The 112481-nt window shown below is 61.2% G+C and carries 105 protein-coding genes, 2 tRNA genes and 3 pseudogenes (1 of these 110 running past the window's edge); 55 read left to right on the plus strand and 55 right to left on the minus strand.

What is annotated here, in order from left to right; all coding sequences use genetic code 11:
* Positions 1-2: 2 nt before the first annotated feature.
* Both ABIN98_RS13175 and ABIN98_RS13180 read right to left on the minus strand, forming a co-directional pair.
* Entirely contained in the window at positions 3-584 is a 582-nt protein-coding gene (locus ABIN98_RS13175; RefSeq protein WP_346910610.1) for a cytochrome b/b6 domain-containing protein, read from the minus strand.
* Complete coding sequence (locus ABIN98_RS13180) at positions 584-868, minus strand: PepSY domain-containing protein (RefSeq protein WP_346910612.1); 285 nt, start codon at positions 866-868, stop codon at positions 584-586. Before ABIN98_RS13180 ends, ABIN98_RS13175 begins: the two co-directional genes overlap by 1 nt.
* 129 nt (positions 869-997) lie before the next feature.
* On the opposite strand from ABIN98_RS13180, the gene ABIN98_RS13185 reads away from it, so the two are divergent.
* The 3 genes from ABIN98_RS13185 to ABIN98_RS13195 are packed head-to-tail and all read left to right on the plus strand — an operon-like array spanning position 998 to position 3392.
* A complete protein-coding gene (locus ABIN98_RS13185) occupies positions 998-1324 on the plus strand; it encodes a PepSY domain-containing protein (RefSeq protein WP_346910614.1) in 327 nt (108 codons plus the stop codon).
* Positions 1324-2007, plus strand: a complete 684-nt coding sequence (locus tag ABIN98_RS13190) for a response regulator transcription factor (protein WP_346910616.1) — start codon at positions 1324-1326, stop codon at positions 2005-2007. Before ABIN98_RS13185 ends, ABIN98_RS13190 begins: the two co-directional genes overlap by 1 nt.
* The gene (locus ABIN98_RS13195; RefSeq protein ID WP_346910618.1) at positions 2004-3392 is read left to right on the plus strand and encodes a HAMP domain-containing sensor histidine kinase; all 1389 of its coding nucleotides are present in this window, start codon (positions 2004-2006) and stop codon (positions 3390-3392) included. Before ABIN98_RS13190 ends, ABIN98_RS13195 begins: the two co-directional genes overlap by 4 nt.
* Before the next feature lie 2 nt (positions 3393-3394).
* On the opposite strand, the gene ABIN98_RS13200 is transcribed toward ABIN98_RS13195, so the two are convergent.
* The gene (locus tag ABIN98_RS13200; RefSeq protein WP_346910619.1) at positions 3395-3841 is read right to left on the minus strand and encodes a helix-turn-helix domain-containing protein; all 447 of its coding nucleotides are present in this window, start codon (positions 3839-3841) and stop codon (positions 3395-3397) included.
* A 108-nt stretch (positions 3842-3949) separates the two neighbouring features.
* On the opposite strand from ABIN98_RS13200, the gene ABIN98_RS13205 reads away from it, so the two are divergent.
* A complete protein-coding gene (locus tag ABIN98_RS13205) occupies positions 3950-4798 on the plus strand; it encodes an SDR family oxidoreductase (protein ID WP_346910621.1) in 849 nt (282 codons plus the stop codon).
* 432 nt (positions 4799-5230) lie between these two features.
* Positions 5231-6460, plus strand: a complete 1230-nt coding sequence (locus ABIN98_RS13210; RefSeq protein ID WP_346910623.1) for an MFS transporter — start codon at positions 5231-5233, stop codon at positions 6458-6460.
* Positions 6461-6463: 3 nt separating this feature from the next.
* Here ABIN98_RS13210 and ABIN98_RS13215 read toward each other — a convergent pair whose 3' ends face one another.
* A complete protein-coding gene (locus tag ABIN98_RS13215) occupies positions 6464-6826 on the minus strand; it encodes a potassium channel family protein (RefSeq protein ID WP_346910625.1) in 363 nt (120 codons plus the stop codon).
* A gap of 188 nt (positions 6827-7014) precedes the next feature.
* Between ABIN98_RS13215 and ABIN98_RS13220 the strand changes: the two genes are divergently transcribed.
* Positions 7015-9099 carry a S9 family peptidase gene (locus ABIN98_RS13220; protein ID WP_346910627.1) on the plus strand — a complete coding sequence of 695 codons (2085 nt, stop codon included), beginning with the start codon at positions 7015-7017 and terminating at the stop codon, positions 9097-9099.
* Positions 9100-9313: 214 nt separating this feature from the next.
* Here ABIN98_RS13220 and ABIN98_RS13225 read toward each other — a convergent pair whose 3' ends face one another.
* The 3 genes from ABIN98_RS13225 to ABIN98_RS13235 all read right to left on the minus strand — a co-directional run bounded on the left by ABIN98_RS13225 (position 9314) and on the right by ABIN98_RS13235 (position 10250).
* Entirely contained in the window at positions 9314-9511 is a 198-nt protein-coding gene (locus ABIN98_RS13225) for a DUF2892 domain-containing protein (RefSeq protein ID WP_394701494.1), read from the minus strand.
* A 125-nt stretch (positions 9512-9636) separates the two neighbouring features.
* Positions 9637-9804 carry a helix-turn-helix domain-containing protein gene (locus ABIN98_RS13230; protein WP_346910628.1) on the minus strand — a complete coding sequence of 56 codons (168 nt, stop codon included), beginning with the start codon at positions 9802-9804 and terminating at the stop codon, positions 9637-9639.
* Positions 9801-10250, minus strand: a complete 450-nt coding sequence (locus tag ABIN98_RS13235) for a cyclic nucleotide-binding domain-containing protein (protein ID WP_346910630.1) — start codon at positions 10248-10250, stop codon at positions 9801-9803. Before ABIN98_RS13235 ends, ABIN98_RS13230 begins: the two co-directional genes overlap by 4 nt.
* A 220-nt stretch (positions 10251-10470) precedes the next feature.
* On the opposite strand from ABIN98_RS13235, the gene ABIN98_RS13240 reads away from it, so the two are divergent.
* Positions 10471-10824 (plus strand): hypothetical protein, encoded by a 354-nt coding sequence (locus ABIN98_RS13240; protein WP_346910631.1) that lies wholly within the window; start codon positions 10471-10473, stop codon positions 10822-10824.
* Positions 10825-10847: 23 nt separating this feature from the next.
* Positions 10848-11975: a CapA family protein gene (locus tag ABIN98_RS13245; protein WP_346910632.1), complete on the plus strand. Its 1128-nt coding sequence runs from the start codon at positions 10848-10850 to the stop codon at positions 11973-11975.
* Positions 11976-12011: 36 nt separating this feature from the next.
* Here ABIN98_RS13245 and ABIN98_RS13250 read toward each other — a convergent pair whose 3' ends face one another.
* From ABIN98_RS13250 to ABIN98_RS13265, 4 genes are all read right to left on the minus strand, one after another.
* Positions 12012-12932, minus strand: coding sequence for a cytochrome c (locus tag ABIN98_RS13250; RefSeq protein ID WP_346910634.1), 921 nt, complete (start codon positions 12930-12932; stop codon positions 12012-12014).
* A 21-nt stretch (positions 12933-12953) separates the two neighbouring features.
* A complete protein-coding gene (locus tag ABIN98_RS13255) occupies positions 12954-13400 on the minus strand; it encodes a cytochrome c (RefSeq protein ID WP_346910635.1) in 447 nt (148 codons plus the stop codon).
* Positions 13401-13602: 202 nt separating this feature from the next.
* Positions 13603-14202: a superoxide dismutase gene (locus ABIN98_RS13260; RefSeq protein ID WP_346910636.1), complete on the minus strand. Its 600-nt coding sequence runs from the start codon at positions 14200-14202 to the stop codon at positions 13603-13605.
* 328 nt (positions 14203-14530) lie between these two features.
* A complete protein-coding gene (locus ABIN98_RS13265) occupies positions 14531-15394 on the minus strand; it encodes a DUF6159 family protein (protein WP_346910637.1) in 864 nt (287 codons plus the stop codon).
* Between the two features lie 179 nt (positions 15395-15573).
* On the opposite strand from ABIN98_RS13265, the gene ABIN98_RS13270 reads away from it, so the two are divergent.
* Positions 15574-16932: a YbfB/YjiJ family MFS transporter gene (locus ABIN98_RS13270; protein WP_346910638.1), complete on the plus strand. Its 1359-nt coding sequence runs from the start codon at positions 15574-15576 to the stop codon at positions 16930-16932.
* Between the two features lie 18 nt (positions 16933-16950).
* Here ABIN98_RS13270 and ABIN98_RS13275 read toward each other — a convergent pair whose 3' ends face one another.
* The gene (locus tag ABIN98_RS13275; RefSeq protein WP_346910640.1) at positions 16951-17808 is read right to left on the minus strand and encodes a branched-chain amino acid aminotransferase; all 858 of its coding nucleotides are present in this window, start codon (positions 17806-17808) and stop codon (positions 16951-16953) included.
* Positions 17809-18103: 295 nt separating this feature from the next.
* On the opposite strand from ABIN98_RS13275, the gene ABIN98_RS13280 reads away from it, so the two are divergent.
* The 4 genes from ABIN98_RS13280 to ABIN98_RS13295 all read left to right on the plus strand — a co-directional run bounded on the left by ABIN98_RS13280 (position 18104) and on the right by ABIN98_RS13295 (position 20423).
* Complete coding sequence (locus tag ABIN98_RS13280; protein WP_346910641.1) at positions 18104-18532, plus strand: VOC family protein; 429 nt, start codon at positions 18104-18106, stop codon at positions 18530-18532.
* 101 nt (positions 18533-18633) lie between these two features.
* Complete coding sequence (locus ABIN98_RS13285) at positions 18634-19299, plus strand: haloacid dehalogenase type II (RefSeq protein ID WP_346910643.1); 666 nt, start codon at positions 18634-18636, stop codon at positions 19297-19299.
* Positions 19300-19419: 120 nt separating this feature from the next.
* Positions 19420-19917, plus strand: coding sequence for a hypothetical protein (locus ABIN98_RS13290; protein ID WP_346910644.1), 498 nt, complete (start codon positions 19420-19422; stop codon positions 19915-19917).
* A 167-nt stretch (positions 19918-20084) separates the two neighbouring features.
* On the plus strand, positions 20085-20423 hold the full coding sequence (locus ABIN98_RS13295; RefSeq protein ID WP_346910646.1) for a PilZ domain-containing protein: 339 nt from the start codon (positions 20085-20087) through the stop codon (positions 20421-20423).
* Positions 20424-20449: 26 nt separating this feature from the next.
* On the opposite strand, the gene ABIN98_RS13300 is transcribed toward ABIN98_RS13295, so the two are convergent.
* From ABIN98_RS13300 to ABIN98_RS13315, 4 genes are all read right to left on the minus strand, one after another.
* Positions 20450-20866: a cupin domain-containing protein gene (locus tag ABIN98_RS13300; RefSeq protein WP_346910647.1), complete on the minus strand. Its 417-nt coding sequence runs from the start codon at positions 20864-20866 to the stop codon at positions 20450-20452.
* Positions 20867-20976: 110 nt separating this feature from the next.
* Complete coding sequence (locus ABIN98_RS13305; protein WP_346910792.1) at positions 20977-21714, minus strand: MBL fold metallo-hydrolase; 738 nt, start codon at positions 21712-21714, stop codon at positions 20977-20979.
* A gap of 12 nt (positions 21715-21726) precedes the next feature.
* The gene (gene scpA, locus ABIN98_RS13310) at positions 21727-23892 is read right to left on the minus strand and encodes a methylmalonyl-CoA mutase (protein ID WP_346910649.1); all 2166 of its coding nucleotides are present in this window, start codon (positions 23890-23892) and stop codon (positions 21727-21729) included.
* Positions 23889-25871 (minus strand): methylmalonyl-CoA mutase family protein, encoded by a 1983-nt coding sequence (locus ABIN98_RS13315; RefSeq protein WP_346910651.1) that lies wholly within the window; start codon positions 25869-25871, stop codon positions 23889-23891. Before ABIN98_RS13315 ends, scpA begins: the two co-directional genes overlap by 4 nt.
* Positions 25872-26392: 521 nt before the next feature.
* On the opposite strand from ABIN98_RS13315, the gene ABIN98_RS13320 reads away from it, so the two are divergent.
* Positions 26393-27028, plus strand: coding sequence for a helix-turn-helix domain-containing protein (locus ABIN98_RS13320; protein WP_346910653.1), 636 nt, complete (start codon positions 26393-26395; stop codon positions 27026-27028).
* Between the two features lie 399 nt (positions 27029-27427).
* On the opposite strand, the gene ABIN98_RS13325 is transcribed toward ABIN98_RS13320, so the two are convergent.
* Positions 27428-27817 carry a DUF2267 domain-containing protein gene (locus ABIN98_RS13325; protein ID WP_346910655.1) on the minus strand — a complete coding sequence of 130 codons (390 nt, stop codon included), beginning with the start codon at positions 27815-27817 and terminating at the stop codon, positions 27428-27430.
* Between the two features lie 155 nt (positions 27818-27972).
* Here ABIN98_RS13325 and ABIN98_RS13330 point away from each other — a divergent pair, with 155 nt between their 5' ends.
* From ABIN98_RS13330 to ABIN98_RS13350, 5 genes are all read left to right on the plus strand, one after another.
* Complete coding sequence (locus ABIN98_RS13330; RefSeq protein ID WP_346910657.1) at positions 27973-29544, plus strand: helicase HerA-like domain-containing protein; 1572 nt, start codon at positions 27973-27975, stop codon at positions 29542-29544.
* Positions 29545-29978: 434 nt separating this feature from the next.
* On the plus strand, positions 29979-31640 hold the full coding sequence (locus tag ABIN98_RS13335; protein WP_346910659.1) for an acetolactate synthase large subunit: 1662 nt from the start codon (positions 29979-29981) through the stop codon (positions 31638-31640).
* 88 nt (positions 31641-31728) lie between these two features.
* Positions 31729-32307: a GNAT family N-acetyltransferase gene (locus ABIN98_RS13340; RefSeq protein WP_346910660.1), complete on the plus strand. Its 579-nt coding sequence runs from the start codon at positions 31729-31731 to the stop codon at positions 32305-32307.
* Between the two features lie 97 nt (positions 32308-32404).
* Positions 32405-33793 carry a dipeptidase gene (locus ABIN98_RS13345; RefSeq protein ID WP_346910662.1) on the plus strand — a complete coding sequence of 463 codons (1389 nt, stop codon included), beginning with the start codon at positions 32405-32407 and terminating at the stop codon, positions 33791-33793.
* Between the two features lie 60 nt (positions 33794-33853).
* Positions 33854-34435, plus strand: a complete 582-nt coding sequence (locus tag ABIN98_RS13350; protein ID WP_346910664.1) for a TIGR00730 family Rossman fold protein — start codon at positions 33854-33856, stop codon at positions 34433-34435.
* Positions 34436-34648: 213 nt separating this feature from the next.
* On the opposite strand, the gene ABIN98_RS13355 is transcribed toward ABIN98_RS13350, so the two are convergent.
* Positions 34649-35053, minus strand: coding sequence for a MerR family transcriptional regulator (locus tag ABIN98_RS13355; RefSeq protein WP_346910666.1), 405 nt, complete (start codon positions 35051-35053; stop codon positions 34649-34651).
* A gap of 485 nt (positions 35054-35538) precedes the next feature.
* On the opposite strand from ABIN98_RS13355, the gene ABIN98_RS13360 reads away from it, so the two are divergent.
* Positions 35539-36129 carry a DUF1131 family protein gene (locus ABIN98_RS13360; RefSeq protein ID WP_346910667.1) on the plus strand — a complete coding sequence of 197 codons (591 nt, stop codon included), beginning with the start codon at positions 35539-35541 and terminating at the stop codon, positions 36127-36129.
* Positions 36130-36172: 43 nt separating this feature from the next.
* Here ABIN98_RS13360 and ABIN98_RS13365 read toward each other — a convergent pair whose 3' ends face one another.
* Positions 36173-37207: a phytanoyl-CoA dioxygenase family protein gene (locus ABIN98_RS13365; protein WP_346910668.1), complete on the minus strand. Its 1035-nt coding sequence runs from the start codon at positions 37205-37207 to the stop codon at positions 36173-36175.
* Between the two features lie 121 nt (positions 37208-37328).
* Between ABIN98_RS13365 and meaB the strand changes: the two genes are divergently transcribed.
* The gene (meaB, locus tag ABIN98_RS13370) at positions 37329-38324 is read left to right on the plus strand and encodes a methylmalonyl Co-A mutase-associated GTPase MeaB (protein ID WP_394701496.1); all 996 of its coding nucleotides are present in this window, start codon (positions 37329-37331) and stop codon (positions 38322-38324) included.
* 8 nt (positions 38325-38332) lie between these two features.
* On the opposite strand, the gene ABIN98_RS13375 is transcribed toward meaB, so the two are convergent.
* The gene (locus ABIN98_RS13375) at positions 38333-38920 is read right to left on the minus strand and encodes a TetR/AcrR family transcriptional regulator (protein WP_346910671.1); all 588 of its coding nucleotides are present in this window, start codon (positions 38918-38920) and stop codon (positions 38333-38335) included.
* A 230-nt stretch (positions 38921-39150) separates the two neighbouring features.
* Between ABIN98_RS13375 and ABIN98_RS13380 the strand changes: the two genes are divergently transcribed.
* The 3 genes from ABIN98_RS13380 to ABIN98_RS13390 all read left to right on the plus strand — a co-directional run bounded on the left by ABIN98_RS13380 (position 39151) and on the right by ABIN98_RS13390 (position 40392).
* Positions 39151-39513, plus strand: a complete 363-nt coding sequence (locus ABIN98_RS13380) for a hypothetical protein (protein ID WP_346910673.1) — start codon at positions 39151-39153, stop codon at positions 39511-39513.
* The gene (locus ABIN98_RS13385) at positions 39450-39626 is read left to right on the plus strand and encodes a hypothetical protein (RefSeq protein ID WP_346910675.1); all 177 of its coding nucleotides are present in this window, start codon (positions 39450-39452) and stop codon (positions 39624-39626) included. Before ABIN98_RS13380 ends, ABIN98_RS13385 begins: the two co-directional genes overlap by 64 nt.
* Before the next feature lie 148 nt (positions 39627-39774).
* Positions 39775-40392: a pyroglutamyl-peptidase I gene (locus ABIN98_RS13390; RefSeq protein ID WP_346910677.1), complete on the plus strand. Its 618-nt coding sequence runs from the start codon at positions 39775-39777 to the stop codon at positions 40390-40392.
* Between the two features lie 3 nt (positions 40393-40395).
* Here ABIN98_RS13390 and ABIN98_RS13395 read toward each other — a convergent pair whose 3' ends face one another.
* Positions 40396-40671 (minus strand): hypothetical protein, encoded by a 276-nt coding sequence (locus ABIN98_RS13395; protein ID WP_346910679.1) that lies wholly within the window; start codon positions 40669-40671, stop codon positions 40396-40398.
* Between the two features lie 110 nt (positions 40672-40781).
* Here ABIN98_RS13395 and ABIN98_RS13400 point away from each other — a divergent pair, with 110 nt between their 5' ends.
* Both ABIN98_RS13400 and ABIN98_RS13405 read left to right on the plus strand, forming a co-directional pair.
* Positions 40782-42218, plus strand: coding sequence for a TIGR03808 family TAT-translocated repetitive protein (locus tag ABIN98_RS13400; RefSeq protein ID WP_346910681.1), 1437 nt, complete (start codon positions 40782-40784; stop codon positions 42216-42218).
* A 77-nt stretch (positions 42219-42295) separates the two neighbouring features.
* Positions 42296-42598, plus strand: a pseudogene (locus ABIN98_RS13405) (copper chaperone PCu(A)C); the annotation flags it as partial.
* A 75-nt stretch (positions 42599-42673) separates the two neighbouring features.
* On the opposite strand, the gene ABIN98_RS13410 reads toward ABIN98_RS13405, so the two are convergent.
* The 4 genes from ABIN98_RS13410 to ABIN98_RS13425 all read right to left on the minus strand — a co-directional run bounded on the left by ABIN98_RS13410 (position 42674) and on the right by ABIN98_RS13425 (position 46207).
* The gene (locus tag ABIN98_RS13410) at positions 42674-42982 is read right to left on the minus strand and encodes a hypothetical protein (protein WP_346910682.1); all 309 of its coding nucleotides are present in this window, start codon (positions 42980-42982) and stop codon (positions 42674-42676) included.
* A gap of 168 nt (positions 42983-43150) precedes the next feature.
* Positions 43151-43951: an arginine deiminase family protein gene (locus tag ABIN98_RS13415; RefSeq protein WP_346910684.1), complete on the minus strand. Its 801-nt coding sequence runs from the start codon at positions 43949-43951 to the stop codon at positions 43151-43153.
* 32 nt (positions 43952-43983) lie between these two features.
* Entirely contained in the window at positions 43984-45012 is a 1029-nt protein-coding gene (locus ABIN98_RS13420) for an asparaginase (RefSeq protein WP_346910685.1), read from the minus strand.
* Positions 45013-45022: 10 nt separating this feature from the next.
* Positions 45023-46207: an aminotransferase gene (locus ABIN98_RS13425; protein WP_346910686.1), complete on the minus strand. Its 1185-nt coding sequence runs from the start codon at positions 46205-46207 to the stop codon at positions 45023-45025.
* A 359-nt stretch (positions 46208-46566) separates the two neighbouring features.
* Here ABIN98_RS13425 and ABIN98_RS13430 point away from each other — a divergent pair, with 359 nt between their 5' ends.
* The 11 genes from ABIN98_RS13430 to ABIN98_RS13480 all read left to right on the plus strand — a co-directional run bounded on the left by ABIN98_RS13430 (position 46567) and on the right by ABIN98_RS13480 (position 58526).
* A complete protein-coding gene (locus tag ABIN98_RS13430; protein ID WP_346910687.1) occupies positions 46567-46869 on the plus strand; it encodes a tyrosyl-tRNA synthetase in 303 nt (100 codons plus the stop codon).
* A 186-nt stretch (positions 46870-47055) separates the two neighbouring features.
* Positions 47056-48840 (plus strand): hypothetical protein, encoded by a 1785-nt coding sequence (locus tag ABIN98_RS13435; protein WP_346910689.1) that lies wholly within the window; start codon positions 47056-47058, stop codon positions 48838-48840.
* A gap of 140 nt (positions 48841-48980) precedes the next feature.
* Positions 48981-49583: an ABC transporter ATP-binding protein gene (locus tag ABIN98_RS13440; protein ID WP_346910691.1), complete on the plus strand. Its 603-nt coding sequence runs from the start codon at positions 48981-48983 to the stop codon at positions 49581-49583.
* On the plus strand, positions 49580-50383 hold the full coding sequence (locus ABIN98_RS13445; protein WP_346910692.1) for an ABC transporter permease: 804 nt from the start codon (positions 49580-49582) through the stop codon (positions 50381-50383). The genes ABIN98_RS13440 and ABIN98_RS13445 overlap by 4 nt, the downstream gene beginning before the upstream one ends.
* 51 nt (positions 50384-50434) lie before the next feature.
* Positions 50435-51211: an SDR family oxidoreductase gene (locus ABIN98_RS13450; RefSeq protein ID WP_346910693.1), complete on the plus strand. Its 777-nt coding sequence runs from the start codon at positions 50435-50437 to the stop codon at positions 51209-51211.
* A 253-nt stretch (positions 51212-51464) separates the two neighbouring features.
* Positions 51465-52670, plus strand: coding sequence for a Na+/H+ antiporter NhaA (gene nhaA / locus ABIN98_RS13455; RefSeq protein ID WP_346910695.1), 1206 nt, complete (start codon positions 51465-51467; stop codon positions 52668-52670).
* A 369-nt stretch (positions 52671-53039) separates the two neighbouring features.
* The gene (gene nhaA / locus ABIN98_RS13460) at positions 53040-54368 is read left to right on the plus strand and encodes a Na+/H+ antiporter NhaA (RefSeq protein ID WP_346910697.1); all 1329 of its coding nucleotides are present in this window, start codon (positions 53040-53042) and stop codon (positions 54366-54368) included.
* Between the two features lie 36 nt (positions 54369-54404).
* Complete coding sequence (locus tag ABIN98_RS13465) at positions 54405-54752, plus strand: SH3 domain-containing protein (RefSeq protein ID WP_346910699.1); 348 nt, start codon at positions 54405-54407, stop codon at positions 54750-54752.
* Between the two features lie 217 nt (positions 54753-54969).
* Positions 54970-56550 carry a SulP family inorganic anion transporter gene (locus ABIN98_RS13470; RefSeq protein ID WP_346910701.1) on the plus strand — a complete coding sequence of 527 codons (1581 nt, stop codon included), beginning with the start codon at positions 54970-54972 and terminating at the stop codon, positions 56548-56550.
* Between the two features lie 163 nt (positions 56551-56713).
* On the plus strand, positions 56714-57403 hold the full coding sequence (locus ABIN98_RS13475) for a hypothetical protein (RefSeq protein ID WP_346910702.1): 690 nt from the start codon (positions 56714-56716) through the stop codon (positions 57401-57403).
* Positions 57330-58526 (plus strand): adenylate/guanylate cyclase domain-containing protein, encoded by a 1197-nt coding sequence (locus ABIN98_RS13480; RefSeq protein ID WP_346910704.1) that lies wholly within the window; start codon positions 57330-57332, stop codon positions 58524-58526. Before ABIN98_RS13475 ends, ABIN98_RS13480 begins: the two co-directional genes overlap by 74 nt.
* Before the next feature lie 288 nt (positions 58527-58814).
* Here the strand turns inward: ABIN98_RS13480 and ABIN98_RS13485 are convergent, their stop codons facing one another.
* From ABIN98_RS13485 to ABIN98_RS13500, 4 genes are all read right to left on the minus strand, one after another.
* Positions 58815-60200, minus strand: coding sequence for a homospermidine synthase (locus ABIN98_RS13485; RefSeq protein ID WP_346910793.1), 1386 nt, complete (start codon positions 60198-60200; stop codon positions 58815-58817).
* A gap of 236 nt (positions 60201-60436) precedes the next feature.
* Positions 60437-60988, minus strand: a complete 552-nt coding sequence (locus ABIN98_RS13490; protein ID WP_346910706.1) for an N-acetyltransferase — start codon at positions 60986-60988, stop codon at positions 60437-60439.
* A gap of 12 nt (positions 60989-61000) precedes the next feature.
* Positions 61001-62131 (minus strand): type III PLP-dependent enzyme, encoded by a 1131-nt coding sequence (locus ABIN98_RS13495; protein WP_346910707.1) that lies wholly within the window; start codon positions 62129-62131, stop codon positions 61001-61003.
* A gap of 638 nt (positions 62132-62769) precedes the next feature.
* Positions 62770-63972 (minus strand): EF-hand domain-containing protein, encoded by a 1203-nt coding sequence (locus ABIN98_RS13500; RefSeq protein ID WP_346910709.1) that lies wholly within the window; start codon positions 63970-63972, stop codon positions 62770-62772.
* Positions 63973-64143: 171 nt separating this feature from the next.
* Here ABIN98_RS13500 and ABIN98_RS13505 point away from each other — a divergent pair, with 171 nt between their 5' ends.
* The 3 genes from ABIN98_RS13505 (at position 64144) to ABIN98_RS13515 (ending at position 66814) form a co-directional block, all read left to right on the plus strand.
* Positions 64144-64905 carry a response regulator gene (locus ABIN98_RS13505; RefSeq protein ID WP_394701495.1) on the plus strand — a complete coding sequence of 254 codons (762 nt, stop codon included), beginning with the start codon at positions 64144-64146 and terminating at the stop codon, positions 64903-64905.
* Positions 64902-66353: an ATP-binding protein gene (locus tag ABIN98_RS13510; protein ID WP_346910712.1), complete on the plus strand. Its 1452-nt coding sequence runs from the start codon at positions 64902-64904 to the stop codon at positions 66351-66353. Before ABIN98_RS13505 ends, ABIN98_RS13510 begins: the two co-directional genes overlap by 4 nt.
* A gap of 143 nt (positions 66354-66496) precedes the next feature.
* On the plus strand, positions 66497-66814 hold the full coding sequence (locus tag ABIN98_RS13515; RefSeq protein ID WP_346910714.1) for a hypothetical protein: 318 nt from the start codon (positions 66497-66499) through the stop codon (positions 66812-66814).
* A gap of 51 nt (positions 66815-66865) precedes the next feature.
* Here ABIN98_RS13515 and ABIN98_RS13520 read toward each other — a convergent pair whose 3' ends face one another.
* From ABIN98_RS13520 to ABIN98_RS13530, 3 genes are all read right to left on the minus strand, one after another.
* Positions 66866-67207: an antibiotic biosynthesis monooxygenase gene (locus ABIN98_RS13520; protein WP_346910716.1), complete on the minus strand. Its 342-nt coding sequence runs from the start codon at positions 67205-67207 to the stop codon at positions 66866-66868.
* A gap of 263 nt (positions 67208-67470) precedes the next feature.
* Entirely contained in the window at positions 67471-67593 is a 123-nt protein-coding gene (locus ABIN98_RS13525; protein WP_346910717.1) for a hypothetical protein, read from the minus strand.
* Positions 67594-67806: 213 nt separating this feature from the next.
* The gene (locus ABIN98_RS13530; RefSeq protein WP_346910719.1) at positions 67807-69969 is read right to left on the minus strand and encodes a malate synthase G; all 2163 of its coding nucleotides are present in this window, start codon (positions 69967-69969) and stop codon (positions 67807-67809) included.
* A gap of 322 nt (positions 69970-70291) precedes the next feature.
* On the opposite strand from ABIN98_RS13530, the gene ABIN98_RS13535 reads away from it, so the two are divergent.
* The 4 genes from ABIN98_RS13535 (at position 70292) to ABIN98_RS13550 (ending at position 77073) form a co-directional block, all read left to right on the plus strand.
* A complete protein-coding gene (locus tag ABIN98_RS13535) occupies positions 70292-71209 on the plus strand; it encodes a DMT family transporter (RefSeq protein WP_346910721.1) in 918 nt (305 codons plus the stop codon).
* Positions 71210-71269: 60 nt separating this feature from the next.
* Positions 71270-73789 carry a cation:proton antiporter gene (locus tag ABIN98_RS13540; protein WP_346910722.1) on the plus strand — a complete coding sequence of 840 codons (2520 nt, stop codon included), beginning with the start codon at positions 71270-71272 and terminating at the stop codon, positions 73787-73789.
* A gap of 231 nt (positions 73790-74020) precedes the next feature.
* Positions 74021-75592 (plus strand): peptidoglycan-binding domain-containing protein, encoded by a 1572-nt coding sequence (locus ABIN98_RS13545; RefSeq protein WP_346910724.1) that lies wholly within the window; start codon positions 74021-74023, stop codon positions 75590-75592.
* The gene (locus ABIN98_RS13550; protein ID WP_346910726.1) at positions 75589-77073 is read left to right on the plus strand and encodes a hypothetical protein; all 1485 of its coding nucleotides are present in this window, start codon (positions 75589-75591) and stop codon (positions 77071-77073) included. Before ABIN98_RS13545 ends, ABIN98_RS13550 begins: the two co-directional genes overlap by 4 nt.
* Before the next feature lie 19 nt (positions 77074-77092).
* On the opposite strand, the gene ABIN98_RS13555 is transcribed toward ABIN98_RS13550, so the two are convergent.
* From ABIN98_RS13555 to ABIN98_RS13605, 11 genes and pseudogenes are all read right to left on the minus strand, one after another.
* A complete protein-coding gene (locus tag ABIN98_RS13555; protein WP_346910728.1) occupies positions 77093-77284 on the minus strand; it encodes a hypothetical protein in 192 nt (63 codons plus the stop codon).
* Positions 77285-77352: 68 nt separating this feature from the next.
* The gene (locus tag ABIN98_RS13560; protein WP_346910730.1) at positions 77353-77925 is read right to left on the minus strand and encodes a carbon monoxide dehydrogenase subunit G; all 573 of its coding nucleotides are present in this window, start codon (positions 77923-77925) and stop codon (positions 77353-77355) included.
* 5 nt (positions 77926-77930) lie between these two features.
* On the minus strand, positions 77931-78815 hold the full coding sequence (locus ABIN98_RS13565; RefSeq protein ID WP_346910732.1) for an XdhC/CoxI family protein: 885 nt from the start codon (positions 78813-78815) through the stop codon (positions 77931-77933).
* An 11-nt stretch (positions 78816-78826) separates the two neighbouring features.
* Entirely contained in the window at positions 78827-80041 is a 1215-nt protein-coding gene (locus ABIN98_RS13570) for a VWA domain-containing protein (protein WP_346910733.1), read from the minus strand.
* A 3-nt stretch (positions 80042-80044) separates the two neighbouring features.
* Positions 80045-80926, minus strand: coding sequence for a MoxR family ATPase (locus ABIN98_RS13575; protein ID WP_346910735.1), 882 nt, complete (start codon positions 80924-80926; stop codon positions 80045-80047).
* A gap of 197 nt (positions 80927-81123) precedes the next feature.
* Positions 81124-83559 (minus strand): annotated as a pseudogene (locus ABIN98_RS13580) (aerobic carbon-monoxide dehydrogenase large subunit).
* Positions 83560-83578: 19 nt separating this feature from the next.
* Positions 83579-83665 (minus strand): hypothetical protein, encoded by an 87-nt coding sequence (locus tag ABIN98_RS13585; protein ID WP_394701497.1) that lies wholly within the window; start codon positions 83663-83665, stop codon positions 83579-83581.
* Between the two features lie 85 nt (positions 83666-83750).
* Positions 83751-83882 (minus strand): annotated as a pseudogene (locus ABIN98_RS13590) ((2Fe-2S)-binding protein); the annotation flags it as partial.
* Positions 83883-84106: 224 nt separating this feature from the next.
* Positions 84107-84973, minus strand: coding sequence for a xanthine dehydrogenase family protein subunit M (locus tag ABIN98_RS13595; RefSeq protein WP_346910737.1), 867 nt, complete (start codon positions 84971-84973; stop codon positions 84107-84109).
* Between the two features lie 275 nt (positions 84974-85248).
* The gene (locus ABIN98_RS13600; protein WP_346910739.1) at positions 85249-86829 is read right to left on the minus strand and encodes an MHYT domain-containing protein; all 1581 of its coding nucleotides are present in this window, start codon (positions 86827-86829) and stop codon (positions 85249-85251) included.
* A 154-nt stretch (positions 86830-86983) separates the two neighbouring features.
* The gene (locus ABIN98_RS13605) at positions 86984-88378 is read right to left on the minus strand and encodes a PLP-dependent aminotransferase family protein (protein ID WP_346910740.1); all 1395 of its coding nucleotides are present in this window, start codon (positions 88376-88378) and stop codon (positions 86984-86986) included.
* Positions 88379-88453: 75 nt separating this feature from the next.
* Here ABIN98_RS13605 and ABIN98_RS13610 point away from each other — a divergent pair, with 75 nt between their 5' ends.
* From ABIN98_RS13610 to ABIN98_RS13620, 3 genes are all read left to right on the plus strand, one after another.
* A complete protein-coding gene (locus ABIN98_RS13610) occupies positions 88454-89413 on the plus strand; it encodes a DMT family transporter (protein WP_346910741.1) in 960 nt (319 codons plus the stop codon).
* 107 nt (positions 89414-89520) lie between these two features.
* Positions 89521-90273, plus strand: a complete 753-nt coding sequence (locus tag ABIN98_RS13615; protein WP_346910742.1) for an SDR family oxidoreductase — start codon at positions 89521-89523, stop codon at positions 90271-90273.
* Between the two features lie 657 nt (positions 90274-90930).
* Positions 90931-94194, plus strand: a complete 3264-nt coding sequence (locus ABIN98_RS13620) for a P-loop NTPase fold protein (RefSeq protein ID WP_346910744.1) — start codon at positions 90931-90933, stop codon at positions 94192-94194.
* A gap of 8 nt (positions 94195-94202) precedes the next feature.
* Here ABIN98_RS13620 and ABIN98_RS13625 read toward each other — a convergent pair whose 3' ends face one another.
* The 3 genes from ABIN98_RS13625 to ABIN98_RS13635 all read right to left on the minus strand — a co-directional run bounded on the left by ABIN98_RS13625 (position 94203) and on the right by ABIN98_RS13635 (position 95355).
* Positions 94203-94511 carry an EthD family reductase gene (locus ABIN98_RS13625; RefSeq protein WP_346910746.1) on the minus strand — a complete coding sequence of 103 codons (309 nt, stop codon included), beginning with the start codon at positions 94509-94511 and terminating at the stop codon, positions 94203-94205.
* Positions 94512-94594: 83 nt separating this feature from the next.
* The gene (locus tag ABIN98_RS13630) at positions 94595-94771 is read right to left on the minus strand and encodes an MnmC family methyltransferase (RefSeq protein WP_394701498.1); all 177 of its coding nucleotides are present in this window, start codon (positions 94769-94771) and stop codon (positions 94595-94597) included.
* Positions 94750-95355: a tRNA (5-methylaminomethyl-2-thiouridine)(34)-methyltransferase MnmD gene (locus ABIN98_RS13635; RefSeq protein WP_394701500.1), complete on the minus strand. Its 606-nt coding sequence runs from the start codon at positions 95353-95355 to the stop codon at positions 94750-94752. The genes ABIN98_RS13630 and ABIN98_RS13635 overlap by 22 nt, the downstream gene beginning before the upstream one ends.
* A 56-nt stretch (positions 95356-95411) precedes the next feature.
* On the opposite strand from ABIN98_RS13635, the gene ABIN98_RS13640 reads away from it, so the two are divergent.
* Complete coding sequence (locus ABIN98_RS13640; protein WP_346910748.1) at positions 95412-96572, plus strand: FAD-binding oxidoreductase; 1161 nt, start codon at positions 95412-95414, stop codon at positions 96570-96572.
* A 51-nt stretch (positions 96573-96623) separates the two neighbouring features.
* On the opposite strand, the gene ABIN98_RS13645 is transcribed toward ABIN98_RS13640, so the two are convergent.
* Positions 96624-96848 carry a hypothetical protein gene (locus tag ABIN98_RS13645; protein ID WP_346910750.1) on the minus strand — a complete coding sequence of 75 codons (225 nt, stop codon included), beginning with the start codon at positions 96846-96848 and terminating at the stop codon, positions 96624-96626.
* Between the two features lie 155 nt (positions 96849-97003).
* Between ABIN98_RS13645 and ABIN98_RS13650 the strand changes: the two genes are divergently transcribed.
* Positions 97004-97474 carry a YbaK/EbsC family protein gene (locus ABIN98_RS13650; protein ID WP_346910752.1) on the plus strand — a complete coding sequence of 157 codons (471 nt, stop codon included), beginning with the start codon at positions 97004-97006 and terminating at the stop codon, positions 97472-97474.
* 18 nt (positions 97475-97492) lie between these two features.
* Here ABIN98_RS13650 and ABIN98_RS13655 read toward each other — a convergent pair whose 3' ends face one another.
* On the minus strand, positions 97493-98503 hold the full coding sequence (locus tag ABIN98_RS13655; RefSeq protein ID WP_346910754.1) for an SDR family NAD(P)-dependent oxidoreductase: 1011 nt from the start codon (positions 98501-98503) through the stop codon (positions 97493-97495).
* 202 nt (positions 98504-98705) lie between these two features.
* Here ABIN98_RS13655 and ABIN98_RS13660 point away from each other — a divergent pair, with 202 nt between their 5' ends.
* A complete protein-coding gene (locus tag ABIN98_RS13660) occupies positions 98706-100097 on the plus strand; it encodes a mannose-1-phosphate guanylyltransferase/mannose-6-phosphate isomerase (protein ID WP_346910755.1) in 1392 nt (463 codons plus the stop codon).
* Between the two features lie 51 nt (positions 100098-100148).
* Here the strand turns inward: ABIN98_RS13660 and cysN are convergent, their stop codons facing one another.
* The 4 genes from cysN to nagA all read right to left on the minus strand — a co-directional run bounded on the left by cysN (position 100149) and on the right by nagA (position 105220).
* Positions 100149-102053 carry a sulfate adenylyltransferase subunit CysN gene (gene cysN, locus ABIN98_RS13665; RefSeq protein WP_346910757.1) on the minus strand — a complete coding sequence of 635 codons (1905 nt, stop codon included), beginning with the start codon at positions 102051-102053 and terminating at the stop codon, positions 100149-100151.
* Positions 102053-102982, minus strand: coding sequence for a sulfate adenylyltransferase subunit CysD (cysD, locus tag ABIN98_RS13670; RefSeq protein WP_346910758.1), 930 nt, complete (start codon positions 102980-102982; stop codon positions 102053-102055). The genes cysN and cysD overlap by 1 nt, the downstream gene beginning before the upstream one ends.
* Before the next feature lie 63 nt (positions 102983-103045).
* Positions 103046-103912: a 3'(2'),5'-bisphosphate nucleotidase CysQ gene (gene cysQ, locus ABIN98_RS13675; RefSeq protein WP_346910760.1), complete on the minus strand. Its 867-nt coding sequence runs from the start codon at positions 103910-103912 to the stop codon at positions 103046-103048.
* Positions 103913-104065: 153 nt separating this feature from the next.
* Positions 104066-105220, minus strand: coding sequence for an N-acetylglucosamine-6-phosphate deacetylase (gene nagA / locus ABIN98_RS13680; RefSeq protein ID WP_346910761.1), 1155 nt, complete (start codon positions 105218-105220; stop codon positions 104066-104068).
* 59 nt (positions 105221-105279) lie between these two features.
* Here nagA and ABIN98_RS13685 point away from each other — a divergent pair, with 59 nt between their 5' ends.
* The 3 genes from ABIN98_RS13685 to ABIN98_RS13695 all read left to right on the plus strand — a co-directional run bounded on the left by ABIN98_RS13685 (position 105280) and on the right by ABIN98_RS13695 (position 108336).
* A complete protein-coding gene (locus ABIN98_RS13685) occupies positions 105280-106182 on the plus strand; it encodes an ROK family protein (protein ID WP_346910763.1) in 903 nt (300 codons plus the stop codon).
* A 61-nt stretch (positions 106183-106243) separates the two neighbouring features.
* Positions 106244-107629: a multicopper oxidase family protein gene (locus ABIN98_RS13690; RefSeq protein WP_346910765.1), complete on the plus strand. Its 1386-nt coding sequence runs from the start codon at positions 106244-106246 to the stop codon at positions 107627-107629.
* A gap of 224 nt (positions 107630-107853) precedes the next feature.
* Positions 107854-108336: a PilZ domain-containing protein gene (locus ABIN98_RS13695; RefSeq protein WP_346910767.1), complete on the plus strand. Its 483-nt coding sequence runs from the start codon at positions 107854-107856 to the stop codon at positions 108334-108336.
* Between the two features lie 29 nt (positions 108337-108365).
* Here the strand turns inward: ABIN98_RS13695 and ABIN98_RS13700 are convergent, their stop codons facing one another.
* Together ABIN98_RS13700 and ABIN98_RS13705 are read right to left on the minus strand one after the other, a co-directional pair.
* The gene (locus tag ABIN98_RS13700; protein ID WP_346910769.1) at positions 108366-110144 is read right to left on the minus strand and encodes an SLC13 family permease; all 1779 of its coding nucleotides are present in this window, start codon (positions 110142-110144) and stop codon (positions 108366-108368) included.
* 314 nt (positions 110145-110458) lie between these two features.
* Positions 110459-110533 (minus strand) — tRNA-Gln (locus ABIN98_RS13705).
* Positions 110534-110888: 355 nt separating this feature from the next.
* Between ABIN98_RS13705 and ABIN98_RS13710 the strand changes: the two genes are divergently transcribed.
* Both ABIN98_RS13710 and ABIN98_RS13715 read left to right on the plus strand, forming a co-directional pair.
* Positions 110889-110965 (plus strand) — tRNA-Pro (locus ABIN98_RS13710).
* Positions 110966-111206: 241 nt separating this feature from the next.
* Positions 111207-111491, plus strand: coding sequence for a hypothetical protein (locus ABIN98_RS13715; protein ID WP_346910771.1), 285 nt, complete (start codon positions 111207-111209; stop codon positions 111489-111491).
* A 126-nt stretch (positions 111492-111617) separates the two neighbouring features.
* Here the strand turns inward: ABIN98_RS13715 and ABIN98_RS13720 are convergent, their stop codons facing one another.
* Positions 111618-112481 carry the 3' portion of an AI-2E family transporter gene (locus ABIN98_RS13720; protein ID WP_346910773.1) on the minus strand. It continues 159 nt past the right edge of the window, so the window shows 864 of its 1023 coding nt (coding positions 160-1023); the start codon falls outside the window, past its right edge — the gene reads right to left on this strand; the stop codon is at positions 111618-111620.

The raw sequence follows: 112481 nt of genomic DNA on the forward strand, positions 1-112481 counted from the left end.
AGCTATTGGGGGTCTTTAATTCCCGTCACCATTGCCCGGACAAGGTTTTCGCCATGCTCGATGCTTGCGAAAACAACGCCCAGAACATGCAGGCCGACCAGGGCGATCGCCAGATTGGCCAAGAGCTCGTGAATTTCCTCGACCCATTCGACACCCCAATAGGCGTCGGTGGTCATCATGTAGCCGGTCAGGGCCGTGCCGCCGATGACGGCAATCAGCATCAGGACCATGGCTCCGCCGGCCGGATTGTGGCCGAGATACCTCTTGGCGCGGAATTTCACCGCATCGCGCAGATAGGCAATCACGGTCGAGGGCCGGTAGACGAAATCGGTAAAGCGGGCGTGTCTGGTGCCGACGAGGCCCCAGAGGATCCTGAACGTCAGCAGACCCGCGATCGCGTATCCGGCCGGTTCATGGATTTTCTGAACCTCGTCTCCTGTGAGCCACGCGACCGCAAACAGAACGACCAGCGACCAGTGGAAGATCCGGACCAGCGGATCCCAGACCCGGACGCCCGCGGTCTTTTGCCCGGCGGCCGGCGGCTCGGCGCCACCGGCCCGGACATCTGTGTCTGGCGCCGACATCAGTCGTCCTGATCGTTGCCCAGGATCTGGCCGGTCACCGGATGGACGATGGCCTCGATCCGCTTGCCGTTGGCGTCCAGCGCATAGACTTCATAGGCGCCGTCTTCCACCTTGACGCGGCGAACCTTGTAACCTTCGGCGGTCATCTTCTGGGTGATCTGGTCAACGGACATCCACTGATCGCGCGGAGCGTCGATCTTGGCATGGCCTTCGGAAGCGAGCGCGGCGCCGGCAAAACCGGACAGGGCGGCAACCAGGGTCAGGGCGGTCAGGGTCTTTTTCATCTTGTCACTCCATTCAGGGGCAGAACGGCGACTTGCCGTCCGATGAAGAGACAATGCCTGATGAGCGCTGACAGCCCGCTTCCGCCGAATGTCAGGGATTTGTCAGTTTCATTTCGATATAAAAAAGCCATGAAGACCCGATTTCGCCCACTCCTGCTCAGCCTCCTGACGGCCTGCGCCCTCGCCGCCGCAGAGCTTCCATCCTCCGTGCGCGCGGATGATGACGACGACCACGAACAGGCCCGGGCGGCGCTGCAGCAGCACAAGGCCCTGCCGCTGGCACAGATCCTGGAACAGATCCGCCCCAAACTCAGCGGACGGATCGTCGGCATCGAGTTCGAAGAGGAAGACGGACGCTATTTCTACGAAATCAAGACCGTGACGCCGGATGGACAGATACAGGAAGTTTATGTCGATGCCCGGACCGCGCAAATAGTGGAAGGCATGGCGGACTGATGCGCATTCTGGTTGTTGAGGACGAACCCCGGATCCTGGACGATATCGTCACCACCTTGGGAATGGCCGGTTACGTCGTGGAAACCGTCTCCGACGGGGAAGAAGCCTGGTTTCTCGGCGACACGGAAACCTATGACCTGATCATCCTGGACCTGGGCTTGCCCGGTCTCGACGGATTGACGGTGCTGAAACGCTGGCGGGCGGAAGGCCGTGACATGCCGGTGCTGGTGCTAACCGCGCGTGGCGCGTGGTCTGAACGGGTCGAGGGCATCGATGCGGGTGCGGACGACTATCTGCCCAAGCCGTTCCGCATGGAGGAACTGCTGGCGCGGGCACGGGCGTTGATCCGGCGCTCGGCGGGCATCAGCACACCGGTCATCGAAGCCGGTCCGCTCAGCCTCGACGTGAAGCAGATGCGGCTCACCCGCAACGGCGTACCCATCGCGCTGACGCCGCTTGAATACCGCCTTGTCACCTATCTGATGCACCACAAGGAACGGATCGTGCCGCCGACGGAGCTGCTGGAACACCTCTACGGCGATGACGATGCCCGCGACCCGAATGCCCTGGAAGCCGTCATGGCGCGGTTGCGCAAGAAGCTCGGATCGGGCGCAATCGAAACAAGGCGCGGTTTCGGCTATACAATCGCAGGAGACGAGGCGGCTGGAGAAAGCCCGCGATGACGAGAGGCTCCCTGCGCCTCCGACTGCTCCTGGCAGGAGCCCTTTCCATCCTGTTGGCGCTCGCGCTTTCGGCCACGGGCCTGACCGTCCTGTTCTACCGCCATGTCGAGCGGCGCGTGGATACCGAACTCGGCGTCTTTCTCGACCAGATCGTTTCGGGTCTTGCACAGAACCAGGAAACCGGCGCGCTCGAACTCACGCGGACACCGAGCGATCCCCGGTTCGAGGTCCCGCTTTCCGGTCTCTACTGGCAGGTTTCCTTCGACGACAAGGTGCTTAGGTCGCGGTCGCTGTGGGACAACGTGCTGCAATTGCCGGACGATGAACTGGCCCATGGCGCGCTGCACCGGCACGTCCTGCCCGGCCCGCTTTCCGAAGATCTGCTGACACTGGAGCGCAGCGTCAGGCTTTCCCCGCGTGCCGGTGGACAAACGGTTCGGGTCGCCGCCGCCATTTCGCTGGGTGACGTTCGGTCTGCGACCCGTGACTTTGCCTTCGACATGCTGCCTTACCTGATCCTGCTGGCGCTGTTCCTGATCGGCGCGGCCTATATTCAGGTCACCATCGGCCTCAGGCCACTGCACCGCATCCGGCAAAGGCTCAGGGCCATTCGCCAGGACCCGGACGCCCGCTTTGGCACCGCCGGCTTCCCCCAGGAAATCGAGCCGATGGCGCTCGAACTGGACACGTTGCTGACGGACCGGCAGGCGCGTATCGAGAAGGCGCGGGCCCGGGCGGGCGACCTGGCGCACGGCTTGAAAACGCCGCTGCAGGTTCTGCTCGGCGATGTGGAACGGCTTCGTACGGCCGGTCTGAACGACATCGCCGAGGACGTGGAACATGTGGCCCATACCATGCAGCGCCATGTGGAGCGGGAACTGGCACGCGCGAGGCTGGCAACCGGCACCGGCCAAGCCGTCTCGAACATTCGCGAGGCGGTCGACCGGGTGCTCTCCGTCGTCTCCAGGACACCGGCCGGAGCGGCACTCGACTGGGTGCTCGACGTGGACGAGCGGGCAAATGTGGTGATCGATCCGGACGATCTGGCAGAAGCCCTGGGCAACCTCATGGAGAATGCCGCCCGGCATGCCCGGTCGCGTGTCTCCGTCCGCACGCTTTCGGAAGGTGACAGGATCACGATCCGGATCGAGGATGACGGCCCCGGCATTCCCGAAGACCAGATCGAAAAGATGCTGAAACGCGGCGTCCGGCTGGATCAGTCGGCGAGCGGCACGGGCCTTGGCCTGGCCATCGTTCAGGAAATCGCCGAGGCCTGGGGTGGGACCTTCCGCCTTTGCCCACTGAAGCCGGGTCTGGCAGCCGAATTCGCCATCCATGCGATCGGCGGCAAGCCGGAAAGCGGCAAGACGCTCCGAGCGAGATAGCGCTACTCGGCAGCCTCTACCGCCCCGTCTTCCCCATCCTCTCGACGGGCCTCCAGAATCCGGCCGATGTTGATCTCGATCCAGTCGGCAAAGTCCCGCACTTTTTCCGCCGCCTCCCGGCCGATCGGGGTCAGCGTGTACTCCACGTGGGGTGGAACGACCGGATAGGCGTGCCGGTCGACGAAGCCATCCGTTTCCAGAACCTGTAGCGTCTGGGCCAGCATGCGCTCACTGACGCCGGAAATCTTCCTGCGCAACGCCGAAAACCGATACGGACCTCCAAGCAGCGCCATCAGTACGAGCACGCCCCAACGGCTGGTCAGATGCTTCAGGATTTCGCGCGACGGACATTTGTCGCTGAAAACCACGCCGCGCTGGTGCAAGCGTTCGGACAGCAGAATTCCGCCGTTTTCCTCATCCCATTGCGTGTCTGCCGGATCGCCGGTCATGTCGGTCTCCAGATTTTTTCAAACTTACATTTTTGTATGTACTTACGAATAATAAGTTTACAAGCCATATCGGACCTATCGGACATTTTTTGAATAGGAGATACGTCCATGATTGCCCTGACAGGCGCCAACGGTCAGCTCGGCCGGCTCGTAATCGACCATCTGAACAAGGCCGGTGTATCCGGCATCCGTGCGCTCGCCCGCAGCCCGGAAAAGGCTCAGGATCTCGCCAGCTCGACGGTTTCCGTCGTTCCTGCCGACTATGACAAGCCCGATACCCTCGCCGCCGCGCTTTCCGGGGTCGACAAGCTGTTGCTCATTTCCGGCAGCGAAATCGGCCAGCGTGCGCGTCAGCACACCGCGGTGATCGATGCCGCGAAAGAGGCCGGCGTTTCCTTCATCGCCTATACGAGCATCCTGAATGCCGATACCTCGCCGATGATCCTTGCCAGGGAACACCGTGAGACCGAAGCCGCTTTAAAAGCCTCCGGGATCGCGTATGCGCTCCTGCGCAATGGCTGGTACCTGGAAAACTACGCCGGATCGGTCGCCTCGGCGCTGGAACACGGCGCGGTTGTCGGCAGTGCCGGAAGCGGCAAGATCGCAGCGGCCAGCCGGAGCGATTATGCGCAGGCCGCGGCGGCTGTCCTCGCAGGCGACGACACATCGACCCGCACCTACGAGCTGGCCGGCAGCAGCGCCTTTACGCTCGCAGACATGGCCAGCGAAATTTCCGCACAGGCCGGGCGCGAGATCCCGTTCAACAACCTGCCGGCGGACGTCTACGCGGGCATTCTGGTTCAGGCCGGCTTGCCGCAGGCCTTCGCCGACATCCTGGCCGACTCGGATACGGCCGCAGCCGGTGGCGCGCTCTACAGCGAAAGCACGGATCTGGAAGATCTGATCGGGCACCCGACCGTGTCCCTGAAACAATTCGTGCAGACACAGGTCGGCTGATCCGTCTGCACTTGACCTTCGGCGGGAGCCCCCTTCCCGCCGAAGGTCTCCCGTCTGCAAAACGATGGGACCATTCATTTCTCGGCTTGGGACATGCATCAAAGTTTTTGATTAGTGCAGGATGGCGGCACCTGATACGCAAATATGTCCAGGGTCAGGACCCATTAATCAGATTGGAATGGTATGAGCCGATTTGTTCGGATACGAGGCGGAAGTTCGCAGGAAACCGTCCGGTTTTCCAGAACTTGCAACGCTGTAGCCGGGCAAATCGGCCATATCCTGAAAGGACGCCGAAACGGCTTCGATCTGCGGCGTCGAACCGCTCAACCGGGCAGGGAGCCCGCTTTTCGCGTCTCTCCTTGCAGCTCTTTGCCGTTTACGGCGCCATTTCAACCTGATTAATGGGTCCTGACCCTAGTTCAAGAGCCGCTCATGACATCCGCAACCGCTGACCCCTACGCCCCGGACGGCGCCTACGCCTGGTTCCGACTGGCGATCTCGATCCTGTTGTCTACCATCGGCGGATCAGGCATCTGGGCGGTGGTCGTCGTCCTGCCGGCGGTTCAGGCGGATTTCGGCGTCGACCGGGCCGATGCCTCCATATCCTATACCTTCACCATGCTGGGATTTGCCGCCGGCAATGTCTTCGTCGGCCGCTGGGTGGACCGGTGGGGGATCGTCTGGCCCGTGATCGGCTCGGCCGTCGCTCTCAGCGCCGGCTTTGCCCTGGCCGGCCTGTCGAACGGCATCTGGACCTTTTCCCTGGCCCAGGGCGTTCTGGTGGGTGCCGGGACGGGCGCGACCTTCGGGCCGTTGATCGCCGACCTGTCGCACTGGTTCAACAAACGCCGGGGCATCGCGGTCGCTGCGGCCGCCTGCGGCAATTACCTCGCCGGCGCGCTGTGGCCGTCCTTCATCAAATGGTCGCTCGGCTCCGGCGATTGGCGCACGACCTATTTCATGATTGCCGCGATCTGCATCGTCGCCATGCTGCCGCTGGCGCTGATGCTGCGCCGGCCGCCGCCGGAAAGCGCCAGATCGGCGGACATGCCGGCCACGGGCAAATTCGGCGCACTCTCAACCGGGCTGTCGCCGCGGACGCTTCAGATCCTGCTGATCTTCGCCGGGCTCGGCTGCTGTGTCGCCATGTCGATGCCGCAGGTGCACATCGTCTCTTATTGCGTCGATCTCGGTTACGGGGTCGCGCGCGGCGCGGACATGCTGGCGATCATGGTCGGCGGAGGTGTCGTCAGCCGGCTTCTGTCCGGGTTCCTGGCCGATGCCATCGGCGGTGTCAAAACCCTCCTGATCAGCTCCGTGGCCCAGTGCCTCGCCCTGTTCCTGTTCCTGCCCTTCGACGGGCTCGCATCGCTTTACCTGGTGTCGCTGATCTTCGGCCTGTCCCAGGGCGGCATCGTGCCTTCCTACGCGATCATCGTGCGCGAATATCTGCCCGCCCGCGAAGCCGGCCAGCGGGTCGGGCTGGTGATCATGGCAACCATCCTCGGCATGGCGCTCGGCGGCTGGATGTCCGGCTGGATCTACGATCTCACCGGCTCCTATCAGGCCGCCTTCCTGAACGGCATCGCCTGGAACATCATGAACATCTCGATCATGACCTTCATCCTGTTCAAGGGACGGGTCAGGACGGCTGTCGCCTGAGGTTTATTTGCCCTTTTCGTGCCCGTCGTCGGCCTTGTGCTGCTTGTGATGCGGCTGGTCATAACGTTGTGCGATCGCCGTCGCCACGCCGACGAAGAGCCCGATCCCGACGAAAACATAGGCCATGGTGAAGAGCTTCCCCACATCGGTCTTTGGCGAGTAATCGCCATAGCCGACGGTCGCCAGCGTGATCACACAGAAATACAGGCTGTCGAACAGGCTCCAACCCTCGACCCGGTGATAGAAGAAGGCCCCGCCTGCCAAAACCAGTATCAGGATACCGACGGCGTAGCGAAGCGGCGTCTTGTACCACTCATCCCGGATCCAGTTCAGCAGGCGGCGAAGCCTGGGAAAAAAGACACGCATTCGGTTCTCCTCGCCGGCCTTCTCTTCGCCGATCTGAGCGAGAACCGTCCGGCCGGATGAAACGCAGAGCAGCACCATAGCTGATTCATCCGCCGGGTTCGGTGCCCGGATGTTTTTTTCATGTCCCGGGTTGCATCGATTAAATCGTTCCCCTTGCCTTCGCTACCGGAAACCCCTACCTCGGGCTCATGACAAAACAGCCTGCTCCCCCGCGCGCCGAAGCGCGTCCCCTCACCCTTGAAACCCACGGAATTCAGCGCCAGGACGACTATGCCTGGCTGCGGGCCGACAATTGGCAGGAGGTGATGCGCGACCCGTCTGTGCTTGCCGCCGATATTCGCGCCTACCTGGAGGCGGAGAACGCCTATCAGGAAGCCATCATGGCTCCGACCGAGGCGTTGCAGGAGACGCTTTATTCGGAAATGCGCGGTCGTATCAAGGAAGACGATAGCTCGGTTCCCGCCCCCGACGGTCCCTATGCCTATGGCATCAAATACGTGACCGGCGGCCAGCATCCGCAATTCGTTCGAACCAACCGGGACGGATCTGGCGAAACAGTGCTGCTGGACGGCGACAAGGAAGCGGAAGGCAAGGCCTATTTCCGGATCGCGGGCGCCAGTCATTCGGCTGATCACGGTATGCTCGCCTGGTCCTTCGACGACAAGGGCTCGGAATTCTTCACCCTGCGCCTGCGCGATCTGACAACGGGGAAGGATGCGGACTACGACCTCAAGGATACCTTTGGCGGCGGGGTCTTTTCTGCGGACGGCAGGTATCTGTTCTACGTCCGCCAGGACGAGAACCATCGCCCGTCGAAGCTGTATCGCCACGAAATCGGCACAGATCCGGCCACCGATGTCCTCGTCTACGAGGAACAAGACCCGGGCTTCTTCATGAGCGTCGCCAAGACCCAGTCCGGCGACACGATCCTGATCCATATCCACGATCACGAAACCTCGGAAGTCCGGACGATTTCGGCCCACAGTCCGCTGGATCCGCCGCATCTGATCGCAGCGCGCGACACCGGGGTCGAATACTCCGTCGAGGATAACGGCGAGCTCTACTACATCCTGACCAATGTCGACGGGGCGGAAGACTTCAAGATCGTCACCGCGCCCAAAGCGACGCCGGGCCGGGAGTTCTGGACCGATCTCGTGCCGCACAAACCCGGCCGGCTGATCCTGTCCCATGACGTCTACAAGACCTTCATGATCCGGCTGGAGCGTGAGGACGGCCTGCCGCGGATTGTCATCCATCGGCTCGTGGACAACATTGAGCACCGGATCGCCTTCGACGAAGAAGCCTATTCGCTGGGGCTCAGCGGCGGCTACGAATTCAACACGACCGTGATCCGCTTCTCCTATTCCTCCATGACCACGCCGTCCCGGGTTTACGACTACAATGTCGAAACCCGCGAGCGGGTCTTGCGCAAGGAGCAGGAAGTGCCCTCCGGCCATGATCCGGACGACTATGTCACGCGCCGGCTGCATGCGCCCGCGGCCGACGGTGAAACCGTGCCGGTGTCCCTGCTCTATCACAAGGACACGCCGCTTGACGGTTCCGCGCCCTGCCTGCTTTACGGCTACGGCGCTTACGGAATGTCCATTCCCGCAAGTTTCAGCACTGGCGCCCTGTCGCTTGTGGACCGGGGCTTCGTCTATGCCATTGCCCATATCCGCGGTGGCAAGGATAAGGGGTTCGCCTGGTACAAGGCCGGTCGGCGGGAAAACAAGAAGAACACCTTCACCGACTTCATTGCTGCGGCCGATCACCTTGCGGTGGAGAATTTCACCGCTCATGACCGGATCATCGCGCAGGGCGGATCCGCCGGAGGCCAGCTGATGGGGGCCGTCGCGAATATGGCGCCGGAGAAATTCGCCGGCATCATTGCGGAAGTGCCATTTGTCGACGTTCTCGCCACGATGCTCGACGATACATTGCCGTTGACACCGCCGGAATGGCCCGAATGGGGCAATCCGATTACGGACGAAGCGGCTTACAAATACATCGCCTCCTATTCGCCCTATGACAATGTAGGGGCAAAGGACTATCCGGCGATCTTCGCCGTCGGCGGACTGACCGACCCGAGGGTCACTTATTGGGAACCCGCAAAATGGGTCGCAAAGCTGCGATCCCAAAAGAGCGGCGACAGCCTGCTGATGCTGAAGACAAACATGGAGGCCGGTCACGGCGGCGCCTCCGGCCGTTTCGACAGCCTGAAGGAGGTCGCGCTCGTTCAGGCCTTCGCGCTGATGGTGGCGGGAAAGGCCTGACTTCCGGCATATACGAAAGAGAGCCAGCGCCGAATGGGTGGGGCTTGGCGCTGACTCCAAGATCTGTCCGAGCAAGATGACAGACAGTTGCCACGGGCCGATTGGTCCGTGGGATGGGGCCACTCAAGATCCGACGTAAGGCTCTTGCCTCTTTCCGCCGAACTGACAGGCCGTCCGTTCTCAGGCGGACTTGGTTATCTGGCGGACCTGGTTATCAGGCAGACTTGCAGGTCTTGATGCCGAGCACCGTATAGGCCGGGCACCAGCCGATCAGGGCGGTGACGATCGGAACCACGCCGATCCAGGCAACCCATTTCCAGGTGATTTCGGCCGGACCGAGCAGAGCAAAGAGCACCAGCGCGATCCCAACGATGAGACGCAGGATGCGGTCGACAGAACCCATGTTTTTCATAATGAAGACCCTCTTGATTAAGCCGAACCCAGACCAAGCCGGCTCGAACAACCCTTGATAATGCGTTCTTAGGCCGAAAGTGGATTGCGGGTCTGTGACTTAGTCACTCAAGGGGACACAAAACCTTATTCGCCGTTCATCCGGATCTGGCGTAACGCCTCCGGCTTCATCACCCGAATGGTGCCGCGCTGACGCTCCAGGATGCCTGCGTCGGACAATTTTCCCAGTTTCCGGGTGACGACTTCCCGCACGGAGCCCAATTCGGCGGCCAGTTCGGCCTGGGTCGCCGTCACGGTTCCGTCAGGCCCTGCCCGCTCCAGCAGAGCGCTGCGAGACGGGCATCCAGCGGATGGAAAACCGCATCTTCCATCGTGTGCAAGATATCGGTGATGCGGTGTCCGAACCCCTGAAACACCATCTTGCGGAAGGAATCCGACATCTCGATCAGGCGGAACACGGTCGCGGCCGGAATAAGAATGGCCCGCGTCGCCACTTCCGTCACACCGGTTGCCGCGTAAGGGTCCTCACCGAACAGGCAGGCGGTTGTCAGCGCACAACTTTCGCCGGCACCGACCCGGTAAAGCAGGATCTCCCGGCCGGTGTCCGAAGTCATGACGACCCGCACCGAGCCGTCCTCGACCATGATCCAGCCAGCGCAGACCGAACCGGGGCGAGAAAACCGTCGTCCCGGGGGGCAAATCGACGATCCGAAGCGCTCCGGCGACGCGTTGTCGTTCACCGTCCGGCAGGTCCGACAGGCCAAGACGGTCAAGAAACCGCAGCATCGATCATTGAAAAACCCCGCCCCTTCTTCCGGCCCAGTCACCGATAAGACCTCATTTACGTGCAGTCGCATAGACTTCCGTGGTGACAAGGCATATATCAAATGCGCCGTCCGAACGATATGCTACGAGGATCGGAGGAAACCGGTGCCCGGTCATACTACAAGGAGCTACCCGATGAAAAAACGCATGGCTGCAATCCTGGCAGGCGCGTTCATGTCCTTTACCGTGTCGGCTCCGATGGCCCAGGCCGGTTTTCTCGAAAGGCTTCTGTTCGCGCCGACTTATGACCCGACCAAGGTACCGGAGATTTACGGCACCAAATACGACTGCCGGAGCTTCCAGGCTTCAGGCAAGACCGGTTGGAAGGGCATTGTCAGCGGTCGGATCAACGACTTCGAGCGCACGCTCGTTCGCTCCCGCGCCGGCTGCTTCCAGACACAGCAGGAATGCCAGACCTTCATTACCTACATGCAGGGCTATTTCGACTTCACCACCTACGCCGGCTGCGATCCGTTCCCGCGGAAATAATGACCAGAGCGAAACCCGTTTAAATGACCGGAAGGACGGACAGTCTGCCCGGTCATGTCCGGCTGTTTCTTGCCGGCGACGTGATGACCGGCCGCGGCATCGACCAGGTTCTGCCCCACCCGAACGATCCCCGCCTCCACGAACACTTCGTCAAACGGGCAACCGACTATGTTCACCTTGCCGAGCGTGTGAACGGGCGAATTCCGGCGCCGGTCGGCTTCCGCTACATCTGGGGCGATGCCCTGGCCGAACTGGAGCACCGGGCTCCAGACCTGCGGATCGTCAATCTCGAGACGGCAATCACCACAGCGAACCGACCCGCCCCGAAAGGCATCCACTACAAGATGAATCCGGCGAATACCGCGGTGCTCACCGCTGCCGGCCTGGACTGCTGCACGCTCGCCAACAACCACGTCATGGATTGGCAGTCCACGGGTCTCCTCGACACACTGGCAACGCTGGACGAAACAGGTATCAAACGGACCGGAGCCGGGCGGGACCTGGCCGAAGCCGCAGCACCGGCCATTCTGGCCGTGCCTGGAGGCCATATCCTCGTATTTGCGTTCGGCACTCCCGAAAGCGGCGTTTCCGCTGAGTCGGCGGCAAGCAAAACCCGGCCCGGCATCAATTTTCTGGATACAGCCTGTGCTCGGACAGCATCAGCCATCGCCGCGCAGGTCTCGACCTTCAGGCAGCCCGGAGATGTGGTCGTGATGTCGCTGCATTGGGGCGATAATTGGGGGTACGACATCCCGCAGGCACACATGACTTTCGCGCGTGCGCTGATCGACGCGGACGGCGCCGACATCATCTTCGGCCACTCCTCCCATCATCCGCGCGCCATGGAGGTCTACAGGGAAAAACTGATCCTTTACGGCTGCGGCGACTTCATCAACGACTATGAGGGCATCACGGGTAACGAGGCCTATCGCAGCGATCTGGTGCTCATGTATCTGCCCTCGCTGCGGCAGAAAGACGGAACGCTTGAAGGTCTGCGTCTCGTCCCCTTCCGGATCCGCAAATTCCGGCTTCACCAGGCCGATCGAGACGAAGCGGAATGGATCTGCCGCGTTTTGAACCGCGAAGGCAAGCGTTTCGGGTCCCGCTTGTACCTTGAGACGGATAACAGCCTCACGCTGGCATGGGATTGAGGATCCGACCGGATACCAGAACGAAAATCGAAGCCTTCAATGGGCCGGAACGGCTTTCAGATAAGCGGCGATCGCCTCCCGGTCGGAGGCGGGAAGCTTTGCCATGTTCTCCTGGACGGACACCATTTCACCGCCGACACTGTCGTAGTCGGGCGTGAAGCCCGATTCCAGATAATAGGCGATATCCGATGCGCTCCAGCTGGAAATCCCGCCTTCTCCCGAGGTGATGTTGGGAACTTTCCCCTCGCCTGCCGCGGCCGGCGCTCCCGCCAGCCAGAGGGTCTTCTCCAAACCGCCAATGGCGTTACGAGGTGTGTGGCACTCACCGCAATGACCGAGTCCTTCCACCAGATAACGGCCGCGGTTGAGAATGCTCAGTTCCGTGTCTCCGTGTAGCTGATCCTCCGGAACAACCGGGGCACTATCGAGATAGAGCCGTTTCCAGAGCCCCACGCCCCTGCGGATATTGAAGGGAAAGCCGAGCTCATGGCCGGCGGCTTTACCGCTGACCGGCGGCAGGGACTGCATGAAAGCAAAGAGATCGGAGACGTCCTGCGGCTTCATGCGGGCATAGGAGGTGTAAGGAAAGGCCGGATAGAAGTTCTTCCCCTCCGGTGACGTGCCTTTCAGCATGGCATCGGCGAATTCGGCGAGCGTCCATGCGCCGATCCCGTCTCGGGGATCGCTAGAGATATTCGGTGCGACAAAGATGCCGAACGGCGTATCCAGACGCTGTCCGCCGCCGAGGCCGAGCTTCGCCTCTCCCTTTGCTCCGGCAGGTGCATGGCACGATGCGCAGCCGCCGGCCCAGAATATCAGTTCGCCCCGCCCGGCATCGCCGGCCCGCAGGTTCGCGACAACCTCCTCCGGCAGATGCTCGGGCGCAGACAAGAACCAGCCTGCCGCTGCAGCGGCAATTCCCAGAACGACGATTGCAGCGACAAGCTTTCTGAACATGACAAGCCTTTCTGTGAAGTCCTATTTCTTCACACGATAGGCTTCATGGCAGGACTTGCAATTGCCCATGACCGGCCCCATCGCCGCCTTGAAAGCATCAAGGTCTGCCGGGCCGTCCTTGCCAGAGGCCGCCATGGCAGCACCTGCATCGGCCGCAAACTTGTCCAGAGCCGCCTGATAGCCGGCTGCATCTTCCCAGATTTTCGGGGATGCGGTGGTATCGCCCATGTCCGAGCCTTCCGGGAAAAACGTCCCGAAAGCAGAAGCGGCCGCCACCATGGTCGCGATCGCGGATTTGCCTGCTGCAGGCGAATAGGCAACCTCACCCTTCATCATGCCGCCGCTCAGACCGGCCGCGGCCCCGACGGAATCCATAATATGTTTACGCACGGCTATCGGATCATCGGCCGCCATCGCCGTCATTCCACTCAGGCACAAAGCCGCGACACCAAGTACAAGCTTACGCATGGTCCTCTCCTCTTCAAACGCTTTCGATCCCACCCTGTCCCATTGAGGACTAACTCTCCGTTGATTTGAAATCACGGACCTGTGAGGTTGGGTGGAACCAATTGACGCACTGTCAACGGAGCGGAAACAAAACTTATAAAAAACCCCGGCGCCGGGCAATTATCCCGGGCCGGGGTTTACAATACGGAACGTCCGTTTCAGATCAGGAAGCGGCTTCGTAGAGTTCCAGGACGTAGTCCCAGTTGATCATGTTGTCGACGAAGGCTTCCAGGTACTTCGGCCGCGCGTTGCGGTAGTCGATGTAGTAGGAATGTTCCCAGACGTCGCAGCCGAGCAGCGGCGTCGCACCGTGAACCAGCGGGTTTTCACCGTTCGGGGTCTTCATGATTTCCAGCTTGCCGCCCTTGAGCGCAAGCCAGGCCCAACCGGACCCGAACTGGGTGGCACCGGCAGCCAGGAAATCAGCGCGGAACTTGTCATAGCCGCCCAGATCGCTGTCGATCTTGGAAGCCAGCACGCCCGGAAGCGAGGTGCCGCCGCCGTCCTTCTTCATCCACTTCCAGAAATGGATGTGATTGTAGTGCTGGGCAGCATTGTTGAACAAGCCCGGGTTCTTGCCGAAGCTTTCCTTGACGACGTCTTCCAGCGACTTGCCTTCCAGGCCGCTGTCCTTCAGCAGGTTGTTGCCGTTGGTCACATAGGCCTGATGGTGCTTGTCGTGGTGATATTCGAGCGTTTCAGCCGACATGTACGGGCTGAGGGCATCATAGGCATAAGGGAGATCGGGAAGTTCAAATGACATGGCATGTCCTCCTGTGGGGCAGCGTCCCGACCGACCTTCTTCATGCGGGGGCACATGAAAACGAAAAGCCGATCGATCTTGTAGTTTCAGACCATCCTGTCCGCGTTCGAATGAACGCCGGATGCTCTCAGCGGGTCGCAGGTAAAAATACGACCCGCTTCGAGGGGCAACATAGGAGCCTTCACCGCTCCCGGCAACGCCCAAACGCCAAATAAAAAAATATTTTTATTGTTTTATTGATACCGCAGTCCCGGTCCGCCAGCGCGGACCCCCAGCGCGTCAAAGCAGATGGGAGGACGGAGCGAGGAAGTCGATCGCCGGTACCCGCTTAATCCTTGAAAGCATCGGAGATCAGCCGGTCGTCGAAGGTCCCGGAGGGCAAGGTTCCTTCGACCGCATAGACGTAGAGCGCCGCCTTGAGGATCGAGCCAAGCGTGGAGATCACCAGCGTCGACAGGAAAAAGAACAGGATGCCCATCAGCCAGAGGACCGAAGCGAACAGCGGACGCGCCTCGAACTGGGCGCCGCCCGCAAGGGCGCACAGAAAGCCGCCCGCGAACGGGATGAGATAAAGGGCGGAAAGACCGAAATGGGATATCAGCGCCTCGCCCCATGTTTTCCGCAGGATGCCGATCGACCGGGAGACCGCTTCGATGGGGCCGACGCGTTCAACGACAAGGACAGGAACGGCGAAATAGGTCGCGATTTTCCACCCCGTCCCAATGAAACCCATGATGAACCGGGCAAGCCCCTTCGAGCGGTCCTCGATCATGTCCAGAATAAAGCCGATGCTGGCGGCGAACAGCGACCAGGCCAGGATATTCGGCAGGTTCCGGACGGACGATCGCAAGCCGTCCATGACCGTGGGATCCCCGCCGGCAAAACGGATCATCGCGCAGGTCACAAGAGCGGCATTGAAGAAGATCACCACGAAATAGCAAACGAAATAGACCCCGAACATCGCGGCAAGAAACCAGGGCTCCTGGGTAACGTCCGGATTTTCGGCAAGCATCTGACGGAAGGCCTCCAGCTGACCGTTTGCCGCCAACGGACCAATTCCGGCGGCAAACAGCACGCCGAGCGCCAGCAAGCTCAGGAGCGGAAAGACCAGCATTTCCTTATCCATCATGAGCACACGGAAGCAGGCCCCGCCGAGCGCCATGGCCCGTTCGAATTTCGCCAGAAAATTCATGACCGCAAAAGCGCCTTCTACTGCCGGCGGAGACGCCGGCACCCCAGAAACCGGGCGCTATTTGAACAGAGCTTCGTTGTTTTTATCTGAATCAATCCAAAGCGGTCCCGCGTTGCTCTTGCGGCAACAGCAACTGCGCCTCTAGGGTACGGACCTCTTGGACTTTTCAGAGACATCCGTTGCCCGGTTCGCAGCCATCCCATTCCGCCACAACGGCACCCCTCCGCCTCGCGCTCGGGGGCGCTCTTGCGCTTGCCGCCGCCATGGGAATCGGGCGGTTCGTTTACACGCCCATCCTGCCGTTCATGGCCGATGGCGTTCCGCTGTCTGCGGCAGATGCCGGATTTGTCGCCTCGGCCAATTTCCTCGGCTATCTCGCCGGTGCGCTCGCGGGATCGGTCGGCCGGCTGCCCGGTAGCCCGCGAAACTGGTTTCTTTCGGCGCTGTTCGCCAGCGCGGTGACGTCCGCTGCCATGGGATGGGCCGACGGGCTCACCGCGTTCGCCGCCTTACGTTTCCTGGGTGGGTTCGCCAGCGCGTTCGTGCTGGTCTTTTCCTCCGCCCTGGTGCTGGAACAACTTGCCAAAGCGGGACGTGTGGGCCTTTCCGCCCTGCATTTTGCCGGCGTCGGTTCCGGCATCGCGTTCTCAGCCGTCCTGATTGCCGTCCTCGCAGGCTCCGGACTTTCCTGGCGCCAGCTCTGGTTTGGCAGCGGCATCGCGACGCTGGCGCTCCTTACCGCCATTGCCCTGCTGATCCCCAGCGACAAAAGCGCCCGGGTTACGCCAGTAGAGATAACGCCCGCCGCCAACAGAAAAAGCGCGGCCCTTTCGGCCGACCTCCTCCGCATCGTTATCGCTTATGGTCTTTTCGGCTTCGGCTATGTGATCACCGCGACCTTCATCTCGGTTATCGCCCGCGACACTCCGGGTCTTCAAAGTGCCGAAGCCTTTGTCTGGCTTACCGTCGGCCTGTGCGCCGCGCCGTCTGTTCTGGTCTGGAACAGGATTTCGGCAAGGGTTGGCCTCCGACAGGCCTATGCCGCTGCCTGCCTCGCACAAGCCGCCGGCGTCACCCTGAGCGTCGTTGCCGGAACGCCGTTCCTCATGCTGCTTGCCGCCGCCCTGCTCGGGGCGACCTTCATGGGGATTACCGCTCTCGGCCTGATCGAAGCCCGGCGGTTGGCGAGCGGCGATCCCAGGCGCATCCTTGCGGTCATGACCGCCAGTTTCGGCCTCGGCCAGGTGGTCGGTCCGTGGTTCGCCGGCCTCAGCCATACCTTGACCGGGAACTTCAAGGCCGCGTCCTTTGCCGCGGCCGGAGCTCTGGTCGTTGCCGGCTTGCTGGTTTTCGTTCGCGGAAAACCGCGACCGAAGGAAAGCCCGAGACCGGTCGTTCCTGACTGGGAAAGCCTGCGTGCCCAGCTCCTGTCGGAAGGCAAGACCGACCTTGTCGATGCCATCGAAACGCTGCGGGCCGAGGGCGGCAAGATCGACGCCGTCCGGCAACTCCGCGAAAATGGCTACCTGAAGGACTAGGATCCGCTCCAATCAGCCTCAGCCGTGGGCGAAGTCCCAATAGAGCTCGCGTGCCTTGGCCGCGATCGGGCCGGGCTGGATATCGCGCGTCTCGATCCGGTTGATCGGAACGACCTTGTTGTAGTTCCCAGTGGAGAAGATCTCGTCGGCATCCAGAAACTCTTCGTAGCGCAGCGTGCGCTCGTGCACCGTATATCCGGCATCGCGCAGGAGCTTGATCACCCGGAAGCGGGTGATCCCGGCCAGGAAGGTTCCGTTCGGCACCGGCGTATGCACCACACCGTCCTTTGCCATGAAGATGTTGGCAGACGTGAGTTCGGCCACATTACCCAGCATGTCGAGGACGACCGCGTTGTCGAACCCCCTTCCCTTTGCTTCCGCCATGGCGCGAGCGTTATTCGGATAGAGACAGCCTGCCTTGGCATTGACCGGCATGGTTTCGATCGTCGGGCGGCGGAAATGGGACAGGGTGACGGACGTAGCCGCTTCCTTGCCGGCCATGGGCGCATCGAACAGGCACATGCAGAAGCGGGTGCTCTCCGGGTCGGCGGCAATCACACCGGCGCCGTCGCCTTCCGCCCAGTACATGGGCTTGATGTAGAGCTGCTTGTCGGGGGAGAACTTCTTCGCCCCTTCCAGGGCGAGTTCCATCATTTCGCCGACCTGCATGGTCGGTTTCAAGGCCAGTGCCAGGGCGGAATCGTTGACCCGCTGGCAATGGAGATCGAGGTCCGGCGTAGTGCCTTCGAAGTAGCGGGCCCCGTCGAAGACGCTGGAACCGAGCCAGGCCGCATGGGTGCGCGGGCCCATCATCGGCGGATTGCCCTCGTGCCAGGTCCCATCGATCCAGGTCCAGGTTTCGCTCCAGCCGCTCATGGTCGTTTCCTCATCACATACTTTGGACGTACGGCAAAAAACGACTTTCATGTGCCTCAGTCAACACCTTCTCAGGAGTGCGACAAGATTGCCCGGATCCTTTTCCGGAAGACCCTGATCGGGAATGATTTATTTCGCACAGACCCTTAACCGGGAAAATTTTTTCAGAGACCCTGTGCAAGGTCTGGCAGCCGAACGCCCGAGTGCTCGACGTTTCCGGTTAATGCGGTCCTGGATGGAATCCGGCAAATGTTCATGATATGTCCAAAGCAATCTTTCAGTGGGAGGACCGGAAATGGAACAGCGTATAAGCCTCGTTACCCTTGCCGTCGAAGATGTCGACGCCGTCGCTGCATTCTTCGAGAACGGCCTCGGCTGGGTCCGCTCAGGCGGAGAAGGTGATGTCGCCTTCTATCAGACAGGTGGCAGCATACTGGCGCTCTATGCGCGCAAATCCCTGGAAGAGGAAATCGGCCGCGCCTTGCCCGCCGATACACTAGGCGGCATGACCATTGCCTGGAACGGCCGCAGCGAAGCGGACGTGGACATGGTGTTTCAACAGGCGGTCGATGCCGGTGCCGAGCCGGTCAAGCATCCGGACAAGGTCTTCTGGGGCGGATATTCCTCCTATGTCGCCATTCCCGGCGGCCATCTCCTTGAAATCGCTTACAATCCATTCTGGCCGATCGACGCGGATGGAAACATCGCTATTCCTGTCAAATAGTCCTGATTGCGACCATTGTGCTAGGTCGAGCGGCTTGACGGCCCCTATTTGAGGTAGTCTTCTGCAGCCACCCATTCATCGGGACTGGTCTGGAGAGTGAAATGGCCCACGCGGCTTATGTTTTCGATGCCTACGGCACCCTGTTCGACGTGCATGCGGCGGTCCGCAAACACGCGGAGAAACTGGGTCCCGATTCCCAGCGCCTGTCCTCCCTCTGGCGGGAAAAGCAGCTGGAGTATTCCTGGATCCGCGCCCTGATGGGCGGCCAGTACCTGGATTTCTGGACCCTCACCCAGCAGGCGCTTGACACTGCCTTCGCTTTGGTTCCGAGCGCCGACAAATCCCTGCGCGACGAGCTTCTCAACGCCTATTGGACGCTCGACTGCTATCCGGAGGTTCCCCAGGTGCTGACCAACCTGAAGGCCACCGGTGCGAAGATCGCCATCCTGTCAAACGGATCGCCGGCCATGCTGGATGCCGCGGTGAAAGCCTCCAACCTGGGCGATCTGTTCGATGACGTGTTTTCCGTCGACGAACTGAAGACCTACAAGACCGATCCCCGGGTCTACGAAATGGTCACCACCCACTATCGGATCTATCCGGACACGGTGTCGTTCCAGTCCTCCAACCGGTGGGACGTCGCCGGCGCAACCGCTTTCGGTTTCCGGACCGTCTGGATGAACCGCACCGGCATGCCGGACGAGTATCTCGACCTCTCCCCCGCCGCGGTCCTGAACGACCTTACCGGTTTGCAGGCTCTGGGTTAGACGCCCCTTGCGACAGCTCAAAGCGCCCGGTTCGGTTTCGCAGTAGCAATCATGCTGACCGAGAGGCAGACGGTTCTCTCCGAACGCTTCTTAGAATCCTGCGATGCGGGGGTTAGTGCGATGAAACGGCTGACGGCATTTCTTTTCCTGCTCATTCTGGCGGCCGTCGATCCCGTCGGTGCGCAGGAAACCGATCCCCATGCGATCTACGAACAGAGTTGCGCGCGATGCCACGCGGCGCATGCGGGCGACTTCGTCCATGACCGGCTCGACCTGAAGGAAGGCCGGCTCGTCAGCACCTCTTCTGGCAAAGATGTCGAAGCGTTCCTGAGCGGCGGCCACGGTCGCCTTGAGGCTGCCGAGCGGCAGATCCTCATCGATCAGCTGATTGCCATTCGCCAATCGGGCCGGCTTTTTCACGACAAGTGTCTCACCTGCCATGACCGCGCCGTGGAATTCGCCCGCTCGAGGCTGATCGTAAAAGACGGCGTTCTTGTGGGACGGTATTCGGGAGAAGACACGGGCCAATTCCTGCGCGGACACGGCCGGCTGACGCCCGACGAAGTCGACACGATGATTGACGTCCTGAAGCGGCAGCTTCAAACGCCGGCGAACTGAACCCGGCCGGCGCCGGAGCACAATGCATACGTCCGGCAAGCCTCGCGCAATCATCATCAGCGATCCTTCAATTCCCCCGACCAACCGGGGTTGGCAGCTGACCGGATCTTTCAATCCCTGCCCGATAGCCCGGTCAGCTGCCGCCCCAACCAGAGGGCAAAAAGACCATGACGAAACGAGAACAACGCGCCCATCCCAGACGCAAGACGCGCCTGCGCAGCGGCAAGATCGCCGACCTGACCGACCGCTTCTTAAGCGAATGCACGATCTTTGACCTGTCTGCAGGCGGCTGCCGCCTGCTCGTCCCGGACCATGTGGCGCTGCCTGAGGAAATCCTGATCTTCGACGATCTGGACAAGTCCATCGCCCTGGCCCGCATCGCCTGGCGGGACGGCAAGCAGCTCGGCGTCGCCTTCGAGATCCCGCCGGCCCCGGTGTCTCTGTTCAAGGCCCAGCGCTTGCAGGCCCTTCAGTACAATTATTATGCGGTGGTCGAAGGCGACTAGGGTCAGGGCCCAAGACGCCCCCGTGCCTATTGCGCCGGCGTGCTGAACGGCCTGCCTTTTTCCACGATGTGCGTGGTGTAGGCAACGAGCGGCGTGTCACCGGTGTTGGTCAGGCCGCCATGAACCTTGCCGGCCGGGAAGAAACCGGCCATGCCCGGCTTGAACGTGATCACCTTGCCATTGGGCGCGGTCATGGCCCCGCCCTCGAACACCACCATGTGCTCGTCACCGAAATGGGTGTGCAGCGGGATCATGGCCCCCGGCGGGACTTCCAGCCGAGACACAATCACTTCCATCGTGTCCGAACCGGACAGATCATCCCTGCTGATTTCGGTACGGACAAACTGGCTTTCCGCCTGGGCCGGTAAAGCCATCAGCGGTACGCTCATGCAGATCGCGGCGAGCGCTGTTTTCAGTCCGGTTCTTTCAGCCAGCTTCCACATGCAAACGTCCTCCCAGTTGCATCCTGTCACTTGTTACCATGACAGCACCCACGCCGATATCCCGAGAGGCCCTGTATGGGGGATTTGACACAGTTCGGTTCCGGACACCGTCAGATTGTAACCCTCAGACCGTCCTCGGCACATTCGTAAGGCACCTGGGCGCGCTTGCTGAGCATGTCCTCCGACATATGGGTTAGCACCAGCCGCTTCGGCCGGATCTCCGGCAGATGGGATTCCAGCGACGCCAGGTCGAGGTGCAACGGCACCTTCTTGTCGCGGAAATAGGCCTCCGCCACGAAGAGGTCCGCCTCCCGGCCCACTTCGATCAGCGCATCGGTCCATTCCGTGTCGCCGGTATAGGCAATGATCCGGCCTTCCGCCTCGATGCGATAAGCGAAGAACGGCCCGCCCGGAGGGCCGTGACGGACGAGAAAGGGCGTCACGCCAAGACCGTCGATCGATACAGTCTCTCGTTCACTCAGTTCCAGAAACTCAAGATCGAACTTCGGTTGCGTCTTCGACGATCCGGGAAAGGCGGTTTCCATTGCCCGCACAAACCAGTCCTTCAAACTGGGCGGACCTGCTATCGTCAGCGGCGCGGTCCGTTTGGAAAAGAACTGGGCATCGAGCATGAACGGCGTAATGCCGCCGAAGTGATCGGCATGGAAATGGGTGATCAGGATGACACGAATGTCATTGAGACCAACATTCGCCCGTTTCAGCGCGACCAGGGAAGTCGCCCCGCAGTCGATCAGGAAATTCGCCTTCTCGCCGGTGACGTGAAAGCAGGTGTTGAAGCGCCCGCCACTGCCGAATGCGTCGCCACATCCGACAAAGTGGACCTCCAACACATCTGCCCCCTATTCCGCGGCCTGGGCAGGCTCGTAGCCAAGCTCGGCGTTCAGCTTGTCGATCAGGTCGACGGCGGCTTCTGCGATCACGGTTCCGGGCGGGAAGATCGCTGCAGCACCGGAGCGATAGAGTTCGTCATAATCCTGCGGCGGCACCACGCCACCGACGACGATCATGATGTCCTCGCGCCCCTCGTCGGCCAGCGCCTTCTTCAGCGCAGGCACGAGCGTCAGGTGTCCGGCCGCCAGTGACGATACGCCGACCACATGGACGTCGTTTTCCACCGCCTGTCGGGCGGCTTCTTCCGGCGTCTGGAACAACGGTCCGATATCGACATCGAAGCCGAGGTCCGCAAAGGCGGAGGCGATCACCTTCTGACCGCGGTCGTGACCGTCCTGGCCCATCTTGGCAACGAGGATACGCGGCCTACGGCCGTCGTTTTCCTCGAACTGCTCGACCATCTTCTGGACCTTCTGGATGGTTCCGGACATGGCGCCCGCCTCCCGCTTGTAGACGCCGGCAATCGACTTGATCTCCGCCTTGTGGCGGCCGAAGACCTTTTCCATAGCCATGGAAATTTCGCCGACGGTTGCCATGGCCCGTGCGGCCTTGACAGACAGGTCTAGGAGATTGCCCTCGCCCGTCTCGGCGCATTTGGTCAGTGCTTCGAGCGCGGCCTGGGTTTCGGCCTCGTTGCGCTCCGCCTTCAGCCGCTCCAGCTTGGCAAGCTGCTGGGCCCGGACCTCGGCGTTGTCGACCTTCAAGACGTCGATCGGCTTTTCGGATTGCGGCTTGTACTTGTTGACGCCGACCACAGTCTGGGCGCCGGAATCGATGCGCGCCTGTGTCTTGGCCGCGGCTTCCTCGATCCGAAGCTTGGGAATGCCCTTCTCGATGGCCTTGGCCATGCCGCCGAGTTCTTCCACTTCCTGAATGTGGGCAAGCGCCTTTTCGGCGAGGTCGTTGGTCAGCTTCTCGACATAGAAAGACCCGCCCCAGATGTCGATCGGCGCGGTCGTGCCCGTTTCCTGCTGCAGGAAGAGCTGGGTGTTGCGCGCGATCCGGGCAGAGAAATCCGTCGGCAGGGCCAGCGCCTCGTCGAGCGCATTGGTGTGCAGCGACTGGGTATGGCCTTGCGTTGCCGCCATGGCCTCCACACAGGTGCGCATGACGTTGTTGAACACGTCCTGCGCCGTCAGCGACCAGCCGGAGGTCTGCGAGTGGGTGCGCAGGCTTAGCGACTTGGCGTTCTGCGGCTGGAAGTTCTCCTGCATCAGCTTCGCCCAGATCAGGCGCGCGGCACGCAGCTTCGCAACTTCCATGAAGAAGTTCATGCCGATCGCCCAGAAGAAGGACAGGCGCGGCGCGAACTTGTCGATGTCCATGCCTGCCGCCACCCCGGCCCGGGCATATTCGATGCCGTCGGCGATGGTGTAGGCGAGTTCCAGATCCGCGGTCGCTCCGGCTTCCTGCATGTGGTAGCCGGAGATCGAGATGGAGTTGAACCGCGGCATGTTCGCGCTCGTGAAGGCGAAGATATCGGAGATGATCTTCATCGAGGACTTCGGCGGATAGATATAGGTGTTGCGGACCATGAACTCCTTCAGAATGTCGTTCTGAATGGTTCCCGAAAGATCCGCCTGGGCAACGCCCTGCTCTTCCGCTGCAACGATATAAAGCGCCAGGACCGGCAGCACCGCGCCATTCATGGTCATGGACACGCTCATCTTGTCCAGCGGAATGCCGGAGAACAGGGTGCGCATGTCATAGATGCTGTCGATGGCAACGCCTGCCATGCCGACGTCGCCGGCAACGCGAGGATGGTCGCTGTCATAACCACGGTGCGTTGCAAGGTCGAAAGCGACCGACAGGCCTTTCTGGCCGGCAGCCAGATTGCGCCGGTAGAAGGCGTTGGATTCTTCCGCCGTGGAAAAGCCCGCGTACTGGCGCACAGTCCAGGGCTGCTGGACATACATGGTCGGATAGGGACCGCGCAGGAACGGCGGCAAACCGGGCCAGGTGTCGAGATGGCTCAGACCGGCCGTATCCGCTGACGAATAAACACCGGACACCTCAATTCCTTCTGGCGTCTCCCAGGAGGCCGTTTTGGCGGTGTCCGCCTCAGCGAGGACATCCTTGAAACCGATACCGGTAAAATCGGGGACCCTGCTCATGCCGGCACCTCCTCAATATCGACCAGGCCGATCCGGCCTTGCGCCTCGCGCAGCAATTCGAGCACATCGCAGCCTGCAAAGACAAATGTGTCGACGCCCGCTGCCCGCAGCTTCTCTTCCATGGCGCCGGGCTTACCGGCAAGATAGAGATAGTCCGCTCCGGCTTCCTTCAGCGCACGCGCGGCCGTCTCGCCGTCGCTTTCATAAATTGTGTCGGAAGAGACAAGAACCGCAAGCTTTGCGCCCGAAGCCTTGAAGGCGGCCACCAGTTCATCGAGACCGGAGTGCGCCTCGCCGCCGACGGATGCGACCCCGCCGGCCGCGAACACATTGCTCGTCCAGGTCGCGCGGGCCGTGAACTGGGCGAGCGGGCCGAGGCAGGCGAGAAACACGACCGGCGGCGTCCCCGCCCTGGAAACGGCGGCCGCCTCGCGAAGCTCCTCGAACGGCTCGGACAGACGGATCTGGGGCACCTTGTCGATGCGCACCGGATTATCAGCATGCGGGCGCGTTTCGATCGCGACCGCCAGGGAAGATCCGCCCAGGAAGGCCTCTTTCATCGCTGCCGCATACTTCCCCTCGCCGGGAGGCGGCAGGTCGACATGGTGGTTCAACGGCGCGACATCGTCCTGGGTATCGTCCAGAACCGCGACGGGCGTTTCCTTCAGGTCCGGGAATTCGCTGACGCCGGTAATCGGCTTCTTCCGCGTTGCGACCGCCTTTTGCAAAGACGCCAGGGAAACCGCAATCCTGTTCTGGATCTTCCCGTCTACGAGGCTTTTCCAGATGCCGCCTTCGGCTTCAATCTCCTGCAACTGTGCCCAGGCGGCCTCGACCAGACCATCGGTGCGAGCCTCGATCGCGCCCGAGCCCGCAGAAGGGTCCGCGACCTGATGGAGATTGCTTTCCTCGATCAGCATCGACTGGGTGTTGCGGGCCAGACGGCGGGCAAATCCGTCCGGCAGGCCCATGGCCATTGTGAAGGGCAACACAGTCACGCTGTCCGCACCGCCGACACCTGCCGAGAAAGCGGCAACGGTCGTCCGCAGGAGGTTTACCCAAGGGTCGTTGGCAGTCAGCATACGCCGCGACGTCGTCATATGAAGCGACATCGGTTTCTGAGGCAGGCCACAGGCATCCAGGATCCGAGCCCAGATCCGCCGCGCCGCCCTGGCCTTGGCGATCGTCCCGACCTGGTCGGCATCGGCGACCAGGGTGAAGTTGATCCAGTCAGACCATTCGGCAGGATCGATACCCGCCCGTTCCAGAAAGCGAAGGCAGTACAGCGCATTTGCGAAGGCGCAGGCCAGTTCCTGCGCCGGGGTTGCCCCGGCGCCGTGCCAGACACGTCCGTCCGCGCAGAAGAATTCGTACTTGAGATTTTGGCCCTTGAGGAAATGCAGCAGATCGAAGATGCGCTCCTCGACCCGTTCGAAGTCCGAACGGAACTGGCCGCGTCTCGCAACCCAGCCGAATAGATCGAGCCCTGCGCTCAATTGCAGCTTTGCCGGATCGATGTCCTTGCGTTCGGCATAGGCCAGCAGCATCGTAACGATCGACGAGGTTTCATGACCGGCTCCCAGACGCAGCCGGATCAGATCGAGCAGGACCCCATCGAACAACTGCTCCATCCCGGACAGATCGTCCACGCGGACGCCTTGTCCACCGGATGTGGTTGACGTGGCCAGGACAACCTCAATGCCCTCCGCCCCCTCTTTCAGGTCTTCCAGAATCTGCGCATTGGCCGCCGACGGATTCGGAAGATCGATCCTCTGGATGATCGCCCAGGGCGTTTGCGCCTTCCGTGTAGCCAGCGGACGGGCTTCACTGCGCTGCGGATAAAGTGGCTGGATCTCCAATCCGTCGTCGGTTCGCCCGGTCAGTCGTGACCTCGGCGCGCCCTTCAAGGCACGGTCGACGGCTTCAAGCCAGGCGTTCTCGTCGAAACTCAAAAAGTCTTCAGGCAGTATCAGGGGCATTTTCATCTCCTGGCACCTTTTTATTCCTCCCCGAGGAATGATGGCAACTAGCCAGATTGGGTAATAGGGTTCAGCCCATAAACAGGACCGATCAGTCAAAAATTCCGATTCCCGTATTAATTGTTTGTTTAAATTAACAATGGGCGGCGGCGCGTCATACCCGTCGAAAAACAGCTCCGAGAGAAACAACCGGACAAGATTCTGGCGTGATAAGCCAAATCATGCCAATTTCCCCATTGGTATCTTACGCGATTGTATTGTAATTTGAACGAACTGCCGTATGGGAAATTATCGATCCCATTCACGCAGATTCTCTGCAGACAATGTGTAGAAGAAGAAAGGGGCTGACAACAACTACAACCTCCCATCGGCGGCGTATCAGGGCAAAAAGCGGAAAACGCAACCTGATGCTTCGATAAAAGCAATCAAAGATTGCATAAAAATGGATGTGCACAATGCTTGATCATACGGAATTGAAAAATAAGCTGAGAGCTATCTCAGAGGCGAATGCAGCTCATCACGTGTTGGATATTCTTGAATCCAACCTTCGGCGGATGGGAGCCACCCATATCCTGGTGACCGGCCTTCCCATGCCCAACAGGCCCATTGATAATCTCGTACATCGTTTCCGCTGGCCCGATCAGCGCAATGACGGTATCGAAAGCACCTCGCTTTCGGCGACCGACAGCGCCCTGATGCTCGGCCTGGCATCCAACCGTGCGACCGAATGGACCATCACCGCCGGTGACATGGAGCATTCCGACCTTCTGGCGGCTGCCGGTGAAGGCAACAAGGTCATTGTCGTCCCGGTAACCGAACTGCATCCGTTCCAGGCATTTGTCTTTGCAAGCGGTCCTTCGCTGCATGCAAACAAGTGGGACCTGGCCGGACTTGAGGTCCTCGCAGCTGCCGCCTTCTCGCGTCTGCGGGATCTTGGTGCCGTATCGGGCCAGCGCCCGGGCGCCCTGTCAACGCGCGAACGGAAAGTGCTGGAGTTGACAGCTTACGGCAAGACCGCAAGTGAAATTGCAGACGTTCTGGATATTTCGCAGCGGACCGTTCATGCACACCTGCAGAATGCCAGCGTCAAGCTCAATGCTTCGAACAAGACCCACACGGTCATCGAAGCCCTGCGCTACGGCCAGATCCGGGTCTGAAACCGGACAGGTGTTCAACGTCTAGGGACGGAACAACACCCTCGTTCGGACACTCCGAACGATCGAGAGGGCAAAGAAAAGCGCCGACGACACAGCCGGCGCAAGGTCCCATCGGGCCAACATCTCTCCAGGACGGAGAGAAAGAAAATAGAAACGCGCTCAAGGCGCGTCACCTTAAGACTGTGCAGATAGAAAGACGTCGTGAAATCGGCGCAACTTGAATGAGAATGCCTTTTCGAACCAATGATGGTTCGCTGGGCCAAAGGCGGTCCAGGCTTCTTTTTCCGAACCAGGTTTCCAGGGCGCTCAGGATCGTCAGGATCTCTTTTGAGATCAAAAAAGGCGAGACGTGTTCGCCTCGCCGTTTGTCCTGATCAAGGCTTAAGAGATGATCCGGGGTCAGATAACCTGGCTCAGGCCCGGAATCTGCGAGATCACCTCGTCGACCACGTCGTCACCGGCCTTTTCCTTGGCGAATGCAACAAGTTCCTTGGTCACGGACTGAACTTCTCCCATGTCGAGACCGGCGGAGGTCAGTTCGTTCAGCGCCGCCATTGCGCCCATTCCGCCACCCATCATGCTGCCCAGGCCACCGAGCAGTCCGCCACCACCTTTGCCTTCGCGTTCCGCGACCAGTTCACGTGCACCCGGCAAGGCATTGAAAATCTGCCGCATCTGTTCCTCAGGCCCATCCTTGTTCAGAAACTTGAGGATGATCGCGATGGCCTCGCGGGCCTGCTCCTCGCCGACACCCGAAGCGGCAACGATCCGGTTGATAAGCTCTTCCATGTCTTTCTCCCAATCTTGCGCCCGCATGAAGTTTATGGGCCATAAGGACTGACAACAGGCTATACACATAGATCGAATACGACGTCGATGGTCCCGTAACGTCGTGCAAAGGGTTTTTTATCGTCAGCCCCTATCGGGCGACACATGAAATTGAAATGGGGGAAAGGGTGAGTACGCAAGATACGATCTTCATCGGAACGAGTAACAAGGAAGAAACCCTCACCCTGAAACTCGCCAACCGGCACGGCCTGATCACAGGCGCCACCGGAACCGGCAAGACCGTTTCGCTGCAGATCCTAGCGGAAGGCTTTTCGGCCGCTGGCGTGCCGGTCTTCTGCGCCGACATCAAGGGGGACCTTTCCGGTCTTGCAGAGGCTGGCGTTTCCAAGGATTTTCTGGAAAAGCGCGCGGCGACCATCGGCTTTTCGGACCGGTATACCTACGAGGCGTTTCCGACCGTCTTCTGGGACCTGTTCGGCGAGCAAGGTCACCCAATCCGCACCACCGTCTCCGAGGTCGGACCGCTGCTTCTGGCACGGCTCCTGGAACTCAACGACACCCAGGAAGGCGTGTTGAACGTCCTGTTCGAACTGGCCGATGACGAAGGCCTGCTTCTACTCGACTTCAAGGACCTGCGTTCCATGCTCGCTCACGTCTCCGAGCGGGCAGCGGAATTGTCGAAGCATTATGGCAACGTGTCCAAGGCCTCCGTTGGTGCGATCCAGCGGCGTCTGCTGGTGCTGGAGCGCCAGGGCGGGGAAAACCTGTTCGGCGAACCGGCTCTCGATATCCGCGATTTCATTCGCACGGCTCCTGACGGCCGGGGCATGGTCAATATCCTGGCCGCCGACAAGCTGATGACCTCGCCAAGGCTCTATGCGGTGTTCCTGCTCTGGCTGCTGTCGGAACTGTTCGAGGAACTGCCGGAAGTGGGCGACCCGGAGAAACCGAAGCTGGTGTTCTTTTTCGACGAAGCGCACCTGCTCTTCGACGGCGCGCCCAAGGCCCTGATCGAAAAGGTCGAACAGGTGGTTCGTCTGGTCCGCTCCAAGGGCGTCGGGGTTTACTTCGTTACGCAGAACCCGCTCGATGTTCCCGAAACCGTGCTGTCCCAGCTCGGCAACCGGATCCAGCATGCGCTACGCGCCTTCACACCGCGCGATCAAAAGGCCGTGCGGGCGGCGGCGGAGACCTTCCGCCCCAATCCGGAGCTGGATACGGAACGGGCTATCACGGAGCTCGGCGTGGGCGAAGCGCTCGTTTCCACGCTGGAAGGCAAAGGCATTCCTTCCATCGTCCAGCGCACCCTAATCCGTCCGCCCTCCTCGCGGCTCGGCCCGATCACCGACGCGGAGCGGCGCACGATGATCCAGTCGAGCCCGGTCTTCGGCCACTATGAGCGAACGAAGGACCGTCACTCGGCCTATGAAATGTTGGCCCAGAGAGCGGAAGAAAAGCTGCGCCAGGAGGAGCGGCAGCGTCAGGAAGAAGAACGCACTGCCGAAAAGCGCGGCGAGCCGCGCCGGACCCGGTCCGGCTTCCAGCTCCCGGACTTCGGGCGGGACGACCGGCCACGCCGCGACAGTGTCCGCCAGCGCTCCAGCCGCAGGTCGAACCGGGATTCCGTACTCGAAGCCGGCCTGAAATCGGCTGCCCGCAGCCTCGGATCATCGCTCGGACGCGCACTTGTCCGCGGCCTGCTCGGCAACATCAAGCGCGGCTTTTAGGCCAATTACCGGCCCTTCCGGAACCGGTTCACTCACCCGGCCGGTTCCGATCTTTCCCGCCCCTACACCCGATTGAGTGGCGTCATCCAAGAGCGATGGGTGATGTAGGCCTTCCGGAAACCCTCACCGCCGGAAGGATAAGCGTGACAACCGTACTCTCTCTGTGCCTCAATGAGACATTATCGGGTTACCGGACCTGCTGTTTCAACGCTGGTAGGCTGTGTTTGTTGTGCACTCGGGCCTGCGCATTCTTATTGATCCCAGTGCGTCGGGCACGCTGTTTTGGGTGTTGAAGCCACCGGATCGATCCGGATCAAACGCAGCATGTTTCAAGAGACCGCCAAGCCGGTTTCGCTGGAAGACCTTTATTCACCGCAGTGCGCAGCAACTTCAGTCATTGCGATCCGATTTTTAAAGAAAAAAGGGAATTAAAGATGGACGGGACAAGGGATATTAAAGCGTCGGACCTTCTCGTAAGCGCCTTGGAAAACGAGGGCGTCGAATATATTTTCGGAATTCCGGGAGAGGAGAACCTCGATCTTCTCGAATCTTTACGCAAATCGAGTATCCGCCTGATTCTGACACGGCACGAGCAGGCTGCCGGCTTCATGGCCGCCACCTATGGCCGACTTACGGGCAAGGTCGGTGTCTGCCTGTCCACGCTCGGCCCAGGGGCGACCAATTTCATGACGGCCGCGGCCTACGCCGATCTCGGCGCCTTTCCGATGCTGATGATTACCGGCCAGAAGCCGATCAAGCAGAGCAAGCAAGGCCGGTTCCAGATCGTCGATGTGGTCGCCACCATGCGGCCGGTGACCAAGTTCGCCCGTCAGATCGTCAACGGCGGGGCCATTCCCGCGCTTGTGCGTGAGGCTTTCCGCCTTGCCCGTGAGGAGCGGCCGGGAGCCGTCCTTCTGGAACTGCCGGAGGACATTGCCGAAGAGATGGTGCATGCCCCCGCCCTGATCCCCCCGACCACCCCACGCTACGCCGTATGTTCGGATGGGCCGATCGACGAGGCGGTCGAGATGATCGAGGCGGCGCGATATCCGCTGCTCCTCGTCGGCGCCGGCGCGAACAGGAGACGGGTAATCCAGGAGCTGACCACGTTCGTCGACAGGACGGGTATCCCTTTCTTCAACACCCAGATGGGCAAGGGCGTGGTCGAGGGACAAAGCGACCGTTACATCGGCACCGCCGCGCTTTCGGATGGCGACTATGTCCATTGCGCCATCGACCGATCCGATCTCGTCATCAATGTCGGCCATGACGTCGTCGAAAAGCCGCCCTTCCTGATGAAGCCGGGCGGGAAGAAGGTCATCCACGTCAACTTCAACACCGCCGTGGTGGACGAGGTCTATTTCCCGCAACTCGAGCTGGTGGGTGATATCGGACCGACGATCGCCAAGCTCACCGAGCGGCTCAGCCCGTCTCCCAACCACGATTTTTCCTATTTCGAGCGGGTTCGCGCGGAAGTGATGGAACATCTGAAGGAAGGTGCGGATGATCCGCGTTTCCCACTCATTCCGCAACGGATCGTGGCCGACGTCCGCAAGGTCATGCCTGCCGACGGGATCATTGCCCTCGACAACGGCATGTACAAGATCTGGTTCGCCCGCAATTACCGAACGGTCGTCGCCAACACGGTGCTGCTGGACAACGCGCTCGCCACCATGGGCGCTGGCCTGCCGTCCGCCATGGCCGCGGCCATGCTTCATCCGGACCGGCGCGTCATGGCAGTGTGCGGCGACGGTGGCTTCATGATGAACAGCCAGGAACTGGAGACCGCGGTCCGGCTTGGCCTCAATCTCGTCGTTCTGATCCTGGATGACAGTTCCTACGGCATGATCCGCTGGAAACAGGCCGTCGGCGGTTTCGAAGACTGGGGTCTGACGTTTTCAAACCCCGACTTCGTAAAATACGCTGAATCCTACGGCGCCAAGGGCCACCGGATCGAGGCAACGGAAGACTTCGCCCCGACCCTGAACGCCTGCTATGAAGCCGGCGGCGTGCACCTTGTTGCCGTTCCGGTCGACTACTCCGAAAACAAGCGCGTCCTGATCGATGAACTGGCGCAAAAGGTCTGCCTGATCTGAAACCGGGCACAGCAGAGTCTAGGAACCCGCTGTGCTCTCCCTGGGTTTCCGGATTTCCCGCATTCCCTGACCGGCGGATCAGCACCCCATGAACAGGCAGCACGACCGGGTCTTGACGGCTCGTTCGCGAACCGCCACCTCTTCGTTCATGAAACAGACCTCCGAAGCCCTCATCCGCCCGGCCAGAACGCCCGATGACATGACCGCAGCCGCGACCCTCTTTCGCGCCTATGCGGATTGGCTGGATATCGATCTCAGCTACCAGGACTTCGAGGCGGAGCTGGCCGCGCTGCCGGGGAAATATGCTCCGCCCAAGGGCGAAATCCTGCTTGCGCAGGACGCGCATGGAAAAGTCGTCGGCTGCGTCGGCCTGCGGCCCATGGAGCCGGATGGCGTGTGCGAGATGAAGCGGCTTTACGTGGCTCCGGAGGGGCGTGGCCTCGGTCTCGGCAACCGCCTGGTCGAGGCGATCGTCCAGACAGCGGAGTTGGCCGGTTACAGTGAAATGCGCCTCGACACCCTGCCCACCATGAAAAGCGCGATTACGCTTTATGAACGACATGGTTTCGAGCCGATGGAGCGTTATTATGACACCCCGATCGCCGAAACGGTCTTTTTCCGGCGGAAACTGGTGACCGACTCAATTGGCGGGCATAAAGTAGGCTAAAGCCTCAAAGACCTGCCCGACCCTTCAGGGGATCAGGTGGATCAGTGGCCAACAGCTTCTGTCCTGAATTTCAATCGCAAAACCACAGGGATAACCGATGAGTACCATCGACAAGGTCCTCGCGCGGATCGACACCGATCTCGACAACAGCCTGGCGCGCCTGTTCGAACTCGTGAAGATCAAAAGCATTTCCACCGATCCGGCGTTCGACAAGGACTGCCGCTCCGCGGCTGAATGGCTGGCGAAGGAGCTGACGGATATCGGGATTGAGGCGAGCGTGCGCGAGACCGATGGTCATCCGATGGTCGTTGGCCATCGCAAGACGGGCAATGCAGGCCCGCACGTGCTGTTTTACGGTCACTATGACGTCCAGCCGGTCGATCCGCTCGATCTTTGGGACACCGACCCGTTCGAACCGCGGATCGTCACCCGCGCAGACGGCACCAAGATCATCGTCGCCCGCGGCTCGGCGGACGACAAGGGCCAGTTGATGACCTTCGTCGAGGCCGCCCGCGCCTATATCGCCGAGACCGGCGACCTGCCGGTGGACGTCACGGTCCTGTTCGAGGGCGAGGAGGAATCCGGGTCCCCGTCCCTGCATCCGTTCCTGAACGCCAACAAGGACGAACTGACCTGTGACCTGGCGCTGGTCTGCGACACCGGCATGTGGGACGCGGACACACCGGCGATCTCGGTCATGTTGCGCGGCCTGGTCGGCGACGAGATTATCGTCAAAGCCGCCAGCCGGGATCTGCATTCGGGCAGCTACGGCGGGGCGGCGCAGAACCCGAACCACATCGTCGCCAGCATCATTGCCGGCCTGCATGACGAAAACGGCCGTATCACCCTGCCCGGCTTTTACGACGGTGTCGTCGAAATGCCGGAAGAAGTCACGAAGATGTGGGACGAACTGGGCTTTTCGTCAGAGGAATTCCTCGGCGAGATTGGCCTGAAATATCCGCGCGGCGAAAAGGATCGCCAGCCGCTGGAACACATCTGGACCCGTCCGACCGCGGAAGTGAATGGCATGTGGGGCGGTTATCAGGGCCCGGGTTCCAAGACGGTCATTCCCGCGGAGGCCCACGCCAAGTTCACCTTCCGCCTCGTCGGCGACCAGGATCCGGAGAAGATCCGCGAAGCCTTCCGCGCCTATGTCCGCTCCAAGGTCCCAGCCGACTGCTCCGTCGAGTTCCTGGTCAAGGAAGGCAGCCGCGCGCTGCGGCTCGACTTCGACATGCCCGCCCTGGAGAAGGGCCGGAAGGCACTTTCCGAGGAATGGGGCAAGCCTGCAGCCCTCATCGGCATGGGCGGGTCCATCCCGATCGTCGGCGACTTCAAGCGCATGCTCGGCATGGATTCCATGCTGATCGGTTTCGGTCTGGACGACGACCAGATCCATTCGCCCAACGAAAAATACAATCTGAAGAGCTTCCACAAGGGTATCCGCTCCTGGGCCAGGGTTCTGGATGCCCTTTCAAAGGATTGATACGACCGGCGAGGGCCGGCTTCCGGTCCCCGCCCCACCCTCCATAGCAGGACAGGATCAATGAAAGCGGTTTGCGTTTTTTGCGGGTCGAGTTTCGGCGCACGTCAGGTCTACGGCGAGGTCGCCGCGGAAACCGGCCGGATCATTGCCGAACAGGGACTGACTCTGGTCTATGGCGGCGCCAAGGTCGGCCTGATGGGAACGGTCGCGGATGCGGCCCTTGCCGCGGGCGGCAAGGTGATCGGCGTGCTGCCGACTGCCCTGCAGGAAAAGGAGCTGGCGCACGAGAAGCTGAGCGAGCTGCATATCGTTTCGTCCATGCACGAACGCAAGGCCAAGATGGCCGAGCTCTCGGACGGCTTTATCGCCCTTCCCGGCGGCGCGGGCACCATGGAGGAAATCTTCGAGGTCTGGACCTGGGGCCAGCTCGGCATGCACCGCAAGCCGTGCGGATTTCTGAATGTGGACGGCTACTATGATCAGCTGATCGGCTTTTTCGACCATCAGACGGTCGAAGGCTTCATGAAACCGGTCATGCGCGACATGGTGAAGGTCGCCGGCTCTCCCGGCGACCTGCTGAACCTGTTCCGCAGCTACGAGCCACCCTCGACACCGAAATGGATCAAGAAGGACGAGACCTAGAGCGTTTTCCGGTCCAGGCAAAAGAAAAGCACCGCGAACCAGGTTCGCGGTGCCCTGCCTTGGGTCGATGGAGGAAACCCGGTCTTGTTATTTTCTCACCGGGTCATATGCGGCGCGCGTCCGGGGCATTGTTGTTTTCCCCTCGACACATGAGGCCACATCCACAAGGCATTTGAATTCCGTCGTTCAATAGATGACAACGCCGGGAATTTTTCAGCTCGCTAGCTTTTCCTCAAGCAGACCGAGACCGCGCTCCAGCGCCTCTTTCTGCGCTCCTAGCTGCTCCAGCTCTGCCAGGAGTTCCGCCAGCCTCTTGCGCAATTCGCGGGCGTGCATCTTGCCGAACTCCTTTTCCGGAAGCGTGTCTCGGAGTTCGAGAAGTGAGGCGATGCTGCGGACCGACATGCCCGTCAGCCGGCAATCGAACACGAAGTCGAGCCTTTCGACATCGGCCCGCGTATAGACCCGCGTATTGGGCCTCGGCCGTGCGGGGCGCACCAGGCCATGCTGTTCATAGAAACGGAGCGTCCTGAGCGAGGTATCGTAGCGCTCAACCAGATCCGAAATTGTATAGGTCCCTGACCGCAGTAGCGGCCGTGGTTTGAATTGACTGACCACGAGCAACTCCTGTCCGGCCCCTTGCGAGAAGGCGCCGAAATCCGATTTCGATGTTTGAAACGAACTGTTGGGCTTCCACGCTGAAGCCATACGGAGGTCCATGCCTCACGAAACTGCGCATTTATTAATTCAGAAGGTGAATTAAATCAAGGAAAAATTTTCCATTCGGTCAAAAATTTTTCATTTCGATTTTATCTTATTGTTTTTTATATATATTTTTCAATTACCATAGGTAACGACCTCGGTAAATCGGCGTCTATTTCGTAGTTAAGGACAACCTGGATTTCCGAGCAGGCATCCCGAACCGGGTCTGGATGACCGCCCCCGATCCCTGTCAGATCAGGCGGCATGGCGACGCTCTTGTGCACAAGAGCCTTGGGTCAAACAACCTGCGATGCTTTGCATCCGGATGCGCCCGGTGCTATGTCCGCCGGACTGTCCATTTTGCCAATACGGACAAAGCCTTGCCGGAGTCATCTAAACCCATGCGCCTGCCGCATCTCCTGACAGCCTGTCTTCTCGGTTATCTCGTTGCCGCCTGTTCGCCGACGATCGACGATTCAGGACCGATCCTGGTCGCACAAACCTCCGATGTAACGCTGGTGGAAATTTCGCGGGACAGCGTCGGCGGCATCACCGAGGACACCCGCTACGGCGAGAAGGCGATCGAGGCGGCCCTGCCCGGATTTACCGCCGAAGGCATCCAGACGGCAGAAGAGAACACCACGGAATGGGCGATCGGCGCCTTCAACTCCGACGGGTTCCAGGTCCTTCAGATCTTCAAGGGCAAGGACGGCAAGGTGCGTGCCGTCCACGGGGTCACCCACCATCTGCAGGGCCCGAACGGTGAGCGGATCGGCATGACCTTCGCCCAGGTCGGCACATCGCGCGGCGATTGCCGGGTGGGCCAGAACCTGTGGCGCGGGATGGCGATCTGCAAGGCGAAGGGCATCCCGAATGTGGAACTGGTCTTCGCGATCCCCGAATATCCGGGCCCGTTCGACCGGCTAGCACCGCAAGATGAACTGCGCAAGGCAGGACTCCAGCGGATCCTGTGGTTCCCGACGAAGAGCTAAGTTTTCTTAATTGTAGCTACGGCGAGAGCTTAGGGTTCTGCCCCTAGACGTGCGGCCCTGAACGGAGTTCCACGGCCCCAACCGGCCGCCAGACATTGCGCTTCTTGAGGTACTTTTCACGCAGGTCCGAATAGGCAAGGTGAAGCCCGAGTTCCCGCTCCCGAATGCCAGGCAGGGACAACGGGTCAAGACCTGTCCATGGCAGGAACGGGTTACGGCGCATGTGCCAGTGAACTTCCGCCCGCGTCGTCGGCCGGTCCGACGGGGTGCGCCCGTGGAAGGCGAAGGTATCGGCAACGATCAGCGTATTGGCGGGCACCGCCATCCTGACCGGCTGCGGCAGGCCGAGCGCGTCCAGTTCTTCGGGCTTGATGCGGAACGAGCCGCTGGCGTGGTGGTTGCGGCCGTCGGTGCTGGCCGTCAAGGAGCACTGATACTCCCATTCCAGGCGCTCCGGCGTGACCTTGTGCGACCCGGGCACGAAGCAGAACGGCCCGTCCTCCTCGCCGACATCCTGCAGGAACAGCCAGGCCTTCGACGTGGCATGGAAGGTATCGGCATGGACGTCCGTCTGCGGATCTTTCTTACCCCGCTGCGGTTCGGCGATCACGGTCTGAAGGAACATCTGCGGTTGTCCGCCTTGGGAGGCCGCATAGTGGATCATCGCCCGGGCGCGCGGATCGCGAACGGTCTTGGCGAGGGTCGGATTGGCCGCAAGCATGCTCGGTGGCAGAGGGGTCATGCGGGTCACGGTCTGGCCCTGACGCATCTCCCGGGCCTCGAACGGTCCGGCCGTCACTTCCTCCGTCAGGGCCTTGCAGAGATCGTCGGGCAGAAAGTTGCGGACCAGAAAATAACCGTTTTCATCGAAAAACCTGCGGTCCTCGTCAGGGACGGCCGACGCCAGCCGACGGCGCCTGGAGGCCGCAAGGGCTGCAGCCATCTGCACCCGTTTCCGATGCAGGCCCCAACGGTTCAGCTTCGGGCTGCCGATGATGGGGTTCTTCCGATAGGACTTCTCCGACCCGAAAACACCCAAAAGCCAGATCGGCGCATTCAGATAAGACAGGGCATTCATCTTGAGGGCTCGCGACTTCAGACTTAAAACTCGGGTCTTCTAATTATCATTACCCTACCTGCCGCCTTCTACCAAGATCGACCGTGACGGTTACCGATTCCTCCGCTAAGCCTTGGGCATGATGAAACCAGCAAACCGCCAGGCCCTCGATGTTCGAACCCTTGCCGAAGGCATCCGGTCCGGCAACCGGGCGACCCTTGCCCGTGCCATCACCCTGGTGGAATCGCGCAAGGCGGAGCACCGCAAGATCGCCCGCGAGCTGATCCAGGAGGTGCTGCCCCGGACCGGCAAGGCCCTTCGGGTCGGGATCACCGGTGTTCCGGGCGTCGGCAAATCGACGACGATCGATACACTCGGTTCGAACCTGACGGCCGCCGGCCACAAGGTCGCCGTGCTAGCGGTCGATCCGTCCTCGACCCGCACCGGCGGCTCGATCCTCGGCGACAAGACGCGCATGGCGCAGCTTGCCGTCGACAGGAACGCCTTCATCCGCCCCTCGCCGTCTGCGGGCACGCTCGGCGGCGTCGCGGCCAAGACCCGGGAAACCATGCTCCTGTGCGAGGCCGCAGGCTTCGACATCATTCTTGTGGAGACCGTCGGCATCGGTCAGTCGGAGACCACCGTCGCCGACATGGTCGACTTCTTTCTCGTCCTCATGCTGCCGGGGGCCGGCGATGAGCTGCAGGGCATCAAGAAGGGCGTTCTGGAAATCGCCGACATGATCGCCGTCAACAAGGCGGACGGCGACGGCGCCACGCGCGCCCGCTCGGCGGCTTCCGACTATCGCGCCGCCCTGCATATCCTGGCGCCGAAGTCGCCGACCTGGACCCCGCCGGTGATCACCATTTCCGGCCTTGCCAATGAAGGCCTCGACGCGCTCTGGGAGCAGATCGAACTGCACCGAACCCGAATGACCGCCAGCGGCGAATGGCAATCCCGCCGCGCCGAGCAACAGGTCGCCTGGATGTGGGATCTCCTGCAGCAGCGCATGATGGAGGCGTTGAAAAACGACAAGCGGACCGCGGACCGGCTGAAGAGCCTCGAAGCGTCCGTGCGCGAGGGCGAAACATCCGTGTCGATCGCGGTGGAGGAGATCGCCGGGCTGATCGGGATTTGATCCGTACCCTAGGCGACGGGCTCAAGCAGGCGCCGGACCTGGGCGACACAATCCTCGGCCATAGTCTTCGAAAGCCCGGCCTTTCCGAGCACGCGCAAGCCAAAATAGCTTGAGAGCACACCGCGGGCGGTCGCCCGCACCCAGTCCGGACCGGGCCGGTGCGGCACGTCTTCAAGCGCGGCCCTGAACCCGTTTTCAAGTCGAAACACCATTGCCTGCAGCCGTTCCTCGATTTCCGCATCGTGCGCGGCACGGTCAATCAGAGCATTGCACAGGAAACATCCGGAGCGATCGCCATCAGTCCTGGCGGACGTAGCAACGGCTTCGAACAGAGCGAGGATTCTTTCGGCTCCGTTTCCCTGTTCGGTATCCATCAGGTTCCGGACCGTCCGGCCAACCACCTTGTCATCGTAATAGTCGAGGGTCTTGAGATAGACGGATTTCTTGTCCGTGAAGGCCTTGTAGAACGACCCCTTGGTGATCTTCATGACCTCCAGCAGGCCGGCCAGGGAGGCATCCTCGTAGCCATGATCCCAGAACAGGTGCATGGCAGCCGTTATGGCCGTATCCGGATCGAATTCACGCGGCCGCGCCATTTTTTGCGATCCCCTGCATTTTTAATTGATCCTGTGTGACCCGTCTTTCAATCTTCACCCGGTTATCACCTCAATGTTTTTTGTACCGAACGGTTCCTAATCATATATTTCCTGAGCCGACGACGCAAGGAGCTGCTCGGTCTATTGGGAACCAACCGGTACACAACTCAGGTTGCCGTCCCGATCAGCTCCAAGTCGTCGGATCGATATTCCGATAGGGAGATACATCCATGACGACCATTATCCGCAGCGGCTTTGCCGCGGTTTTCCTCCTCGTCGCTTTTGCGGCAAATGCGCTGGCTGCCGGCGTCGATGTCAATGCCACGACCACCGGCCTTGCCCTGCGCGGCTATGATCCGGTGTCCTATTTCAAGGCCGGAGAACCCCAGGCCGGCGACATCAACCTGACCGCCGACTACAAAGGCGCCACCTATCGTTTCACGACCAAGGAAAACCAGGAAGCCTTCCAGGCCAATCCGGCCAAATACGCCCCCTCCAATACGGCGGCTTCTGCGCCTTCGGCACCGCCATGGGCTACAAGTTCGACGGCGACCCGCAGGTCTGGAAGATCGTTGATGACAAGCTTTACCTGAACCTGTCCAAGGCCGTGTCCGCGCGCTGGAACGAGGACGTTCCCGGCTACATCAAGACCGCCGATGAAAAGTGGCAGACCATCGAGGGCAAGGACCCGAGCGACCTGCAGTAAGAAGCCTCCTGAACCGAATTACTGCATCAGCTCGTTGCGGACGAGGTACGCCACCGCCTCGTCCGCAATTCCGTTTGCGAATGGCTGTTGCCCGAAACCTGAATTGGAGCGATCCTCCGGAGGCATCTCTTTCGCCGCCAGACCTCTTTTGCCGCTTCCGAAGGGACCTGTCCTGAAAACCGTCCTTGTCACCGGCTTTGAGCCTTTCCCCGGAATGCCGGTCAATCCGACCGCGCTCCTGATGGAGCGGCTGCCGCGGCGCCTGATCCATGAGCATCGCGGCATCCGGTTCCAGTTCGAAATCCTGCCGACGACCTGGGCCGGCCGTTTCGAAGTCACAGACCGGTTGCGGAAAGACCTGTCGCCGGACGCCATCGTGCATTTCGGTGTCGACGGCAGCCGCCGGACGATCAATATCGAAACCCGGGCGGTCAATCGGGCGACACGGGTGAAACCGGATGCTTCGGGCGCCCATGCCGAAACAGCCTTGCTGGAGCCGGGAGCGGAAAGGGCCAGAACCTCTACCCTGCCCGTCCGCGCCCTGTATCAGGCCGCCGCCCGCTCAGGCCTCCCGGTCGCCCTTTCTCGCAATGCCGGCACCTACCTGTGCAATGCCACCTTGTGGGACAGCATCGGCAGCGGCATCCCAGCCGTCTTCGTGCATGTCCCGCCTCTGCCGCGCGGGCGTTTCGACGCGAAACTGTCGCTGCAACAGATGGAAAGGGCGGCGATCCTGATCCTTGAGGAAACCCGGCGCCGCGTCTGAGCTTTATTCTCCGCTTTCGAGCGCGTCCCGGTGGTCATACATGAAGTGACGCAAGGCCATGAACAGCTCGGCCGCATGCATCTGATCGCCACGGGCATTCGCCGCGCGAATGTCATCTTCGATCATCGCCCTGATCCGCTCGGCCCCGTGCTTCTGGTGCAGCAGATAGGCACCCAGCGCGGCCGCCGCGATTTCCGGGATATGTTCGTGTTCGGCAAGGGCCAGGATCTCGTCCTCCCTGAGATCGCTCAGGCCGATGCAATCCTCTATCGTGATCATGTTCCTCCTCCCTTCCTCCAAGGGGAAGAGTACCCGTCCTGCGCAAGAATTCATTGACCCGGGTCAAGGACTGTTCCGTCAATCGGCACGGGGCTTGCTCAAGTCGTCGTATGATCAAGCGCATTTCCAAATCCGGGACAGATTACGCCGGCAAACCCGCCGTTTCCGGCCTGTTTAACACCGGCATAACCCGCCGGGCGTTCCTTGGTGGGACAATGGGCGGGGCAGCGCTGTGCCTTTCCGGCACGTCCTCCAAGGCCCTTGTTCAGGTCGCCGAACTGCGCGGCTCGATCGATGCAACCGATCTGGGCCTTTATCCGAATGCCTCCAGCGACCAAAGCGCCCTGTTCCAGGACGCGGTCAACCGGGCCGCGGAAAAGGGCCGCGCGCTGTTCCTGCCGGCCGGCACCTATCCGGTCTCCAACCTGAACTTTCCCTCCGGCACGCTCATCGTCGGCATTCCCGGCCGAACCCGGCTGATCTATCAGGGCGGCGGCGGCCTGCTCGCCACGGCCAAGGGCGTCAATAATGTCGGGCTCACCGGCATCACTTTCGACGGCGCCAACCGGTCGATCGGCGACCAGACCGACGGGCTCTTGCATTTCATCGGCGTACGCCAGCTGACGATGCAGAATTGCGACGTGACCGGCTCAAGCCGGACCGGGTTGCTGATGGACCGCTGTTCGGGCCGGGTGACCGACTGTCACGTCTCCGGCGCCGCTGAAGCCGGCATCATTTCCAATGAAGCCGACGGTCTGGCCCTGACCGGCAATGTGGTCACCGATTGCGCCAATGGCGGCATCTGGGTGCATCGCTGGAGCGAGGGCGAGGACGGCACGCTCGTGTCCGGCAACCGGGTGGAACGCATCGGCGCCAAACACGGCGGCACCGGCCAGTGGGGCAACGGCATCAACGTGTTCCGCGCCCACGGCGTGGTGATTTCCGGCAACCGTATTGCCGATTGCGCCTTTTCCGCGATCCGGTCCAACACCGGGTCCAACGTGCAGATCACAGGCAACTCCTGCCTGCGCTCCGGCGAAGTGGCGATCTATTCCGAGTTCGCCTTCCAGGGTGCTGTGATCTCCGACAACCTGATCGACGGCGCGACGACCGGGGTGTCCATCGCCAATTTCATGCAAGGCGGACGGCTTGCCGTGTGTTCGGGCAATCTCATTCGCAACCTCACCGAGGTCGGTCCCTACCCGCCCGAGGTCGCCGGCTTCGGCATCGGCATCGCCGCCGAAGCAGACACCACGATCACCGGTAATGTGATCGAAGGCGCGCCGCGTTTCGGCATGCTTCTCGGCTGGGGCCCTTACATGCGCAACCTGATCGCATCCCAGAACATGCTGCGTGACTGCGGCCAGGGGATTGCCGTCACGGTCGTGGAAGGCGCGGGATCGGCGGTCATCAGCAACAACATCGTGCAGGGCAGCCGGACCGGGGGGATCAACGGTTATCGCTGGCTCGACAAGGCGACCGGCGAACTGAACGGCTCGACCGACTGGCCCAATCTCAGCATCAGCGGCAACCAGGTCGCGGCCTAGCAGGCGCCAAGGCGCACGCGCGTTGCATCATGGTCGGCCACGCCTAGGCACCGCCGCCTGCAGACGGAGGGTGCGCTGTCGCGGTCTTTGGCCCGATCCTCAACACCAGCGCCGAAGCCATCCAGCTTGTGGGCGCATCCAGCCCGATCGCAGACCAGGCCCGATTCCGGATTTCCAAGGACGGCGCTGTGAGCTGGCCCGACCGGATCAAGCTTCCGCCGAACAAGCCGTTCGGCATGGCCAAGTGGCGAGAGCACATCTGGCTGTCCGGTCTCAAGAAGACCGTGAAGGAAGGGGACCAGTTCGAAGTCGTTCTCGATTTCGGCAATGCGGGCAAGCTGCCGGTCGAGGTCGTCGTCGAAAAGAGCGCCAATCATTAGAGCTCTTCACGATGCGCCCTAGCACCCGAATGATCGGCCGGACTGTCTTGTCCTGCCATTGATCGGAAAAGCCTGTCAGTAGTAATATTCGCGCAGATAGAGAATGCGGGTGCGATAGGCCGATTCGATACAGCCCTCGTTGTAGCCGCACCTGTTGCGACGGGCGAGCCATTGCGCCTGGAGACGGCGCTCATAGGCTTTGGCATGAGGCGGTATGCGGTAATATCGCTCCGCCATCTTGATATCCAGATCCGCCAGACCCGGATAATCGCAAATGGCAATCTCTGCCGGAAGTTTGGCATAGCGGCAGTTGAAACTCTGAGCCTGGCCGGAAACGGCGGACAGGAGCAGCAGGGATGCGCCTAGAAGCAATAGTCGAAACATGATTTCCTCGAAATATCGATGCCTCTTCAGGACGGTTGACCAACTTCGAACCGCAGAGACAGCTCAAGGCATCACGAACTGAAGTTCTGCAAAGATTACCCTACGTAATTTTTGCCCGAATTTCAAAGAGAGTTCCGATCGACCTCCCATCGCAAAAGCGGGGATGGCTCAATTCCTGGCAAACCGCAGCGAAAGACAGGACAGGCCGCCGTCCACCTTGCGCGCCTCGTGGGTCGGCACGGTCACCGTCCTGAAACCACCCGCTTCGATCGCGGCTGTCGTTTTCGGATAGCCTTCGGGGACGAGAACCACGTCGTTCACGCGGATGACATTGGCCGCGTAGTCCTCGCTGTCCGGAACGGTTATCGTCCTCCGGCTTCCGAAAAAGCTGGTGTCGATCATCACCTTTGTGGCCAGGATCACGCCCTCCCCAAGGGTGGAACAGGCGGTCTTGAAATGCAGAACGCCCTCCGGCGTTTCGGCAACGCGAGCCGTGTAGCCCCACTCTCTCAACAGCCCTGCAAAGGCTTCGGCGCCCTCCCGGTCGGTGCGGGCGGACAGACCGATGAGGATTTCGTCGTCGAGCGTCAGCACATCGCCGCCGTCCACATGACCGCTGCCGGGGACTTCGACGACCCGGTCGAAGCGGCTTTCCAGAACTGCTCGGATTTCCCCCGCCTCGCCTTTCCGGCTTGCCGCACCGGGCCGGAGCAGGATCGCGCCGTTCGGCAGGCAGAAGGCCGGATCCTCGACGAAACAGCTGTCGGGATAGGCCTCAAGCGGCGGCAGGACGTCCACCGTCAGGCCAGCAGCCTCTAGCGCCTGCACATAAGCTGCATGTTCAGCCCGAAACGCCGTGCCGCTCGGATCCCCCGTATCGACTGCACGCAGACCGTTTGCCACGCTGTCTGCAGGTGTCCGGGTGATGGCGTGGGAAAAGCGCCATGACAGGCCTTCGCGGCGGGGCATCACAGATCCCTTTTGTCTGGAGGGCAGGGAAATCAGGACAGTGCGGATTTCAGACTTGCCAGGAAATCCTTGCCCGGACGAATTTCGCCGGCCGGGATCTCGCGGCGGGTCAGGACCAGCGGATTGACCAGCCGGTCGAGGGTTTTGGCTTCGTCCTCGTTCATCTCGAGCATGGCTTCCAGAACCGCCGCCATCATCACTTCCGAGGCGCGGGTGGCGCCGTCGTCGCATTTGAGCGCGATACCGAGACCAAGCTCGGGAACGGCGCCGCAGAAGACGCCTTCCGCGCCGGTCTTGACGAAGACCCGCCCGTTGAAGGCGGCCATCACGTCGGTGCAGAACCGATCGGTGCCGGCCACCATGAACGGCTCGTTGACACAGGCCTCGTAGATCCGCTCCGCCGCCTTCGCGCGGACCGGATCCATCCCCTCGCCGGTACCGAAACAGGCAAAGGCACGAGCAAAGCTTTCCAGCGGGGTGGCATAGGTCGGGATCGAGCAGCCGTCGGTGCCGCAGATGTCCGGGGTCAGTGTCTCGCCGGTCAGCTGTTCCAGCACGGCCTTGATTTCCTGCTGCACCGGATGATCGGGCAGCACGTAGCCCCGCGTCGGCAGGCCCATAACCTTGGCCAGCCCGAGAAAACCGGCGTGTTTGCCGGAACAATTGTTGTGCAGGGGGCACGGCGTCTCGTCGGCCCGGATCAACTCGGCGATGTCCTCCATGCGCCGGGGCCAGTGGGAGCCGCATTCCAGATCGTCTTCGGAAAGCCCCGCCTTGATCAGCATCACCCGCGCGGCACTAACATGCACCGCCTCGCCGGAATGGGAGGCACAGGCAAGGGCCAGTTCCGCGTCGTCGAAGTCGAGCGCTTCGGCGGCGCCTGATTCCACCAGCGGCAGGGCTTGCAGCGCCTTGATGGCGGAACGCGGAAACACCCGGGCCTTGGTGTCGCCGATGGCGCAGACGAGCTTGCCCGTCGTGTCGGCCACGGCAACGGCGCCGCGGTGAAAGCTCTCCACCAGAGATCCGCGCGTGACTTCGACGGTGACGGGATTGGTCATCCGAAAACTCCTAATTGCCCACCGCGCCGGCCGCTGCGGGCGCCATCCAGGCGGACAGTCGGTCAATTGCCTCGTTGATCACGCTGTCCTGCTTGCAGAAGCAAAAGCGGATGAAGTTCCCCGGCGCGTCGTCTCCATAGAAGGCGGAAACCGGCACCACGGCAACCCCGGCCTCTTCGACCATTTTCTGGCAGACCTCGACGTCATTCTCGCCAAGGCCGAGACCGGAAATGTCGCAGGTCAGGAAATAGGTCGCATCACAAGGCAATACGCCGAAGCCGAGTTTTTCCAGGCCCGACGCCATGAGATCGCGCTTGGCCTGGAGTTCGGCGGACAGGCCATCATAGTAGCTCTCGTCCTTGGCCAGACCGTAGGCCACAGCCTTCTGCAGGTTCGGCGGCGTGGTGAAGGTCACATACTGGTGCGCCTTGGCAATCGGATCGATCAGCTCCTTTGCGCCGGTGATGTAACCGACTTTCCAGCCTGTCAGGGAGAAGGTCTTGCCCGCGGAACCGATACGCACGCAGCGGTCCGCCATGCCATCGAAGGTCATCAGCGGCCGGTGGGCAATGCCGTCGAACAGCAGATGCTCATAGACCTCGTCGCAGACGGCGAAGACATCGTGGCGGACGCAGAGGTCGGCGATCGCCTGCAGTTCGGCATCGGAAAAGACCTTGGCGGTCGGGTTCATGGGGTTGTTGATCAGGATCGCCTTGGTGCGGTCGTTGAAGGCGCGCTCCAGCGCGTCCAGATCGAGCGCCCATTCCGGCGGGGTGACCCGCAAACGCACCGGAATGCCGCCGGCTCGCTTCACCATGGGCAGATAGCAATCATAGAGCGGCTCGATCAGGATCACCTCGTCGCCGGGCTCGACCAGCGCCACAAGGCAGTCGGCGAGCGCTTCCGTGGCGCCCGAGGTGACGATCACCTGGCTCTGCCAGTCGATGTCGAGACCGTAAAAACGCTTGTTGGCCGCCGCCACCGCCTGGCGCAGTTCGGGCAGGCCAAGCATCGGAGGGTACTGATTGGGTCCGGATATCAGGGCATCGGCCGCGGCCTGACGGATATCGAGCGGACCGTCCACGTCCGGAAAGCCCTGGCCCAGATTGACAGCCTTATGCGCCATCGCGAGCCGCGACATGGTTTCGAAGATGGTCGTTTCCAGACCGGTGAAGACGGGGTTTGTCGCTTTCATGAAGGCCCTCCCTGGACCACCCGAATTCTTATTCAGCTCATCGGCTTGTAGCGCCGGTTATCCGGCGCGTCGAGAGGTGTTTATGCCGGTTTTCTCCAGAACCTGCCGTTGAGGCAAAACGCTTTGCAAGATCGCTGCCTTTGCCAACGCTCCTATACCTCTCCAAGTCACTATGGCGGCAAAGGGCACTTAAGCCGAAATTTCATCCCCTGATGCACCCTGAAGAACCTCAGATCGCATTATTTCCGCCAAAAGCACCAAGCGTGACCGCCATCACATTACGCTGGGGCATTCGCGTGTAGCTTTTCCTCATCGGCGGCGGAATGAACCGACCCGCCGGAAAGCAGAGGGATAAGACAATGTTCAAGAAAATCGCAGTGACCACCATGGCCGTCGCCGTCATCGCCACATCCGCAATGACCGTTACGACCCAGACCGCAGATGCAAAGAACGGCCGCAAGGGCGCCTTCGCCGCCGGCGCCGTCATCGGACTGGCAACAGGCGCCATCATCGGTTCGCAGTACAACTCCGGTTACGGCCCCGCTTACGGCTATCGTCCGGCCCCGCGTCCGTATCGCTGCTTCAACAAGGCCGTTCGCCGCTGGGATCCTTACTACGGCCATTACGTTGTCGTCGGCTATCGCGAAGTCTGCCGCTACTGATCCGGTCGGGACCTGACCTCCTGACTGCAAAAGACCTCCGGACCATCCGGAGGTCTTTGCACGCGTTCCGCCACCCGCTTGCTTTTCTTTTTAGACACAATTCTGTTTTGGAAGCCTGATTTCGTTGCGTAAGCTACAAGAGCGAGTCGCCGTTAAGGCACCCAAAAGACGATTCGGAGAATTTCCATGCTTGAAGTCCTGATTGGCATAATTGCCGTCGTCGCAGGCATCTTCATGATTGTCCGCCGCCCGGGCCCTTCGACGCCGACATCCAGGATCGGCCGGCTCCTTTACGGTCCGCTCAGTGGGGTCGTCGCCCTGGGCATCGGCCTGTTCATGCTGGCCTCGACCTCCTTCATCTTCGTGGACGCCAACCAGGTCGGCCATCTAAAGCGGATCTACGCCTTCAAGGAGTTGCCGCCGGGACGGATCATCGCGCTCAACGGCGAAAAGGGTCCGCAGGCGGAAATCCTCGGCCCCGGCTTCCATTTCATCCCGCTGGTCCGCGTTCTCTACGACTTCGAGGAATTCGACGTCGTTACGATACCCGAAGGCTATTACGGCCAGCTGACCACCCTGGACGGTCAGGCCATGCCGTCGGGCATGTTCATGGCGCCCGCCATCCCAGACGAGGACATGGGCGACATGCTGAAGGCCGATGTCTTCCTGACCAAGGGCGGGTTGCGCGGTCCGCAGGAAACGGTGCTGAAACCGGGCCAGTACCGCCTGAACCGTTATCTGTTCGACGTCCGGCTCGATCAGGGCACCAACGCCACGGTGATCCCGGCCGGTCATGTGGGCGTGGTCAAATCCAACGTCAGCCAGCCGGGCATCAACTGCGTGGAGGAGGAAGTCTCCGCGTCGCAGGTTTCCCGCGAAGCACTGTCCGTGCCGCTGGTTCCGCGCGGCTGCGTCGGCATCTGGAAAGATCCGCTCTTTCCCGGCGCCTATTATCTGAACCGCCAGGCCTATGAGGTCACCCTTGTCGACACCCGCGTCCAGACCTGGGAATACAAGGGCGGCTATACCAAGCGGATCATCGATCTTTCCGTCGACCAGGAAGGCGATATCAAGCAGACCGAACGCTCCGTGAATGAACCAGTCCCGAACGATGCCGCCGACAAGGCGGTGTTCGTCAAGGTCGAAGGCTGGGACATTCCGCTGGAGCTGCGCGCGCTGGTCCAGGTTGATCCGACCAATGCTCCGGTCGTGGTCGGCTCGGTCGGCGGACTGGAAGAGATCGAGAACCGCATCCTCACCCCTGCGATCCGGTCCATCGTACGCAACGTGGCCGGTGCCTCGATCCGGGTGCAGGACAAGGATGCCAACGGCGCTGTGACTTCGCCGGTCACCTACACCGTTCGTCCGACCCGCGTCCTCGACCTGATCGAGAACCGGGACGCGCTGGAGCAGACCATCGAGGCGCAGATCAAGGTGGAAGGCAACAAGGCCGGCGTCGACATCCGCGAGATCCGCCTGGGCGAACCGGCGATCCCGCCGGAGCTCCTGGTGTCTCGCCTGCGCGTGCAGCTTGCCGACCAGCTGTCGATCGCCTACGAGCGGGAGACCGACGCACAGCAGAAACGCATCGAGACCGAACAGGCCCGATCCACCGCCGACGAACAGCCGCGCCTGGTGGAAGCCCAGATCGCGGTGCAGGTCGCCAACCAGCGCGAGCAGGAACGGGCCGCCCTCGGGCGCGCCGAGCGCCAGTATCTGGAAGAGCTCGCCCGCGGCCAGCGCGCCCAGGTCGACGTGCTCGGCCAGGACCGGGTCGCCCTGCTCCAGGCGCTTGAAAAGCTGCTTGCCTCGCTGGAGCGCAAGCCGGAACTGGTCGGACTGGTCGGCAAGCTGGTGCCGAACACCATTGTCGGCGGCGACGGTGCCGGACTTGCCGGTGCCGCAGCGCTTCTCGGCGCGAGCATCGGCGGTCAGAACACCGGTCAGCAGCCGAAGCCGGCGGGGCAGTAACGCCTCCGATCCGAAGGGATCTCAAACTTGCCGAAAGGGCCGGCGCAGCATGCGACCGGCCCTTTTGCTGTCTCAGGCGGTGTAATTTCTGCGTAAAGGGGATACCGTGGGCAGGTCAGTCTCAAACACCAGCCGCCGCCATGTTTGAAATATCCGACCTGAAGACGCCCTTGATCGGCCCGGTCTCGCTTTCGATCGCGCCAGACGAATGTGTTTCCCTTCGCGGCGCTTCGGGTGCCGGTAAATCTCTGCTTTTGCGTGCCATTGCCGATCTCGATCCGAACGAGGGCGACGCCCGGCTGGATCAGCAATCGCGAAACCGCATGCCCGCCCCACAATGGCGCCGTCTCGTCGCGCTGGTTCCGGCGGAAAGCGGATGGTGGACCGACACTGTCGTCGAGCATTTCAAGATGGACCCGGAGACCGAGGCCCTTCTGGAAGCCGTCGGATTGCCGGATTCGCTCGACTGGAAGATCCACCGCCTGTCCACCGGCGAAAAGCAGCGTCTCGCCCTGGCCCGGGCCCTCCACAACAAGCCCAAAGTCCTGTTGCTCGACGAACCCACATCCGCGCTCGACGACAAGGCCACCGCGCGGGTGGAGGACATCATACGCGAGCAGATGGACCGCGGCGTCGCGGTCCTGCTGGTAACCCATGACCAGGCACAGGCCCAGCGGGTCGCCGGGCGGCATTTCCTGATGGAACACGGCCGTCTCTCCGAGGAAGCGGAGGCCGTGGCATGACCGGTTACATCGTACTCTCCCCCTGGGACCTGGCGCTGGCGTCCGTGTTTCTCTTCCTCAATGCCGCACTGTCGCTGGCGCTTCGTCTCGGACTTGCGCGGCAATTGATGATCGCAGCCGTTCGGATGATGCTCCAGCTTCTGCTGGTGGGTCTGGTGCTCAAGGTCGTGTTCGCGGCGGCCTCCCCCTGGCTCACGGCCGTGGTGGCAACCGTCATGATCGGGTTCGCCGGGCGCGAGATCCGCGCCCGGCAGGAACGCCGCCATACAGGCCTCTGGGGCTACGGTCTGGGTGCCGCCGCCATGACCTTTTCCGGAACGATCGTCACCATCTTCGCGCTAACGACGCAGATCCAGCCCACGCCCTGGTGGTCGCCCCAATACGCGCTGCCCCTGTTCGGAATGATCCTCGGCAACACCATGACTGGTGTCAGCCTTGGGCTGGATTCCCTGCACAGTCTGGTCGACCGGGAACGCCGGGCCATCGAGGCCCAGCTTCTCCTGGGCGAGACAAGCCTCAATGCGCTCCTGCCGCCGCTCCGCCGAGCGTTGCGTGCCGGGTTCACGCCGATCATCAACGCCATGGCCGCCACCGGCGTCGTCTCCCTGCCCGGCATGATGACCGGCCAGATCCTGTCCGGCGCCGATCCCCAGGAAGCGGTGAAGTACCAATTGCTGATCATGTTTCTAATCGGCGGCGCGACCGGACTGGGCGTCCTGTCCGCCGTGCTCGCCAGCGCCTGGCGCCTGACCGACACCCGCCACCGGCTTCGACTCGACCGGCTGAGCGATACCAGCTAATTCGAAGTGTGCCGCAAACGGATATTTGCGCTGAATTGGGAGGAACTGAAATTGGATCTTGGACTGGAAAGATTGCGGGTGCTCATTACCGCGGGGGCCTCTGGCATTGGCCTGCACACGGCGCGGGCTTTTGCGGCGGAAGGCGCGCGGGTGCATATCTGCGACATCGACGAAGCGGCCCTGGCCGCGTTTCGAACGGACAATCCGGGGATCGGCGCCAGCTTGTGCGACGTGGCCGACCGGGCGCAGGTGCAGGCGCTGTTCGACACGGTGCTCGAAGACCTCGGCGGCCTGGACTGCCTGATCAACAATGCGGGCATTTCGGGGGCAACCGCTCCGGTGGAACAGATGGATCCGGCCGACTGGGACCGGTGTATCGCCGTCACCCTGACCAGCCAGTTCAACTGCACCCGGCTTGCGGTCGAGCCTCTCAAGGCCTCTGGCAACCCTTCGATCATCAACCTGTCGTCGGCTGCAGGGAAATTCGGCTTCCAGTTCCGCAGTGCCTATTCGGCCGCGAAATGGGGCATCGTCGGTTTCACCAAGACGATCGCGCGCGAGCTCGGTCCCTTCGGCATCCGGTGCAACACCATTCTGCCCGGGCTGGTGGAAGGCGACCGGCTCACACGGGTGATCGCCGCCAAGGCGGACGCCCTCGGCAAGACTTACAGCGAAGCGGAAACGGACTTTCTTGCCCATGCCTCGATCAAGGAAATGATCGATCCTCGCCAGTTGGCCGACATGATGCTGTTTCTCGCATCGACACGCGGCAGGACGATTTCCGGTCAGGCGATCAGCATCGATGCCGATCTGCAGACACTTGCCTGAGTCCCGACAGGTTTCCGAACGGCCGGCAGAAAGGAGAACACCGCAACCGAGTTGAGCCGGATGGATGGAGATTGGAGGATCGACAGCACGAATACTGCGTGCCGGGGCGTTCTCGCAACGACTTATTTACCGCCGTAGGTTACCACCATTGTCAACGATCCAACAAAGATGCCGCTGCACCATGTAATTTTCCGAATATCGGCCGTATCTACGACGGGTTCAAGACAAACAGCCACAATTTGGAAACATACACATGATCCAAGTTATCCGCGAAAAGCGCCGCCAACTGTCCGAAACGATCAGTGACTTTCTCAAGATGGAAGCCACGGGCGGCCTGTTTCTGGTGGTGGCAACTATTCTTGCTATGGTGATGGCGAATACATCCTATCAGGATGTGTACAAGGCGTTCCTGGACATTCCGGTCGCCATCCAGTTCGGCGATCTGAAGATCGCCAAGCCGCTCCTGCTATGGATCAATGACGGCCTCATGGCCATCTTCTTCTTCCTTGTGGGTCTGGAAATCAAACGAGAATTCCGCATCGGCGAGTTGGCCTCGCCGGCACAGGTCGCGCTTCCCGGTATTGCCGCCATCGGCGGCATGATGGCACCTGCCCTGATTTATGTTCTGTTCAACCTGTCCAATCCGGGCGGCCTGAACGGCTGGGCAATTCCCGCGGCCACCGACATCGCGTTTGCGGTTGCCGTGATTTCGCTGCTGGGACCCCGGGTTCCCACCAGCCTCAAGGTCCTGTTGCTGGCGATCGCGATCTTCGATGACCTTGGCGCAATCGTCATCATCGCGGTCTTCTATACCAGTGGCCTTTCCGTCAAGATCCTGGCGCTTTCCATCTTTCCGATCATCGGCCTTTTCCTGCTCAATCGGGCGGGCGTCAAAAAGACCGCTCCCTATGTGGTTCTCGGCATCATCCTCTGGGTGATCGATCTGAAATCGGGCGTTCACGCAACCATTGCCGGTGTGGTGACCGCCTTCGCGATCCCGCTGACGAAGGCTGAGGGCGCACACCATACGGTGCTTGAGGAATTGGAACACGGCCTGCACCGCTGGGTCGCCTTTGGTATCCTGCCCCTGTTCGCCTTCGCCAATGCCGGCGTTTCCTTTGCAGGCATCGGGCTGGAGAGCTTTTCGGAGCCGGTCGCGCTCGGTATTTCGCTCGGCCTTTTTGCGGGCAAGCAGATCGGTATTTTCCTGACGCTGTGGATTACAATCATGATCGGCCTGGCCCCGATGCCCCGTGGGGCGAACTGGGGGCAGATTTATGGCGTGGCCCTCTTGTGCGGCATCGGCTTCACCATGAGCCTGTTCATCGGGACGCTCGCCTTCGAAACACAGGAATATGTCGCTCAGTTGCGTCTTGGCGTCCTGACCGGCTCGATCGTCAGTGCCACTTTGGGCTACCTCCTGCTGCGGTACACATCCAAGCCAGTAGCCGGGGCGTAACGCCCCGACTTCTCCCCGGCCGGTTTCGCGGACACAGTCCGTGCCGGCTGGTTCGGGGGTGAGAACCCGCGGTATGAACGCCACTTCGTTCCGGCACCCGGAAGTTGGTTCCCGCCTTCCCTGTTCATCCTTCGCAATACCGCTCTGCCGCGCGTGCTTCTCCGCGCCCTGGACCGGCAAGCTTTGATCGCGGGCGCTCGGAAGATCCTGGGCTTTTCCCGGTTGGATTCGTTCTCAATGCGTTTTTTACAACAGCCTCTGACGCAATGATCGATTTTCGACGAAAGAATGCATCTCAACATTTGAATTTCTGAATTGCTGCCATACCTTCAGTTTGACTTAAAACAGACAGGATTTGGAAACAGGCACATGATCCAGGCGATCCGGCAGAAACACCGGCAATTGACCGAAGCAATCAATGACTTCCTCAAGATGGAAGCCACAGGCGGCCTCATGCTGGTCGCCGCCACGGTCCTTGCCATGGGGCTCGCCAATTCCGGATTAGTGGGTACGTATACCGCGTTTCTCGAGATTCCGGTTGCTGTCAAGTTCGGAGATCTTGAGATCGCGAAACCGTTCCTGCTGTGGATCAACGATGGCCTTATGGCCATTTTCTTTTTCCTCGTAGGGCTGGAAATCAAACGGGAATTCCGCATCGGCGAACTGGCCTCGGCGGCGCAGGTGGCCCTTCCCGGCATCGCCGCAATCGGCGGTGTTCTGGTGCCGTCCGGGATTTACGCCCTGATCAATCTCGACTCTCCGGAAAGCATGAGCGGCTGGGCGATCCCCGCGGCAACCGACATTGCCTTCGCGCTTGCGGTGCTGTCGCTTCTGGGAAACCGGATTCCAGGCAGCCTCAAGATCCTGCTTCTGGCCATCGCCATCTTCGACGACCTTGGCGCAATTCTCATCATCGCCTTCTTCTACACCAGCAAACTGTCGCTCACGGTGCTTGCGCTGGCGATCATCCCGATCATCCTTCTCTTCATCCTCAACCGAATGGGGGTGACGAAAACCGCGCCTTATGTGGTTGTCGGCATCGTATTGTGGACGATCGTGCTCAAGTCAGGAGTGCACGCCACCCTGGCCGGCGTGATCACAGCCTTCGCGATCCCGTTGGCCAAAGCGGAAGGAGCGCATCATACCCTCCTGGAGGAGTTGGAGCACGGCCTGCACCGCTGGGTCGCGTTCGGCATCCTGCCCCTGTTTGCATTTGCCAACGCAGGCGTCTCCTTCTCCGGCATGGGGTTGGACAGCTTCACCGAACCGGTCAGCCTCGGCATTACACTCGGTCTGTTCGCGGGCAAGCAGATCGGGATCTTCGCCATGATCTGGCTCACCGTCAAATTGCGCCTGGCGCCCATGCCCCGCGACGCGAACTGGCTGCAGATTTATGGCGTGGCCCTCTTGTGCGGCATCGGCTTCACCATGAGCCTGTTCATCGGCTCGCTCGCGTTCGACAACCGGAGCTCATGGCCCAGCTGCGACTGGGCGTGCTGGCCGGTTCGATCGCCAGCGCGGTTCTGGGTTACCTGCTGCTGCGGTTTGCCTCCCCGGAACCAGGGCGCGCAACAGCAAAGGCGTAAAGCCTCTTCCCCGGCCGGTTTCGCGGACAAGCTCCGCTCCGGCCGGCGGTCAATTCCTCCAGGCAATCATTTCACATGCGGCTTGCAAGCCATTCTGCGCGCAGTAGACTGATCCCCTGACGTTTCGCGACCGGCGGAGGGGGGAACCATGCGCAAGAACAGCTTCCTTTCATTGGCACTGGCCGCCTGCGCGGCCGCGATGCCTTTCCTTCTTCCCCAGACCGCTGAAGCGACAACCGGCCCGGGGTGCCTGTTCGTGGTCAATGTCGCGGCGAATGACGCCCTCAACATGCGATCCGGACCCTCGGCGTCTTCGCGTATTGTTGATGTTCTCGTACCCGGCAACCACGGCATCATTCATCTCGATGCGCCCTGCGAACCGCTCTCCCGCCCCTGGGCCAGCCGCTGGTGTCCGGTCTCCCACTACGATTCCGGCCGCGACGTCACGCGTGGATGGGTGAAGGCCCGGTACGTTCGCGACAGCGAGTGTCCGTAGGATATCGGCCTCCCCCGTTTAATCGGTCAAATTGCACGACCGCTTGCAGCTCGCCTTTTGCGTCCATGCACGCGGCACATGGCCGCTTCCTGCCACGCCCTCTTGCTGCGGTGCGGTAAAATCTGTAGAAACACGCACGAATCCATCTGATCCGAGGCGCCTTCCTCCCAAGACACCCGGCGCGTGATCGTAAAACGACAACGAGCTGGAGTGCCCCTTGACCGCACGCGCCGAGGCCCTTGAGCCTGTATCAACGGAACTGACCCCGAGCCGCATCAAGACCGAGCTGCTGGCCGGCCTGACGGTCGCCCTTGCGCTCGTCCCCGAGGCCGTCGCCTTTGCCTTCGTCGCCGGCGTCAATCCACTGGTCGGCCTTTACGCCGCCTTTCTGGTCGGGCTGATCACGGCGGTCGGCGGAGGCCGTCCGGGGATGATTTCAGGGGCCACCGGCGCGCTTGCCGTGGTCATGGTCTCGCTCGTCGCCCAGCACGGTGTGGAATATCTGTTTGCCACCGTGGTGCTGATGGGCATCATCCAGATCGGCGTCGGGCTCCTGAAATGGGGCAAGTTCATCCGCATGGTGCCCCATCCGGTCATGCTCGGTTTCGTCAACGGGCTCGCCATCGTCATCTTCCTGGCCCAGCTCGGCCAGTTCAAGGTCCCCGACGGCTCCGGCGGCCTCACCTGGATGGGTGGAACCGATCTTTACCTGATGCTTGGCCTGGTCGCGCTGACCATGGGCGTCATCTGGCTGCTGCCGAAGGTCACACGGGCGTTTCCAGCACCCCTTGCCGGCATTTTGGCGGTTTCCGCACTGGTGATCGGCCTCGATCTCGATACCCGGTCGGTCGGCGACCTCGCCTCTATCGCCGGCGGCTTGCCGGACTTCCACATTCCGATGGTGCCGCTGACCTGGGACACCTTCATGATCATCCTGCCCTATGCGGTGATCATGGCTGCCGTCGGCCTGATTGAATCCCTTCTGACATTGAACCTGGTCGCCGACCTGACCAACACCAAGGGCGGCGCGTCGCGGGAATGCCTGGCCCAGGGCGCGGCCAACGTGGTCACGGGCTTTTTCGGCGGCATGGGCGGTTGCGCCATGATCGGCCAGTCGATGATCAACGTGAAATCGGGCGCGCGTACGCGTATCGCCGGCATTGCAGCAGCCCTCTTCCTGCTGTCCTTCATCCTGTTCGCCTCGCGGCTGATCGAGCAGATCCCGGTCGCCTCCCTGGTCGGCGTCATGTTCATGGTCGTGATCGGTACCTTCGCCTGGACCAGCCTGAAAATCATGCACCGGATCCCGATGACCGATGCGCTGGTGATCGTGCTGGTCACCGTCGTTACCGTGCTGACCGACCTTGCCATGGCCGTCGTCGTCGGCGTGATCGTCTCGGCGCTTGCCTATGCCTGGAACGCGGCCAGCCGGATCAGCGCCCGAATCGGCCGCAGCAAGGAAGGCTGGAAGGTGTATCGTCTTTCAGGGCCGCTGTTCTTCGGTTCCACCACCCGCTTCCAGGATATCTTCGACATCAACGACGATCCGGAGGATGTCGTCATCGACTTCATCGACAGCCGGGTGGTCGACCATTCCGGCCTCGAGGCGATCGATGCGCTTGCCTCGAAATACGAGGCTGCGGGTAAACGCCTCCATCTGCGCCACCTGTCGCCGGACTGCCAGAAACTTCTGGAGAAGGCCGGAACCCTGGTGGAGGTTTCGATCCTGGAAGACCCGGACTACGAAGTCGCCGTCGACTATGGCCACAAGTTCGACCCGGTCGAGAAGGCGAGCTGACGCCCGTCTCTCCGCCGACCATTCAAGAGCCGACTGTTTAGGGGCAGCCTTTTCAAGAGGCTGCCCTTTTTTGTCCCGTCCAAAATTCCGTACCGATCTTTACGCCGCGCCTGTCCGTCGCCAATACTCGGCTCGTCCCTTTTGAATACGGATCCTGCCCTCAATGCTGCCGAAGCGCTTTCGCATCACTCCGACGCTGACCTCGGTGATCGGAGCTTTCGTGCTGATCACTGCCGCCCTGGTTCTACTGGTTCAGGCCTATACGTCCCAGAAAGTGGTCCGCCAGCTCGGCGAAGAACTGGTCGGCACAGGCATGCGCTCGCTCGAGGGCGCTTTCAACGACAAACTCGATGCCGTGATAGCGATGGGACATTTCACGGCGGAAGCCTTCAACAGTGGAGCCATTTCGCCGCGAGACCCGGATGGCATTGCCGATTATCTCTACGGTTCGCTCGCGGCCATGCCGCATGTGTCCTTTGCCGCTGTCTCGGACGCGGACGGAAACACGGTTCAGGTCGACCGTGGTGAGGCCGACAAAGCCTTCGTTCCGAATTTCATCCGGAACGCAAAAGGCGACCCGACCCTCGGCCCTCTGCTGGAGAAGGCCGCCGGCGAGACGGAACCGTTTCTGGACAAAAGCGAAATACCTGCCCGCGCGCGGACACAGCTATATCGGACACATCACCCCGGTACGGATCGACGGCAAGTTCGCGGGCATCGTCATTGTGGCCATGTCCCTGCACCGGATTTCGGATATCACACGGGATATTTCCAGCGGCATGATCACCGTGTTCCTCATGGAGCCGGGTACAAACAATGTGTTCGCCCACCCGGCCCTTACCTCCGAAAATGATCGGGCAACAGTCAGCACCCCACTGATGGACGTGGCCGATGTCCCGGACGAATTTCTCTCAAACCTGTCCTCGGCCAAACTCGTGGAGGGAGGGACTGACGGAAAGAACCGGGGACATGAGTTACGCGCCGGGTATGATGCCAATGGGCACAGGCGCTTTATTCTGTTGGACAAGGGTACTCATGGCCTCAAAGGATTTCCGGTCAGGCTCGGCGCCCATTTTCCAGCGGAGGTGCTGGAACAGCCGCTGCATCAACTCAGCGACGCCGCCCTGATCGGCGTGGCGCTGCTGGGCGTTTCGCTGATCGGCGCCGGACTTCTGTCCCATCATATCGGCTCACCGATCCGGCGGGCGGCCAAGGGCGCAAGAGCGGTGGCACTGCTTGATCTGGATGCCGTCCCGGAGCTGCCCCATTCCATGGTGCGCGAACTGGATGACCTGTCCACCGGCTTCAATACGATGGTGAGCGGCCTGTCGGCCTTCATGCGCTACATGCCCAAGACCCTGGTCACCAAGCTCATCCGCGAAGGTCGCGCCGACAGCCCGCCGGAGGAACGGAACCTCACGGTGCTCTTTACCGATATCGTCGGTTTCACCTCCCTGTCGGAAACCATGAGCGCGCCTCAGATTGCTGCCTTCGTCAACCATCACCTGACCCTGATCGGTTCCGTCATCGAAGCCCATGGCGGCACCATCGACAAATATGTCGGCGACAGCGTCATGGCCTTCTGGGGCGCTCCTGAGCGGATCGAGAACCCGGCAGAACCGGCCGCGCGGGCCGCCCTGGATATTGCCGGTGTCATCCATGCGGACAATCTGGCGCGGAAGGAACAAGGCCTGCCCCCGGTGCATATCCGCATCGGACTTCACGGAGGCCCTCTGGTCGTCGGCGACATCGGCGCCCCGAGCCGGGTCAACTACACGGTTATCGGCGACACGGTGAACGTGGCCTCCCGGCTGGAGTCCCTCGGCCGCGAAGTCGACCCGAACGCCGAGGTCATCATCCTCGCCTCTCAGGATATCGGGAGCCACCTGCCCGAAGAGATCGCTTACACCCCATTGGGAGAACAGAAGGTCAAGGGCAAGGATCGCCCGGTCGATGTGATCCGAATATGTGTGTAATGCTCACGGAATACGGCAAGCTTTGTGAAGATTGATCACCGGGTATAAGCGCGTTTTCCAACCTCAGGCTCCGAGAGGCCCGGCATGACGCTTGGCTCGGACAGTTCAAAGACTGATTCAACGACCTCACAAACCGATTCAACATTGTCATTTTTTACAATGTTTTCTTGAGAGATTGATTCAAGTCCTTCAACCAGGCGGCGAAACCGATTCCAAAAACGGCGGCAAATAACTGATTTGCCGCCGTTTTTCTCAAGTCATTGCCAATGAGAAAATGTATCCGGCGCCTCAGTGGACCAGAATGTTCCGGAACTGCCAGGGATCGGTTTCGTCGATATCTTCCGGATAATAGCCGGGCCGTCCCTGCAGCGGTGTCCAGTCGGTGTAGTACCCTTTCACCGGACCGAGATAGGGCATCTGGATTTCCAGGCAGCGGCGGTAATCCATCTCGTCGGTTTCGACGATACCTGCTTCCGGATTTTCCAGTGCCCAGACCATCCCTGCCAGGACCGCCGATGAAACCTGAAGGCCGGTGGCGTTCTGATAGGGCGCAAGCTCGCGGGTCTCTTCCACAGACAGCTGGGAGCCGTACCAGTAGGCGTTCTTCGCGTGGCCGTAGAGCAGCACACCCAGCTCGTCGATGCCGGTTTCGATCTCGTCCTCGTTGAGCACATGCAGTTCCGGCTGGATCTTGCCGCCGGACCCGAAAAGCTCATGCAGGGACAGCACCGCCACATTCGCCGGGTGATAGGCATAGTGGCAGGTCGGCCGGTAGGTGGCCTTCTTGTCCTTCTTCACGGTGAAGTAGTCGGCGATGGAGATCGCCTCGTTGTGGGTCACCAGGAAGCCGTACTGCGCACCGGGGGTCGGGCACCAGGTGCGTACGCGGGTATTGGCCCCGGATTGCTCCAGATAGATCGCCGCCTGACACCCCTTCTTGTGGGACTTCGCGTTGCCCGGCTTCCAGTTTTCATGGGTGCCCCAGCCGAGCTCCGCCGGCTGGAAGCCCTCGGACAGGAAGCCTTCCACCGACCAGGTGTTCCAGAAGGCGTCGAGTGGCTTTGCGCCCTTGGCGATCTGCGTGTCGCGCTCGGCGATGTGGATGCCCTTGACGCCGGCCTTCTTCATCAGCTTCGCCCAGTCCTTGCGGCTGGCGGGTTCCTCGAACTCCAGGCCGATGTCGCGGGCGATATCCACCAGCGCCTTCTTGACGAACCAGGACACCATGCCCGGATTGGCGCCGCAGCAGGACACGGCGGTGGTGCCGCCCGGATTTTTCTTCTTCTCCTTGCGCACGGTTTCGCGCAGGGCATAGTTGGTCCGGGCGTCGGCGTCAGCCTTTTCATCGAAGTAGAAACCGGGCCACGGTTCCACGACCGTGTCGATATAGAGCACGCCGAGCTTGCGGCAGAGCTTCATGATGTCGAGGGAAGACGTATCGACGGAAAGATTGACGCAGAATCCCTGGCCCTCGCCTGCGGTCAGCAAGGGAGTCAGGATCTCTTTGTAATTTTCCGGTGTCAGGGCAGCTTTCTCGAAACGATAGCCCTTGTCAGCAATCAGCGCTGCGTCCTGTTCCACCGGATCGATGACCGTGAACCGCTTGGCGTCGAAATCGAAATGACGCTCGATCAGCGGCAGCGTGCCCTTGCCGATGGACCCAAAGCCGATCATGACGACCGGGCCGGTGATTTCACCGTGTTTCGGCCAGACTTGCGCAGGCGCCTTTTTCGGAGCCACTTTTCTGGCGGGCGCCTTACGTGAGGTCGCGAGTTTCGCGGCAGGCTTGCGGGTTCCGGATTTGGGAGCTCGTGCTTTGGACGGGGTCTCGTCGGTCATCTCTCTCCACCTCAAACAAAAAAATGTGCCGGCATCGGCGATGCCGGCACATGTTCATATCGGAAACCTCTTCAGGCAACCTTGTGATAGGGCAAATCGACGGTCGGCAGACCAAGTGCCGCAGCCGGATCGATCTGGCCGGCGGCCGCCAGGCATCCGGACAGACGTCCCAGATGGCCGGAGGCAAACTCCAGACCAAGGAATCGCTCCCTCTCGAGCGGACCGGGCAGCACGACACTGTCCAGGAGCCCGCGGGCGAAGCCGAACCGCTCGTAATAGGCAAGGTCGCCCACGAGCAGAACCGAACCGTGGCCGGCAAGCGCCGCCTGGGTCAGCACATGGCGCATCAGACGGTCGCCGACACGCTGCCCCTGACAGGTCTTGGCGACGGCAAGGGGCCCCAGCATCAGCGAGACCTGACCTGCGGCATCCGAAACCGGCCAAAGCCGGACGGTGCCGACAAGTGCATCGTCCTCGTCGAGGGCCGAGTAGGCAAAGGCCGGAAGACGGCCTTCGCGCAGCCGTTCGCTGGTCTTCATGTGCCGATCGAAGCCGAAGCTCAGGTCGAGCAGCGCCTCACGGGCGCCGACATGAGCCGGCGCCTCGTCAACAATGTGGATCATCGTCGGCGATCCTCAGATCACGTAGGAAGCGAGCGGCGCGAAGCCGTTGAAGCCCACGGTCGAGTAGGTGGTGGTGTAGGCACCACAGGCTTCGATCAGCACCTTGTCGCCGATCGACAGGCTGACCGGCAGTTCGTAGGGCGTCTTTTCGTAAAGAACGTCCACGCTGTCGCAGGTCGGGCCGGCCAGCACGCAAGGAGCGGTCAGGTCGCCGTCACGCGGGGTGCGGATCGGATAGCGGATGGCTTCGTCCATGGTCTCGGCGAGGCCGTGGAACTTGCCGATGTCGAGGAAGACCCAGCGGACGTCGTCGTCAGCGGACTTCTTCGAAATCAGAACCACTTCCGATTCGATCATGCCGGCGTTGCCGACCATGCCGCGACCCGGTTCGATGATGGTCGACGGCAGGCGGTTGCCGAAGTGATCGGTCAGAGCGCGGAAGATCGCTTCGCCGTAGCTCGGCACGCCCGGAACGTCCTTCAGGTAACGGGTCGGGAACCCGCCGCCCATGTTGACCATCTTCAGTTCGATGCCGCGGGTCGCCATTTCGCGGAACACGCCGGCGGCCATGGAGAGAGCTGCGTCCCATGCCCCCAGGTTCGCCTGCTGCGAGCCGACGTGGAACGACACGCCATGGGCTTCGAGGCCTGAGCGGTGTGCATGTTCCAGAACGTCTGCGGCCATTTCGGGGGCGCAGCCGAACTTGCGGGACAGCGGCCATTCGGCGCCGACACCGTCGCAAAGAACGCGGCAGAAGACGCGGGAGCCGGAGGCAACACGGGCAATCTTGTCGACTTCTTCCACGCTGTCGACGGCAAACAGGCGCACGCCATATTCAAAGGCGCGGGCAATGTCCCGTTCCTTCTTGATGGTGTTGCCGTAGGAAATGCGGGATGCATCCGCGCCGGTTGCCAGCACCATTTCGATTTCGCCGACGGAGGCGCAATCGAAGGAGGAGCCCAGGCTTTCCAGCAGGTTCAGGATTTCGGGAGCCGGATTGGCTTTCACGGCGTAGTAGACAGAGGTGTCCGGGAGGGCCTTTGCAAAGGTCAGGTAGTTTTCACGGACAATGTCGGTGTCAACGACAACACAGGGGCCTTCGTCTTCGCGTCGGCGGAGGAATTCGCGGATACGTTCGCTCATCGGGGTATGCCCTTTATCCAATCTGTCGTGCGAAGCCGGCTTTCTCTTTGCTGGCCGCTTCGCAGCTTCACGTCGCAGGATGCCGCGTAAGCAGGACCGTCATCCCCGTGGTGGAAACCGGGGAGCGGATTGCCATAGCGGCGACGGTTGGGCGATGCGTGCCGAAGGCAGCGCAAAGCTTTCCCGCGTCGGGAATGCCGTTGATTGGATCGGGAAACCGAACCGCACGTCGGGCAATGATGTAACAAGTGCCTCTTCAGTGACGCCGGAGGTTGGACACCCCGGGCAGAGACCGAAAAAACCCTCTTACGTCGTTGCTTTAAGCCGTCCGGATCATGCTGCCCCGCCCCTTGGCGGTGTTTTGCGGCAGCGGCCCCTTAAGAGATGTCTTCATCAGGCATCCCATGAACGACCACGGGCACGTGCGAATTTGGGCAAGCGGTATTTGGGGCAATTCGCCTTTCAGTTCAAGTGGTTTTTTTCGCAAACTTCAAAAAAATTCCAAACGCCAAAGAAGGGGCCGCGAGGGCCCCTTCTTCTGACAGGCAACCGGCAGTGCGGGTGGGGGGCTGTGACTGCCGGAAGCTGCCAATTCCACAAGCCGGGAGAACCGTTCTCCCGGCCGGATCTATCGGGCCTCAGCGATTGCCGCGACCGCAGTCGGGGCCACCCCGCTGGCCTTTGCCGGCCGACCCGTGATGCCATTTACCCTTGCCTTTTCCCTTGCGGGTAAAGTCAGCGGAGGTGATGACACCGTCGTCGTTGCGGTCCATGCGCTTGACCAAATTCTTGGTCCGCTCGGCATGCTCTTCCGGGGTGATTTTCAAATCTCCATCCGTATCCATGCTCTGGAACATGCGCACTGCACGGGGGTCCTGCAGGGTCGCCCAGATCGTGGAGAAGTCCTCCAGGGTGAAGGAGCCAGACTTGTCTTCGTCTGCGGAGGCAAAAAGCTGACCGCGGACCTCGGTGAACTCCTCACGTGTGATCTTGCCGTCGCCGTCGGTGTCGAAGACCTCGAACAGGCCGGTCATCATGCCGTGTCCACCCATCGGACCCATGCCGGAGCCCATATGGCCACGACCCTGGCCACCCATGCCCCAATGATGGCCCCAACGCGGACCGTTCCGGCTGTCGTTGTCGCGTCCGTGCCAACCCCAACCATGGCGAGGGCCGCGATTGTCGTCATTGTCGTTCCAGCGCATTCCGCCACCCTGGCCACGACCCTGGCCGGGTCCATAGCCCTGACCCATTCCCTGGCCCATGCCTTTACCCGGTCCCATGCCGCGACCGGGGGTCGCGTCGTCATCGGAATCGGTTGCGGCACCGGGCCTCATGCCCTTTCCGGGACCGAAGCCCTTGCCGCCGGGGCGGCCGCGCAGGATTTCCAGCTCGCCGTTGCCGTCCCGGTCAAGACGGGCAAACATGCGGTCAGTCTGTGTGTTGAATTCCGCTTCGGTGACTGTGCCGTCACCATCCTTGTCCAGGCGCTGGAAGGCGCGGACCTGCATGTCCTTGCTCCGCTTGGCGAAGCCGGTCTTGAATTCGTCGAGCTCGACGGAACCATTACCGTTGGCATCCATTTCGGAGAAACGGTTTGCCGCGGCTTCATCGACTTCTGCCTGGGTGATGGCGCCGTCATCGTTGACGTCGAAGCGCTCCATAATACGGCCGCCGCGCATTCCGCCACGCGGACCGCCCATCATGTGCCAGCCTTGCGGGCCTTGTCCGCCGCCCCAACCGGGAGCTCCTTGTGCATATACGCTCATGGAAGTGGTGAGAGCCGTGCCCGCAACACCTGCTGCCAGCGCTGCGATTGCGAATGTCTTAAGCGTTTTCATCCCACATTACTCCGTGGTTCGTCGTTGCGATGACCAAGAGATAGGTGGGAAATGTCTCAAAAATACGGTCGGAAACCGGGGGAAGTGTCGCCAAATGTCCGCATTTGCGGGCCTGTTACATCCTGTTACAAAGTCGGCTCGCGAAATCGTTCGCTTCACCTTAGCTAAGGAATGCAAAGCCGTATTACCAATCGGAGCCATAGAGTGAACGACCCGAGCCCCCATATTCTTGTCGTGGACGACCACCGGGATATCCGGGAAACGCTTGCGCGCTATCTGGTCAAGAACGGCCTGAGGGCCACCACGGCCGAAAGTGCCGCCCATGCCCGCAAGGCCCTGAAGGCAGCCTCGATCGATCTCGTGGTCCTGGACATCATGATGCCGGGCGAGGACGGCCTGTCGTTGTGCCGCCATCTGGTGGAAACCGGTTCCATCCCCGTGATCCTGCTGACCGCCATGGCAGATGACACCGACCGTGTGATCGGCCTTGAAATCGGCGCCGACGACTATGTCACCAAGCCGTTCAATCCACGTGAGCTTCTAGCCCGCATCCGCGCCGTCCTCAGGCGGACCTCCCTCGTGCCGAAGGAACGCGATCCGATGGAGCAGGAAGAACTCGGCTTCGAGGGCTGGCGTCTCAATGTCTCCAAACGGGAGCTTCTGGATACGGACGGCGTGGTGGTTCCCCTCTCCAGCGGAGAGTTCCAGCTCCTGTGCGCCTTCCTGAAACGGCCGAAGATGGTGCTGACCCGCGACCAGCTTCTGGATCTGACCACCGGGAGGACGCCGACCGTCTTCGACCGCTCCATCGACAACCAGGTGTCCCGACTCAGGCGCAAGATCGAGGTGGACCCGAAAGATCCCAAACTGATCAAGACCGTCTGGGGCGGCGGCTATATGCTGACGGCGGATGTCAAAGGCAACGCCGAATGACACCTTCTTCCTGGCGTTTTCCATTTCCACGCAGTCTGGCCGGCCAGCTCATCGGGCTGTTGCTGATCGCCCTGTTCGCTGCCCAGGCGATCGGAATCTGGATTTTTCACGACGAACGGCGGATCGCCCTGATCGAAGTCGCGCGCGACAATATCCTGCTGCGAGCCGTTTCGATCGCCAAGCTGATCGACGACACACCGGAAACCTTGCAGACACGGATACTGGAAGCCTCCTCCAGCCGGCACACCACTTTCTGGATCGGAGATGCGCCGGTGGTTCGCGCTCCTGGCACCGACCGCACGGAAGTCCACCTGCAGCAGATTCTGGCGGACCGGTTTTCACCGCCGCGCGATGTCCTGCTGGACCTGATGGACCCGCGCAGCCGTCAGCCGGACTTCGGGAATTTAAGGGAAGACGATGAAGACAAGGACGGAGAGCGGCCGCAGCGTCCCTCCTTGCGCAGCCCGTCCGACCGCGTGCACTCCGGCCGGCTGCACCGGCTGAAGCGCGGCCACATCGACCTTGCGCTCAGCATTCCGCTTTCGGACGGCTCCTTTCTGAATGTGGAAACGAACTACCGCCCGCCGCCGCGCACCCTCATGCCGCTTCTGGTGCAGCTCGGCCTGATGGCGCTGGCCGTGATCCTGATCGTCGCCTTTGCGGTGAGACGGGTTTCGCGTCCCTTGCGCGATCTCGCCAATGCCGCGGAACGGCTCGGCCGGGGCGAGGATGTTGCCGAGCTGAAGGCCACCGGCCCATTGGAAGTGCGCACGGTGACGGAAGCCTTCAACAGCATGCAGGACAGGCTGACCCGCTTCGTCCGCGACCGGACGCGCATGCTGGCGGCCATCAGCCACGACCTTCGCACGCCGATCACGTCGCTCAGGCTGCGTGCGGAATTCATTGAAGACGATGAAAACCGCGACAAGATCATCGAGACGCTGGAAGAAATGAGCCAGATGACGGAGGCGACACTCGCCTTTGCCCGCGACGAAGCAGCCAAGGAAGAGGCAAAGCCGACCGATCTTGCCAGTCTTCTGGAGAGCCTGGCTGGCGATCAGCAGGATCTCGGTCACAAGGCTACGGTCAACGAGGTCGACCGACTGGTGATTACCTGCCGGCCGGTCGCGCTGAAACGCGCCTTCCGCAACCTGATCGAAAACGGAATTCGTTACGGAAATTCCGTCGAGATCGATCTTGCCCGTGACCGCAAGGAGGCGGTCGTTACCATTTCCGACCAGGGCCCAGGCATTCCCGAAGACCGGCTCGCCGAGGTGTTCGAACCCTTTGTCCGGCTGGAGGAATCGCGCAGCGAGGAAACCGGTGGCATCGGCTTGGGGCTCGCCATCACCCGCTCGATCATCCACGCCCACGGCGGCACGATCGAGCTGAAGAACGGCGACGACCGCGGCCTTAAGGCAGTGGTTCGGTTGCCGATTGGAGGTTAAGGCAAACGGGTGCCTTTTTGGCGTTTCTAGGCGGGGAGCCTTGGCAGCCGTTTCGCGGCCGTTTCACTCGACAGCCAAAGGGCTTCATGCAAGTCTGAATTCCTGAAATCCAGTCGGCATGATTGCGGAAAAAGGGGACGGGTTTGAAGAAGCTGTTGGCCTATCTGAGCCTCTTGATCCCGCATTCGCTTTTACCCTCGAGCTATATCCATAAACGATTGGAATATCTCCTGGACGATCCTGCTACATGCACCCACGAGTGGGACGTCGTGGCAGGAATCCTCAATGGCGAAAACGGCGTGGAGCTTCAGGTTCAATGCCATAATTGCGGCACTTACAGCGAGGTGCCCGATCCGACGATTGAAGAGTGGGAGGCATGTGCGGACGCCATGGAAAACCCCTACCCCTGGACGGATCTATCGCGCATTAGATACTACTTTGTAGACGGCACGGTTCATTAGCGCTGTCCTTTTCGATTCAGCACCCCCCGTCAGCAGTTTCACAGCGGGGCGCTACAACGCCGCCTTGCTGTCCTCCGGCGCTTCGGCCCGATCGTTCAGACCGTAGTCGCGGATGACGGAGCAGACTTTCAGCCGATAGTCCTTGAACAGCACATTCCGGCCGGCGGTCTGCGCCTTGCGGTGCGCCATGACGTTGCGCCAGTCGTCCAGCGCCTTTTCATCGCGGAAGAACGAGATCGACAGCAGCTTGCCCGGATTGGTCAGGCTCTGGAAACGTTCCACGGAAATGAAACCGTCGATATCCTCCAGAACAGGGCGCAGACCGGCTGCGATTTCCAGGTAGCGGTCCTTGTGTTCCGGATGCGGTTCCACTTCGAAAATAATGGCAATCATCGTTACTCCTCCGTCCTCTCCGGCAATGACGATACACCGCCCGAGGCCAACTTGAGAAACGTGCGATCCTCGCGCTGCAGGAATAATCCGGCCGGACGGAGAGCACGCGCTCGCGGATGCGGTCCCTCGCCCCGCCTAGGCAATAAAAAACCCGGCCGAAGCCGGGTCTTGAAGGCTCGGGATCATTTCCCGCCCTTATTGCGCTCTTTCGCCTTTATGGCCGAGCGTTCTTTTCCGGCCGTCTCAGCGACGGCCGGCGGTTATCAGTTTGCAGGTCTTGCTTCCCGGAACAGCCGGTAGAGGCGCGAGGGCAGCCAGGGCAGCCGATCGCGGCTGTAATCCTGGCGATGGTCCACGATCAGACATCTTGCAATGTGCACATTCATTTGGGCATCTCCTTTTTGTCAGTTTTGGCCCGGTGAGTACGAATATAGCGCACTGCGTGCACTTATCAAGGCGTACTGTGTGCATTTTTCAAGTATTTTTCCATGCCTCCCCGACGTCATGCAAAACCCGTTAGCAAGAAATGAAAAAAGCCGCGGTTCCCAATGGGAACCGCGGCTCGAATGACAGGCCTATGGCTGATCAGAGCCTCGAATTCAGGAAGCCATCTTGGCCTTGAATTCGATCCGGCGGCGATGCAACACCGGTTCCGTGTAACCGTTCGGCTGGGCACAGCCTTCGAACACCAGATCGCAGGCGGCCTGGAAGCCGACGGAGGCGTCGAAGTCCGCGGCCATGGGGCGGTACAGCGAATCGCCGGCATTCTGCTCGTCGACCAGGGCTGCCATGCGCTTCATGGTTTCCATGACCTGCTCCTTCGTGCAGACGCCGTGGCGCAGCCAGTTGGCGATGTGCTGGGAGGAGATGCGCAGGGTGGCGCGGTCTTCCATCAAGCCGATGTTGTTGATGTCCGGAACCTTGGAACAACCAACACCCTGCTCGACCCAGCGGACCACATAGCCGAGAATGCCTTGCGCATTGTTGTCGAGCTCTGCCTGGATGTCCTCCGGCGACCAGTTCGGCCGGGTCGCGACCGGGATCGACAGGATGTCCTCCAGCTTCGCCGGTTCGCGGGACTTCAGCTCGTTCTGACGCTCGGCAACATTGACCTTATGGTAGTGCAGCGCATGGAGCGTGGCCGCCGTCGGCGACGGCACCCATGCAGTGTTGGCACCGGCCATCGGATGGCCGATCTTCTGCTCCAGCATGGCATGCATCAGGTCCGGCATCGCCCACATGCCCTTGCCGATCTGGGCATGGCCCGGCAGACCGCAGGCCAGACCGACATCCACGTTGTTGTTCTCGTAGGAGCCGATCCAGGTGGCGGTCTTCATGTCGCCCTTGCGGATCATCGGACCGGCTTCCATGGACGTGTGCATCTCGTCGCCGGTGCGGTCGAGGAAGCCGGTGTTGATGAAGAACACCCGGTCGCTTGCGGCACGGATGCACTCCTTGAGGTTGACCGTGGTGCGGCGTTCCTCGTCCATGATGCCCATCTTGAGCGTGTTGCGTGCCATGCCCAGCGCATCCTCGACCCGGTCGAAGAGTTCGCAGGCGAAAGCGACTTCCTCAGGCCCGTGCATCTTCGGCTTGACGATATAGACAGAACCGGCGCGGCTGTTGGTCCGCTTGCCGTTCGGGCCGATGTCATGCAGAGCGATCAGCGACGTGACCATGCCGTCGAGAATGCCTTCCGGCACTTCATTGCCGTCCTTGTCCAGAACAGCATCGATGGTCATCAGGTGGCCGACGTTGCGCACCAGCAGCAGCGAGCGGCCATGCAGCGTCAGGGTCGAACCGTCCGGAGCGGTATAGGTGCGGTCGCCGTTCATCCGGCGCGTCACCCTCTTGCCACCCTTTTCGAAGGTCTCTTCCAGGTCGCCCTTCATCAGGCCGAGCCAGTTGCCGTAGACGACGACCTTGTCCTCGGCATCGACGGCGGCAACGGAATCCTCACAGTCCATGATCGTGGACATGGCGGATTCGACGATCACGTCGGCGATATGCGCCTTGTCGGTCTTGCCGATCGGATGACCGGCGTCGACGACCACTTCCAGATGCAGGCCGTTCTGGGTCAGGAGCACCTTCGACGGGGCAGACGCATCGCCGACATAGCCTGCAAATCGGGACGGATCGGCAAGTGCGATCGCGCCGCCGGCTGTCGCAAGGCTCAAGGCACCGCCAGCCACCGAAAGACCGGTGATGTCCGCCCAGGAGCCCTGGCTCAGCGGCGCTGCCTCATCCAGCACCTTGCGGGCATAGGCAATGACTTCCGCGCCACGCTCCGGATCATAGCCGCCGCCGGAGGGAAGCGAGCCCATGGCGTCGGTGCCGTAGAGCGCGTCATAGAGCGAGCCCCAGCGGGCATTGGCGGCGTTCAGCGCATAGCGGGCATTCATGACCGGAACGACGAGCTGCGGGCCGGCGACGGTGGAAATTTCCGGATCCACATTGGCGGTCGTAGCCGCGAAATCATCCCCTTCGGAGACGAGATAGCCGATCTCCGTCAGGAACGCCTTGTAGGCGGCCATGTCCGGCACACCGGGGTTGGCGCGGTGCCAGGCGTCGATCTTTTCCTGGAGCGCATCACGCTTGGCCAGGAGCGCACGGTTCTTCGGTGCAAGATCATGCACGATGGCGGACAGCTGTTCCCAGAACCGGTCCTGATCGACCCCGGTTCCCGGAAGGGCCCTGGTGTTGACGAAATCATAGAGCTCGCTGGCGACCTGAAGGCCCTGAACTTCGATACGCGCTGTCATCTCGGCGTCTCCCGTTCTTACATGCAAAATTGTGACAATCGGCGTTTGAATGACGCCTTTTGTGTCCGGAACCGGTCTCCGGGTCAATCAGCCGCAGTTCGGAATTACTTTTTCCAAAATGGAAATAATCAAATTTATTTTCTCCACAGACCCATGACGAGGGTGACCAAGTCGTCCCGAGCGGCCCTTGCGCGTCAGCGATTTTCTCTTCACAACGCTACCGGAACCACATCATAACGCTCCCGTCCAAATCCCGGAGGTTCGTTTCTCCGGCTTCGGCAAGCTGCGGACCTCTGAAGCGTTCGCCCCACAAGGAATATCCATGAAAAGAGCGGCAACGCTTTTCACTGACCGGGTTTTCGGCAACGCCATTATCATGCTGGTGCTCACCACCCTGTTCTGGGGCGGTAACACGATTGCCGGCCAGCTGGCGGTCGGCCGGGTGTCGCCGATGGTAGTCGTGTTCCTGCGCTGGCTGATCGTGAGCGTGCTTCTGACTGTGACGTTGCTGCCGAGGATAAAGCAGGAATGGCCGGTCATGCGCCCGCATCTGGGCAAGCTCTGCCTCATGGCGCTGTTCGGATTCACCGGCTTCAACATGCTGTTCTACATGGCTGCCCACTACACCACGGCCGTCAATCTCGGGATCCTGCAGGGATCCATGCCGATCTTCGTTCTGATTGGATCCGTTGCGCTGCTCGGCGCGCGGGTCCGGCTGCTGCAGGTCGTCGGTATCATCGCGACGCTGGCAGGCGTTGCCCTGGTCGCGGCACAAGGCAGCCTGGAGACGCTGCTGAGCTTGTCGATCAACCCCGGCGACGGGCTGATGCTGATCGCCAGCTTTTTTTATGCGGGCTACACGATCACCCTGCGCAACAGGCCGCAAGTCTCCGGCCTCGTCTTCTTCGCGGTCCTGTCGGTCATGGCCGCCCTCATCTCCATTCCGGGCCTGGCCTACGAAATGGCAACCGACACCGCACAGTGGCCAACGCCCACTGGCTGGCTGGTGACGCTCTACATCGCCCTGTTTCCCTCCTGTATCGCGCAGATCTTCTTCATCCGGGGCGTGGAACTGGTTGGACCGGCACGTGCCGGGGTGTTTTTGAACCTGGTACCGATCTTCGCGGCCGCCCTCGGCATTCTCCTCCTCGGCGAGCCCTTCCGCCTGCATCACGCACTGGCCCTGGTTCTGGTGCTCGGCGGCATCTGGCTGTCGGAACGCAAGCGGAAATCATCCTAAGCTGTTCGAATTCTTTCGCCATGCCTTGGATAAATCTCTATCGCAGGGCAGATTAGCGAGATGGAAACACCAATCGTCGTCGGCTGTTTTGCCGGTCTTCTCATTACGATCTCGCTGCTGCAGCCGCTTGCCCGCCGGTTGGGGCTTGCCCCGAGCGTGCTGCTCGCCATGGTCGGCACGCTGATCGGGATCGGCGCGATCTTTCTTCTGAACACCGAATACACCGACGCCTTCAACACGATTGCGATTGTCTTTGTCGATCCGCCGCTCGATGCGGAAAAAATCCTCTATGTCTTCCTGCCGATCCTCCTGTTCCAGACGTCGCTGACGCTGGATGTGCGGCGCATCTTCGAGGATATCGGTCCGATCCTTCTGATGGCCGTGGTTGCCGTGTTCGCCGCGACCTTTTTCATCGGCCTGGCGCTTTTTCCGCTGGGCAATGTTTCCCTCATCGCCTGCCTGCTCCTGGGCGCGATCGTGGCGACCACCGACCCGGTGGCCGTCGTCGCCATCTTCCGCGACATCGGCGCTCCGGCCCGGCTCGGACGCATCGTCGAGGGCGAGAGCCTGCTCAACGACGCCGCGGCGATCGTGATCTTCATTCTTCTGCTCGGCATCCTGACCGGCAGTCAGGAACTGGATCTGGCCGCTGCGCTGATGGCCTTCTTCCGGTCCTTCATAGGCGGGGCCATCGTCGGCGCGCTGGTCGCCCGTCTGTTCGTGATGCTGCTGCCGATCATGCGGGACCTGCCGCTTGCCCAGGTCACGCTGAGCCTTGCCCTGCCTTACGTGATCTATGTGGTCAGCGACCAGTTCGCCGATGTCTCCGCCGTGGTCGCGGTCGTCTCCGCCGGCATCGTCTTCAATCTCTACGGCCCCTCCCGGATCACGCTGGAAGACTGGAACTTTCTTCATCACGTCTGGGACCAGATCGCCTTCTGGGCCTCGTCGCTCATCTTCGTGCTCGCCTCGATCCTGATCCCGCGCCTCGTGGAGGGCTTTGAGCCGATCGACATCCTGCTGCTCTTCGTGGTCGCGGCCGCCGCGCTTGTGTCCCGGGCGCTGGTCATCTTCGGCCTGCTGCCGTTCCTGAGCCTGTTCCGCATGGGCGAAAGCGTCAGCATGAAATTCAAGACGGTGATGCTGTGGGGCGGTATGCGCGGCGCGGTCACCCTGACACTGGCGCTCAGTGTCTCCGAACATCAGGGGCTATCGCCTGAGGTCGCAACCTTCGTCACCAAACTCGCCACCGGCTTCGTGCTGTTCACCCTGCTCGTTTACGGCACCAGTCTGAAGCCGCTGATCAAGCTTCTCGGGCTGAACAAGCTCAGCCCGCGCGACGAAGCCCTGCGCGGCCAGTTTCTGGCGCTCGCACTGGCCGATGTCCGCCAGGAAGTCGAGCAGACCGCCCAGGATTACCAGATCGAACCGCGCATTGCCGATCCGGTCACGGAAACCTACGCCGAACGAGCCAAGGCGGCCGCGGAAGCCAGTCAGGCGTTCGCCGAACTCAAGGACAAGGAACGGGTCATCCTCGGGCTGATCGCGCTCGCCGACCGGGAACGCTACCTGGTTCTCAACCACTTCAACGAAAAGACCGTCTCCCGCCGGGCGATTTCGCTGCATCTTGCCTCTGCCGGACGGATCGCCGACCTGACCCGCTCGGAAGGCCGCGCCGGATACAACAGGGCGAGCCGGCAGGCGCTGCGGTTCCGGTTCAATTTCCGCTTTGCCCAATGGCTCCAGCGGCGGCTGAAGATCCACCGTCCGCTCGCGATCCTCCTGGCGGACCGGTTCGAATACCTGCTCGTCTGCCGGATCATTTCCAACGAGCTGGTCACGTTCAACCATAACCGCATCCGCCCGCTGGTCGGCGACCGGGTCGGCACGATCCTGAACGACACGCTGTGCGCCCGCCGGGACGACATCCTGCGCGCCATCGATGCGCTGCGTCTGCAGTATCCGGACTATTCGGACGCGCTTGAAACCAAATTCCTGCGCATGACCGGTTTCCGGCTGGAAGACACCGCCTATGCGACAGCCCACAGCCAGGCGCTGATCGGCGCGGAGCTCTACAACGACCTGCACGGCGACCTGATGCGCCTCAGGCAGGAGTCGCGGGAGAGACCGGACCTCGACCTTGGACTGCAGACCAAAGACCTGCTGGCAAAGCATTCGCTGTTTGCGGACCTGTCGGCAGAGCATCTGAACGACATCGCCCGAATGATGCGACCGACGTTCGCGACGCCGGGAGAACGGCTGATGCGAAAGGGCGAGAAAGGCGATCTCGTCTATTTCATCGCGTCCGGCGCGGTCGAAGTGCGCACCGGCGCCGATACCATCCGCCTGGGCCGCGGCGATGTGGTCGGGGAAATGGCGCTGGTGACCGGAAAGCCCCGATCGGCAGATGTGGTCGCGCTCGGCTATTGCCAACTTCTCGGCCTGTCGGCCTCCGCATTCCGCACACTCCAGCAGAAGACGCCGGACCTCAAGGCGCACATGGACCGCCTGTCCACCGAACGGCAATCCATGAATGCCCCTGTTTCATCGGAGACCGAGAAGGCCGGCGACGACGCCTGACCGGAGACACCTTACAGGCTGAGCCGCACAGAAACAGGACGGCCAGCGGGACACCTAGCTTCACCCCGCTGAGACAGGGCGCCTGGCGACGTCCCCCTTCCCAGCCGATGGCTTTGTTTCGTCGTTTAGATTGCGTATTGGGACTTGGGCTTAACCCTGATGGATAGCGGCGTTTGACGCGATGCCGGTAAATCAGCATTAATTGCCCGCGTATTTTTTAAGGGGGATTTTATGTTTTTTTCCCGGAAGCCAATTCTTTTTTCCTTGTTTCTTAGCGCATTGGGCTTACCGGCCACATCGGCTCTGGCAGATGTCTGGACCTTCGAAACGCCTTCGAAAAATATCCAGTGCACGGTGGGCGAAGGGGTCGGACTGCAGTCCGACATCACCTGCACCATCATTGACCGTTCCGGGCCGGACGCCCTGCCCCGCCCGACGACCTGCAATTCCGATTGGGGCCACACCTTCTCGATGCGGGAACGGGGACCCGTCGAAATCCTGTGCCAGGAAACCGACCGCAGCAAAGGCGGCTTCGACGTCGCCAACTACGGTGTGACCGGGAATTTCGGCGGCTTTACCTGCCATTCCTCCACACAGGGTCTGAAATGCACCAATCGGGACGGTAACGGTTTCTTCCTGTCACGGCGCCAGCAGACGATCATCGGGGCTGCCCGACAGCAGGCAGATGCAGCCGCCAGTCCGGCGCCCGAAGCCAGCGCGGAGTTCAAAGGCTATGACGAAGACCTGAAACAGCACTGGCTGGTCACCGAACAACATCTTCAAACGCTGGGATTCGGTCCGGGACCGGTCGATGGCATGGTCGAAGCCGCGACCGTTCTGGCCGTTCACGCCTTTCAGAAGGCCTATGGGCTCAAAGTTCTGAACCAGCTTCCGCCGGAACATTTTGCGATTCTGGAGGCCTTGGCAAAGGCGAAGGATTCGTCCGTCAAGCTTGCTCCCCCCGCCGGCAGAGACCTCACAAATGCACGTAGCGAAGCCACCATTGCCGATACCAATGAAGGAAACACTCGGAACACCCTGGCAGCGCGACTGGATACCAGCATCAATCTGGCCGACACCGCGCTACATCAATTGTTGATTGATCAAAGATCTGAAATTTCCACTTTATTTTTGGACGCTGTTTCGCAGGACAATCAAAGTATTTTAGCCAAAACACCTTTACTAGAGAAGTTCCTGAGATCCTCTTTGCCATTTGTAAGCTGCCAGGATGAGACAATAAAGATTGTCGGCTTCTACAATCTGGCGAAGGGATATTGGTTGAATGCGTATTTGGAAGAGCAGACAGTCAAGCAAATTTATTTTGCTCCTTCACCGTCAGGCACGAAGCATCCGGACGGAAGTGCTTGGTACGACCTCTTTAATGCCGACAAGTCTATCGTTTATGCATTTCGAGAATCTTACAAAGCCCAGCTCGATCACTTTAATGCCAAATATGATCCTGCTGGCTGCCGCCAGTTATCAAGGAGCCGGCTGGATGAACCAAGATCCGACTACATTATTTCTACACTCGCTTCTGAAAACGCTTATGAGGAATCAATTGACCACCAAATTCTGTCATTAATTCAAAATGACACCGCACGCCGCCACAAGCTGATTTCCCCGCAAGAACTTACCCTTTCCACCATTCATGCGAACCTCTTCGGAGCGGACTTTTTCATTGTTCAATCCAAGCGGGACTATCCTGGCGCAATGGTTCTTCAGAAATGGAGGGTTGAAGACGGAAACCCATCCATTATGCAGGAAGCCCTAGAGCTCATAGAATTTGGAGCTGCAGACCAATGAATATTTTTATTAGTCGTCTTGGTCTTCTGATTGTCGGAACCATTCTGCAAATCGCGGCACTCCCAGACACCGCTTTTTCTGCAACAAAAATCGAACTCGGAAACGATGCCAAGCTTGCCAAAATGATGAGGGAACTACAACGCAAGGACAATATCGCGAACGGGCAGGATATCGAAATTTCTCCTGACGACTACAAGGAACCGAATGACATCCCGCGTTACCTAGGAGAGCTTCCTAATCTGATTGATCCGACCTTTGGAAACTTCACGCGGGCTCTGCCTATTGTCGGCAAACCTTTTTATTCCGCTCCAGCCCGAAATATGATCCGGAATGTATTGCGGCGCAGTGGCCAAGGGAGGCGTGTCCAACAAAACGCGGAACTGGGGCAAGACGTAATGGACTTGGTCGCAAATAAATTACTAACGCTGCAAAGCGATGCTTTCGAAAAGCAAACGCGCGAATTATTTCCGTTTTTAGACAAGAAATCGTTGCTTCGCAAAAGCATGGAGCAGGTCAACGTTGAAGCGTACGATGTTGATTCCTATCACGACTACCTCAATTCGAGATCAAAGGTCGATGAAACGCGTTTTCAATTGGACCTTAGGAAACTCGTTCAAGAAAAACTTGCCCAGCAAAGAGACAACAAGCTCGCGCAATTTCTTCCTGGACTGGATCCGTTTTATAATCCTCAACTCGATCAGGAAATCGAACAACTTGAGCGAGATTTAGCCCGTTTGGAAGGCAGTGCTCCGTCCCAAGCCTGCGGTCCCATGAGTGAGGACGAAAAAGCCTGGATCATCGCCAACAAGGATTCGAATTTTGAAAACTATTTGGTCGGACTTGAAGGCAGCAGAACGAACCTGAAACATATGACCACTTACGGAGGATACTTCAAACCGGATGTCGACAGTACGCGTGCGTGGGTTGCGCATGCAGAGAACAAAATTGCAGAGATGCTTGAAGAAGCGAGATCGGCCCTGGGGAGTTGCCCCCAGACGCAAACCCAAGACTGCGGCGTACTCACGGACGACGAAAGAAAGGAACTGGATTCAGCTCTCGGCCAATCCCCGGAAGAATTTGAACAATATCTTGAGCAATCGCGTCGGTATCTTGAGGATTTTCGGGTCAGTTACACCCAATTTAAAAACGAAGGCAGCCTGCCCGCTGATCGGGCGGATGCAGAAATCCAGTACGTCGAAACCTCTTACAAAGAAGCTGTGAAGAGGTACGAGAACGCGATCAACAAACTTTCATCGCGACAAGGCTGCCCGCCCTATCAACTCGGCGGTGCTTTTCCGCAGTCGGGCAGCACTGCAAGCCCAGCACTAGCCCACCAGGACAGACAGTCCGCCGAAAATGACAGCCAGACCGGAGGAAATAACACGAATTATGCCAGTGAAGATGAGAATCTTCCTGCTGGTTTCCGGCGTGTCGGACCCAATACCTGCGTCAACAATATTTCCGACTTCATCCGATGCTGAGCTGGCGTTTACAGACGTCTCACCCTGCTGATGAGCAGATCACCGAGAGCGACTTCAGCATCGCCGCATCCGCCCCGAAGCAGCAGGCGTGCGCGACGAAAAAGAAGGCCGTGAGCACCGAACCGAGCCCAAAGGCCGTCATCAGCCACGGATCTTCCGCGATTTCGCGCATGGTGGTTGCCTCGGTCGCCTGAATTGCCTGAGCCGTCATTTCATTCCTCCCTCAAGTAATCGAATTTTGCGGACGCCCGTCAAGCAAAACGGGCATCCGCAGGAAAATCAGGACGCCGCTGTCTCGTCCGCCTTTTCGTCCTTCTTGCCGCCGAACAGGCCGCCGAGCCAGCCCTTCTTCTCCTCAGCGGGCGCGTCCGCACTTTCAGACGCAGCGGCTTCTTCTTCCTGCGGCTGGGTTGGTGCGACTTGCTCGCCGAAGGTCTTGAAGAACTCGCCGGCCAGGCGCTTGGCGGTGCTGTCGATCAGGCGCGCACCGAGCTGGGCGAGCTTGCCGCCGATCTGGGCGTCGACGTCGTAATGCAGGATGGTGGCGTCCGGGCCGTCTTCCTCGAGACGCACGGTGGCGCCACCCTTGGCGAAACCGGCGACACCGCCGGAGCCTTCGCCGACGATCCGGTAGCTTTCCGGCGGATTGAGGTCTTCGAGCGTCACCTTGCCGCCGAAGGTCGCCTTGACCGGACCGACCTTGAGCTTGACCTTGGCTTCCATCTCCGTGTCGGAATGCTTGGTGAGTTCCTCGCAGCCGGGGATCGAGGCCTTCAGGACTTCAGCGTCGTTGAGCGCTTCCCAGACTTTCTGCCGGGGAGCTTCGATCCGCTGGCTTTCGGACATTTTCATAAGCGTTAAACTCCGTTTTCTTTGGATGGGGTGGTTTCGAGGCCCTCGCCGCGCTGGTCCTTCCGGCGCACGCTCAGGATCTCGGCAAGAATGGAAAGGGCGATTTCTTCCGGGGTGATGGCACCGAGGTCGAGCCCGGCCGGCGCCTTGATGCGATCAAGCTTTTCTTCCGCCACACCTTCGCCAAGCAATTTCTGGCGCAAGCTGTCGGCCTTGCGGCGGCTGCCGACGAAGGCGATGTGCCGGGCGTCGACCTCGATCGCGGCCTTCAGGGCGATCAGGTCGCCCTTGCCCTGGGTTGACACTACGAGATAGCGCTCGCCCGCGGCCTCGACCGGCAGGGCGTAGCCCTCGATGCGCTCGTTGACCTCAGCAAAGGCGGCCTGTTCGTCGGCCGGCGCGCAGACGGAAATGTCGAACCCGACACGGGGCCCGAGATCGGCCAGCGCCACGGCAACCGGGCTGGAACCCAGAATGACCAATGCCGGGCGCGGCAGGACCGGTTCGATGAAGATGTCCATGGTCCCCTGGCTCGGGCACATGTTCTTCGCAAAGCGGATGCCTTCGCGTTCCTCCCCGGCGGAGACGCCAAGGTCCTTCAACAGGTCTTCCGGCTGGAGGGAGATCAGCCGGGTCTGGCCGTCCTCCAGGGATTGCCTGGCGGCCTTCAAGGTCGCGCCGCGGGCACAGCCACCGCCGATCCAGCCACCGGCAATCTCGCCTTCCGGGCCGATCACCGCCTTGGCGCCGGCCTTGGCGGCGGTCACCGAAATGGTGCGCACCACGGTTGCCAGCGCGAATGGCTTTCCCTGCCGGCGCAGGCGGTTCATCAGGTCGTGAAGATCCTCACGGGCGGCTTCAGGTGGCCTATCGATCGGAGACGGGGTCATGATCGTACCTCTCACAGGTTTGCCAGATAGGGTTCGAGCGCGGCCAGGCTCTCAAGATTGTGGGCCGGCGCGAACAGATCGACGAAAGGCAGGGCCGCGGACATGCCACCGGCGGTCGGCTCGTAGCCCTGCCAGCCGATCAGCGGGTTCAGCCAGACGATGCGCTTGCAGCGGCGGCGGAGTGCTGCCATCTCGTGACCGAGGCGGTCCGGATCGCCGGTGTCGTAGCCGTCCGACAGGATGACCACGCAGGTCCGCGAATGGATCACCCGGGCGGCGTGCCAGCGGTTGAAGTCGGCAAACGCCTCGCCGATCTTGGTGCCGCCGCCGACGCCCTGGGCCATCAGCCCCATGCGGTCGAGGGCGCGGGCCGCGTCCCTCTCCTTCAGGGCCGAGGAGACATGCACCAGCCTCGTGTGGAACAGGAAGGCTTCCGCCTCCCGGAAGTTGTCGAGAAGCCCGTGGACGAACCGGGTGAAGACGCCGGTGTAATTGTTCATGGAGCCTGAAGCGTCGAGCAGGATGACCAGGCGAAGCTGGCGCTCGCGCGGGCCTTTGCGGATCAGCTCGATCGGGGTCCCGCCATGGGCAATGGAATGGCGGATCGTCCGGCGCAGGTCGAGCCGTGGCCCCTTGCGCCGCTGACGGTCGCGCCGGGTCAGGCGGACGCGCATGGCGTGGGCCAGCCGCTCGGCGAGTTCATTGGCCTTTTCGACCGCTTCCGGATCGTGGATCTTGCGGAAATCGATCTTTTCCAGGTTTTCCGCAATGCTTGCGCCTTCGCGGCGGCCGGCTGCCTCGTCGTCGGTGTCTTCGTCTTCCTCGCCCGGCGTGCGTTCCACATCGCCGGCAAGGCCTTCCTGACGATTGCCCTGGGCTTCGACCATTTCCCGGATGGTCTTGCCGCCCTTCTTGGTGCTGGTGCCTGTGGTCTTGATGATGCCCTTCATGCCTTTTGCGAACCAATAGGCATCGAAGATCTCGTCAAAGGCCTGCCAGTCGGAGAGGCGGCCGCAGAACAGGGCGCGGAAGGCAGCCTTCAGTTCATGCGGCCGTCGGGCCAGCGGCGACAGCAACAGCCGCACCGCATCGTTGGTTTCCGCCAGACCGACCTTGAACCCGTTGTCGCGCAAGGTGCGCATGAAACCGGCCAGGCGCAGGCGCAGGGCGGTGCCGACGTCCTCCGCGGTCTCGATTTCATGAGGTTTCAGGGCGGGCGCGGCCATGGCTCAGGCCACCTTCCCCAGGAGCCGGTCGGTGACTTCCTTCGTCACCCGTGCCTGGTCCTCGCGGGTCTTGAGCACACAGCCGAGCGTTTCGAAGACCAACTCCTGGTCTTCCTGCAGGTTCTTCGTACCGAGCCCGATGAGAGCGGCGGCCCAGTCGATGGTTTCGGCAACGCCTGGAACCTTGGCAAGGTCCTCCTTGCGCAGTTTCGCCATCAGTTCGGCAATCTGGAGCGCCAGCGCCGTATCGAGCCCTTCCACCCGGCTCATCAGGATCCGGGCCTCCCGGTCCGTTTCCGGGTAATCGACATAATGATAGAGACAGCGACGACGCAGGGCATCGGAGAGTTCGCGCGTGCCGTTGGAGGTCAGCACCACCTTGGGAATCGACCTCGCCTCGATGGTGCCCATTTCGGGAATGGAGACCTGGAAGTCGGACAGGATTTCCAGGAGAAAGGCCTCGAATTCCTCATCGGCCCGATCGATCTCGTCGATCAGCAGAACCGGCGCCTTATCCTGGCGGATCGCCGCCAGCAGGGGCCGCTCCAGCAGATATTTTTCGGAAAAGACCGCGTCCTCGACCTCGTCGGCGCTTTCGCCGGAGCCCTCATGGGCCTTGATGGCGAGAAGCTGACGCTGGTAGTTCCATTCGTAGATGGCGTCCGAGCGATCCAGACCCTCATAGCACTGAAGCCGGATCAGGTTGGTGTCGTACAAATCGGCCAGGGCCTTGGCGACTTCAGTCTTGCCGACGCCCGCCTCGCCCTCCAGGAGCAGCGGCCGCTTCAGAAGGTCGGTGAGAACGAGAGCCGTAGCCAGACCTTCATCGGCGACGTACCCGGTCTCGCTGAGAGCTTTTGCCAACTCTTTCTTGTCCAGGGTCATTGCGACCTCTCGTTCCTTCGCCACGTGCACAGGAAATGCGTGTCCACCCGGCCCTTTCAGGACCGATTCAGCGTATTTGTCCTGCCCCGCCGGGCGCGTTCGAAGAGGAGCCGCTTGCCGACCTGCCGACCAAAGCAAACGGTTTCGGCAAGCGGCTCCTGATCACCGGGCTGTGGGTGCCCGGATCAGGTCATGCCCTAACCCTGGACGCCCAGGTCCTTGCCGGCCTGCCAGACGCGCCAGGCGTCGTGCGGCATCTGGATATGGGTGCTGCCCAGGAAGCCGAAGGCATCGTTGACGGCGTTGGAGAAGGCTGGCACGCTGCCGACATTCGGGCTTTCGCCGACACCCTTGGCGCCGATCGGATGATGCGGGCTCGGGGTGACGGTGTAGTCGGTTTCCCAATGCGGGGTTTCGACCGCCGTCGGCAGGAAGAAGTCCATGAAGGACGCGCCCATCACGTTGCCCATCTCGTCGTAACGGATCTCCTGGCCCATGGCGATGGCGAAGCCTTCCGTCAGACCGCCGTGCACCTGACCCTCGATGATCATCGGGTTGATGCGGGTGCCGCAGTCATCCAGCGCGTAGAAGCGGCGGATCTTGGAGACACCCGTATCGACGTCGATGTCCATGACGCAGAAGTAGGCGCCAAAGGGATAGGTCATGTTGGGCGGGTCGTAGTAGGACACAGCCTCAAGGCCCGGCTCCATACCCGGAGGCGGAGCGTGGTAGGCGGCCCAGGCAATTTCCTTCATCGACTTGCGCGCTTCCGGATTGCCCTTCACCTGGAACCCGTCCACGTCCCATTCGAGGTCGTATTCGGACACTTCCAGCATGTGCGCGGCGATCATCTGCGCCTTGTTGCGGATCTTGCGCGCGGCCAGGGCAATTGCGGCACCGGCGACCGGGGTCGACCGCGAGCCATAGGTGCCCAGACCATAAGGCGCGGTATCCGTGTTGCCTTCCTCGACCATGATGTCGGCCGCCGGAATACCGATCTCGGTGGCGATGATCTGTGCCCATGTGGTCTCGTGGCCCTGCCCCTGGGACTTGGTGCCCATGCGCGAGATCACGGAGCCGGTCGGATGGACGCGGATTTCCGCACTGTCGAACATGGCGACACCGAGGATGTCGCAGTTCTTGGACGGACCGGCGCCGACGATTTCGGTGAAGAACGAAATGCCGATGCCCATGATCTCACGGGTTTCGCCACGCTTAAAGGCTTCCTGTTTGGCCTTCTGTTCCTCACGCAGTTGCCGATAGCCGATGGTGTCCATCGCCTCTGCATGGCCGTGTGATAGTCGCCGCTGTCGTATTCCCAGCCAAGGGCCGAGTGATACGGAAACTGCTCCGGCTTGACGAAGTTCTTGATGCGAAGATCCGCCGGGTCCATGCCAAGCTTCTGGGCGAGGATATCCATGGCCCGCTCGATGCAGTAGGCGGCTTCCGTCACGCGGAAGGAGCAGCGGTAGGCGACGCCGCCCGGAGCCTTGTTGGTGTAGACCCCGTCGACGGCCAGATGGGCGGTCGGGAAGTCATAGGACCCCGTGGACGATGTTGAAGAAACCGGCCGGCCACTTGGACGGGTCGGCACAGGCGTCGAAGCCGCCGTGGTCGGCCAGCACGTGTACCTTCAGGCCGGTGACCGTGCCGTCGCTCTTGGCCGCGATTTCGGCGGTCATGTGATAGTCTCGGGCAAAGGACGTGGTGGAGAGGTTCTCCATGCGGTCCTCGACCCATTTCACCGGACGACCGGTGACGATGGAGGCGACGATCGCGCAGATGTAACCCGGATAGGCCCCCACCTTGTTGCCGAAGCCGCCGCCGATATCCGGCGCGATCACATGGATCTTGTGCTCCGGAATGGTCGACAGCAGCGAGGCGACCGTGCGGATGACATGCGGTGCCTGGAACGTGCCCCAGACGGTCAGCTCACCGGTGATCTTGTCCATGGACGCCACGGCCTGGCAGGTTTCCAGCGGCGACGGATGGGTGCGGTGATAGGAGATCAGTTCCTTGATGGTGACGTCGGCGTCCTTGAAGGCCTTGTCGGTTTCTTCCGCGTCGCCCACTTCCCAGGTGAAGATATGGTTGTGGTGCTTGCGCGGGCCGTGAGCGCCCTCGGTCTTGCCTTCCAGATCCGGGCGGAGCACCGGGGCATCCGGGTCCATGGACTTGAACGGGTCGACCAGAACCGGCAGCTCCTCGTATTCGACTTCCACCAGCTGGATCGCGTCGTCGGCGATGTAGCGGTCCTCGGCGAGGACGAAGGCCACTTCCTGGTTCTGGTAGAGCACCTTGCCGTCGGCCAGAACCATCTGGACGTCGCCGGCCAGTGTCGGCATCCAGTGCAAGGTTCAAGCGGGCTTGCAGGTCGTCGGCCGTCAGAACGGCAATGACGCCCGTCCACGGCTCAATTGCCTTGCGGATGTGTCGATCGATTGGTGATCCTTGCGCATGTGCATAGGGCGAGCGGACGAAATCTCCGAACAGCATGCCTGGCAGCTTAATATCGTCGACGTAGTTGCCCTTGCCCTGGGTAAAGCGAGATGTCCTCGACGCGCTTGCGCTTGCAGCCCATTCCGCTCCAGCGCGTCGACGCGCTCTTCGCGTGTCGACTTCATGTCCTTCATTCCGCCGCCTCCTTGGCTGTCACGTCATCTGCTGCTTCGCAGGCGCGCACTGGATGGATTTCACGATGTTCTGGTAACCCGTGCAGCGGCAGATGTTGCCGGCCATGCCAAAGCGGATTTCCTCTTCCTCGGTCGGGCTCCGGGTTTTCCTTCAGGAGCAGCCTGGACGCGCGGGTGATCATCCCCGGCGTGCAGAACCCGCACTGAAGCCCGTGCATGCTGGCTTGAAGGCGTTCCTGCAGCAGCGTGAAAGGTTGTCGTCGGCATTGCCCATGCCCTTCGACGGTGGTGACGTCAGCGCCGTTCGCCTGTGCCACGAACATGGTGCAGGACTTCACCGATTTGCCGTTGATCGTTCGACGGTGCAGGCCCCGCAATGAGAGGTTTCACAGCCGATATGAGGCCCGGTGATATTGAGATCGCTCGCGCAGAAAGTGTGAATCAGAAGCGTCCCGAGGCTCGGCGAAGCGAACTGCACTGCTTCTTCGCCATTCACCTTGAGTTGTGACCGGGACTTGTTCGATATCGCTCATTCTCGGTCTCTCCCTCAACCGTTTGCGCGTTCGGCGGCGCGGGCAAGCGCGCGGCGCAGCATTACGCCGGCCATCTTGGTGCGGTATTCCGCCGGACCACGGCCGTCGGACGCCGGCCGGGTGATGGCTTCGGCGGCGGCGACCGCCCGGTTCACCGTGTCCGCATCCAACGAGGAGCCGGTGAGGATCCCGCAGGCGTCGGCAGCATAAAGCGGCGTGTCGCCCACATTGGTCAGGGCAATGGAACAGGAGGACACCGACCCGCCGGACATGGTTAGCACGACTGCGGCAGCGGCGGTGGCATAGTCGCCGACCTTGCGCTTCAGCTTCTCATAGGCAAAGCCGTGGCCTGCCGGCGGCACCGGAATGCTGACGGCGGTCACCAGTTCTTCCGGGGCAAGGGCCGTGAAATAGGCTGCCTCGTAGAAATCGCGGGCGGCGATGTCGCGTTCCCCATTCGGGCCGACGACCCGATAGGACGCATTCAGGCACTGCATCAGCGCCGGCATGTCGTTGCCCGGATCGCCGTTGGCGACGTTGCCGCCGATGGTGCCCAGGTAGCGGATCTGCGGATCGGCGATCAGGAGCGAGGTTTCGCGGATGATCGGCAGCTTGTTGCTGAGAAGATCGGATGCGATCAGCTCGTGCTGCGTCGTCATCGCGCCGATCACGATCGCCCCGCCTTCTTCACGGATCCCTTTCAGATCGGCGACGCCGCTCAGGTCGATCAGATGTTCGGGTGCCGCCATGCGCAGCTTCATCATGGGGATGATGCTGTGTCCGCCTGCAAGCGGACGGGCCTCATCGCCATGGCTGGCCAGAATCGCCACGGCCTCAGCCACGGTCGACGGCCTGTGATAGGTGAATTCACCGGGAATCACGTCATTTCCTCCCTCAAGTCGACGGACCACAAGAACGCGCACGCTCAGCTGTCCGACCTCGTCTTTGCGGTCATCTCCCGGAACTGGGGCCCGAAACCGGATCTTTGCGGCAGAGCTTCTGCCGCCCATCCGTTTCGGCGCATCCTGCGATGCGAAAACACACCGAAGCGCGACAACCTGTCTCATGGTGGGAAACAGTGCAGTGCAATGACAACGACCGCTGCACGGAGCACCGGGAAATTACACGGAATGCGCGTTTTTCCGCACGAATTACGTCAGGAACATTGACGCATTTCATGGCATTTCAGACGAAAAAGGCACTTTATGACTGACGGAAAAATCGGGGATTCAAGCCATTCAGGCGGGAGACTTCCGTAGCGTCCCGCCCTGCTTTTCGGCTTTGGTATCCGTATTTCGTGCAGATAACCTTCAGAAACCCGCAAAGTCGGGAATGGGCAGCGCAGCAACACGTTTAACGTGTCCTCGCGCATACCGCCTTTCGGTAAAACGGGAAGTTCCGAAGCGACAAGGAAACAGAAACAGCCGCGAAAGCCTACTCCGCAAGCCGCCGTCGAAAACGCCATCGGTGCTTCGGTGGTCTGTTCTGCGAGCCGCGTCTTCACCTGGGTCCAGCGGGACCGGCTGACCGGTACGCAATGGCGGTCTTCGCCTTCCATGGTCAGCACGCCGCCGTCGCCGGAGCGCTTGTAGCTGGAAACCCGGGTCAGGTTGACGATATGGCTGCGGTGAACCCGGCTGAAGGTCTTCGGGTCGAGCTGCTGTTCGACCTCGCTGATGGCGAGCGGGCAGAAATGGTTGCGTGTGCCGTCGAAGAGCTGGGTGTAATGGGCGTCCGCATGGACCGCGACGATGTCGGAGGTATTGACCATGCTCTTGGCCCCGTCCCGTTCCACGGGTAGCCCGCGGCTGACATGTGCTGACACCGACCGTTGCGACGGGGCGGCCTGAAGCCCGGCGGCCCGCTTGGGCGCACCTTCACCGCCGTCTGCCGGTTGAATAAGGCCCTCCATGGCACCGGCTTCCTGAAGCCTCGCATTCAAGCCGGACAGAACGCCTGTCCCCTGCCCGGTTTCGGCGGGCCATGACGGACTGTTGCCTCCCGTGTCCGGCTGCGCCGTGCCGGTCGTGCGCTGACTATCCGGGACCAGCGTCAGCAGGAACAGGCCCGAGACCAGGAAGGCGACACAGGCGACGATGATCGCCAGCGTTCCGGGCGTGACCGCAGGCGCGGTGAAGGCCACGCCCTCGGTGCGCGGGAAGATCAGCATGCCGGCCATGGCGGTGTAGTGCATGGCGGAGATCGCCAGAGCCAGGACCGCGGCCGAGACGACGATCGGCGGGCGTTTGCCGGAACCGAAGCTCAGCCACAGCGCCAGTCCCGCTGCGTTGAAGGCAACCAGAAAACTTGCCACCACATAGGTTGGATCGTGCACCATCCGCGAGGAGGCATGGAGGGCATACATGCCCAGATAATGCATGGTGCAGATGCCTGCCCCCATGACGAGCGCGGACAGGCCGAGACGCACCGCCGTCAGCGGCCCGTTGCTGGCGGCAAAAACGGCGACCCCGACCACGAGCACACAGACAAGAAAGGACAGGAGCGTCGGCAGAACCAGGAAATCGACCACCACCGGCAACCGGGCGGCCAGCATGCCGACGAAATGCATGGACCAGATGGCAAGGGCAAGGGTGAGCGCGGCACTCGCCAAGAGGAACCGCCGCCGCGGATCGACCGCGTCGGTGACCTGAACCCCAAGGCTCAGCCCGACAAAACTCCCCTGAAATGCAACGATCAGGGACAGCACGACGAGCCACGGCTCGTGCGCAACGGTCATCTACGGCCTTCCTCCCTCCAGCCGGCTCTTCCTCAACCCAAGGCGAACCGGCGATCCATCTGCCCGGTCCTCTCCGGGCAACGCGATCTTGTCATGAAAGATAAGCGATCCGCCGGAAATATCCAAGCCGTCATCACCGACCACCGATTGCGCTTCACAAGATCAGCGCGCCGGTCTCACTTCTGTCTTCCATAAGCTCCGCCACGATCTCAAGCCCTTGGCGGACGCGCTGCCGATCCCGCTCGTGGCTGAGACACAGGCGGAGCGCGTTCGGCGCGTCCCCGGGACGGATGGCAAAGGCGCCGCCGACCATTACTTTCACGCCGCGGCGTTCGGCCTCCATGCGGAACACATCCGCATGCCATTCCTCCGGCAGCGTCAGCCAGACATGGAAGCCGCAAGGATCGGCTTGCAAACACCCCTCAGGCAGCAGGTCCCGCGCCATCGCCTGCCGTTGCATTGCCTCGGAGCGCTGAAAGTCGTTGAGCCGGTCCGCCGTCCCGTCCTCGATCCAGCGGCAGGCGATTTCCGTCATCAGCGGCGGCGACATCCAGCTTGTCAGGTTGACCGCGGAACGCAGGTCGGCAATCCGTCCAGCCGCAGCATGCAGGAAGCCGACACGCAGGCCCGGCGCCAGGCTTTTCGAGGCGCTGCCGATGTAGATCGTGCGTTCGGGGGCGAGTTTGGCCAAGGGCGGAGGCCGGTCCACGGGAAGGAAGCCGAAGACATCGTCCTCGATCAGCGTCAGGTCGTGCCTCTCCGCGACCTCTGCCAGGGCGGCCCGTCGGTCATTGTTCATGGTCGCCGTGGTCGGTGTGTGCAGGGTCGGCATGCAATAAACCGCCTTGCCGGCAACGCCCCTGCAGGCCGCGTCCAGTGCGTCGGGGCTCATCGTGCCGCCTTCCGACGCCACCGGGCGCAGCTTCAGGTCCAGCCGGTGCGCCAGCGCCTTGATCGGCGCATAGGTGAGTTCATCGGTGAAGAGCACGTCTCCGGGCCGCAGGGTCGCCATCAGGGCGACCAGCAGCCCGTGCTGGGCGCCGGAGGTGAAGACGATGCCCTCGGCCCGCGCGTCCAGTCCGGTCCTGCGCAGCCAGCTTACTGCCGCCGCCGCGTGACGGTCGGAGGTGGCAAACATGTCATAGTCGAGGAAGGCGGCAAGCCCGTCGGTTTCCGACAGGTCCTTCAGGGTTCTGGCCAGTTCCCGGTCCGCATGACCCGGGGCAGGCAGGTTGAGCGAGAAGTCGATCGGTCCCGCCCCCTCCCGTTTCAGGCCGGCCGCCTGCCCGGCGAACGGAATGGGGCCGGATCCGCGGACATAAGTCCCCCGGCCGACCTCACCCTTCACGAAGCCCCGGTCGATGGCATCCGCATAGGCGCGGCTGACGGTGTTGAGTGACACGCCGAGCAGATAGGCCAGATCCCGCTGCGGCGGCAGCCGTTCGCCGGGGCGCAAGCCCCCATCCCGCGCCGCCTCGCCAATGGCATCGGAAATCTGACGGAATTTCGGCCCGGACCGGCCTTCAAGGGGGGGCTGCCAAATTGTCATGAGGATAATGTTTCGATTGATCATATCAATTGTCAATGCAATTTAGGGAATTGTATTGATTTATGGAGTGAATTGATGCGTAGGAACGACCCGAAAACCGGGATATCGCTCGCCCTGATGTGCCTGATGATCTTAGGGGTCATGCCGATCGTCTCCAACAGCCGGCCCGCGCAGATCGATGCGCTCAGCTTCGCGTTTCTGCTCAGCGCCTGGCAGTTCGTCTTCGCCCTGCCCTTGTTTCTACGTGAACTGGCCTCCGCCGATCCGGGCCTTTTCGCCGCAACGGTCCCGCGCAGGATAAAACGCCGGACGCTGACAGTCGTTCTCGCGACCGGTGCCATCTTCGGCCTGTCGACCTATGCCTATGTTCTGGCCGTCGAAAAGGCCGGGGCCGTCGGCGCGGCCATCGCGATCCAGAGCTACCCGCTGTTCGCGATCCTCTGGGAGGCCCTGTTCCTGAAGCGGCGAAAGACGGCGCTGGAACTGGTGTTCACCTTCGCCCTGCTGGCGGCGATCGCCTATCTCGCGACCGGTGGCACCTGGCGGATCGAGGGCCTGTCGGTCTGGATCCTGTTCGCACTGACCGTGCCGTTCCTTTGGAGCGTCGCCCATGTCATTTTAAGGGAAGTGCTGGGCAGTTCGCCGATCACCCCGGCACAGATCACCTTTTTCCGGGTCACGGTGTCATCGGTCTTCCTCGGCGCCCTGCTTCTCGTGCAACCTCAGGGGGCCATGCCGCTGGCGGATCTCTTCAACCCGGATTTCCAGCTCTTCGCCATAGCCATGGGCGCGATCTATTATCTGGAGCTGATCGTCTGGTTCCATGCCATGCGCCACATCGACGTGTCCCTCGCCAGTTCGATCACCGCACCCTGGCCGGCGGTGACCATGGTGCTGGCCGTTGTGTTCATGAACGAGACGATCGCCACCTATCAGATCGTCGCCTTTATCATCGTCGCGACCAGCCTTTACGGGCTGATCTACGCCGGAGCCCGCAAGCAGGCCGCATCCGAGACCGCTCCGGCCGGAACCTGACGGCAGGCGTACCCGAAACGGCGATACCGGCTTGCTCCGTCCTTTTCCGGCACATAGTCTTTGCGCCGAACCGGTCTTACTGAGGACCGGAAAGCGGAGGGATAGTCATGGCAGTGGCGGACAAGGTGGTTCTGGTTACCGGCGCGAGTTCGGGGATCGGGCGAAGGACGGCGGAAACCTTTCTGAAGGCAGGGGCCAAGGTCATTCTGACCGGGCGGCGCGAAGACCGCCTGAAGGAAGTTGCCGCCAGTGCCAAAGAAGGCCAGGCGCTGTGCGTCTCCTGTGATGTCTCCGACGCAGGTCAGGTCGATGTCCTGTTTGCCGCCATCAAGGATACATACGGCCGGCTCGACGTCTGCTTCAACAATGCGGGCAACAACGTGCCGGCCAAGCCGATCGACGAGCTCAGCGTGGACGAGTGGCTGACAGTTTTGAACGTCAACCTGCACGGCGCGTTCCTGATTGCCCGCGGCGCCTTCGGCATGATGCGCCACCAGGACCCGCAGGGCGGGCGGATCATCAACAACGGCTCGATCTCCGCCCACGTGCCGCGGCCGGGCTCCGTGCCCTACACGGCGACCAAGCACGCCATCACCGGCCTGACCCGCACGCTCTCCCTCGACGGCCGGGCCTTCGACATTGCCTGCGGCCAGATCGACATCGGCAACGCGGCCTCGGAGATGACCGAGCATTTCCAGAAAGGCCTGCCCCAGGCCAACGGCCCCATGATGCCGGAACCGGTCATGGACGTTCAGCACGTCGCCGACGCGGTCCTCCAGATGTCCGACCTGCCGCTGTCGGCCAACGTCCAGTTCATGACCATCATGGCGACCAAGATGCCGTTTATCGGACGGGGTTGAGGCGGGTTTTTTCGCCTCGCCCTCGGCTCTGTTGTGTGAGTTGTTATCAGAGTTCCCACTTGCACCCGTCTCCCCCCATGAGGGGGAGATGTCCGCGTCAGCGGACAGAGGGGGGTATTGGGCCTCAAGACATATCGCAGCGCCGGAATGTGACGCTCACATCGTTACCCCCCTCTATCACCTTCGGTGACATCTCCCCCTCAAGGAGGGAGAGGGAAACAAGGCGCGACTCCCAACCATCCTGTTGAGGTCATCCCGGACAAGCGTGGGCAGCGCCCGCGTCGCAGATCCGGGATCCAGCGCATCAGCTGCGGGCGCCCGCCCGCGCCTTTTTCCAAAGTTGCGGACACGCCTGCGGCGTGAATGATTTCGGGATTCCAGATCGGCGTTCGGCTTACGCCTCACTGGTCTGGAATGACGGCTGAGTATGGCCGCATCCCACTCCATATTGCATGAGGCCACCGCTCCCGCATAAGCTGTGACGGGGGAGGACGGCACGTGGTCGCAGCACCGGAAGAATTCGATAGGGACGAGCTGGAAGCGTGGCTGAGGGAACAGCCACCCGAGGTGTCTGTGGCGATTGCAGCACGCTGCGCTCTCAGGATGCTGCCAAGTCTGGTACGAGTTTCTGATACGAAAGATTTTGAACGGAGCATTTTGCCGTCCACGTTTCGCGCCGACGCCCTGGCATTTACTTTTTCCGCCTTGCCGGAAAATCAGCAGATTCGGCTCGCAATTGCCGCCGACGACGCTTCAAATGCAGCTGCCAATGCAGCCACCGCGACAGACGAAAATACGACCGCGGCCGTCTATGCGACCGCTGCCGCCGCATCGGCAACGGTCTATGCAATCTACCCCGATGACGCGAGAGTAAAAACTGTCGCAGATGCGGCAGATGCTGCGACCTACGCCATTTCCACGTCCGCATCAGAAATTGCGGCGCTCTTCGCGGACTTACGCTTCATCGACGATGACAGGACCGCGCAAGACCTCGCTTCTCTTCCCCTCTGGCCCAATGGTCAGATGCCGGATGACTTCGCAAAATATTGGGAAGAACTGAAATCCCAACTCCTCTCCCGTGGTGAAGCATGGGACGTGTGGACCAACTGGTACGAAGACCGGCTCATGGGCCGTCCGCCGGAGGATGAGGCGCTCGCGAGCGCACGAGTGACGCTGCCGGAGCCGATGTGGCGCGAAGGGCCGAAGTTGGTCAACTGGACGATCAACGAGTTATCGGCGATCTACAACAAGGACGGGCCGGAAGCGATTGAGGCTCGGATAGCGGAGCTTCGGAGGCAATATCCGGACCAAGAAATCAGAGATCGCCATGATAATACTTTACAAGACCGGCATGGAAATACACTTCTTATTCATGACGCTGAACCACAAGCGAGCACAGCGCCGACTTCCGCTACATCGCATTCCATCCCCGGCGATGTAGAAGACATCCACTACTCTACGTTCCCCAATGCCTGGATCCTCCAGTTTACCCCGAACGACTGGGTCGCGCGGTGGACGGCGGAGGCGGTTCCCGGGTCCACATTGCGCTGGAAATCCGGCAAGGCGTTGCAGACAAAGATGAGAGCCGGGGATCCTGTTATCTACTGGCGCGCCATAGACCCGGACAATCGCAACGACCGGGGCGGACTGGTCGGACTGGGGACCATCCTCTCGACCGAGACAGAAGACGAGGACGGTATCCTGCGGTTTCCGACAGAGGTCCGGTATTTCGACAATAACAATCCCTTACCCCGCGATCAGGTCATCGATGGCGCCGGCATCACCCGCCGCAACTGGCGCGGGGCTGTTCTTAGTCTCAAGTCAGAGGAAGTCGCCCGACTACGGGATTACCTTCGCGAACAGGACTGGCCGGAGCTGTTACCTGAGGAATCCGATAACTCTCTCGGCAATAACCCATATGACCCGGATGCCCCTGAACCTGTCCAGCCTCGCATCACCGAAACCCACGACACCGATTTCGTCTCGGACCGGCCCGAGACGGCGAAGGATCTTCTGAACCGGGCCTCGCTCGCCTTCGCGCTTGCCGCTCATGTCAACCGGATCTGGGCCAGCCAGACTTCGGGACAGGGTGACAAGAGCCGTCTGCGCAAGGTCCTGGACTGGCTGCATTTTGAACGTTTCAACCGCCGCACGAAGGAGCCGGACGACGCCGCCTTCATCCTCCATATCGATGCGCCCTGGGGCGGCGGCAAAACCACCTTCGCAAATTTCCTCGCCCGCATCCTCAATCCGGTCGGCCACGGCGACGATCCGGATGACAAAGAGAAGACCAAAAAGACGCTGCTTGATGGTCTGCCGCTGAAGGATCCGCGTTACTGGGACCCGGAATTTTCAAAACGGCGCTGGTTCGTTATCGACTTCAACGCCTGGCAGAACGAGCATGTCAGCCCGCCCTGGTGGAACTTCTACGGCACGATCCGCCGCCAGTGCCTTCGCGAGACCCTGTTCGAGCCCGGACGTTACAGCGGCGTGATGCCTTGGCGCGGTCTTCAAAGAGCGTTTGCCTGGTGCCGGTTCCAGATCACCGAAATCATCTGGCGCGTGGCTACTCCTGAAATGGCGCGGACCCTGCTGGTGCTCGCCGTCGTCGCCGGGCTTATCTACTGGGCCAGCGGCACGGAATGGTATCGGAACCTGTCGACACCGCCGCCGAGTTCGGGAAGCGGCAATGGGGGCCCCAATCAGTATGTTCCCCTGATCAAGGCATTGCTCGGGGTAGCGGCCACCGGCGGTGCGGGCCTCGCCGTGATCAATGCCTTCAAGTCCGGTGTGAAGACCATCGTCGAAAGCGCCGGAAAATCCGCCAATGCGTCATCGCTGGGCGTTGCCGATCCGATCCAGAAATTCCGCCGGCATTTTTCCTGGTTCACCGAGCAGCTCGGTGATCCGGTGATGGTCATCGTCGACGATCTTGACCGCTGTTCGCCGAAATATGTGGTCGAACTGGTCAGGGGCCTCCTTACGATCTTCCGTTCACCGCGGGTGGTGTTCGTTTTGCTCGGCGACAAGGACTGGATCGAGACCGCCTTCGCCAAGGTCTACAAGGAGATGGCCGACGTTCACAAGGACACGCAGGTCACTTTTGGTGGGCGGTTTGCGGAAAAGGCAATCCAGCTTTCCTTCGTGCTGCCGGAAGCGGATGAGGATACGCGTGAGGCCTACCTGACAGAGATCCTGCAAGCCGGAAAAGACGCCCAGGTGCCGGAAGAGCGGGAACAGGTTCAGGAACTAAAAGAAATCCAGAAGGAGATCCGGGACGAACTCGCCTCGGCTGACAAGATCGCCGAACAATCTGCAGCCGTTCAGCGCAGCCAAACCCGGATCGAGGAGCGGATTTCCAAAGCCGCTCCCGAAAAGCAGGAAGACCTGCGAAAGGCAACACAGTCAATTCTCAACCGGGAGAGCATGCTGCGTGCGGCGACTGCCCGATCCGCGGAAGCCGAAATCCGCAGGCACGGCCTCAGTCCCCTGAAAGATTACCTTCCCGGCAATCCGCGCCGGATCAAGAGGATAGTCAATATGGTCGGCGCCTATCAGGCCAGCGCCCAGTCCACCAACGGGGTCGCACTTGGATCGGACAAGTGGAAGCAGATGGTGATCTGGGTCGTCATCATGTCCGAGTACCCCCAAGTGTGGCACCAGCTCGTCAAGAATGACATGCTGTCAGCCACACTTTTTGAAGCGATCGAGAACTCCGGCACCGAAAAGACCATCGAGCTTCCACTGCTGGATGACGAGGCGAGCGATGAACAGAAGGCGATCGCGGCCCTCTTGAAGATCCCCGGACTGGTTCCCCTGCTCCGGGGCGATCCGTTCGCTACCAAAAAGGGTGTGCCTTCCCCGGCACGGATCGACACAACAGCGAGAAACTGGCTCCGCCGCCTGACACCTATCGAATGAAGCCCTCCCTAATCCAGCGTCTCGCCGATCAGCATTTGCGGCTGGACGTTGGTGAAGTTGGGGATGTCTGCCAAAGCGGGGCCCGAGGCCTTCAGGGCGCTTTCAAGGGCTTCCTGGGTTTCGAAATTCATGGTTGCGATGGCGTGGAATTCCGGAGCCGTGCCCGTCCCGCCGGCCAGTCCCCTGACCACGTGCACGGAGGAGATGAAAGCGCCCATGGCGTCCTGGACGATCGGGAAATGCTTTTTGGCGTAATAGTCGTAATCGAAGGTGGTGTCCGGTCCGAGTGGATAAAGTACCTGCAGCGTCATTGCCATGCCGTCCTCCCAAGCCTGGCGGAAAATATCCGCCACTAAACCCTTGGGCGGCCGTAAGGTCAAATCACACCCGCCGAACTGACCTAACCCTTCCACCCCGCGACCATCTCCCGCTTGCCGGCAAAGCCTTTCTGCTTTTCTACCGTGAAGCCGGCACTTGCCAGATTGCGGCGGACCCAGCCGGCGGCGGTGTAGGTGGCGAAGGTGCCGCCTTCGGTGGTGACATCAAAGGCCGATTTCAGCAGGTCTTCTTCCCACAGCTCCGGGTTCTTCGCCGGGCTGAAACCGTCGAGATACCAGGGTGGCGGTCTACCGGGCCGGACGGGGTGTCCTCGCCTGCCCGGCCAAGATCCGCGATCATGTCGCGGGCATCGCCGATGCCGAGCCAGAGATCCGCGCAGGCAAACGTCAGCTTCGACCAGCCGGGCACCGGCTGCCATTGGGTGGTCAGCTCTGCCGCCTCTTCCTTCAAGTCCGGAAAGACGCTCAGGGCACGGGCGAGCTGGTCCCGTCTCATCGGATAGAGTTCGAAGGAGATGAAGGTCAGGGGTGGAGGGTTCGCCCCTTTCTCCAGAGTTTTCTGCGCCTTTAGCGCCTTCAGCGTGGTCAGGAAATTGAGCCCCGTGCCGAAGCCGAATTCTGCGATGGCAAAGCTTTCCCGTCCCTGCCAGCGGTCGGGCAGACCGTTGCCGGCCAGAAACACGTGTCGGGTTTCCTCCAGTCCGCCGGCTCGGGAAAAATAAGTGTCGTCAAAGGCCTCCGCCCGCGGCACCTCACCTTCCAGCCAGTCCAGGCTAGGGGCTACGATTTGTCCCGGCGTTTTCTTTTGCGTGGGCTCGCCCATGGGATTAGAACCTTGATCACAATAACTCAGAGACGTTTTAGGGGAGCGCGGGGCTCATGGCCAACAGTTACGATCTTGCTGTGATCGGCGGGGGTATTTTCGGTCTGTCGGTCGCCCGAAGTGCCGCAAAGGCCGGGCTCAAGGTGGCATTGATCGAATCTGAGCGCATCGGAGCCGGCGCGAGCGGCGGCGTGCTCGGCGCCCTGATGCCGCATATGCCGGCGCGCTGGAACGACAAGAAGGCGTTCCAGTTCCAGGCGCTTACCTCCCTTGAAGGCCATATCCGCGCGCTTGAGGCGGAAACCGGGTCGGCTACCGGCTACCGGCGCTGCGGCCGGGTGATGCCGATCACCTCCGAAGACAAGCTCTTGCACCAGAAACTGCGGGTGGAGGAAAGCCTGACGCGGTGGCAGAGCGCGGATACGGGCTTTACCTACAAGCTCGACGATCCGAACACCCACTCCACCTGGCTGACCCCGGCGACGGCCCCCTATGGCGTCGTCTATGAGACCCTGTCGGCCCGGGTCGCGCCACAGGCCTATCTGAATACGGTCGTAGCCTCACTGACCGGCGCGTTGAAGGACCGCGCGGATCTCCTGATCGGACAGGGCTTTGCCGGCTATGACGAAGGGCAGAGCCAAATCCGCCTTGCCAATGGCGACACGCTTCTGGCTGATAAGGTCGTGCTGGCCAACGGTCATGCCGCGTTCGACAAGATTTCGGAGATGACCGGCGAACAGGTCGGCTCCGGCGAGAAGGGCCAGGCGTTACTGATCGAAGGCTCCGGTCTGGAGGCCATGCCGGCGGTCTATTGCGACGGGCTCTACGTGGTTCCCCATGACGACCACACGGTCGCGGTCGGCTCGACGGCAGTGCGGGACTTTTCAGATGCTGCGCCCGACGAGACACAGGCGGAGGCGCTCGCTGAGCGCGCGCGCGCCTTTTGTCCGGCCCTTGCCCGGCGCAAGGTCATCGGTTCCTGGGCGGGCATCCGGCCGCGCTGTCACAAGCGCGACCCGCTTCTGGGCCTGTTGCCTGGCCATGAGCGGACCTATGCGGCGACCGGGGGTTACAAGATTTCCTTCGGCATCGCCCATCTGGCCGCCGACGCGCTGGTGGCTGAGATCGTGGGATCTGAACCGGCTGTTCCCCTGCCTGACAGTTTCAGGCCGGAAAACCATTTCGGCGCCAACGCCCTTCGCGCCGATTGCGCCTGAGCGCCCGGTTGCCGGCGCAGTGAAGATTTACGGGAAGAATTCGGAAAACGCCTAACCGGCGAAATAACCGATCAGGCTGTAGATGCCGTAGCAAGACAGGCCAATGGAGCCCCAGAAAAGCAGGTTTTTGAGAATGAGAAACGCTGTACCGACGCTTTTACTGTTGCGTCGAGCGCGTTCCAATTTCTCTGCCTGGAGCGTTAAAGTTGCCATGATCTTGACCATCTCGACTCTGTCCGGCGGTACGCCATTTCCAACAAGACCACTGTTGCGCATTTGAATTTCGGGTCGGTTAAGTCGATTGGTTAAAATTTAGTTTTTTTGTATCGAACCATGGCCCTTCGACCGGTTTCTCGTGTTGAAGAGGGTGAAAAAATTTGATCATATCTGCGCTCTCTTCCGCTCCGTTTCTTCCCAAATCAGGATCCCCCATGAGCCTCGAAAGCGTAAGACGCCACTTGTCCGAAGCGGCACCCGACCTTGACGTCCTGGAAACGCCGGAAAGCAGCGCGACCGTCGAGCTGGCCGCGGCCGCCCACGGCGTGCAGCCCGCGCAAATCGCCAAGACGCTCTCGTTCCGGCTCAAGGACGACGTGTTTCTGGTCGTCGCCCGCGGCGATGCAAGGCTCGATAACAAGAAGGCCAAGGCGGCCTTCGGCGGTAAGGTCAAGATGCTCGGCCTTGAGGACGTGGAAGAGATCACCGGCCATCCGGTCGGCGGCGTCTGCCCGTTCGGGCTGGCGAACCCGCTGAAGGTCTATTGCGACGTGTCGCTGAAGGATTTCGACGAGGTGATCCCGGCGGCTGGTGCCACCAATGCGGCCGTGCGCATCAGCCCCGACCGGATGGCCGAGATCACAAACGCGACCTGGGTGGACGTCTGCCAAGACCCGGCGGGATAAGCGGATCCCGCCTCAGGCTCAGATCTGGTAATAATCCCGGTACCACTCGACGAAGCGGGCAACACCTTCGTGTACCGAGGTTTTCGGCCGGTAGCCGGTGAGCGTCTGCAGAAGGTTCGCATTGGCCCAGGTCGCGGGAACGTCGCCGGCCTGCATGGGCATCAGGTTCTGCTCCGCCTTGCGGCCGGTCGCATCTTCAATCGCCTTGATGAAGTCGGTGAGCTGAACCGCCTCTGAATTGCCGATGTTGACGATACGCCAAGGGGCGACCGGCGACAGGCTGTCACCTTCCGGAACGATGCCGTCTTCCGGGCGAACGGGAACCGCATCGATCAGCAGCCGGATGCCCTCAACGAGATCCTCCACATAGGTGAAGTCCCGCTTCATGTCGCCGTAATTGTAGACATCGATCGGCTTGCCCTCGAGGATAGCCTTGGTGAACTTGAACAGCGCCATGTCCGGCCGCCCCCACGGGCCGTAGACGGTGAAGAAGCGGAACATGGTGACCGGCAGACCGAACAGATGCGCGTAGGAATGCGCCATGTTCTCCGTCGCCTTCTTGGTGGCGGCGTAGAAGGAAAGCTGGTGGTCGGACTTGTCGGTCTCCGTATAGGGCATATGAGTGTTGGCGCCATAAGCCGACGACGTCGAGGCCAGAAGCATGTGTTGCGGCGGATGGGCGCGCGCGGCTTCCAGCAGCTCGAACGTCCCGCAGATGTTGCTTTCCAGGTAAGACCGCGGCTGCTCGATCGAGTACCGCACGCCCGCCTGCGCGGCCAGGTGAATGACGATGTCGGGTGTCTCGGTCCGAAACAGGCTCATCAGCACATCCGGGTCCTCGACCCGCGCATTGATTGCCTTGAAATGCTGGTTCTGCAGAAGCATCTGGTGGCGCCGTTCCTTCAACGCCACGTCATAATAATCGGTCATCGCATCGAGCCCGATGACGCGAAACCCGTCCTGAAGCAGGCGCGTGCACAGGAAATACCCGATGAAGCCGGCGGAGCCGGTAACCAGAACCGTTTTCATGGAACTTCAGACTCGCAATTTCTGATAAGATCGGCTGATCGATAACATGAAGTGAATGTCACACAAAAGACAAAGCCGAACATATGGTTATGCATCCGGCTTTACCTTTTGCCAGCCTTCCGATGCTACGCTATAGAACGACGTAAATTTAGCCTAAACTGTCTTTATTTCGTCTCCCGACGCGAAGCGATAAGGTCTCTCAATGATATTTCCCTGCATTCTCTCCGGCGGTATCGGATCGCGATTGTGGCCCCTGTCGCGCAAGGACCGTCCGAAGCAATTCCTGCCTATTTTCAATGGCGAAAGTCTTTTCCAGAAAACCTGCAACCGCGTGCGCGGCGAGGCGTTTGCCGAACCGATCGTGATCGGCAACAACGATCACCGGTTCCTGATGGGTGAGCAGCTTGCTGAAATCGGCATTGAAGCGGACACCATCCTCCTGGAACCCATGGGCCGCAATACGGCCGCTCCCGCCGCAATGGCCGCGATGATTGCCGCGGAAAAAGATCCGGATGCTCTGGTTCTGCTGCTTCCCTCCGACCATCTGATCGGGCGGGAAGATATCTTCCTCTCAGCGGTTCAGGACGCGGCCTCTGCCGCCCGCGCCGGACGGATCGTCACCTTCGGCATCACGCCGTCCGAACCGAACACAGGCTACGGTTATATTCGTCTGATGGCAGGCGAAGCCCCTGTCCGGGAGGTGGAAGCCTTCGTCGAAAAGCCCGACCTGGAAACCGCGAAGACGTTCCTGAGTGCCGGCAATTACGTCTGGAATGCCGGCATCTTCCTGTATTCCGCCAAGGCGATGCTGGAGGCTTTCGAAGCCCATCAGCCGGACCTGCTCACCGCCGTTCGCGAGGCCATGGCGACCCGCTCGCGGGATCTCGACTTCACGCGGCTCGATCCGGACGCTTTCTCCCGGCTGGAAAACATTTCCATCGACTATGCGATCATGGAGCGGGCGAAGAATGTCTCCTGCGTGCCCGTTTCGCCGCAATGGGACGATCTCGGCTCCTGGTCCGCGATCTGGGGTGTTCTGGACAAGGACCCCCGTGGCAACAGCGGGCTCGGTGACGTCCGTTTCCTGAACGCGGACAATTGCCTGGCTTATGCAGACGAGGGACTGGTTTCGGTCATAGGCCTGGAAGACGTTTTCGTCATTGCGACCCGCGATGCGGTCCTTGTCTCCCACAAGGACAAGGCGCAGGACGTGAAGAAGATCGTCGAGCAGCTCGAAGCGGAAGGGCGAAGCGAGACCAAGGCCCATCCGCGCGCCTACAAGCCCTGGGGATACACCGAGCGCATCAGCTCCGGCGACCGGTTCTCCGTCCAGTCCATGATGATCCGGCCGGGCCAGAACCTGACCCTGCAAAGCCATCTGCACCGGGCGGAACACTGGATCGTCGTTTCCGGAACGGTCGAAGTCACCATCAACGGCGAAGTCCGGCTTTTGACGGAAAACCAGTCGGCCTATGTGCCGCTGGGGGCAAAGCACAAGCTTTTCAATCCGGGCAAGATCCCGGTGCGCATGATCGAGGTCCAGTCCGGAACCTATCTGGACGAAGACGACATCGTCCGGCACACGGGCGCCTGATCAAAAAAGGCCGGGCGATTGCCCGGCCTTTCGTTTTTGGATCCCGCTTGGTCAGACGACACCCTTTTCCTTGAGGAATGCGATGACCTCGTCGGCGACGTCTTCCGGGTCCCGGTTGACGTTGTGCAGGTGGATCTCGGCGTGTTCGGGCGCCTCATAGGGGCTGTCGATGCCGGTGAAGTTCTTGATCTCGCCGGCTTCCGCCCTCTTGTAGAGACCTTTCGGGTCGCGCTTCTTGCACTCCTCGATCGGCGTATCCACGAAGACCTCGAAGAACTCGCCGTCCTCCAGCAGGTCCCGCGCCATCCGGCGTTCGGAGCGGAACGGCGAGATGAACGACACCAGCGTGATCAGACCCGCGTCGGCAAAGAGCCGCGCCACCTCGCCCACCCGGCGGATGTTTTCCACCCGGTCCGCGTCGGTAAAGCCCAGGTCCCGGTTCAGCCCGTGGCGGATGTTGTCGCCGTCGAGCGTGTAGGTCTGCTTGCCTTCTGCGTGGAGCTTCTTTTCCACGATGGAGGCGATGGTCGACTTGCCGGAACCGGACAGCCCGGTGAACCACAGGACCGCCGGCTTCTGGCCGAGGCTCTCCGCGCGGGCGGCCTTGTCCACCTCGAGCGCCTGCCAGTGGATGTTGGTCGCACGCCGAAGCGCGAACCACACCATGCCGGCCCCCACCGTCGCGTTGGTCATGCGGTCGATCAGGATGAAGGAGCCGGTCGACCGGTTCGCCTCGTAAGGATCGAAGGCGACCGCCTGGCTCAGGGCCAGATTGCAGAAGGCGATCTCGTTGAGATCCAGCTTCTTGGCCGCCGCATGCTCGAAGGAGTTGACGTTGATCTTGTGCTTGATCTCCGTCACCGTCGCCGTCACCGTCTTCGTCCCGATCTTCATCAGGTAAGACCGGCCCGGCAACATGGCGTCGTCCGCCATCCAGATCAGGTGAGCCGCCATCTGGTCGGCCACGTCGGGACGGGCCTCCGGAGCGCACAACTGATCCCCGCGGGAGATGTCGATCTCGTCCTCAAGCGTGATGGTCACGGCCTCTTCGGCGCGCGCGGCGTTCACGTCCCCTTCGGGCGCGATGATCCTGGCGACCTTCGAGGCCTTGCCCGGCCCTGCCACGACGACACTGTCGCCGACGGCAACCCGGCCGCTGGCAATCGTGCCCGAATAGCCGCGGAAATCCAGGTTCGGACGGTTCACCCACTGGACGGGGAAGCGGAACGGCGCCTCCAGCACATGCTCGCCCACATCGACGCCTTCCAGATGCTCCAGAAGGGTCGGACCGTCGTACCAGCCCATGCGCTCGCTTCTGGCGGTGACATTGTCGCCAAAGCGCGCCGACATGGGAATCGCGACGAAGGTTTCGAAATCGAAGCCGTTGGCAAAGGTTTCGAATTCGGCCCGGATTTCCTCAAACCGCGCTTCGGAATAGTCGACCAGGTCGATCTTGTTGACCGCAAGCACCACATGACGAATGCCCAGAAGCGAGGCGATGAAGGCATGCCTGCGGGTCTGCACCATCAGGCCGTTGCGCGCATCGACCAGAAGCACCGCCAGATCTGCGGTGGAGGCACCGGTTGCCATGTTACGGGTATATTGCTCATGGCCCGGCGTGTCGGCGACGATGAACTTGCGCTTGTCGGTCGCAAAGAACCGGTAGGCCACGTCGATCGTGATCCCCTGCTCGCGCTCGGCCTCCAGACCGTCGACCAGCAGCGCCAGATCGATCTCCTCGCCGACCGTGCCGTGTTTCTTGGAATCCCGTTCGAGCGCCGCAAGCTGATCCTCGAAGATCAGCTTGGTGTCATAGAGAAGCCGGCCGATCAGGGTCGACTTGCCGTCATCCACCGAGCCGCAGGTCAGGAACCGCAGCTGGTCCTTGTCTTCCTGGGCGAGGATATAGTCGGTGACGGCCTCTTCGGAGGCCAGGATCTGTTCGCTCATCGACATCAGAAGTAGCCCTCGCGCTTTTTCTTTTCCATGGAAGCGGCGTCGTCATGGTCGATCAGGCGGCCGGACCGTTCCGAGGTCCGGGCGATCAGCATTTCCTTGACGATGGCCGGCAGGGTATCGGCATCCGATTCAATGGCGCCGGTCAGCGGATAGCAGCCGAGCGTGCGGAACCGCACCATCTTTTCCTGAACCACCTCGCCCGCCAGCAGCGGCATGCGCTCGTCATCGACCATGATCAGCATGCCGTCGCGTTCCACCACGGGACGGGTCGCCGCCTTGTAGAGCGGCACCATCGGGATGTCCTCGGTCAGGATGTACTGCCAGATATCGAGCTCGGTCCAGTTGGAGAGCGGAAACGCGCGGATGCTTTCGCCTTTTGCCACGCGGGCATTGTAGATGTTCCACAGTTCCGGCCGCTGGTTCTTCGGATCCCAGCCGTGGCTGGAATTGCGGAACGAGAACACCCGTTCCTTGGCACGGGACTTTTCCTCGTCCCGGCGCGCTCCGCCGAAGGCCGCATCGAAGCCGTATTTCGTCAGCGCCTGCTTCAGCGCTTCCGTCTTCATCACGTGGGTATAGGCCGAAGAGCCGTGCTCGAAGGGATTGATCCCCTGCGCCAACCCCTCCGGATTGGAATAGACGATCAGGTCCAGACCGAGCCGCTTCGCGGTTTCGTCGCGGAAGGTGATCATGTCCCGGAACTTCCACGTCGTGTCCACATGGAGCAGCGGAAACGGCGGTTTGGACGGATAAAACGCCTTCATCGCCAGATGCAGCATCACACCGGAATCCTTGCCGATGGAATAAAGCATCACCGGGTTGCGGAATTCCGCCGCAACCTCGCGGATAATGTGAATGCTTTCCGCCTCCAGCCGGCGCAAGTTGCTCAAGCGCTGCGCGGTCAGGCCGTTTGCTGTCACGTTCATGAGTGTCAAAACCTCAAATGTCAGGCCGGACGTAAACTCCGGCGGTGTCTTTCCGTGTCCGGATCAGGCAAGGGCCGCCAGCAGATCCGGGTCGCTCAAGGCGATAAAATGCGGATTGAGAAGGTCGCTCTTTTCAGCACCCGCAGGCACCGAATAGGCGAGCGGCTTCAGGCTGTCCGCTTCAAGCACATGGCCACCGGCAGCCCTGAGAACCGCATCTCCGGCGGCAATGTCCCACTGCATGGTGGGAGACAACCGCGGATAAAGGTCGGCCTTGCCCGCTGCCACCCAGCACAGTTTCAGGCTGGAGCCCACCGATAGACGCTCGACCACATCGAGCCGGTCGATCAGGGCCGCGGTTTCTTCCGACAGATGCGATCGGCTCGCCAGAACCGACAGGCCGCCGGCCGGCCGGCTGCGAACCGTTATCGGCGCCACATCCGTAATCCGGTCCCCCGACACCTTGCCCGAAAAGGCCCCCGAAACAGCCGTTTCCCCACCGCCCAGATCCGCAGGCAAGGAACCGCCCCAGTAGAGTTCATCGAGAGCCGGCGCCAACACGACGCCGAACACGGGAACACCGTTTTCAATCAGCGCGATGTTGACCGTGAACTCGCCGTTGCGCTTCAGGAACTCTCGGGTTCCATCCAGAGGGTCGACCAGAAAATATCGCCCCGAAACAGCGGGAAGGCTCCCCGCCTCGACCGCCTCTTCGGCAACGACCGGAACACCGGGGAAAAGCCGTTCCAGACCCGCCAGAATGACCGCTTCCGCGGCCGCATCCGCAGCCGTCACAGGAGATCCGTCAGACTTTTCCGACGCTTCAAACGGTTCGGCATAAATCTCAAGAATCTTGGCACCCGCGGCAATCGCCAAGGCCAGTAAAGAAGCGCCGGTACCGGCTTCAGGATACGAACCAATGTCAGGCATAACTTACCTTTTAAAACACTCTCAACGGCTGCAGAGCTTAAGCCCGGACCGCTGCAACAAGAACGAATTCTGTTTCTCTAAATTGGTTGTAAATGATAATTTAGTCTCAAATTTGTGCAACTGCGAAAAAGACTGCATGCGTTAAATGTGTCGTTAAGGTTGACGCGTCCCTCCCAGCCAGACGGCTCTGACGTCTCCCTCGGCATTAAAATGGATGAAATCGGCTCGAACTCCCGTTGCGAGGGTCCCTATCTCACCTGACCTGCCGAGTACACCGGCAGGACAACCGGTAGCCATGACAAGTGCTTTTTCGCGTGAAAGACCAACCTGCTCCTGTAAAAATCGGATTGCGGCCGGCAACGTGATGTCGGCCCCGGCCAAGGTCCCGTCTTCCAGGGTGAGCCGTCCATCAGCCCGCAGGATCCGGCGCCCGCCGAGCGAGAATTCCGTCTGGCCGGTTCCGGCGACCGCCATGGCGTCCGTCACGAGGAAGATCGCGCCCGGTCCTTTCTTGGCGCGCAGGGCGATTTCAACAGCCGCCGGGTCGACATGGACACCGTCGGCTATCAGCCCGGCGTGAAGCTGTCCGATATTGAGAGCGGCGCCAACCATGCCCGGGTCGCGGTGCGCCAGCGGGCTCATGGCGTTGTAGAGATGGGTTATGCAGGTGGCGCCGGCCTCCACGCACGCGTAAGCCGCATCATAAGTGGCGTTGCTGTGTCCAAGGCTGACGGTCACCCCCGCTTTCATCAGTTTCCGTATCTGATCCGGGGTCACGGCTTCAGGTGCGACGGTCATCATCAGGGTCGGCAAGGTCCGGGCGGTCTCGAGATAGACGTCCAGATCCGCCGCCTCCATCGGCCGGATCAGCCTGGCATCGTGTGCGCCTTTTCTGGCTGGATCCAGATGCGGTCCCTCCAGGTGCAACCCCGCGAAACCGGGAACCGTCTGTCGTGCGGCCTCGCCGGCGATCTTCAGTACCTTTGCCGTGTTTTCCAGCGTGTCGGTGATCAGGGTCGGCAGCAGAGCGGTGGTGCCCAGGCCGATATGTGCCCGGCAGATCCGGGCGAGATCGTCAACGCTGTCGATGTCGCCGAGCATCAGGCCACCGCCGCCGTTGACCTGAAGATCGACCAGGCCCGGCGACAGGGTCCCGTCGCCCAGGTCGATCTTCTCATGATCGTCGGGAACCTCCACGTTCGGAACAACCCCGGTGACTCGGCCCCCTTTCACAAGCAGGGCCACACCTTCGCGCAGGGTCGCACCATCGAAAATCGCGCTGGAAAAATAAGCCTTGCCTGCGGCCACCGGTCCGTTTCCTTTAGGCTGCCGTTACAATGCACGGCGTCAAGCGATTCAGGAATGTCATGATCGACTGTTTTGACATCGGTGGTACCTATATCCGGCACGGGCGTCTGAAACCAGACGGCACCATTGCGGAGGAAGCGCGGATCAAAACGCCTTCCGGAGACTGGTCGGCGTTCGTGACCGCTGTCAAATCCTGCCTGCAGGCGCAGGACGTGTGTCCGGTCTCAGTCTCACTTGCCGGCGCCTATGATCGGCGCACCGGTCTGGCCAGGGTTGCGAACATTCCCTCTCTCAACGGTCTCAGGGCAGAAGACGAGCTTGCAGCAGCCCTGCAACGCCCGATCCGGATCACCAACGACGCGGATTGTTTTGCCCTGGCAGAAGCACTTCAGGGCACCGGACGCGGCAAGGCGAATGTCTTCGCGATCATACTCGGCTCCGGCGTCGGCGGCGGACTGGTCGTCGACGGCAAGCTGGTTGCGGGTCACGGCGGGATTGCCGGCGAATGGGGCCACGGCCCGGTGATCGATCCAACGGCGGGCGGCACGATCGAGGGGCTGCCGCCGTTTCCCTGCGGTTGCGGCCTGACCAACTGCGTCGATGCGGCCGGATCTGCCCGGGGTTTAAAGCGGATACACACGCTGCTGTTTGAGGAAACGCTTTCCGCCAAGGAGATCACGACCGGCTGGGAAGACGGCGAGCCAAAGACCGGCCGGTCGGTGGAGGTCTACGCCACGCTGCTGTCGCGCGCCCTTGCCATGGCCGTCAACCTCACCGGCGCCGATATTGTGCCGGTCGGCGGCGGATTGTCCAATGAGGCAAGACTGATCGCGCTCATCGACGAAAAGACCCGCGCTCTGACCCTGGCCGGATACACCGAACCGCTGGTTGTTCCGGGAGAACATGCCAAGGATGGCGGCCTCGTTGGGGCAGCAATTGCCGGACGTCTTGCATTCGGCTGACGATTGCGGGAAAACCTGAACCTGATAGTCTTATTTACTTGAAAATTGAAAGGCCAACTTCATGCTGGGAATGTCCCGTCGCGAGCTTTTGCTCGGAAGTGCCGTGACCGCGACAGCCTTTGCCGGCGGAGGGCTTGCCGCGACACGGGCGAACGCGGCGGACATGAGGCTTCCGATCTCGGCGCTCGATCATTCGATTCTGCCCGACACCGTTACCAAAGGCATGATGGGTTTCGGGACCGGCGGCCCGGCACCGATCCTGCGTATGCGGCAGGGGGAGCGTTTTACGGTCGACGTCGTCAACGACCTCAATGAGGCGACCGTGGTCCATTGGCACGGGCTTCGCGTTGCCAACGAGATGGACGGCGTTCCCTATCTTACCCAAAACCCGATCGAACCCGGCGAGAGCTTCCGCTACACGCTTGTCCCTCCGGATGCGGGGACGTTCTGGTACCATCCCCATTGCAACACCCTGGCGCAGATGGCCAAAGGACTGACGGGTGTGCTCGTGGTCGAAGACGCCGAAGATCCCGGGTTCGATCAGGATCTCGTGCTCAATATCCGGGATTTCCGCCTCGGCAGCGACGGGCAGTTTCTCAAACTGTTCAAGGCGCGCAATGCGGCCCGCGGCGGAACGCTCGGCACCGTTTCCACGGTCAACTGGGAAGTCGCACCGACCTATGACTTGCCCGCCGGCAGCCTGGTGCGCCTGCGGTTGGCGTTGACGGACGTGACCCGGATCGGCACCTACAGCCTGACCGGCGCCGACGCCCGGGTGATCGCGCTTGATTCCAATCCCCTGCCGCAACCGATTGCGCCCAGGGACCTGGTCATCGCTCCGGGACAACGGGCGGACATTGCGCTTCGGGTTCCAGACGCCGAAGACCAGACCGTCACTCTCAGCCTGCGAACGCAAAAGGGCCCCAAAACGCTCGCAACCTTCCGCCCGACAGGAACAAGCGCCAAACGGAGCCTGGCAGAGCTGAAACCGCTGGCACGCAATCCGGTGCCAGACGTCGATCCCGCCAAGGCGGAAACCGTCGAATTCGTGTTCGGCTGGTCGCCCCAGGGTGATGCGCCGTTGCCGAGTATCTGCGGTACGCTCGGCTATACGTTCTGGTCGATCAACCGGGTTGCCTGGCAAGGCGATGTGCCCAGCCCGATTGACCCGCTAGCCGTCTTGAAACAAGGCAAGCCCTATATCCTGCGTTTCAGAAACGAATCCCCGAACGCCCATCCAATCCATCTGCACGGGCATTCCTTCAAACTGCTGCGGTCCAACAAGCGGCCCCTTCCGCCGCTGGTGACCGATACGGTTCTGTTGCAGAAGGAGGAAACCCTGGAAGTCGCTCTGATCGCGGACAATCCGGGTGACTGGGCCTTTCACTGCCATGTGATAGAGCATCAGAAAACAGGCCTGACCGGCTATATCCGTGTGGAAGCGTAAGGCCACAGGCCAACCCTCTCGGTCGATCGATCTAAGCAGCGGCCCGAATTAGGCCGTGGGTCCAAACCTGCCCGCCGCCACGCGGAACCTTGGTATTTTTCCTCATCCAGCACGCCAGAACTGCAACAAATGCCAATATCACAGGCGAAATTTGTTCAGAGAATATCAACGGCTTAGCGGTTAAATCGGGTGAAGGGCTGGAATGCCAGTCAGGGACTTGTCGGATGCAGGATACAGACACACCCATCCCCGCGGAGAGTGAGGACCTTCAGGAACTCGAAGTACCGCGCGAACACAGAGCCCGCGTGCTGAAAAAGGCGAAGGTTCTGTTCAAGGAAGGTTTGCGTAGCGTCCCTTGCGTCGTCCGCAACATCTCACCCAATGGCGCTCGCCTTGAATTCGAACAGGCCTACCTGATCCCGAAGGAATTCGAACTGCGGATCGAACTGGAAGGGTTCGAGGTCACCTGCGAGCGGCGCTGGGAAGATGGTCTTGCCTGCGGCGTGCAGTTCGTATCGGAAAAACGGCAGATCAAGCTTGAGCGCGCCCAGGTTCTGCGCCCCTCGGACCAGGCTCTGCCGAACCTTAGAAGAAACGCCGATCTCGACGACATGGCCTCGCGTTTTTCCGCAGCGAGCGGCAATGACGGCATTCCGGGCTCGGTGTCGCCTGCCCGTGGTCGCGCCAAGACCTTCGGCAAGCGGTAACCAATCGCCTCCGAAAGCGCCGTCCATATTCAGGACGTCAATGGCCAGATCAGGGGCGCGAGCAGGATCGTGACCATCCCGCAGAGAACGTTCATCGGCAGGCCGATACGCAGAAAATCCGAAAACCGGTAGCCACCGGCGCTGTAGACCATTGTGTTGGTCTGATAGCCGATCGGCGTGGCAAAACTGGCGCTGGCTCCGAACATCACCGCCACCACGAAGGCGCGCGGATCCAGGCCCAGTTGCGTCGCGATGCCGACGGCAATCGACGTCATGATGACGGCCACGGCATTGTTGGTGACGAATTCGGTCAGGATCGACGTCACGAAGTAGACCACCGCTAGGGCGAGGATCGGAGGCAGATGGCCAAGGGGAGAGGCCAGGCCGCCGACAATCAGAGACATGGCGCCGGTCTTGTCGAGCGCCGTCCCCAGCACCAGCATGCCGACGATCAGCAACAGAAGGCGGCCGTCGATTGCGCCCACCCCCTCCTCGGGCTCGACGCAGCGCGTTGCCAGAACAACGGCAGCGCCGATGATTGCAAGCGGGAGGATCGGCGCCAGATTCAACGCGGCCCCGGCAACAACGGCGACCAGAACCGCAAGCACGATCGGTGCCTTATGACGCCTGTAGGCGCGGGCGTTCATCGGCGCGAGCAGGATAAGTCCCTCCTCTTCAGCCAGTTGCCTGACGTTCTCCGCCGGCCCGTCCAGCAGCACCGTGTCACCGGGGCGCAGAGACGGATCGTCTCCGGCAAGATCGACCGACATGCCCCTGCGATGAATGGCGATCGGGTAGACGCCGTACTTGCGCCGCCAGCCGAGCTTCGCCACCGGCCCCTTCTCTGAATTCACAAGGGCTTCCAGAACATGGTTGCGCCGTGTGCCGGCAAGCTCGGTTCCGGCGATTTCCAGGCCCGCCGCGGTCCGTCCGCGGAACCCCATGATCTCGGCATCCGACGTCCGCAGGACAACCCGGTCGCCAGCCGACAGCGTTTCCCGGTTGAGCGTACGCCGCAGGGACACGTCCTGACGGATCAGATCGATCATACGGGTGGTGCTGCGGCGGAAATCGGGCACGTCGCGGACCTTGCGCCCGACAAGCGCCGATCCGGGGGGAACGAACAATTCCACGGTCCAGGACTTCCGCTCACCGAGCGCCGGGGAATCAGCAAGTGCGGCGCGGTGCGGCAGCAAACGCGGCGACGCCCAGGCGAGAAAGAGCCCTCCGACCACCGCAAGCGGAACGCCGAGCGGCGCGATCTCGAAGAGCCCGAACGGCGCAAGCCCCAGATCGCGCGCAACGCCGTCCACCAGCAGGTTGGTCGAGGTTCCGATCATCGTGCACGTGCCGCCGAGGATCGCCATGAAACTGAGCGGCATCAGGTATCGGGAGGCGCTGGTTCCAAGCTGCCGCGCCAGGCTGAACACCACGGGGATGAGGACCATGACAAGCGGCGTGTTGTTCATGATCGCCGACGCCGCTCCGGCCAGGCAGAAGAAGGAGGCAAGGGTGAGAACCGGCCGGTCGGCAAGCCCATGGCTCATGCGCTCGGCCACCGCATCGAGAACACCGGTTCGCACGAGCGCGGCACTGATCACGAACATCGCCCCGATCGTGACCGGGGCCGGGTTGGCAAGTGCTGCCAGCACGTCATCGATAGCGACCATTCCCGTCAGCAGGGCCGCGGCAACACCGCAAAGTGCGATAACCTCGGCCGAAAACCGCTCGCTCAGGAAGAGTGCAAAGATCGCGAACACAAGGCCCAGCGCGGCATATGGCGCGATTGCGCCAAGATCGAAGAACATTCCGTGCACTCGCTCAAATGCCGTTCTGGAATACGCCGACGGCAAGGCACTTCAAAAATTCAACGACATAGGGCAGCCCCGTCGCGATCAGATGGAAAGATCGTTCGCCCGTTCTTCATCGCCCTGACGGACCTGCTACAATTCGAGGGTCAGGAGATGCTTTCTGTCTTCAGCGATATGCATAGCCGAGGCTGTTTCAGCGGTAAACAGACATTTGTCACGCCGGTTTCCCGATCCATTCCGTGCACGCCATGTCCGGCCGTGCGGATGTTTGCGCACGATAGCGGAAGTGTCTCGATACATTGAAGAAAGAGTGGCTGGGGTGGAAGGATTCGAACCTTCGCATGGCGGTACCAAAAACCGCTGCCTTACCGCTTGGCTACACCCCAAGAATGTGAGGCCGGTGTATAGCTGGGCTTAGGCGCGAGTGCAAGACTTGGGTTGCCGTTTCAAAACCGGGTTTTTGAAAGTTTTCCCCAGCGCACTCCGCTCTCCCCTTTCAGCCCCCGATTTTTCGTCAGACGGCAAAGCGCCTCCGGCTTGGAGATGCGGATAAACACCCGACCTTTTCCGGAAATTCCTATCCAAATTGAAAGGCTTATCGGCCTCGAGGATTTTTTCTGCACCGCCTTGGCACAACCCCCTTGCGGGCACCGGCACACGGTGCTAATAGACGCTCCACACCGGCGGGGGAGACTTCGCCGTTCCCGTCAGGTTCCCTGTGTGAACCTGAAAATTTTGGATCGGAGTGTAGCGCAGCCTGGTAGCGCACCTCGTTCGGGACGAGGGGGTCGGAGGTTCGAATCCTCTCACTCCGACCATTTTTCCTAAACATTTGTTGCGAAGCGCATTCTGGCTTGAGAGTCCAACGGTCTCTCCGAGATGTCTTATTCCGGTCAGTAAACGGCCAAGGTTCCCTTACTGCTTTTTGCCCTCCCCGTTCCGGACGGCCGACCGCCAGACCAGCGTGCCACGCCCGTTCAAGCAGCCGTGAACGGCTAAACCGCACCTTCCGATGAAACCAAATCGTTTCCCGAACGTTAATTGGGTGGAGGTGCTGTTATGACGAACAAATCGCTGAAACTTTGCGCCGCGACCATTGCCGTCGCCCTCGGTATGACGGTAAGCGTAACCGCTGCCCTGATTGCCGACGAAACCGGATCGAAGGATGCCGCCGCCGAGGCTGCTGCTTCCGGCGCGGTCACGACCAATCAAAAGACGAAGGCCGATCTTCGCGCCAAACTCGACGATGTGAAGCCGATGGACGTCCGGTGCGTTTCCCGGGCACAAACGACCACATGCACCGGCTGGCCCGTAGCTCAAGGATTCCAGGTAAGCGGCCTTTAGAGAGCGCGACAATCGAATAAAGAAAAAGCCCGTCTGTTTCCAGGCGGGTTTTTCTTTGCGCGAATGCAGGTGAAATGACCCTGCCGTTTGCAGGCAGAGCCTGAACACAGATCTGGGTCGATCAGATCACGACGGCTCGGACGGCTCCGGCGCAATATTGGAGATCACCGTGCCGGCGATGATCAGCGCGGGCACCGCGATGAAGCCACCCACCGGGCCCCAGAGCCAGATCCAGCCGGCCAGGGCCAGAAACACCAGGAACGGATTGAGGGTCATGGTACGTCCCAGAACATGCGGCGTCACGATCTGGGCCTCGATCAGGTTGAGGATGAGATAGGCCAGCGGCGGCAGCAGGATACCCGGTGCCGTATCCGCGGTCGCAAGGCCGACGCCAGTCAGAACCACGGCCATGACCGCGGGGCCGATATAGATCACGTAGTTGAGCACGCCCGCCATCAGGCCCCAGAGAAGCGGAGACGGCACGCCGAGTGCGAACAGGACGATTGCGACCGCCAATCCGAGCACGATATTGACACCGGTGATCGACAGCAGATAGCGCGACACCTTGTCTTCCACTTCCAGGAAAGTGCCTGCCGCGCGCCGGCGCAAACGCGGGGCGACGCAGCGCGACAGCACAGCCTCCCGGAATTCGTTCCGTGTTGCGATGAAGAAATACATACTGGCGAGGAACAGGACGATCTGCGCCATCAGGGCCGGCGCGAAATAGACGACCGTCTCCACCGCGGACGTGTCGTCGACATTCACCTTCATCCCCTCCCCCTGGCCCATGGCCTGGCGGAGCTGTTCCTGCAAACCGCCGACCGAGTCGAAGATGCCCTTCCAGCTCGTCAGTTCCGATTGCAGTCGCGCCCAGATCGCCGGCAGCCTGTCCATCCAGTCGGAAAGCGGAACCGCAAAACCTGTGGCGGCGAGGGATGCGATCAGGGCGAGAAAGATCAGCACTGCGGCGAAGGCCGACACCCAGGGCGG

This window comes from uncultured Roseibium sp. (genome assembly GCF_963675095.2).
In the GTDB taxonomy this organism is placed as follows: Bacteria; Pseudomonadota; Alphaproteobacteria; order Rhizobiales; family Stappiaceae; genus Roseibium.

Excerpts from the sequence above, each read along its gene's own strand:
- ABIN98_RS13175 (WP_346910610.1), bottom strand. The coding sequence starts at position 584 with ATGTCGGCGCCAGACACAGATGTCCGGGCCGGTGGCGCCGAGCCGCCG.
- ABIN98_RS13180 (WP_346910612.1), bottom strand. The coding sequence starts at position 868 with ATGAAAAAGACCCTGACCGCCCTGACCCTGGTTGCCGCCCTGTCCGGT.
- ABIN98_RS13185 (WP_346910614.1), top strand. The coding sequence starts at position 998 with ATGAAGACCCGATTTCGCCCACTCCTGCTCAGCCTCCTGACGGCCTGC.
- ABIN98_RS13190 (WP_346910616.1), top strand. The coding sequence starts at position 1,324 with ATGCGCATTCTGGTTGTTGAGGACGAACCCCGGATCCTGGACGATATC.
- ABIN98_RS13195 (WP_346910618.1), top strand. The coding sequence starts at position 2,004 with ATGACGAGAGGCTCCCTGCGCCTCCGACTGCTCCTGGCAGGAGCCCTT.
- ABIN98_RS13200 (WP_346910619.1), bottom strand. The coding sequence starts at position 3,841 with ATGACCGGCGATCCGGCAGACACGCAATGGGATGAGGAAAACGGCGGA.
- ABIN98_RS13205 (WP_346910621.1), top strand. The coding sequence starts at position 3,950 with ATGATTGCCCTGACAGGCGCCAACGGTCAGCTCGGCCGGCTCGTAATC.
- ABIN98_RS13210 (WP_346910623.1), top strand. The coding sequence starts at position 5,231 with ATGACATCCGCAACCGCTGACCCCTACGCCCCGGACGGCGCCTACGCC.
- ABIN98_RS13215 (WP_346910625.1), bottom strand. The coding sequence starts at position 6,826 with ATGCGTGTCTTTTTTCCCAGGCTTCGCCGCCTGCTGAACTGGATCCGG.
- ABIN98_RS13220 (WP_346910627.1), top strand. The coding sequence starts at position 7,015 with ATGACAAAACAGCCTGCTCCCCCGCGCGCCGAAGCGCGTCCCCTCACC.
- ABIN98_RS13225 (WP_394701494.1), bottom strand. The coding sequence starts at position 9,511 with ATGAAAAACATGGGTTCTGTCGACCGCATCCTGCGTCTCATCGTTGGG.
- ABIN98_RS13240 (WP_346910631.1), top strand. The coding sequence starts at position 10,471 with ATGAAAAAACGCATGGCTGCAATCCTGGCAGGCGCGTTCATGTCCTTT.
- ABIN98_RS13245 (WP_346910632.1), top strand. The coding sequence starts at position 10,848 with ATGACCGGAAGGACGGACAGTCTGCCCGGTCATGTCCGGCTGTTTCTT.
- ABIN98_RS13250 (WP_346910634.1), bottom strand. The coding sequence starts at position 12,932 with ATGTTCAGAAAGCTTGTCGCTGCAATCGTCGTTCTGGGAATTGCCGCT.
- ABIN98_RS13255 (WP_346910635.1), bottom strand. The coding sequence starts at position 13,400 with ATGCGTAAGCTTGTACTTGGTGTCGCGGCTTTGTGCCTGAGTGGAATG.
- ABIN98_RS13260 (WP_346910636.1), bottom strand. The coding sequence starts at position 14,202 with ATGTCATTTGAACTTCCCGATCTCCCTTATGCCTATGATGCCCTCAGC.
- ABIN98_RS13265 (WP_346910637.1), bottom strand. The coding sequence starts at position 15,394 with ATGAATTTTCTGGCGAAATTCGAACGGGCCATGGCGCTCGGCGGGGCC.
- ABIN98_RS13275 (WP_346910640.1), bottom strand. The coding sequence starts at position 17,808 with ATGAGCGGCTGGAGCGAAACCTGGACCTGGATCGATGGGACCTGGCAC.
- ABIN98_RS13280 (WP_346910641.1), top strand. The coding sequence starts at position 18,104 with ATGGAACAGCGTATAAGCCTCGTTACCCTTGCCGTCGAAGATGTCGAC.
- ABIN98_RS13285 (WP_346910643.1), top strand. The coding sequence starts at position 18,634 with ATGGCCCACGCGGCTTATGTTTTCGATGCCTACGGCACCCTGTTCGAC.
- ABIN98_RS13290 (WP_346910644.1), top strand. The coding sequence starts at position 19,420 with ATGAAACGGCTGACGGCATTTCTTTTCCTGCTCATTCTGGCGGCCGTC.
- ABIN98_RS13295 (WP_346910646.1), top strand. The coding sequence starts at position 20,085 with ATGACGAAACGAGAACAACGCGCCCATCCCAGACGCAAGACGCGCCTG.
- ABIN98_RS13300 (WP_346910647.1), bottom strand. The coding sequence starts at position 20,866 with ATGTGGAAGCTGGCTGAAAGAACCGGACTGAAAACAGCGCTCGCCGCG.
- scpA (WP_346910649.1), bottom strand. The coding sequence starts at position 23,892 with ATGAGCAGGGTCCCCGATTTTACCGGTATCGGTTTCAAGGATGTCCTC.
- ABIN98_RS13315 (WP_346910651.1), bottom strand. The coding sequence starts at position 25,871 with ATGCCCCTGATACTGCCTGAAGACTTTTTGAGTTTCGACGAGAACGCC.
- ABIN98_RS13325 (WP_346910655.1), bottom strand. The coding sequence starts at position 27,817 with ATGGAAGAGCTTATCAACCGGATCGTTGCCGCTTCGGGTGTCGGCGAG.
- ABIN98_RS13330 (WP_346910657.1), top strand. The coding sequence starts at position 27,973 with ATGGGGGAAAGGGTGAGTACGCAAGATACGATCTTCATCGGAACGAGT.
- ABIN98_RS13335 (WP_346910659.1), top strand. The coding sequence starts at position 29,979 with ATGGACGGGACAAGGGATATTAAAGCGTCGGACCTTCTCGTAAGCGCC.
- ABIN98_RS13340 (WP_346910660.1), top strand. The coding sequence starts at position 31,729 with ATGAACAGGCAGCACGACCGGGTCTTGACGGCTCGTTCGCGAACCGCC.
- ABIN98_RS13345 (WP_346910662.1), top strand. The coding sequence starts at position 32,405 with ATGAGTACCATCGACAAGGTCCTCGCGCGGATCGACACCGATCTCGAC.
- ABIN98_RS13350 (WP_346910664.1), top strand. The coding sequence starts at position 33,854 with ATGAAAGCGGTTTGCGTTTTTTGCGGGTCGAGTTTCGGCGCACGTCAG.
- ABIN98_RS13360 (WP_346910667.1), top strand. The coding sequence starts at position 35,539 with ATGCGCCTGCCGCATCTCCTGACAGCCTGTCTTCTCGGTTATCTCGTT.
- ABIN98_RS13365 (WP_346910668.1), bottom strand. The coding sequence starts at position 37,207 with ATGAATGCCCTGTCTTATCTGAATGCGCCGATCTGGCTTTTGGGTGTT.
- meaB (WP_394701496.1), top strand. The coding sequence starts at position 37,329 with ATGAAACCAGCAAACCGCCAGGCCCTCGATGTTCGAACCCTTGCCGAA.
- ABIN98_RS13375 (WP_346910671.1), bottom strand. The coding sequence starts at position 38,920 with ATGGCGCGGCCGCGTGAATTCGATCCGGATACGGCCATAACGGCTGCC.
- ABIN98_RS13380 (WP_346910673.1), top strand. The coding sequence starts at position 39,151 with ATGACGACCATTATCCGCAGCGGCTTTGCCGCGGTTTTCCTCCTCGTC.
- ABIN98_RS13385 (WP_346910675.1), top strand. The coding sequence starts at position 39,450 with ATGGGCTACAAGTTCGACGGCGACCCGCAGGTCTGGAAGATCGTTGAT.
- ABIN98_RS13395 (WP_346910679.1), bottom strand. The coding sequence starts at position 40,671 with ATGATCACGATAGAGGATTGCATCGGCCTGAGCGATCTCAGGGAGGAC.
- ABIN98_RS13400 (WP_346910681.1), top strand. The coding sequence starts at position 40,782 with ATGATCAAGCGCATTTCCAAATCCGGGACAGATTACGCCGGCAAACCC.
- ABIN98_RS13410 (WP_346910682.1), bottom strand. The coding sequence starts at position 42,982 with ATGTTTCGACTATTGCTTCTAGGCGCATCCCTGCTGCTCCTGTCCGCC.
- ABIN98_RS13415 (WP_346910684.1), bottom strand. The coding sequence starts at position 43,951 with ATGCCCCGCCGCGAAGGCCTGTCATGGCGCTTTTCCCACGCCATCACC.
- ABIN98_RS13420 (WP_346910685.1), bottom strand. The coding sequence starts at position 45,012 with ATGACCAATCCCGTCACCGTCGAAGTCACGCGCGGATCTCTGGTGGAG.
- ABIN98_RS13425 (WP_346910686.1), bottom strand. The coding sequence starts at position 46,207 with ATGAAAGCGACAAACCCCGTCTTCACCGGTCTGGAAACGACCATCTTC.
- ABIN98_RS13430 (WP_346910687.1), top strand. The coding sequence starts at position 46,567 with ATGTTCAAGAAAATCGCAGTGACCACCATGGCCGTCGCCGTCATCGCC.
- ABIN98_RS13435 (WP_346910689.1), top strand. The coding sequence starts at position 47,056 with ATGCTTGAAGTCCTGATTGGCATAATTGCCGTCGTCGCAGGCATCTTC.
- ABIN98_RS13440 (WP_346910691.1), top strand. The coding sequence starts at position 48,981 with ATGTTTGAAATATCCGACCTGAAGACGCCCTTGATCGGCCCGGTCTCG.
- ABIN98_RS13445 (WP_346910692.1), top strand. The coding sequence starts at position 49,580 with ATGACCGGTTACATCGTACTCTCCCCCTGGGACCTGGCGCTGGCGTCC.
- nhaA (WP_346910695.1), top strand. The coding sequence starts at position 51,465 with ATGATCCAAGTTATCCGCGAAAAGCGCCGCCAACTGTCCGAAACGATC.
- nhaA (WP_346910697.1), top strand. The coding sequence starts at position 53,040 with ATGATCCAGGCGATCCGGCAGAAACACCGGCAATTGACCGAAGCAATC.
- ABIN98_RS13465 (WP_346910699.1), top strand. The coding sequence starts at position 54,405 with ATGCGCAAGAACAGCTTCCTTTCATTGGCACTGGCCGCCTGCGCGGCC.
- ABIN98_RS13475 (WP_346910702.1), top strand. The coding sequence starts at position 56,714 with ATGCTGCCGAAGCGCTTTCGCATCACTCCGACGCTGACCTCGGTGATC.
- ABIN98_RS13480 (WP_346910704.1), top strand. The coding sequence starts at position 57,330 with ATGATCACCGTGTTCCTCATGGAGCCGGGTACAAACAATGTGTTCGCC.
- ABIN98_RS13485 (WP_346910793.1), bottom strand. The coding sequence starts at position 60,200 with ATGATCGGCTTTGGGTCCATCGGCAAGGGCACGCTGCCGCTGATCGAG.
- ABIN98_RS13490 (WP_346910706.1), bottom strand. The coding sequence starts at position 60,988 with ATGATCCACATTGTTGACGAGGCGCCGGCTCATGTCGGCGCCCGTGAG.
- ABIN98_RS13495 (WP_346910707.1), bottom strand. The coding sequence starts at position 62,131 with ATGAGCGAACGTATCCGCGAATTCCTCCGCCGACGCGAAGACGAAGGC.
- ABIN98_RS13500 (WP_346910709.1), bottom strand. The coding sequence starts at position 63,972 with ATGAAAACGCTTAAGACATTCGCAATCGCAGCGCTGGCAGCAGGTGTT.
- ABIN98_RS13505 (WP_394701495.1), top strand. The coding sequence starts at position 64,144 with ATGCAAAGCCGTATTACCAATCGGAGCCATAGAGTGAACGACCCGAGC.
- ABIN98_RS13510 (WP_346910712.1), top strand. The coding sequence starts at position 64,902 with ATGACACCTTCTTCCTGGCGTTTTCCATTTCCACGCAGTCTGGCCGGC.
- ABIN98_RS13520 (WP_346910716.1), bottom strand. The coding sequence starts at position 67,207 with ATGATTGCCATTATTTTCGAAGTGGAACCGCATCCGGAACACAAGGAC.
- ABIN98_RS13525 (WP_346910717.1), bottom strand. The coding sequence starts at position 67,593 with ATGAATGTGCACATTGCAAGATGTCTGATCGTGGACCATCGCCAGGAT.
- ABIN98_RS13530 (WP_346910719.1), bottom strand. The coding sequence starts at position 69,969 with ATGACAGCGCGTATCGAAGTTCAGGGCCTTCAGGTCGCCAGCGAGCTC.
- ABIN98_RS13535 (WP_346910721.1), top strand. The coding sequence starts at position 70,292 with ATGAAAAGAGCGGCAACGCTTTTCACTGACCGGGTTTTCGGCAACGCC.
- ABIN98_RS13540 (WP_346910722.1), top strand. The coding sequence starts at position 71,270 with ATGGAAACACCAATCGTCGTCGGCTGTTTTGCCGGTCTTCTCATTACG.
- ABIN98_RS13545 (WP_346910724.1), top strand. The coding sequence starts at position 74,021 with ATGTTTTTTTCCCGGAAGCCAATTCTTTTTTCCTTGTTTCTTAGCGCA.
- ABIN98_RS13550 (WP_346910726.1), top strand. The coding sequence starts at position 75,589 with ATGAATATTTTTATTAGTCGTCTTGGTCTTCTGATTGTCGGAACCATT.
- ABIN98_RS13555 (WP_346910728.1), bottom strand. The coding sequence starts at position 77,284 with ATGACGGCTCAGGCAATTCAGGCGACCGAGGCAACCACCATGCGCGAA.
- ABIN98_RS13560 (WP_346910730.1), bottom strand. The coding sequence starts at position 77,925 with ATGAAAATGTCCGAAAGCCAGCGGATCGAAGCTCCCCGGCAGAAAGTC.
- ABIN98_RS13565 (WP_346910732.1), bottom strand. The coding sequence starts at position 78,815 with ATGACCCCGTCTCCGATCGATAGGCCACCTGAAGCCGCCCGTGAGGAT.
- ABIN98_RS13570 (WP_346910733.1), bottom strand. The coding sequence starts at position 80,041 with ATGGCCGCGCCCGCCCTGAAACCTCATGAAATCGAGACCGCGGAGGAC.
- ABIN98_RS13575 (WP_346910735.1), bottom strand. The coding sequence starts at position 80,926 with ATGACCCTGGACAAGAAAGAGTTGGCAAAAGCTCTCAGCGAGACCGGG.
- ABIN98_RS13585 (WP_394701497.1), bottom strand. The coding sequence starts at position 83,665 with ATGGCCGGCAACATCTGCCGCTGCACGGGTTACCAGAACATCGTGAAA.
- ABIN98_RS13600 (WP_346910739.1), bottom strand. The coding sequence starts at position 86,829 with ATGACCGTTGCGCACGAGCCGTGGCTCGTCGTGCTGTCCCTGATCGTT.
- ABIN98_RS13605 (WP_346910740.1), bottom strand. The coding sequence starts at position 88,378 with ATGACAATTTGGCAGCCCCCCCTTGAAGGCCGGTCCGGGCCGAAATTC.
- ABIN98_RS13610 (WP_346910741.1), top strand. The coding sequence starts at position 88,454 with ATGCGTAGGAACGACCCGAAAACCGGGATATCGCTCGCCCTGATGTGC.
- ABIN98_RS13615 (WP_346910742.1), top strand. The coding sequence starts at position 89,521 with ATGGCAGTGGCGGACAAGGTGGTTCTGGTTACCGGCGCGAGTTCGGGG.
- ABIN98_RS13625 (WP_346910746.1), bottom strand. The coding sequence starts at position 94,511 with ATGGCAATGACGCTGCAGGTACTTTATCCACTCGGACCGGACACCACC.
- ABIN98_RS13635 (WP_394701500.1), bottom strand. The coding sequence starts at position 95,355 with ATGGGCGAGCCCACGCAAAAGAAAACGCCGGGACAAATCGTAGCCCCT.
- ABIN98_RS13640 (WP_346910748.1), top strand. The coding sequence starts at position 95,412 with ATGGCCAACAGTTACGATCTTGCTGTGATCGGCGGGGGTATTTTCGGT.
- ABIN98_RS13645 (WP_346910750.1), bottom strand. The coding sequence starts at position 96,848 with ATGCGCAACAGTGGTCTTGTTGGAAATGGCGTACCGCCGGACAGAGTC.
- ABIN98_RS13650 (WP_346910752.1), top strand. The coding sequence starts at position 97,004 with ATGAGCCTCGAAAGCGTAAGACGCCACTTGTCCGAAGCGGCACCCGAC.
- ABIN98_RS13655 (WP_346910754.1), bottom strand. The coding sequence starts at position 98,503 with ATGAAAACGGTTCTGGTTACCGGCTCCGCCGGCTTCATCGGGTATTTC.
- ABIN98_RS13660 (WP_346910755.1), top strand. The coding sequence starts at position 98,706 with ATGATATTTCCCTGCATTCTCTCCGGCGGTATCGGATCGCGATTGTGG.
- cysN (WP_346910757.1), bottom strand. The coding sequence starts at position 102,053 with ATGTCGATGAGCGAACAGATCCTGGCCTCCGAAGAGGCCGTCACCGAC.
- cysD (WP_346910758.1), bottom strand. The coding sequence starts at position 102,982 with ATGAACGTGACAGCAAACGGCCTGACCGCGCAGCGCTTGAGCAACTTG.
- cysQ (WP_346910760.1), bottom strand. The coding sequence starts at position 103,912 with ATGCCTGACATTGGTTCGTATCCTGAAGCCGGTACCGGCGCTTCTTTA.
- ABIN98_RS13685 (WP_346910763.1), top strand. The coding sequence starts at position 105,280 with ATGATCGACTGTTTTGACATCGGTGGTACCTATATCCGGCACGGGCGT.
- ABIN98_RS13690 (WP_346910765.1), top strand. The coding sequence starts at position 106,244 with ATGCTGGGAATGTCCCGTCGCGAGCTTTTGCTCGGAAGTGCCGTGACC.
- ABIN98_RS13695 (WP_346910767.1), top strand. The coding sequence starts at position 107,854 with ATGCAGGATACAGACACACCCATCCCCGCGGAGAGTGAGGACCTTCAG.
- ABIN98_RS13700 (WP_346910769.1), bottom strand. The coding sequence starts at position 110,144 with ATGTTCTTCGATCTTGGCGCAATCGCGCCATATGCCGCGCTGGGCCTT.
- ABIN98_RS13715 (WP_346910771.1), top strand. The coding sequence starts at position 111,207 with ATGACGAACAAATCGCTGAAACTTTGCGCCGCGACCATTGCCGTCGCC.